General features: G+C 46.4%; 100 protein-coding genes, 5 tRNA genes and 1 pseudogene. 18 read left to right on the top strand and 88 right to left on the bottom strand.

Annotated features, from left to right (window positions below; genetic code table 11):
* Nucleotides 1-58 precede the first annotated feature (58 nt).
* The 12 genes from ACO0KY_RS09240 to ACO0KY_RS09185 form a co-directional block, all read right to left on the bottom strand.
* The gene (locus ACO0KY_RS09240; RefSeq protein ID WP_423045468.1) at nucleotides 59-1,045 is read right to left on the bottom strand and encodes a hypothetical protein; all 987 of its coding nucleotides are present in this window, start codon (nucleotides 1,043-1,045) and stop codon (nucleotides 59-61) included.
* Between the two features lie 16 nt (nucleotides 1,046-1,061).
* Complete coding sequence (gene cysC, locus ACO0KY_RS09235) at nucleotides 1,062-1,757, bottom strand: adenylyl-sulfate kinase (protein ID WP_423045466.1); 696 nt, start codon at nucleotides 1,755-1,757, stop codon at nucleotides 1,062-1,064.
* A gap of 108 nt (nucleotides 1,758-1,865) precedes the next feature.
* A complete protein-coding gene (locus ACO0KY_RS09230; RefSeq protein WP_423045464.1) occupies nucleotides 1,866-3,632 on the bottom strand; it encodes a methyl-accepting chemotaxis protein in 1,767 nt (588 codons plus the stop codon).
* Nucleotides 3,633-4,261: 629 nt separating this feature from the next.
* Entirely contained in the window at nucleotides 4,262-4,702 is a 441-nt protein-coding gene (locus ACO0KY_RS09225) for a GNAT family N-acetyltransferase (RefSeq protein WP_423045462.1), read from the bottom strand.
* A gap of 1 nt (nucleotide 4,703) precedes the next feature.
* A complete protein-coding gene (locus ACO0KY_RS09220) occupies nucleotides 4,704-5,144 on the bottom strand; it encodes an acyl-CoA thioesterase (RefSeq protein WP_423045460.1) in 441 nt (146 codons plus the stop codon).
* A 21-nt stretch (nucleotides 5,145-5,165) separates the two neighbouring features.
* Nucleotides 5,166-6,062 (bottom strand): alpha/beta fold hydrolase, encoded by an 897-nt coding sequence (locus ACO0KY_RS09215; RefSeq protein ID WP_423045458.1) that lies wholly within the window; start codon nucleotides 6,060-6,062, stop codon nucleotides 5,166-5,168.
* A gap of 55 nt (nucleotides 6,063-6,117) precedes the next feature.
* Complete coding sequence (locus tag ACO0KY_RS09210) at nucleotides 6,118-7,017, bottom strand: SDR family oxidoreductase (protein WP_423045456.1); 900 nt, start codon at nucleotides 7,015-7,017, stop codon at nucleotides 6,118-6,120.
* A gap of 98 nt (nucleotides 7,018-7,115) precedes the next feature.
* A complete protein-coding gene (locus tag ACO0KY_RS09205) occupies nucleotides 7,116-8,114 on the bottom strand; it encodes an NADP-dependent oxidoreductase (protein WP_423045454.1) in 999 nt (332 codons plus the stop codon).
* 71 nt (nucleotides 8,115-8,185) lie between these two features.
* Nucleotides 8,186-8,650, bottom strand: a complete 465-nt coding sequence (locus tag ACO0KY_RS09200) for a PaaI family thioesterase (RefSeq protein WP_423045452.1) — start codon at nucleotides 8,648-8,650, stop codon at nucleotides 8,186-8,188.
* Between the two features lie 2 nt (nucleotides 8,651-8,652).
* Nucleotides 8,653-9,444, bottom strand: coding sequence for an SDR family oxidoreductase (locus ACO0KY_RS09195; protein WP_423045450.1), 792 nt, complete (start codon nucleotides 9,442-9,444; stop codon nucleotides 8,653-8,655).
* Nucleotides 9,445-9,509: 65 nt separating this feature from the next.
* The gene (locus tag ACO0KY_RS09190) at nucleotides 9,510-11,327 is read right to left on the bottom strand and encodes an acyl-CoA dehydrogenase (protein WP_423045448.1); all 1,818 of its coding nucleotides are present in this window, start codon (nucleotides 11,325-11,327) and stop codon (nucleotides 9,510-9,512) included.
* Between the two features lie 115 nt (nucleotides 11,328-11,442).
* Nucleotides 11,443-12,621 (bottom strand): acetyl-CoA C-acyltransferase, encoded by a 1,179-nt coding sequence (locus tag ACO0KY_RS09185; RefSeq protein ID WP_423045446.1) that lies wholly within the window; start codon nucleotides 12,619-12,621, stop codon nucleotides 11,443-11,445.
* 319 nt (nucleotides 12,622-12,940) lie between these two features.
* On the opposite strand from ACO0KY_RS09185, the gene ACO0KY_RS09180 reads away from it, so the two are divergent.
* Nucleotides 12,941-14,605, top strand: a complete 1,665-nt coding sequence (locus ACO0KY_RS09180) for an MFS transporter (RefSeq protein WP_423045444.1) — start codon at nucleotides 12,941-12,943, stop codon at nucleotides 14,603-14,605.
* Nucleotides 14,606-14,687: 82 nt separating this feature from the next.
* On the opposite strand, the gene ACO0KY_RS09175 is transcribed toward ACO0KY_RS09180, so the two are convergent.
* The 8 genes from ACO0KY_RS09175 to queE form a co-directional block, all read right to left on the bottom strand.
* Entirely contained in the window at nucleotides 14,688-16,085 is a 1,398-nt protein-coding gene (locus ACO0KY_RS09175; RefSeq protein ID WP_423045442.1) for an efflux transporter outer membrane subunit, read from the bottom strand.
* 11 nt (nucleotides 16,086-16,096) lie between these two features.
* Nucleotides 16,097-19,189 carry a multidrug efflux RND transporter permease subunit gene (locus ACO0KY_RS09170; RefSeq protein WP_423045440.1) on the bottom strand — a complete coding sequence of 1,031 codons (3,093 nt, stop codon included), beginning with the start codon at nucleotides 19,187-19,189 and terminating at the stop codon, nucleotides 16,097-16,099.
* Complete coding sequence (locus ACO0KY_RS09165; RefSeq protein WP_423045438.1) at nucleotides 19,186-22,287, bottom strand: MdtB/MuxB family multidrug efflux RND transporter permease subunit; 3,102 nt, start codon at nucleotides 22,285-22,287, stop codon at nucleotides 19,186-19,188. Before ACO0KY_RS09165 ends, ACO0KY_RS09170 begins: the two co-directional genes overlap by 4 nt.
* Before the next feature lie 15 nt (nucleotides 22,288-22,302).
* Nucleotides 22,303-23,613, bottom strand: coding sequence for an MdtA/MuxA family multidrug efflux RND transporter periplasmic adaptor subunit (locus tag ACO0KY_RS09160; RefSeq protein ID WP_423045436.1), 1,311 nt, complete (start codon nucleotides 23,611-23,613; stop codon nucleotides 22,303-22,305).
* Between the two features lie 341 nt (nucleotides 23,614-23,954).
* Complete coding sequence (locus ACO0KY_RS09155; protein ID WP_423045434.1) at nucleotides 23,955-24,881, bottom strand: LD-carboxypeptidase; 927 nt, start codon at nucleotides 24,879-24,881, stop codon at nucleotides 23,955-23,957.
* Nucleotides 24,882-24,890: 9 nt separating this feature from the next.
* The gene (tadA, locus tag ACO0KY_RS09150; RefSeq protein WP_423045653.1) at nucleotides 24,891-25,445 is read right to left on the bottom strand and encodes a tRNA adenosine(34) deaminase TadA; all 555 of its coding nucleotides are present in this window, start codon (nucleotides 25,443-25,445) and stop codon (nucleotides 24,891-24,893) included.
* A gap of 7 nt (nucleotides 25,446-25,452) precedes the next feature.
* Complete coding sequence (gene queD, locus ACO0KY_RS09145; protein ID WP_423045432.1) at nucleotides 25,453-25,896, bottom strand: 6-carboxytetrahydropterin synthase QueD; 444 nt, start codon at nucleotides 25,894-25,896, stop codon at nucleotides 25,453-25,455.
* A 7-nt stretch (nucleotides 25,897-25,903) separates the two neighbouring features.
* Nucleotides 25,904-26,539, bottom strand: coding sequence for a 7-carboxy-7-deazaguanine synthase (queE, locus tag ACO0KY_RS09140; protein WP_422989198.1), 636 nt, complete (start codon nucleotides 26,537-26,539; stop codon nucleotides 25,904-25,906).
* Between the two features lie 492 nt (nucleotides 26,540-27,031).
* On the opposite strand from queE, the gene ACO0KY_RS09135 reads away from it, so the two are divergent.
* Nucleotides 27,032-28,750: a methyl-accepting chemotaxis protein gene (locus tag ACO0KY_RS09135; protein WP_423045429.1), complete on the top strand. Its 1,719-nt coding sequence runs from the start codon at nucleotides 27,032-27,034 to the stop codon at nucleotides 28,748-28,750.
* Nucleotides 28,751-29,185: 435 nt separating this feature from the next.
* On the opposite strand, the gene ACO0KY_RS09130 is transcribed toward ACO0KY_RS09135, so the two are convergent.
* From ACO0KY_RS09130 to guaB, 5 genes are all read right to left on the bottom strand, one after another.
* Complete coding sequence (locus tag ACO0KY_RS09130) at nucleotides 29,186-29,947, bottom strand: transporter (protein WP_423045427.1); 762 nt, start codon at nucleotides 29,945-29,947, stop codon at nucleotides 29,186-29,188.
* 61 nt (nucleotides 29,948-30,008) lie between these two features.
* Nucleotides 30,009-30,248 (bottom strand): hypothetical protein, encoded by a 240-nt coding sequence (locus tag ACO0KY_RS09125; protein ID WP_423045425.1) that lies wholly within the window; start codon nucleotides 30,246-30,248, stop codon nucleotides 30,009-30,011.
* Between the two features lie 281 nt (nucleotides 30,249-30,529).
* On the bottom strand, nucleotides 30,530-32,122 hold the full coding sequence (guaA, locus tag ACO0KY_RS09120) for a glutamine-hydrolyzing GMP synthase (RefSeq protein WP_423045423.1): 1,593 nt from the start codon (nucleotides 32,120-32,122) through the stop codon (nucleotides 30,530-30,532).
* A 3-nt stretch (nucleotides 32,123-32,125) separates the two neighbouring features.
* On the bottom strand, nucleotides 32,126-33,175 hold the full coding sequence (locus ACO0KY_RS09115) for a GGDEF domain-containing protein (protein ID WP_186910635.1): 1,050 nt from the start codon (nucleotides 33,173-33,175) through the stop codon (nucleotides 32,126-32,128).
* 28 nt (nucleotides 33,176-33,203) lie between these two features.
* Complete coding sequence (gene guaB / locus ACO0KY_RS09110) at nucleotides 33,204-34,664, bottom strand: IMP dehydrogenase (protein WP_423045420.1); 1,461 nt, start codon at nucleotides 34,662-34,664, stop codon at nucleotides 33,204-33,206.
* Nucleotides 34,665-34,778: 114 nt separating this feature from the next.
* On the opposite strand from guaB, the gene ACO0KY_RS09105 reads away from it, so the two are divergent.
* A complete protein-coding gene (locus ACO0KY_RS09105; protein WP_423045418.1) occupies nucleotides 34,779-35,273 on the top strand; it encodes a DUF4124 domain-containing protein in 495 nt (164 codons plus the stop codon).
* Between the two features lie 22 nt (nucleotides 35,274-35,295).
* On the opposite strand, the gene ACO0KY_RS09100 is transcribed toward ACO0KY_RS09105, so the two are convergent.
* Both ACO0KY_RS09100 and ACO0KY_RS09095 read right to left on the bottom strand, forming a co-directional pair.
* Nucleotides 35,296-35,589, bottom strand: a complete 294-nt coding sequence (locus ACO0KY_RS09100; protein ID WP_423045416.1) for an RnfH family protein — start codon at nucleotides 35,587-35,589, stop codon at nucleotides 35,296-35,298.
* Nucleotides 35,579-36,013, bottom strand: coding sequence for a type II toxin-antitoxin system RatA family toxin (locus ACO0KY_RS09095; RefSeq protein ID WP_186910632.1), 435 nt, complete (start codon nucleotides 36,011-36,013; stop codon nucleotides 35,579-35,581). Before ACO0KY_RS09095 ends, ACO0KY_RS09100 begins: the two co-directional genes overlap by 11 nt.
* A gap of 109 nt (nucleotides 36,014-36,122) precedes the next feature.
* Between ACO0KY_RS09095 and smpB the strand changes: the two genes are divergently transcribed.
* Entirely contained in the window at nucleotides 36,123-36,572 is a 450-nt protein-coding gene (smpB, locus tag ACO0KY_RS09090) for an SsrA-binding protein SmpB (RefSeq protein ID WP_186910631.1), read from the top strand.
* A gap of 29 nt (nucleotides 36,573-36,601) precedes the next feature.
* On the opposite strand, the gene ACO0KY_RS09085 is transcribed toward smpB, so the two are convergent.
* Entirely contained in the window at nucleotides 36,602-36,943 is a 342-nt protein-coding gene (locus ACO0KY_RS09085; protein WP_423045414.1) for a hypothetical protein, read from the bottom strand.
* Nucleotides 36,944-37,258: 315 nt separating this feature from the next.
* Here ACO0KY_RS09085 and ompR point away from each other — a divergent pair, with 315 nt between their 5' ends.
* Nucleotides 37,259-38,029, top strand: coding sequence for a two-component system response regulator OmpR (ompR, locus tag ACO0KY_RS09080; RefSeq protein WP_186910629.1), 771 nt, complete (start codon nucleotides 37,259-37,261; stop codon nucleotides 38,027-38,029).
* 20 nt (nucleotides 38,030-38,049) lie between these two features.
* A complete protein-coding gene (locus tag ACO0KY_RS09075) occupies nucleotides 38,050-39,411 on the top strand; it encodes an ATP-binding protein (RefSeq protein ID WP_423045650.1) in 1,362 nt (453 codons plus the stop codon).
* A 131-nt stretch (nucleotides 39,412-39,542) separates the two neighbouring features.
* Here ACO0KY_RS09075 and ACO0KY_RS09070 read toward each other — a convergent pair whose 3' ends face one another.
* Entirely contained in the window at nucleotides 39,543-44,981 is a 5,439-nt protein-coding gene (locus tag ACO0KY_RS09070) for a hypothetical protein (protein ID WP_423045411.1), read from the bottom strand.
* A gap of 214 nt (nucleotides 44,982-45,195) precedes the next feature.
* Between ACO0KY_RS09070 and upp the strand changes: the two genes are divergently transcribed.
* Nucleotides 45,196-45,828 carry a uracil phosphoribosyltransferase gene (gene upp, locus ACO0KY_RS09065; protein WP_422994396.1) on the top strand — a complete coding sequence of 211 codons (633 nt, stop codon included), beginning with the start codon at nucleotides 45,196-45,198 and terminating at the stop codon, nucleotides 45,826-45,828.
* A gap of 145 nt (nucleotides 45,829-45,973) precedes the next feature.
* On the opposite strand, the gene dcd is transcribed toward upp, so the two are convergent.
* The 3 genes from dcd to ACO0KY_RS09050 form a co-directional block, all read right to left on the bottom strand.
* Nucleotides 45,974-46,540 (bottom strand): dCTP deaminase, encoded by a 567-nt coding sequence (dcd, locus tag ACO0KY_RS09060; RefSeq protein ID WP_186910626.1) that lies wholly within the window; start codon nucleotides 46,538-46,540, stop codon nucleotides 45,974-45,976.
* A gap of 178 nt (nucleotides 46,541-46,718) precedes the next feature.
* Complete coding sequence (locus ACO0KY_RS09055; RefSeq protein WP_423045408.1) at nucleotides 46,719-47,186, bottom strand: (2Fe-2S)-binding protein; 468 nt, start codon at nucleotides 47,184-47,186, stop codon at nucleotides 46,719-46,721.
* Nucleotides 47,187-47,268: 82 nt separating this feature from the next.
* Nucleotides 47,269-48,120, bottom strand: coding sequence for a DUF1653 domain-containing protein (locus tag ACO0KY_RS09050; protein ID WP_423045406.1), 852 nt, complete (start codon nucleotides 48,118-48,120; stop codon nucleotides 47,269-47,271).
* Nucleotides 48,121-48,440: 320 nt separating this feature from the next.
* Here ACO0KY_RS09050 and ACO0KY_RS09045 point away from each other — a divergent pair, with 320 nt between their 5' ends.
* The 3 genes from ACO0KY_RS09045 to ACO0KY_RS09035 all read left to right on the top strand — a co-directional run bounded on the left by ACO0KY_RS09045 (nucleotide 48,441) and on the right by ACO0KY_RS09035 (nucleotide 52,643).
* Nucleotides 48,441-49,739 (top strand): MFS transporter, encoded by a 1,299-nt coding sequence (locus ACO0KY_RS09045; RefSeq protein ID WP_423045404.1) that lies wholly within the window; start codon nucleotides 48,441-48,443, stop codon nucleotides 49,737-49,739.
* A 167-nt stretch (nucleotides 49,740-49,906) separates the two neighbouring features.
* Nucleotides 49,907-52,171, top strand: coding sequence for an OPT family oligopeptide transporter (locus tag ACO0KY_RS09040; RefSeq protein ID WP_423045402.1), 2,265 nt, complete (start codon nucleotides 49,907-49,909; stop codon nucleotides 52,169-52,171).
* A 205-nt stretch (nucleotides 52,172-52,376) separates the two neighbouring features.
* Nucleotides 52,377-52,643: a hypothetical protein gene (locus tag ACO0KY_RS09035; RefSeq protein ID WP_423045400.1), complete on the top strand. Its 267-nt coding sequence runs from the start codon at nucleotides 52,377-52,379 to the stop codon at nucleotides 52,641-52,643.
* A gap of 61 nt (nucleotides 52,644-52,704) precedes the next feature.
* On the opposite strand, the gene flgL is transcribed toward ACO0KY_RS09035, so the two are convergent.
* From flgL to flgB, 11 genes are all read right to left on the bottom strand, one after another.
* Entirely contained in the window at nucleotides 52,705-53,961 is a 1,257-nt protein-coding gene (gene flgL / locus ACO0KY_RS09030; RefSeq protein ID WP_423045398.1) for a flagellar hook-associated protein FlgL, read from the bottom strand.
* A gap of 8 nt (nucleotides 53,962-53,969) precedes the next feature.
* Nucleotides 53,970-56,249 (bottom strand): flagellar hook-associated protein FlgK, encoded by a 2,280-nt coding sequence (flgK, locus tag ACO0KY_RS09025; protein ID WP_423045396.1) that lies wholly within the window; start codon nucleotides 56,247-56,249, stop codon nucleotides 53,970-53,972.
* 112 nt (nucleotides 56,250-56,361) lie between these two features.
* The gene (gene flgJ, locus ACO0KY_RS09020; protein ID WP_423045394.1) at nucleotides 56,362-57,261 is read right to left on the bottom strand and encodes a flagellar assembly peptidoglycan hydrolase FlgJ; all 900 of its coding nucleotides are present in this window, start codon (nucleotides 57,259-57,261) and stop codon (nucleotides 56,362-56,364) included.
* A 9-nt stretch (nucleotides 57,262-57,270) separates the two neighbouring features.
* Nucleotides 57,271-58,398 (bottom strand): flagellar basal body P-ring protein FlgI, encoded by a 1,128-nt coding sequence (locus ACO0KY_RS09015; protein ID WP_423045392.1) that lies wholly within the window; start codon nucleotides 58,396-58,398, stop codon nucleotides 57,271-57,273.
* 30 nt (nucleotides 58,399-58,428) lie between these two features.
* A complete protein-coding gene (locus tag ACO0KY_RS09010) occupies nucleotides 58,429-59,094 on the bottom strand; it encodes a flagellar basal body L-ring protein FlgH (RefSeq protein ID WP_423045390.1) in 666 nt (221 codons plus the stop codon).
* Between the two features lie 20 nt (nucleotides 59,095-59,114).
* On the bottom strand, nucleotides 59,115-59,897 hold the full coding sequence (gene flgG, locus ACO0KY_RS09005; RefSeq protein ID WP_186910615.1) for a flagellar basal-body rod protein FlgG: 783 nt from the start codon (nucleotides 59,895-59,897) through the stop codon (nucleotides 59,115-59,117).
* A gap of 62 nt (nucleotides 59,898-59,959) precedes the next feature.
* Nucleotides 59,960-60,700, bottom strand: coding sequence for a flagellar basal-body rod protein FlgF (gene flgF, locus ACO0KY_RS09000; RefSeq protein WP_186910614.1), 741 nt, complete (start codon nucleotides 60,698-60,700; stop codon nucleotides 59,960-59,962).
* Between the two features lie 54 nt (nucleotides 60,701-60,754).
* Nucleotides 60,755-62,194, bottom strand: a complete 1,440-nt coding sequence (gene flgE / locus ACO0KY_RS08995) for a flagellar hook protein FlgE (protein ID WP_423045387.1) — start codon at nucleotides 62,192-62,194, stop codon at nucleotides 60,755-60,757.
* 59 nt (nucleotides 62,195-62,253) lie between these two features.
* Entirely contained in the window at nucleotides 62,254-62,949 is a 696-nt protein-coding gene (locus ACO0KY_RS08990; protein ID WP_186910612.1) for a flagellar hook assembly protein FlgD, read from the bottom strand.
* Between the two features lie 21 nt (nucleotides 62,950-62,970).
* Entirely contained in the window at nucleotides 62,971-63,375 is a 405-nt protein-coding gene (flgC, locus tag ACO0KY_RS08985) for a flagellar basal body rod protein FlgC (RefSeq protein WP_423045385.1), read from the bottom strand.
* Nucleotides 63,376-63,420: 45 nt separating this feature from the next.
* Entirely contained in the window at nucleotides 63,421-63,801 is a 381-nt protein-coding gene (flgB, locus tag ACO0KY_RS08980) for a flagellar basal body rod protein FlgB (RefSeq protein ID WP_186910874.1), read from the bottom strand.
* A 199-nt stretch (nucleotides 63,802-64,000) separates the two neighbouring features.
* Here flgB and flgA point away from each other — a divergent pair, with 199 nt between their 5' ends.
* From flgA to ACO0KY_RS08965, 3 genes are all read left to right on the top strand, one after another.
* A complete protein-coding gene (gene flgA, locus ACO0KY_RS08975) occupies nucleotides 64,001-64,711 on the top strand; it encodes a flagellar basal body P-ring formation chaperone FlgA (protein ID WP_423045383.1) in 711 nt (236 codons plus the stop codon).
* 117 nt (nucleotides 64,712-64,828) lie between these two features.
* A complete protein-coding gene (gene flgM, locus ACO0KY_RS08970) occupies nucleotides 64,829-65,146 on the top strand; it encodes a flagellar biosynthesis anti-sigma factor FlgM (RefSeq protein ID WP_186910609.1) in 318 nt (105 codons plus the stop codon).
* A gap of 2 nt (nucleotides 65,147-65,148) precedes the next feature.
* Nucleotides 65,149-65,637, top strand: a complete 489-nt coding sequence (locus ACO0KY_RS08965) for a flagella synthesis protein FlgN (RefSeq protein ID WP_423045381.1) — start codon at nucleotides 65,149-65,151, stop codon at nucleotides 65,635-65,637.
* A gap of 50 nt (nucleotides 65,638-65,687) precedes the next feature.
* On the opposite strand, the gene motD is transcribed toward ACO0KY_RS08965, so the two are convergent.
* The 8 genes from motD to ACO0KY_RS08925 all read right to left on the bottom strand — a co-directional run bounded on the left by motD (nucleotide 65,688) and on the right by ACO0KY_RS08925 (nucleotide 74,401).
* Nucleotides 65,688-66,452 (bottom strand): flagellar motor protein MotD, encoded by a 765-nt coding sequence (gene motD, locus ACO0KY_RS08960; protein WP_186910607.1) that lies wholly within the window; start codon nucleotides 66,450-66,452, stop codon nucleotides 65,688-65,690.
* A 10-nt stretch (nucleotides 66,453-66,462) separates the two neighbouring features.
* Nucleotides 66,463-67,203, bottom strand: coding sequence for a flagellar motor protein (locus ACO0KY_RS08955; RefSeq protein WP_423045379.1), 741 nt, complete (start codon nucleotides 67,201-67,203; stop codon nucleotides 66,463-66,465).
* Nucleotides 67,185-67,916, bottom strand: coding sequence for an RNA polymerase sigma factor FliA (locus tag ACO0KY_RS08950; protein WP_186910605.1), 732 nt, complete (start codon nucleotides 67,914-67,916; stop codon nucleotides 67,185-67,187). Before ACO0KY_RS08950 ends, ACO0KY_RS08955 begins: the two co-directional genes overlap by 19 nt.
* A gap of 6 nt (nucleotides 67,917-67,922) precedes the next feature.
* Nucleotides 67,923-68,765: a MinD/ParA family ATP-binding protein gene (locus ACO0KY_RS08945; RefSeq protein ID WP_423045377.1), complete on the bottom strand. Its 843-nt coding sequence runs from the start codon at nucleotides 68,763-68,765 to the stop codon at nucleotides 67,923-67,925.
* The gene (gene flhF, locus ACO0KY_RS08940) at nucleotides 68,758-70,044 is read right to left on the bottom strand and encodes a flagellar biosynthesis protein FlhF (RefSeq protein WP_423045375.1); all 1,287 of its coding nucleotides are present in this window, start codon (nucleotides 70,042-70,044) and stop codon (nucleotides 68,758-68,760) included. The genes ACO0KY_RS08945 and flhF overlap by 8 nt, the downstream gene beginning before the upstream one ends.
* Complete coding sequence (flhA, locus tag ACO0KY_RS08935; protein WP_423045373.1) at nucleotides 70,041-72,128, bottom strand: flagellar biosynthesis protein FlhA; 2,088 nt, start codon at nucleotides 72,126-72,128, stop codon at nucleotides 70,041-70,043. Before flhA ends, flhF begins: the two co-directional genes overlap by 4 nt.
* Entirely contained in the window at nucleotides 72,125-73,276 is a 1,152-nt protein-coding gene (flhB, locus tag ACO0KY_RS08930; RefSeq protein ID WP_423045371.1) for a flagellar biosynthesis protein FlhB, read from the bottom strand. Before flhB ends, flhA begins: the two co-directional genes overlap by 4 nt.
* A gap of 249 nt (nucleotides 73,277-73,525) precedes the next feature.
* Entirely contained in the window at nucleotides 73,526-74,401 is an 876-nt protein-coding gene (locus tag ACO0KY_RS08925) for an alpha/beta fold hydrolase (RefSeq protein WP_423045369.1), read from the bottom strand.
* A gap of 234 nt (nucleotides 74,402-74,635) precedes the next feature.
* Between ACO0KY_RS08925 and ACO0KY_RS08920 the strand changes: the two genes are divergently transcribed.
* Nucleotides 74,636-75,238 carry a histidine phosphatase family protein gene (locus tag ACO0KY_RS08920; RefSeq protein ID WP_423045367.1) on the top strand — a complete coding sequence of 201 codons (603 nt, stop codon included), beginning with the start codon at nucleotides 74,636-74,638 and terminating at the stop codon, nucleotides 75,236-75,238.
* Nucleotides 75,239-75,370: 132 nt separating this feature from the next.
* On the opposite strand, the gene ACO0KY_RS08915 is transcribed toward ACO0KY_RS08920, so the two are convergent.
* From ACO0KY_RS08915 to aroC, 27 genes and pseudogenes are all read right to left on the bottom strand, one after another.
* Nucleotides 75,371-76,762 carry a GntP family permease gene (locus ACO0KY_RS08915; protein ID WP_423045365.1) on the bottom strand — a complete coding sequence of 464 codons (1,392 nt, stop codon included), beginning with the start codon at nucleotides 76,760-76,762 and terminating at the stop codon, nucleotides 75,371-75,373.
* 385 nt (nucleotides 76,763-77,147) lie between these two features.
* Nucleotides 77,148-77,639, bottom strand: a complete 492-nt coding sequence (locus tag ACO0KY_RS08910; protein WP_423045363.1) for a hypothetical protein — start codon at nucleotides 77,637-77,639, stop codon at nucleotides 77,148-77,150.
* Nucleotides 77,640-77,739: 100 nt separating this feature from the next.
* Nucleotides 77,740-78,294: a hypothetical protein gene (locus tag ACO0KY_RS08905; protein WP_423045361.1), complete on the bottom strand. Its 555-nt coding sequence runs from the start codon at nucleotides 78,292-78,294 to the stop codon at nucleotides 77,740-77,742.
* 255 nt (nucleotides 78,295-78,549) lie between these two features.
* Nucleotides 78,550-78,636: pseudogene (locus tag ACO0KY_RS08900) on the bottom strand (hypothetical protein); the annotation flags it as partial.
* Nucleotides 78,637-78,920: 284 nt separating this feature from the next.
* Nucleotides 78,921-79,013: transfer RNA gene (locus tag ACO0KY_RS08895), tRNA-Leu, on the bottom strand.
* A 71-nt stretch (nucleotides 79,014-79,084) separates the two neighbouring features.
* A tRNA-Cys gene (locus ACO0KY_RS08890) sits at nucleotides 79,085-79,158 on the bottom strand.
* Nucleotides 79,159-79,254: 96 nt separating this feature from the next.
* A tRNA-Gly gene (locus ACO0KY_RS08885) sits at nucleotides 79,255-79,330 on the bottom strand.
* A gap of 35 nt (nucleotides 79,331-79,365) precedes the next feature.
* Nucleotides 79,366-79,441 (bottom strand) — tRNA-Gly (locus ACO0KY_RS08880).
* Nucleotides 79,442-79,471: 30 nt separating this feature from the next.
* Nucleotides 79,472-79,547, bottom strand: a tRNA-Gly gene (locus ACO0KY_RS08875).
* 50 nt (nucleotides 79,548-79,597) lie between these two features.
* A complete protein-coding gene (pgsA, locus tag ACO0KY_RS08870; protein WP_423045359.1) occupies nucleotides 79,598-80,179 on the bottom strand; it encodes a CDP-diacylglycerol--glycerol-3-phosphate 3-phosphatidyltransferase in 582 nt (193 codons plus the stop codon).
* 39 nt (nucleotides 80,180-80,218) lie between these two features.
* Nucleotides 80,219-82,087 carry an excinuclease ABC subunit UvrC gene (gene uvrC, locus ACO0KY_RS08865; RefSeq protein ID WP_423045357.1) on the bottom strand — a complete coding sequence of 623 codons (1,869 nt, stop codon included), beginning with the start codon at nucleotides 82,085-82,087 and terminating at the stop codon, nucleotides 80,219-80,221.
* 5 nt (nucleotides 82,088-82,092) lie between these two features.
* The gene (acpS, locus tag ACO0KY_RS08860) at nucleotides 82,093-82,494 is read right to left on the bottom strand and encodes a holo-ACP synthase (RefSeq protein ID WP_423045648.1); all 402 of its coding nucleotides are present in this window, start codon (nucleotides 82,492-82,494) and stop codon (nucleotides 82,093-82,095) included.
* Between the two features lies 1 nt (nucleotide 82,495).
* A complete protein-coding gene (locus ACO0KY_RS08855) occupies nucleotides 82,496-83,266 on the bottom strand; it encodes a pyridoxine 5'-phosphate synthase (protein ID WP_423045355.1) in 771 nt (256 codons plus the stop codon).
* The gene (gene recO, locus ACO0KY_RS08850) at nucleotides 83,263-84,105 is read right to left on the bottom strand and encodes a DNA repair protein RecO (protein ID WP_423045353.1); all 843 of its coding nucleotides are present in this window, start codon (nucleotides 84,103-84,105) and stop codon (nucleotides 83,263-83,265) included. The genes ACO0KY_RS08855 and recO overlap by 4 nt, the downstream gene beginning before the upstream one ends.
* Nucleotides 84,106-84,112: 7 nt before the next feature.
* The gene (era, locus tag ACO0KY_RS08845) at nucleotides 84,113-85,015 is read right to left on the bottom strand and encodes a GTPase Era (protein ID WP_186910594.1); all 903 of its coding nucleotides are present in this window, start codon (nucleotides 85,013-85,015) and stop codon (nucleotides 84,113-84,115) included.
* 7 nt (nucleotides 85,016-85,022) lie between these two features.
* The gene (rnc, locus tag ACO0KY_RS08840; protein WP_186910593.1) at nucleotides 85,023-85,889 is read right to left on the bottom strand and encodes a ribonuclease III; all 867 of its coding nucleotides are present in this window, start codon (nucleotides 85,887-85,889) and stop codon (nucleotides 85,023-85,025) included.
* A gap of 12 nt (nucleotides 85,890-85,901) precedes the next feature.
* Nucleotides 85,902-86,297: a DUF4845 domain-containing protein gene (locus ACO0KY_RS08835; RefSeq protein ID WP_186910592.1), complete on the bottom strand. Its 396-nt coding sequence runs from the start codon at nucleotides 86,295-86,297 to the stop codon at nucleotides 85,902-85,904.
* Between the two features lie 34 nt (nucleotides 86,298-86,331).
* A complete protein-coding gene (lepB, locus tag ACO0KY_RS08830; protein ID WP_423045350.1) occupies nucleotides 86,332-87,243 on the bottom strand; it encodes a signal peptidase I in 912 nt (303 codons plus the stop codon).
* Nucleotides 87,240-89,033 (bottom strand): translation elongation factor 4, encoded by a 1,794-nt coding sequence (gene lepA / locus ACO0KY_RS08825; RefSeq protein ID WP_423045348.1) that lies wholly within the window; start codon nucleotides 89,031-89,033, stop codon nucleotides 87,240-87,242. The genes lepB and lepA overlap by 4 nt, the downstream gene beginning before the upstream one ends.
* A gap of 168 nt (nucleotides 89,034-89,201) precedes the next feature.
* Complete coding sequence (truA, locus tag ACO0KY_RS08820) at nucleotides 89,202-90,029, bottom strand: tRNA pseudouridine(38-40) synthase TruA (RefSeq protein ID WP_423045346.1); 828 nt, start codon at nucleotides 90,027-90,029, stop codon at nucleotides 89,202-89,204.
* Nucleotides 90,030-90,092: 63 nt separating this feature from the next.
* Nucleotides 90,093-92,921 carry a FimV/HubP family polar landmark protein gene (locus ACO0KY_RS08815; RefSeq protein ID WP_423045344.1) on the bottom strand — a complete coding sequence of 943 codons (2,829 nt, stop codon included), beginning with the start codon at nucleotides 92,919-92,921 and terminating at the stop codon, nucleotides 90,093-90,095.
* 310 nt (nucleotides 92,922-93,231) lie between these two features.
* A complete protein-coding gene (gene asd / locus ACO0KY_RS08810; protein WP_423045342.1) occupies nucleotides 93,232-94,359 on the bottom strand; it encodes an aspartate-semialdehyde dehydrogenase in 1,128 nt (375 codons plus the stop codon).
* 57 nt (nucleotides 94,360-94,416) lie between these two features.
* Nucleotides 94,417-95,490: a 3-isopropylmalate dehydrogenase gene (gene leuB / locus ACO0KY_RS08805; RefSeq protein ID WP_423045340.1), complete on the bottom strand. Its 1,074-nt coding sequence runs from the start codon at nucleotides 95,488-95,490 to the stop codon at nucleotides 94,417-94,419.
* Nucleotides 95,491-95,513: 23 nt separating this feature from the next.
* The gene (gene leuD / locus ACO0KY_RS08800) at nucleotides 95,514-96,158 is read right to left on the bottom strand and encodes a 3-isopropylmalate dehydratase small subunit (protein WP_423045338.1); all 645 of its coding nucleotides are present in this window, start codon (nucleotides 96,156-96,158) and stop codon (nucleotides 95,514-95,516) included.
* An 8-nt stretch (nucleotides 96,159-96,166) separates the two neighbouring features.
* Nucleotides 96,167-96,298 carry an entericidin A/B family lipoprotein gene (locus ACO0KY_RS08795; RefSeq protein WP_186910584.1) on the bottom strand — a complete coding sequence of 44 codons (132 nt, stop codon included), beginning with the start codon at nucleotides 96,296-96,298 and terminating at the stop codon, nucleotides 96,167-96,169.
* A gap of 21 nt (nucleotides 96,299-96,319) precedes the next feature.
* Nucleotides 96,320-97,723 carry a 3-isopropylmalate dehydratase large subunit gene (leuC, locus tag ACO0KY_RS08790; RefSeq protein ID WP_423045335.1) on the bottom strand — a complete coding sequence of 468 codons (1,404 nt, stop codon included), beginning with the start codon at nucleotides 97,721-97,723 and terminating at the stop codon, nucleotides 96,320-96,322.
* 421 nt (nucleotides 97,724-98,144) lie between these two features.
* A complete protein-coding gene (gene aroC / locus ACO0KY_RS08785; protein WP_423045333.1) occupies nucleotides 98,145-99,242 on the bottom strand; it encodes a chorismate synthase in 1,098 nt (365 codons plus the stop codon).
* 280 nt (nucleotides 99,243-99,522) lie between these two features.
* Here aroC and ACO0KY_RS08780 point away from each other — a divergent pair, with 280 nt between their 5' ends.
* From ACO0KY_RS08780 to ACO0KY_RS08770, 3 genes are all read left to right on the top strand, one after another.
* Complete coding sequence (locus ACO0KY_RS08780) at nucleotides 99,523-101,772, top strand: bifunctional diguanylate cyclase/phosphodiesterase (protein WP_423045331.1); 2,250 nt, start codon at nucleotides 99,523-99,525, stop codon at nucleotides 101,770-101,772.
* 223 nt (nucleotides 101,773-101,995) lie between these two features.
* Nucleotides 101,996-103,324: a sensor histidine kinase gene (locus ACO0KY_RS08775; RefSeq protein WP_423045329.1), complete on the top strand. Its 1,329-nt coding sequence runs from the start codon at nucleotides 101,996-101,998 to the stop codon at nucleotides 103,322-103,324.
* A 5-nt stretch (nucleotides 103,325-103,329) separates the two neighbouring features.
* Nucleotides 103,330-104,088 carry a LytR/AlgR family response regulator transcription factor gene (locus ACO0KY_RS08770; protein WP_423045327.1) on the top strand — a complete coding sequence of 253 codons (759 nt, stop codon included), beginning with the start codon at nucleotides 103,330-103,332 and terminating at the stop codon, nucleotides 104,086-104,088.
* Between the two features lie 77 nt (nucleotides 104,089-104,165).
* Here the strand turns inward: ACO0KY_RS08770 and ACO0KY_RS08765 are convergent, their stop codons facing one another.
* The 7 genes from ACO0KY_RS08765 to rpsF all read right to left on the bottom strand — a co-directional run bounded on the left by ACO0KY_RS08765 (nucleotide 104,166) and on the right by rpsF (nucleotide 109,047).
* On the bottom strand, nucleotides 104,166-105,173 hold the full coding sequence (locus ACO0KY_RS08765) for an inorganic phosphate transporter (protein ID WP_423045646.1): 1,008 nt from the start codon (nucleotides 105,171-105,173) through the stop codon (nucleotides 104,166-104,168).
* A gap of 108 nt (nucleotides 105,174-105,281) precedes the next feature.
* Nucleotides 105,282-105,908, bottom strand: a complete 627-nt coding sequence (locus tag ACO0KY_RS08760) for a DUF47 domain-containing protein (protein WP_186910577.1) — start codon at nucleotides 105,906-105,908, stop codon at nucleotides 105,282-105,284.
* Nucleotides 105,909-106,018: 110 nt separating this feature from the next.
* Nucleotides 106,019-107,407: a replicative DNA helicase gene (locus ACO0KY_RS08755; RefSeq protein WP_186910871.1), complete on the bottom strand. Its 1,389-nt coding sequence runs from the start codon at nucleotides 107,405-107,407 to the stop codon at nucleotides 106,019-106,021.
* 165 nt (nucleotides 107,408-107,572) lie between these two features.
* On the bottom strand, nucleotides 107,573-108,025 hold the full coding sequence (rplI, locus tag ACO0KY_RS08750; protein WP_186910576.1) for a 50S ribosomal protein L9: 453 nt from the start codon (nucleotides 108,023-108,025) through the stop codon (nucleotides 107,573-107,575).
* 26 nt (nucleotides 108,026-108,051) lie between these two features.
* Nucleotides 108,052-108,336, bottom strand: a complete 285-nt coding sequence (gene rpsR / locus ACO0KY_RS08745; RefSeq protein ID WP_186910575.1) for a 30S ribosomal protein S18 — start codon at nucleotides 108,334-108,336, stop codon at nucleotides 108,052-108,054.
* Nucleotides 108,337-108,345: 9 nt separating this feature from the next.
* Entirely contained in the window at nucleotides 108,346-108,645 is a 300-nt protein-coding gene (gene priB / locus ACO0KY_RS08740; RefSeq protein WP_423045324.1) for a primosomal replication protein N, read from the bottom strand.
* A gap of 33 nt (nucleotides 108,646-108,678) precedes the next feature.
* Nucleotides 108,679-109,047 carry a 30S ribosomal protein S6 gene (gene rpsF / locus ACO0KY_RS08735; RefSeq protein WP_186883681.1) on the bottom strand — a complete coding sequence of 123 codons (369 nt, stop codon included), beginning with the start codon at nucleotides 109,045-109,047 and terminating at the stop codon, nucleotides 108,679-108,681.
* A gap of 342 nt (nucleotides 109,048-109,389) precedes the next feature.
* Here rpsF and lexA point away from each other — a divergent pair, with 342 nt between their 5' ends.
* Entirely contained in the window at nucleotides 109,390-110,046 is a 657-nt protein-coding gene (gene lexA, locus ACO0KY_RS08730; protein WP_423045322.1) for a transcriptional repressor LexA, read from the top strand.
* 333 nt (nucleotides 110,047-110,379) lie between these two features.
* Here the strand turns inward: lexA and ACO0KY_RS08725 are convergent, their stop codons facing one another.
* From ACO0KY_RS08725 to clpX, 3 genes are all read right to left on the bottom strand, one after another.
* Complete coding sequence (locus ACO0KY_RS08725; RefSeq protein ID WP_423045320.1) at nucleotides 110,380-111,003, bottom strand: hypothetical protein; 624 nt, start codon at nucleotides 111,001-111,003, stop codon at nucleotides 110,380-110,382.
* A 348-nt stretch (nucleotides 111,004-111,351) separates the two neighbouring features.
* Nucleotides 111,352-113,760, bottom strand: coding sequence for an endopeptidase La (lon, locus tag ACO0KY_RS08720; RefSeq protein WP_422992587.1), 2,409 nt, complete (start codon nucleotides 113,758-113,760; stop codon nucleotides 111,352-111,354).
* Between the two features lie 239 nt (nucleotides 113,761-113,999).
* Nucleotides 114,000-115,265 carry an ATP-dependent Clp protease ATP-binding subunit ClpX gene (gene clpX / locus ACO0KY_RS08715; RefSeq protein WP_186910569.1) on the bottom strand — a complete coding sequence of 422 codons (1,266 nt, stop codon included), beginning with the start codon at nucleotides 115,263-115,265 and terminating at the stop codon, nucleotides 114,000-114,002.
* Nucleotides 115,266-115,343 lie beyond the last annotated feature (78 nt).

The following is a 115,343-nucleotide window of genomic DNA, read 5'->3' as shown; positions in this document are numbered from 1 at the left end:
CCGTTGTATGTTGTAGTTAAACGAAAGCACAGCCAGCTATCTGTCTTAGCAGCCTGTACTAAATGTCTTCGAAATACTCAAAGAAACGCCTGAAAAACTGTTCAACCTCAGCTACTTCTAAATGATTAATCCCCGCCGCTAATTGGCGCCCCCCGCCTTGCGGGAAAGTAGAACAAAACTCACTGGCAGGCTTCGCCTCGGGATGAGCGGAACGCACGCTCACAACGTAACCGCCAGTTGTTTTAGGAGTCAGCACCGCAAAAGAGAATTCTCTCTGTTCCTCGTGCAGTTTATTCGCCAGCAAACCTGAAATTCGTCTGGACCAGGAAGCATCTGGCAAAATATAAATAATGCTTTGTTTTCTGACTTCGACCGGATGCAAGTCATTTAAATAAGTCAGCTCTTCTGCATACGCAAATTGCAAAGCTAAAAAATGCGGAGAACTGCGAATAAAATCGAATGGATTTGCAAACCGATGCACTTCGCGATACAACTCGGCTGGGTGTACGTGCAAATCGGACAACTGCTCACCATAGGCATTGTAATTAAGCAATTTGCCTAATTCTTGCAATTGTCCGCGATCGACCCAGGTTAACCCCTGCTGCATACACATGCCATTTGCAGTGTGAATCAGGTTGTCACCAAATGCCGCAACAATGGCCCACATCACATAACGATCTTCCAGAAACCGACTGACCAAAATGCTGGTGCAAACATCTCTTGCTGCACTCCAATGCATTTCCAGACGTGGATGCTGAAAAGCTGACTTTGCTTCATGGTGATCAAAATACGTGACGAAGGCACCGGCGTCTAAATGTCGGCGCAAGGCATCCACATTGGTATCGAGTGAAATATCGAGTACGGTCAGATGATCACCCGCACGCACCTGAATTTTTTCTAGTAAAGCAATATCACGTTTGACACCGGTAACTTCAATGGCCTCTTGCGGGAATGCCATCCGCAGTTGATGCAAGGCGCAAATCCCATCTGCATCACCATTAAAGATGTCATAACAAACTGGCTTAGATTCGGAAATACTGTCCATGATAGGCCGCGCTCCGCTACTTGAGATAAGCTTGCCCCACAAGAAAATTAAACAATTGCTCAGCCGCGGCTTCGATAGTCGTGTTTTCGGTGTTGATTTCTAATGCTGGAGCTTGTGGCGCTTCATAGGGAGCGGAAATGCCCGTGAATTCAGGGATTCTTCCTTGTCGCGCTTTGACGTATAAACCTTTAGGGTCCCGTTCCTCACATTTAGAAACCGATGCACTAACGTACACTTCCAAAAATCGCTGCTCACCAATAATCGCTCGAGCCATCTCGCGATCCGCCTTATGCGGGGAAATTAAAGCGGTGATAGCTATCATGCCAGCTTCATTAAATAAATGTGCGACTTCTGCCGTACGCCGGATATTTTCCCGTCTGTCTGTGGCTGAAAAGCCTAAATCACTGTTTAGATGATGTCGCAAATTGTCACCATCCAACACGGCGCTGTGATAGCCGCGCCTTATCAATAAATCATCCAAGGCACATGCGATACTCGACTTACCAGAGGCACTTAGTCCCGTCAACCACAAGGTCACAGACACTTGCTGCAAAGAATGCTGTTTTACAGCTGAAGTCACGCTGGCGTAGTGCCAAGTGATATTTTCTGTATGAGCATTGGCGTTGGTCACAAAGCGACCAAACGTCTCACGTTTCACCTCTGCCGTCTTGGTATCGGCAAAAGTATTTACCAGGTTGAGAGATGTTTGCATGGCCAATACCCCAGTTAATTTCTTGAAATTGCGTTGCTATACCATTGCCTCTAAGATTTAGACGACTGATGTTTTTTTCATTCGTCTAAATCTTACTGAATACCTTCGCTAAAACTCATCCCAATCTTCCATTACCTGATTATGAGAATTAGATGCCTTTGTGTTGGCAAGACGTTTAATCTGTTTCAATGGTGCTGTGCTTTTTACTTTAGATTCTGCTTTTTTGACTAAAGGAACAACTTTACGTACATCACTTTTGGGGACCGCTTCATGCATGGCGTTTGCCAACACAGATCCTTGCTGATTACCAGCCAACTGGAAGGTACTGACCAATTCACTTAAATTGTCAGCTTGATCCTGTAAGGCGGTAGCCGCTGCAGCCGCCTCTTCGACTAAGGCCGCATTTTGCTGTGTAACGTCGTCCATCTGGACAATTGCTTCATTAATTTGTTCTATGCCTGCCGTTTGCTCCTGCGTCGCCAGCATAATTTCGCTCATGATACCCGTCACTTTTTGTATGCTTGTGACTATTTCTTCCATAGTGACGCCAGCTTGATCGACAAGTTTTGTGCCTGTTGCTACTTTATTGACAGAATCATCAATCAGCTTCTTAATTTCTCTGGCAGCTTCGGCAGAGCGTTGCGCCAGGCTTCGGACTTCGGAAGCAACTACCGCAAAACCACGCCCTTGCTCACCGGCTCTGGCCGCCTCTACCGCTGCATTTAACGCCAAAATATTGGTTTGAAATGCAATGCTATCGATGACGCCGATGATGTCGACAATTTTGTGCGAGGAATCGTTGATCGATCCCATCGTTTGTACAACCTCACTAACAACATGACCACCTTTGACAGCCACATCGGAAGCAGACATCGCCAACTGATTAGCTTGACGCGCGCTATCTGCATTCTGTTTCACGGTGGAGGTTAATTCTTCCATTGAAGAGGCGGTTTCTTCCAGCGATCCCGCTTGTTGCTCTGATCTGGATGACAAGTCCATGTTGCCTGAAGCAATCTGCTTAGAAGCAGTAGCTATAGTCTCCGTACCAGTGCGAACCATGCCAACGATATCGGACAAGCCATTGCGCATCGCGTTCATAGCATGCATCAGACTATGTTCATCCCCATGTTCTAGACGTATTTCCATACTTAAGTCGCCAGCGGCAATTTTTTCAGCAATTTGCACTGCATAGCGTGGCTCACCACCCAATTGTTTCAATAAACTGCGAACGATTAACCACGCACCTAAAGTGCCTACCAATAACGCCAATACACCCAAGATAAGCATTGTATTTCTGGTAGAAACATATTGATCCTCAGCTTCTTTGACCGCCACCTTATTTTGGCTTTCTTCGTCATCAATAAACGCGTTAATCTGATCCCACCATTTTTTTTGCACTGGCCGGTATTGGTAACGCAGATACTTATACGCTTCTTCAGACTGCCCATTCAGAGCGAGTTCCATACCTTTTGCGATGTATGGCTCGGACAAAGCAGCTTGCTCTTTTATCTCCTTAAGCAAACCCAATTGCAACGCACTAGGCTCCGGATCTTTCTTCAATATGACTTCCAGTTGATCAGCCGCATCATGATATTTTTTTTGTTGGGTCAGGATGCGTTCATGCTCAATTTTTTTTCCTTCTTCCTCTTTCAGCAAAATTAAATTGCGCAGAGCAAGCGCCCGCTCTGTCACAGTGAGGTACATGACACGCGCTAATCTCGTCTCTTCATCATTAAATTTAACGATTTGATCCATACGCGCATGCATTTGTTGCAAATTCATAACGCCTAAACCAAGTACTAACAGCAGAAAGCCGAGGACGAGCCCAAAACCTGCAATGAGGCGGGTCGACACTTTTGTATCTTCGATTTTCATGATTAATCCTAAGGCAGAAGAAGTAAGACAAAGAATACTAAGTAATTCAATTCAAACAAATGAGCATTCATTTTCCACATCTAAACGCTATGACCTAAGCGAGAGAGGCAACTATAAGCGCAAATTTGTTTCAAATAAGAATAGTGAATTTAATAATACTAAAATTTTATATAACAACAATATTTAATTGACAACATCGTTACAAAAATTCAAATAAATTTATCTGGCATTCAAAACGCTTCTTCTATTCACATTTGACAAGCGATTAATTTTTTTCGATGACGTTCAATACCAAAAAGAATCTTTCCCAATAACAATAGTTCACGAAGACACAGTGTTCAACATTCTTATATCAATATTACGAATATGAATATGGAATGACCAAAAAGAGGAAAAAATATCGTTACGAGGGAAGGTCAAGCCAGAACTGAGAATGAATTAACATTCAAAATGAAGGGGATTTTGAGTTCAAGGACGCCGTAATTTCTGGTGCGAACGTGAAGGCGTCAGATGTTCTTTTCGCCAGATATGAACATAGAAAGGAATGATGAACTGCTGGTCAATCTGACATTCCCCGAAGAAAAGCGAGGGACGCATCAGATCGACCTGAGAGATTTGAAGCAACTTGATTATTTGAACTGATGCGCCATGCATATATGGGCGATACCTGCTTCCATAAAAATCTCGCCATCGCGCACAAAACCTTCTCTGGCATAAAATTTCTCGGCAGTTTGTTGCGCATTCAGACGCACTGTGGTGTCGCCACGCAACTTTGCCTGCCTCATCAGCAAGCGAAGAATATCTGCGCCAACCCCTAAATTACGGGCACTTCCCAACACGGCCATTCTGCCAATATGTCCGTCTGGCAATAAACGTCCAGTACCTATGGCTTGTTGCTGTGCATCATAGGCTACGGCATGCAAACATTGAGCGTCCATCACATCCCATTCCAACTCGGCGGGTATTTTTTGCTCTACGACAAAAACCGCATATCGCACCGCCTGTGCGTCTTTTTGTAAAGTACTCCAATCTCCGAGGACAATATTTACGCCTGAATTCAAAGTTGTCATGTCAATTTCCTCCCGAGGGTTTGATGATTTCCAGAGTGTGTATTATCTCACGCCATTCATCTGGAACCGCAACGCCCTTACGCAAAGTGCTATCGGCGTAGACATACACAAGCTCACCGGAAATCAAATGCGCGTCACCCCGAAATATCTCCACGATAAATTGCATCGACGAACGCCCTAATTTATTGCACCTTACCCCCAGATCCAGCACATCGTCAAAACGCGCTGGTGAAAAATAATCCAGACTCGCTTTTCTGGCAAAAAGCTCCTTTCCATCGGCGGCTTGTGTTACCGCATTCGACAATCCGGTAGCACGCCAGTATTCGGTAAAGGCGACATCAAAGTAATTAAGGTAGTTACCATTAAACACAATTGCCTGCATGTCCACTTCTGACCAGCGCACGCGCAGGCTATGGAAAAAAGCAAAATCTTGGCGCGCCATGACTAGCCTTTCTTTGCTTTTTTAATCGTTCAGAAATTGCCGTATCAAGCGGTTGATGCGCTCCGGCTGTTCGTGCACCACCCAATGTGAACCATCAGCGATGCGTTGAATTTTTACGTTATCGACAAAGTTCTCTATGCCATCTAACAAAGTTTTAGGTAAGGCCTTATCGTTCTCACCCCATATAATTCGCGTCGGCACCTTGACCCTAAAATCATCCGGATTGAGCGACAGTTGTAAGGGGCCGCGATGTTCGGAGGTTGCTGGATGCAGCGGAGAAGCCCGATAATAATTGACCCCACCACTGAGTCCGCGTGACCAGCACGCGTGATATGCCGCTCGGGTTGCGGCGTCAAACCAGGTTGCTTCACCCTGACCCATGCCATTAAAAAAACCGTCCATCAACGAGAAATTATCTTTGGCTAAGGCATCCTCGGAACCGGGGGTTCGCAGCCAGTTCATGTACTCGCTCGCGGCTTGCTGCGCTGGATCGTGCGCCAGCGCCTGCATAAACAGGTAAGGATGTGGAGAGTTAATGATGATCAGCTTTTGCACAAGTTCTGGTAGTGCAATTGCAAGATTCCAGCACACTGCCCCACCCCAGTCATGCGCGACGATAATCGCTTGTTGATAACCCAGATGTGCAATCAACAAACGTAAGTCATTAACGATATGCCGTGCCTTGTATTCACTGATATCTGTCGGCATATCTGATAAATTAAAGCCGCGCAAATCAGGTGCAACGGCAAAATAATCCTCGCCAAATTCTGGCAATTGTGCAGACCATTCATACCAAAATTCAGGAAAACCGTGCACGAACAAGATTAAAGGACGACCCGCCTCACCCGCACTGGCGTAATGTAATTTTGTTCCATTATCCAGCTTCGCGAATTGACCAACATTGATTGTGGCTGCCATTGCAACTCCGTTTGAAAGACGTTACGCAAAAAAATATTCGACCCAACTTCAGGGCTTACATTTTTAATTTGGCGCGCAACATTTCACGAATATGCGGAGCAGCTTTGTAAGGATCACCTGGATTTCTTTGCAGGATAATATCTTCCATGCGTTCTTGCACATTGCTCAAAGCACCTGGATGAGAGAAGATATAAAATTGTTGATCGCGAATCGCTTTAAAGGTATTTTCGGCGACTTCTTGTGCTGTCACTTTACCTGAGCTAACCGCCTTATCAGAAATCGCCTGAGCAGCGCGCTGACTGCTTGTGGGCGCATCCCCTTTGACATCATCAGGACGGTTACGATGTGACTGCGATATGCCAGTTGGCACAAAATACGGACATAAAACCGAGGCGCCAATCGGTGCTTCCACCAGATCCAAATCCTGATATAAGGTTTCAGTCAAAGACACGACGGCATGTTTAGACACATTGTAGACACCCATCGCTGGCGCATTCAGCAAGCCAGCCATTGATGCAGTATTAACGATATGCCCTTCAAATTGAGGATCACTTTTGGCACATTCGAACATCAAATTAGTGAAAATTCTGGTGCCGTGAATAACACCCCATAAGTTAACGCCTAACACCCACTCCCAATCAGCCTGGGTATTCTCCCAAATCAAACCGCCGGATCCTACACCTGCATTATTAAAGACCAGATGTACAGCACCAAAGCGCTCCATTGCAGCATCTGCCAACCCTTGTACTTGTTCGGCATGGCGCACGTCACACAACTGCGCCAAGACCTGCGCTCCTTGCTGCTCTAGCTCTGCTTTGGTTTTATCCAAAGCATCTTGCTGCACATCAGCAAGCACCAATTTCATGCCAAGGCGCGCACCAATCAAAGCGAACTCACGTCCAAAGCCACTGGCCGCACCAGTGATCACTGCAACTCTGTCTTTAAATACTTGCATTGCGTCTCCTGTTTGATTTTATTGTCGTGCTGATGTACTTCCTTTTACCTTAAAACCTTTGCTTCTCACACCTGATAGGACAGATTAAATCGATATTACTAAATCAGTTTCACTAACTGCTTGCCGAAATTTTTACCTTTGAGCAATCCGATAAATGCCTCAGGAGCACTATCAATTCCTTCTGCAACTGATTCTCTGAATTTCAATTTTCCACTTGCCACTTGCGCACCTAATTCCTGCAATCCTTGCGGCCACAGATCCATATGTTCGGACACGATAAAACCACGCAGTGTCAAACGCATGGTCAAAAAGGTACGTGCATTTTTGATGCTGATCTGTTCGCCGTTATAGCCTGAGATCATGCCGCACAAAGCAATACGACCAAAGGGATTCATGCGTGCCAGACTGGCATCAAAAATCTCGCCGCCAACATTTTCAAAAACCGCGTCGATACCATCTGGTGTTGCTGCCGTCAGATCGGCGTGCAATTGGCCCGCTTTATAATCAACGCAGGCATCAAAACCTAATTCTTTGACTACATAGGCACATTTTTCCGCGCCACCGGCAATGCCAACCACGCGGCAACCCATTTGTTTGGCGAGTTGACCGACGACGCTACCCACCGCACCACTGGCAGCGGAGACAACAACGGTCTCACCTGATTTAGGCTGCATGATCTGCGTTAATCCGTACCAGGCCGTCAGACCCGGCATGCCAACCGCGCCAAGGTATGCTGACAACGGAATATGGGTCGTGTCTAACTTACGCAGTAACACACCGTCAGAAACACCGACTTCGGTCCAGCCTAACATGCCCAGAACTTTATCACCAACGGCAAAGCGTGGATTTTTACTAACGATGACTTCGCCGACTGTGCCACCTATCATGGTCTCATCAATTGCCTGCGGTGCTGCATAACTTTTCGCATCTTCCATGCGGCCACGCATGTAAGGATCGAGGGATAAAAAATGATTGCGAATCAAAACTTCGCCTTCGCTGATCTCAGGAATTGCCAGGGTCTCTAAACGAAAATTGTCAGCGGCAACCTGCCCTTGGGGGCGCGATGCAAGGACAATGCGTTGATAAGTAGAGGTCATTTTTTCTCTTTCATTTTGATAATGTTGATTGACGTTGACTTTAGCCACTCGTCGATTTTCGTTCGATGACATTAGTCACTGCCATATAATTTTTTCATATTCTCACCAGACTTGAGGCGACGTAAATATTTAAATGTACCCATCGCTTTAGCAATGAGCCGGTCACCATTCCAAACTTCGCCTTCACAAAAACACATCGTGGTCGATTGATAGAATGCTTTTCCACGCGCTTCAATACGACCGCCGGCAACACCACCCGGTTGCAGGAAGCTGGTTTTCATTTCGACGGTGACGACGCCTTTCAAATCTTCATGCAAAGAGCGACCTGCCATCGCCATGACAACATCAAGCAAAGTCATGATGACACCACCATGAGTAATTTGCCAACTATTCATGTGTTTTTCTGTGAGATCCAGCGACAATCTTGCGGTGCCATTTTCCATTTCCAGAAATTCGACGCCCATATCATGCAAGAAAGGATTCAGAATTGGAGATGGCTGTTGCAAATCAGCCTGTACAGTCTTGGTCGATTCCATCATTACACCGCAGACACACCGCCATCAATCGCCAGCGTCTGACCAGTAATGTGTTTGCCAGCGTCAGAGGCAAACAATACGGCTGCGCCTTTCAAATCTTCGTCGTCACCGATGCGTTGTAGCGGCGCTTCTTTGGCGAGCTTCTCTTCGCCCAGATGATCGAGTATGCCTTTGGTCATCTTGGACGGGAAAAATCCCGGTGCAATGGCATTCACGGTGATGCCATGTACACCCCATTCACCCGCCAGTGCGCGTGTGAAGTTGATGACTGCCGCCTTCGATGTGTTGTAAGCAATGGTCTGCATGGTACCTGGTGGGTTACCGCCCAAACCAGCGATTGATGCAATATTGATGATACGGCCAGAGCGGCGTGGAATCATCGAACGTTTACCAACTGCCTGAGACAATAAAAAGATGCTGCGGACATTGAGATTCATGACTTTATCCCAGGCTTCAACAGGATGATCTTCAGCAGGGGCGCCCCAAGTTGCGCCCGCATTGTTGATCAGGATATCTATGTGTCCGAGTTTTTCCAGTGCCGCATCGACTAGGCTGGTTACTGCTATTTCTTTCGACAAATCAGCGGCGATCGCGCTCGCTTCTATTCCACGACTTTGCAAGTGTGCAACCGCTTCATCCAACTCAGCTTGCTTGCGAGAAGAAATTACGATTTTTGCACCCTGCTCACCTAAAGCTTCTGCCATTTGCAAACCCAGACCACGCGAGCCGCCTGTGATCAACGCGGTCTTGCCACTAAGATTAAATAATTCCTGAACTGTACGGACTGCTTTCATTCTTGTTCTCCGATTGTTATTGGGATGAGATGTTGCCAAGTGAGTTTCGCCTAAGTTAATTAGATTTAAAACCAGTTGTCTTGCATTTCGTAAGTTGTGGTATCAATGTTGCCAAGCAAATCGAGTAATGGATGCACCTTAGGCAACTCCCAATGGAAGAAGTATTTACAAGCTTGCAGTTTGCCTGCATAAAAATCCGCATCGTGATGGTGTTCTTTGCCTATGCACAATAACGCTTGTTCCAGCCAGATCCAGGCGACCACCGCATGCCCAAACACTTCCAGGTAGGCTGATGCATTGGCTAAGGTTTTATTTGTGTCACCACAAGCATGTAATTGTTTGGTGACTTGCGCCAAACGCTGCAAAGCCCGCGCAAGCGCTTTACCGTACGCAACCAGTTCCGGCTGATTAGCGGCGCGCATCAGCGTCTTATGCATCAGTTCCCCCATGGCTTCGAGTGCTGCGCCGTCTTGCATGACGACTTTACGTCCCAGCAAATCCAGCCCTTGTATTCCATGTGTGCCTTCATGAATCGGATTAAGGCGATTATCCCGATAGAACTGCTCTACGTTGTATTCACGTGTGTAACCATAACCACCATGCACCTGAATCGCCAAATTATTCGCTTCCAAGCACCATTGTGAAGGCCAGGACTTAGCAATCGGGGTAAGAATTTCAAGAATCATCGCTGCATGCTGACGCGCTTCTGACGTCGTCGCTGTACGTTCTTCGTCGACCAATCTGGCGCAATATAAAGTCAATGCCAGGCCGCCTTCGACATAGGATTTTTGGGCTAACAACATGCGCTTAACGTCAGTATGTTGAATAATTGGAATTTGAGGTGCAGACGGATCTTTATTCAACGGCGAACGTCCCTGCGGACGATTGCGTGCGTAGTCCAGCGCATGCAAATAGCCGGTATATCCCAGCATCACGGCACCTAATCCAACACCAATACGCGCTTCGTTCATCATATGGAACATATTGCCGAGGCCACGATGCAAGGTTCCCACCAGATAACCTACCGCACCAGCTTTGCCTAAGGGTTTGAACTTACCTTCGCCAAAATTGAGCAAACAATTTGTCGTGCCACGGTATCCCATTTTATGGTTCAATCCAGCTAATACGACATCGTTACGTTCGCCGCTGGAACCATCGAGATTGAGCAAATATTTGGGGACGATGAATAATGAAATCCCTTTCACCCCTGCGATTAATTGACCATTTTCATCGGGAACTTTGGCCAAGACGAGATGAACGATATTTTCTGATAATTCATGATCACCGGCCGAGATCCACATCTTGTTGCCAGTGAGTCGATACGTACCATCTTCTTGCGGTTCAGCACGCGTAACAATATCCGACAGACTGGAGCCCGCTTGCGGTTCAGACAAACACATGGTGCCGAAAAAGCGACCTTCCAGCATCGGTTTGACAAACGAATTAATTTGCTCCGGCGTACCGCATTTAAGCAAGGTATTGGCATTACCTATCGTCAAAAAAGGATAGGAGGCAGTACCAACATTAGCACCTTTGAAGTACGCAAAGCCGGCTTTTTCAACAACGCACGGCAATTGCATACCGCCATATTCAAAATCCTGCCCTGCTGCCAACAAGCCCGCATCGCGAAACGCGTTCAATGCTTGCTTTACTTCGGGAATCATATGCACGACCTCGCCATCGAAATGCGGCTCGTTCTGGTCGTTTTTCTTGTTGTGCGTGGCAAACAATTCTGTCGCAATTTGTTCGCAAGTATCTAAGGCAGCATTGAAGGTTTCGCGATTATGATCTTCAAAACGTGTACGCTGATTTAATGCTTCAACATCCAACCATTCATACAGTAAAAATTCTAAGTCGCGACGGGAAAGGATTTTTGATTGCATGGCATTATTGAGAAAATAGCAAACCTGTAAAAAGATTCATGCAAGGCAAAATGACCGCCCGCCATTGCATGAACCTGCCAAAATGAACACGTCAGCTTAGTTTAGCGAAATTTAATCAAACGACCTCAAATAAGCCAGCGGCACCCTGCCCGCCACCGATACACATGGTAACGACCACATATTTAACGCCACGGCGCTTACCTTCAATCAAAGCATGACCTGTCAGACGCGCGCCAGACACGCCGTAAGGGTGCCCAACAGCAATGGCACCGCCATTGACGTTCAGCCTGTCCATAGGAATACCAAGTTTGTCTGCGCAGTACAAAACCTGTACTGCAAAGGCTTCATTTAATTCCCACAAGCCAATGTCTTCGACTTTTAAACCAGCTTTTTTCAATAACTTTGGAATCGCAAATACTGGACCGATACCCATTTCATCCGGTTCGCAACCAGCAATCGCAAAACCTCTGAAAATACCCAAAGGTTGCAAACCTTTCGCTTCTGCCAGCTTGCTATTCATCACCACGGCAACCGACGCACCGTCCGAAAACTGACTCGCATTTCCAGCGGAAATCACGCCACCAGGAACCGCCGAGCGAATCTTTGCAACCGCTTCCAAAGTAGTGTCTGCACGAATGCCTTCATCGGAAGAAATGGTCACTTCACGGGTTGTTAACATGCCGCTAGCTTTGTCTGCCACGCCCATTATTGTTGTCATCGGTACGATCTCGGCATCAAATAAGCCTTGCGCTTGTGCAGCAGCAGCGCGGAGCTGACTTCTGACACCATACTCATCCTGGCGCTCGCGCGAAATGTTATAGCGCTTAGCAACTGTTTCTGCAGTTTGTAGCATAGGCCAATAAACTTCTGGCTTGTGTTGCTTGAGCCAAGTCTCAACTAACATATGCGTATTGGCTTCATTTTGCACACAGGAGATTGATTCGACACCGCCTGCCGCGTAGACATCCCCTTCTCCAGCAATAATGCGCTGCGCTGCCAAAGCGATGGTTTGCAGACCAGATGAGCAAAAACGATTGACCGTCATACCCGCAGTGGTCACCGGACATCCGGCACGTAAAGCGATCTGACGCGCGATATTGCTGCCAGTCGCTCCTTCTGGTGTAGCACAACCAATAATCACGTCTTCAACCTCATCAGCCGCTATCCCGGCGCGACTAATCGCTGCGGCCAGCACATGCCCACCCAGAGTGGCGCCATGTGTCATGTTAAAAGCACCTTTCCAGGATTTTGCCAGGCCAGTACGCGCGGTAGAAACAATGACAGCATCAGACATGTGGGTCTCCAATCTTAGTATGTGTAAATTTAAAAAGCAGAAAAGCACCTTCGCCAACGAATCATCCAACTGATTCTGGACTTAAAAACATAATATAGCACGACCGTTCGAAAATATTTTATTTTTTTTATTTGAGCTAAAAAATGCCGCATAAACACAAATTTGCGTCGTTTCATTGCCACATTGTAAGCTTCTGTAAGTTTCAAGACAGTATCGCGTAAGTTTCAACTCGCACACTCAGCCTGTGCAAAAACTGTGATTAATAATTTCGATAAGCACGCTTTGCCAACATACTTTAAAACATAATCAGGAGACAAGCATGGCAACCGCACCTATTTCCGCGTCAGGTGGCATGACCGCGGAAGAACGAAAAGTGATTTTCGCTTCTTCCCTCGGCACCGTTTTTGAATGGTACGACTTTTATCTCTACGGCTCTTTAGCAGCCATTATTGCCAAACAATTCTTTGCTGGCACCGATCCTAATACAGCATTCATTTTTGCTTTGCTGGCTTTCGCTGCAGGTTTTATTGTGCGACCGTTTGGCGCATTGGTGTTTGGACGTTTAGGCGACATGATAGGTCGTAAATACACGTTCCTGGTGACGATCCTGATCATGGGTGGTTCAACCTTCTGCGTTGGCTTGTTACCGAACTTTGAAACGATAGGCATGGCTGCACCAGTGATTCTGGTGTCGCTACGTATTTTGCAAGGTCTAGCCTTAGGTGGCGAATACGGTGGTGCAGCCACTTACGTCGCAGAACATGCCCCACATGGCAAACGTGGCGCATACACTGCCTGGATCCAGACCACAGCCACGCTGGGTTTATTTTTGTCACTGCTGGTCATCCTGGGTACACGTCAGGCAATCGGCGAAGAAGCATTCTCTGCATGGGGATGGCGCGTGCCGTTCTTGGTCTCGGTATTCTTGCTGGCTGTGTCGGTATGGATTCGTTTATCCATGCATGAATCACCAGCTTTTGCAAAGATGAAAGCTGAAGGTAAAACCTCTAAAGCACCTTTGACCGAATCATTCGGCCAATGGAAAAATCTTAAAATCGTTATTCTGGCTTTGGTTGGTTTAACTGCAGGTCAAGCTGTGGTTTGGTACACAGGCCAATTTTATGCACTGTTCTTCTTACAGCAAACATTAAAAGTCGACGGTGCTACCGCCAACTTATTGATTGCAGCTTCTCTGGTCATCGGTACACCATTTTTTATTATCTTTGGTACCTTGTCTGACAAAATAGGTCGCAAACCTATCATTCTGGCAGGCTGTTTAATTGCTGCAGTCACCTACTTCCCGATTTTCAGCGCACTGACACACTATGCAAATCCAGCATTAGAGTCAGCATTGAAAAATGCACCGGTTGTGGTTACTGCTGATCCTGCAGATTGCCAATTTCAGTTCAATCCTACCGGCACCAAGAAGTTCAACTCTTCCTGTGACATCGTCAAAGCTAAACTGGCTGCAGCATCAGTCAACTATTCCAACGAAGTAGCACCAGCTGGAACCCCTGCAACAGTCAAAGTTGGCGACAAAGTTTTCACTTCGTATAGTTCCGCTAGTTTATCTAAAGAAGATGCCGCAGCGAAAGACAAAGCATTCTCCAAAGAGCTTGCAGATGCGATTAAAGCGGCTGGGTATCCACCAAAAGCAGATTCAGAGCAAATCAATAAGCCTATGGTGTTATTGCTCCTGACCATCCTTGTGATCTATGTCACGATGGTGTACGGTCCGATCGCAGCGATGCTGGTAGAAATGTTCCCGACCCGTATCCGCTACACATCTATGTCATTACCATACCATATCGGTAATGGTTGGTTTGGTGGTTTATTGCCAACCACTGCCTTTGCTCTGGTCGCATTTAAAGGCGATATTTACTATGGCCTGTGGTATCCAATCGTAATTGCCTTAACGACATTTGTGATTGGCGCTTTGTTTATCCGTGAAACAAAAGATAACGACATTTATGCTGGTGATTAATCCCGCAAAGTAATTTAGCCTTAATAAAAAGCCGCTTGCAGATAAAATGCAAGCGGCTTTTTAATACAGTCCAACTTCAGGATTACCAGCTGCCACCGATTGCAGCAATGAATGCGACGCTGTTAGCGTACTGACGATTTCTGACGTTCCACAAACTTGCTTCAGCGTTGATACGTGTGGTTTGCGCTGTCAAAACGTTGATGTAACTCACAGTCCCCGCGGCATATTGGTTTTTGGCAATCAGCTCAGAGCGTTGCGCTGCAAGCAACGCCTCGTTTTGCAAACGCTCTTCCTGCTCAAGCAAACTCTGGGCTACCAGACCGTCTTCGACGTTCTGAAACGCGGTCAACACCGTTTGCTTATAACTGGCAACGCTTTGATCATAGACCGCCACTGCTTGCGCCGTCTTAGACTTGGTGGCACCTGCATCAAAAATATTACCAACCAATTGCGGCCCCAAGGACCAGATACGATTGGGAGCGCTAATCAAATCAGAAAATGCATTGCCGTTATAGCCGCCGCTGGCAGACAAGCTAATGGTGGGGAAATAAGCTGCCTTAGCAATACCAATTTGCGCATTTGAAACTGCCATGTTACGTTCAGCGACTGCAATATCCGGGCGACGCTCCAAAAGCTGAGATGGCAGCACCGACGGCAATTGGGGTAAATGCGGTGTCGACTTCGATACATCCAATGCGAAGCTTGCTGGTGGCTTACCGAGGGCAGCGGCAATTGCATGTTCCAACTGTGCGCGCGTTAGTTGCTTGTCTATCGTTGCTGCTCGCGCGGTCTTTAACTGGCTTTCTGCCAACGCAACGTTGGCATCAGAAACGATTCCAGCCTTAAACTGATTACTGGTCAAAGTCAGCGTCTCATTTAATGCGTTTTCACTGTCGCGCAACTGCTTCAACTGAACATCGGCAACCACTAACTGCAAATAAGCCGTCACTAATTGCGCCTGACTACTTAATTTAATCGCTGCCAATTGCGCGACGCTTCCCTCTTCTTTGGCCTGACCAGCCTCAATTGCGCGTCGCACACTACCCCAGAGATCAATTTGCCAGCTTGCAGCAACGCCAACTGAATACTGTTTTGTCACTGGGGCATCGCCAGCATTGACGCCGCGCTTTGCCCCGGCATTACCAGTGATTTGCGGAAATAAACTTGACTCAGCCTGATTCAACAACTCTTTGGTCTGACGATATTGTGCTTCAGCTTGAGCAATACCCGGACTTTGTTCATTTAAAATCTTGACCAGGTTATTGAGTTGCTCATCCTGATATACCTCCCACCACGCATCACGTGGACTAGCATCCATCGGTTGCGCGGTTTTCCAACGGCCATCTTCTTTGAAACTTGCTGGTGTATCGATTTTAGGCTTGACGTAATCAGGACCAATTGCACATGCTGACAAACCAAGCGCTAACAGACTGACCATCAATTTCGGCTTACACATTGTTCTAAACATTTTTTTCGACATAGCAATAAATCCTAATATTTTTCAACAGCGACTTGTCCGCCGCGACGGAAAGACAGGCACCATAAACGGAAGCGATCTAAATACAGATAAACCACCGGCGTCGTGTACAAAGTCAGCAATTGGCTCAGGATCAAACCGCCAACGATTGAGATGCCTAAAGGTGTACGCATTTCTGAACCGTCACCATGCCCCAATGCAAGCGGCAGAGCGCCAAACAATGCCGCAAGTGTTGTCATCATAATTGGCCTGAAGCGTAATAAACAAGCTTGCAGGATTGCTTCCTCAGGAGGTAATTTCTGTTCTCGCTCGGCTGTCAAAGCAACGTCAATCATCATGATCGCATTCTTTTTGACAATACCAATCAACAACAAAATACCAATCAAAGCAATGATATTGAATTCAGAATCAGCCGCCATCAGTGCTAACAACGCACCAACACCAGCCGATGGCAAGGTCGACAAGATCGTTAACGGATGCACGACACTTTCGTACAACATACCCAGAACAATGTAGACTGCGACCAGGGCTGTCAAGATCAAGAATGGCTGACTGCTGAGTGAATCCTGAAAGCCCTTAGCACTCCCCTGAAAACTACCTTGCACTGAGGTTGGCAAGCCTATTTCTGCCAGTGCACCGTCAATTGCCTTGGTCGCATCTGACAAGGAAGTTCCGGGAGGCAGATTAAATGAAATGGTTGTCGCTGCAAACTGACTTTGATGATTAACAGCTAGTGAAGTCGTGGTTGGTTCCCAACGTGCAAACGCGGAAATCGGAATCGGTTGACCACCCGGTGTCTGCATATAAATGCTTTTGAGACCTTCTGAATTTTGCCAATATTCAGGTGCCACTTCCAGCACCACGTGATATTGATTCAGCGCATTGTAAATCGTCGACACTTGACGCTGACCGAAAGCATCATTGAGTACAGAATCAACCTGATTTTGCGTTAGTCCCAGACGTGCCATGGCATCACGATCAAACACCAAACTCGTTTGCAAACCTTTCGTTTGCTGATCGGTATTCACATCGGCCAACATCGGCAACTTGCGCATCGCCGCTTCTACTTTTGGCGCCCACAACCGAAGTTCATCCAGGCTGTCACCTTGCAAAGTATATTGATACTGCGCATTGCTGGCACGACCACCAATACGAATATCTTGTACCGACTGCAAAAATAAACTCGCACCAGGCTCTTTCGATAAAGTCTTACGCAAACGTGCAATCACCTGATCGGCCGTTTCCGTTCTCTGGGTCAGCGGTTTTAGCGCAACAAACATATTTGCCGTATTTCTTTGTCCACCACCGGTAAATCCGATGACCTTATCGACAGCGGGATCAGCACCAACGACATCAATAAAACGTTTCAACTTTACCTGCATAGCCTGAAACGAAATACTTTGATCCGCTTGTATCATACCGTTCAGGCGCCCGGTATCTTGCTGTGGAAAAAAGCCTTTAGGAACGATAATGTAAAGATAAACGTTCAACGCAATCGTTGCAAACAAGAGCACCATCATAACGGGACCGTGCTTTAGTGCCCAATTCAAGGAACGGTGGTACACCGATAACATCCACGCAAATACGCGCTCACTAAACTGAAATAGTTTTCCGTGTTTCGCTTCACTATGCGGTTTGAGCCACAATGCACTCAACATTGGTGTCGTCGTCAAAGAAACAATGAGAGACACCAGAATCGCCACCGACAAAGTCACCGCAAACTCGCGGAACAAGCGACCGATAATGCCACCCATCAGCAAAATAGGAATAAAGACGGCAATGAGCGAAATACTCATCGACAATACCGTAAAGCCTACCTCTTTAGCACCTTTAATGGCTGCATTAAATGGACTCATACCATTTTCGATATGACGGCTAATATTCTCGAGAACAACGATCGTGTCGTCGACCACAAATCCGGTCGCAATGGTCAACGCCATTAAGCTCAGATTATTCAACGAGAATCCAGCCATATACATGACTGCAAACGTACCAACCAAAGACACGGGGACAGTAATTGCCGGAATCGCTGTAGCTCTTCCATTTCGTAAAAACAGAAATACCACCAGAATTACCAAGCCAATAGAAATCACCAGTGACCGCTCCACCTCAAACAAGGAGGCACGAATCGTCGGTGTTCTATCCATCACCACATCCATGTTGATCGCGGCAGGAATAGACGCTTTCAAACTAGGAAGTAAAGCACTAACACGATCAACGGTCTCGATAATATTCGCGCCAGGCTGACGGAATAAGATCAGCATAACCGCTGGTTGCTTACCATACAGACCGGCATTTCTGACGTCCAACACAGAGTCATTAACTGCAGCAATATCGGAAATGCGAACTGGATTACCCTTGCTATAACTCACGATTAATGGCAAATAATCCTTAGCTAATTTTGCCTGGTCATTCGCCTGCACCTGCCAATGATGGGTTTCATCTTCAATAAAACCTTTTGGGCGATTGGCGTTGGTTGTGGTAATCGCTGCGCGTACCGTCTCCATGCCTATACCGTAGTGATTCAATTGCAAAGGATTGACTGCCACCCGGACTGCTGGTTGCGAACCACCTCCGACAATCACATTACCAATACCGCTCACCTGCGCTAACTTTTGACCGAGGATCGTATCGGCTGCGTCATACATCTGACCTCGAGTCAAAGAATCGGACGTCAGTGCAATAATCATAATCGGCGCATCAGCCGGATTGACTTTACGATAAGTTGGGTTGGCTGGCATGCCAGTTGGCAGCAAAGAACGTGCAGCATTAATCGCCGCTTGCACGTCACGTGCCGCGCCGTTGATGTCACGGTCCAAATCAAATTGCAGGGTAATGTTCGCCGAGCCAAGGGAACTAGAAGAAGTAATTTCGGTTACACCCGCGATCCGCCCTAAAGCACGCTCTAATGGCGTCGCCACAGTGGCTGCCATGGTCTCCGGGCTGGCACCGGGGAGCCGAGCATTTACTGAAATCGTTGGAAAATCAACTTGCGGCAAAGGAGAAACCGGCAGCAATCTGAATGCCAGCATCCCCGCCAAAAAAATCGCCAAGGTCAATAGCGTGGTGGCAATCGGACGTCGGATAAACGGTCCTGAGGACATCATACTTCGACCTCATCACCAACAACAGGTACGGAGACCTTACCAAACCGACGCGCCAGACGATCAAATGCCAGGTAAATAACCGGTGTCGTAAATAAGGTCAGCACCTGACTCACCATCAAACCACCAACCATCGTGATGCCCAGTGGCGCACGCAATTCAGACCCCATACCGCCACCCAACATCAGTGGCAAGGCACCAAGCAATGCTGCCATCGTCGTCATCAGAATTGGTCTGAAACGCAATAAGCAAGCCTGATAGATTGCCTCCCGTGGCGCCATACCATGATCACGCTCAGCTTCCAGAGCAAAGTCGATCATCATAATCGCGTTTTTCTTCACAATACCAATCAACAAAATAATACCAATGATGGCAATCACACTCAGTTCAGTACCACTGACCAACAAGGCTAGCAATGCCCCAATACCGGCGGAAGGTAAGGTCGACAAAATCGTAATCGGATGAATGTAGCTTTCATACAGAACACCCAGCACGATATACATGGTGATAATCGCCGCCAGAATCAACCATAGCGTGTTGCTAAGCGAAGCCTGGAACGCCATCGCAGCACCCTGGAAGCGCGTTTCTATACTCGCCGGCATTCCCAACTGCGCCTCAGCCTGATGAATAGCTTCAACAGCTTCGCCCAGAGATGCGTCTTTCGCCAGATTGAACGAAATGGTTGCGGTTGGGAATTGTCCCAAATGATTGATTGTTAATGATGCTGAACGCTGCTCGATGGTCGCGACTGCATCCAAAGGTACCGGGCCACCAGCCAAGGTCGGAACGTAAATCCCTTTCAATGACAAAGGTCCTTTTTGCGCAGCAGGATCAGCCTCCAACACGACCCGATATTGATTGGTCTGGGTGAAGATCGTTGAAATCAAGCGCTGACCAAAAGCGTCATACAAAGCATTATCAATCGCTGCCGTCGTCACACCTAATCGTGAAGCCGTATCACGATTGATCTTCACATAGGCTTGCAAACCCTTGTCTTGCAAATCGCTGGCGACATCTGCCAAAGCTGGCAATTTCTGCAAAGTTTCAATGAGTTTCGGTGTCCAGGTGGATAAATCTTCTGGATTCGTTGCTTGTAAGGTGAATTGGTACTGCGTCCTGCTAACCCGTGCATCAATACTCAAGTCTTGTACTGGTTGCAAATACAAAGACATGCCTGGTATGTCACTGACTACTTTTTGCAACCTATCATTGACCGTCCGGATATTGTCGCGGCTTTCTTTAGGTTTCAGATTGATCAGCAAACGACCACTATTCAAAGAGGCATTCGCACCATCAACACCAATAAAAGACGACAAACTTTCCACCGCTGGATCTTGCAGAATTTTCTTTGCCAGAGCCTCTTGCTGCGCTGCCATAGCAGAGAATGAAATGGATTGCGATGCTTCACTGATACCTTGAATCGCACCAGTATCTTGGAGCGGGAAGAAACCTTTAGGTACCCATATGTACAATACTGCTGTCAATACCAAGGTGCCCAACGCTACCAACAAGGTCAACGCTTGACGATTCAATACCCACTGCAACATTTTGCCGTAGTACGCAATGATGTTATCGAAAAACTGTCCGCTTGCATGGTAAAAACGTCCCTGTTTTTCTTCCGGTACATGCTTGAGCAAACGCGCGCACATCATCGGCGTGAGCGTCAACGAAATGAACGCTGAAATCAAAATCGACACTGCCAAAGTAATCGCAAATTCACGGAACAAACGCCCTACCACATCCCCCATAAACAAGAGAGGAATAAGTACGGCAATCAGCGAAAACGTCAGAGAAATAATCGTAAAACCAATTTGCTTGGAGCCTTTCAAAGCAGCCGCCATCGGCGCTTCGCCCTCTTCGATGTAACGGGCGATGTTTTCAATCATCACAATTGCATCATCGACCACAAAACCAGTCGCAATCGTCAATGCCATCAAGGTCAGATTATTGATTGAAAAACCAGTCAGGTACATTACTCCAAACGTCCCTACCAGTGACAGCGGTACGGCAACGGCAGGAATAATCGTTGCAGGAATATTGCGCAAGAAAATATAAATCACCATGACGACCAGAGCGACCGATAGCATCAATTCAAATTCCACGTCTTCAACCGATGCACGTATCGTGAGTGTGCGATCAGTCAGTACTTCGACATCGACAGCACCAGGCATACCAGCTTTCAACTGAGGTAATAAGGCCTTGATCTTATCCGTTACTTTAATAACGTTAGCACCTGGTTGACGTTGGATATTCAAAATGATCGCGGGTGTCGCACCCGCCCATGCTGCGAGGTGAACGTTTTCTGCTGACTCCACCACCTTTGCCACATCGCGCAATCTCACTGGGGAACCATTCTGATAAGCCACGACGACATCTTTATACTCTTCCGCCGACTTCAACTGATCGTTACCATCCACAGTCGAGGCTTGCAACGGACCATCGAAACTACCTTTGGCCTGATTGACGTTAGCATTCGAAATTGCGGTACGAATGTCTTCCAGAGTTAATCCACGATATGCCAGGGCCTGCGTATTTGTCTGCACCCGCACCGCTGGCCGCTGACCACCACTAATACTCACTAAACCAACACCAGGCACCTGTGAAATTTTTTGTGCCAGACGGGTATCAACCAAATCCTCAACTTTGGTCAAAGGCAGTGTCGGCGAACTGATAGAAATCGCCATGATAGGCGTATCTGCCGGATTAACCTTATTGTAAATCGGTGGATTCGGTAAATCGTTCGGCAACAAATTACTTGCGGCATTGATGGCTGCCTGGACTTCTTGTTCCGCCACATCCAGTGTCTGATCCAGACTAAATTGCAAAGTAATGACTGAGGCGCCACCGGAGCTGGACGATGACATTTGCGACAAACCAGGCATCTGACCGAATTGTCGCTCCAGAGGTGCGGTCACAGAGGAAGTAATCACATCAGGGCTGGCTCCTGGATAAAGAGTAACAACCTGGATCGTCGGATAGTCAACTTCGGGAAGTGCTGAGACGGGCAACAAACGCCAGGCCAGCAAGCCTGTCAACATAATCGCGATCATCAATAAAGTGGTCGCGACTGGCCGCAAAATAAACGGGCGAGAAGGATTCATGCAATTTCCTTGCGTTTAATTTGTGGCTGGGGCTGATGCTGACTGGGATACTGCATGTGATGCTGCAGATACTGAAGCCGATGCAGAGGAACTGCCAGTGGCGTTCGCTCCACCTTTACGATTCTTCCCATGCCCCCGGGATGCATCGTCGCCACCCGCATCAGGCTTGGCATTACGATCAACCAGCTTCACTTTGGCGCCTTCTCGCAGTTTATCCAGACCGTCGATTACGACTTTTTGACCTGCTTGCAAACCGCTTTCGATAATCGTGTTGTCACCTGACACAGGGCCAGACACAACTTTACTTATACTCACTGTGGAATCTTCGTTGACGATATAAACATAGCTACCAACTTTACCAAGTTGTATTGCCGGCGTTGGCACTGTAAGAACGTTTGTTCTGGCGCCTAACTGTAAATGCACATTGACAAATTGATTTGGAAACAGGTTTTGTTTTTCATTTGAAAATTTCGCCTTCAGATTCACCGTGCCAGTTGCAGTATTAAGCTGATTATCGATCGCTAATAACATTCCTTCAGCAATTTTGTGTTTATTATCTCTGTCCCATACTTCCACTTTCAATTGCCCATTTGCCTCTTGTGAAGCAGCCAGAACATTGCTCAGACTTGTTTCCGGGACTGAGAACAAAACATTGATAGGATCAATTTGTGTAATCACAACCACGCCATTCGCGTCACTAGAATGAACAATATTGCCGGGATCCACCTGGCGCAAACCAACGCGGCCAGTTACGGGCGCGGTAATGCGGCTATAACTTAATTGCAATTTAGCATTTTCGACAATACCCTGGTCGTTTTTGACCGTCCCCTGATATTGCTGCTCCAAGGCTTCTTGCGTATCGACCTGTTGCTTAGCGATCGAATTTTGCGCCAATAACTGACGATAACGTTGCAAATCCAATTGGGCATTTTTCAATAAAGCCTGATCACGCAGCAACTGTCCCTCTGCCTGCATCAACGCTGCCTGATATGGACGCGCATCTAACTCAGCAAGCAGCTGCCCTTGCTTAACTAACTGCCCTTCAACAAAATGAACTTTTTCCAACTGCCCATCCACGCGACTCCGAACTGTGACTGTGTAAGTTGAATTTACTGTGCCCAAAGCCGCCATTTGCAAAGGCGCATCTTGTTTGACTACCGCTGCTATACCAACCGCGACTGGCATCCCGCCTTTTCCCTGCCAACCACCAGCTGCGGCTGGCTGCTTATGTGTAATCCACCAAATACCTGATACAACTCCAGCAATCACGACCGCAGTAACGGCATAGCGCATGCCCCGAGAAAATTTATTATTAGAGTCTGACATGATTATTTTTTCAGAAAAAGTAGATTTCATTTTTTTGCAACAAAATGAGCAAATAGCAGATAAATAGCAGATATTAAGAGCGTTTTTTTGCAATCTCGAATAGCACGCAAGCAAAACGGCGCGGCACAATAAAGGGCTTATATCATAGGGGAGGCATTAATCGAAAAGCAACCGTCCCTTTGTATAGAGTTGTTTCAAGAAAATCATGTGACAGCATCAAACGCCAGCAAAAAAATTGTTGATCATAAACATTGAGGGCATATGCAAAATATCAATGATTTTGCATATGCCCTCAAACAAACATGAGTTACCAGCCTGAGATAGTCAAGCAAGTAAAAAGTTCAAAATAAATATTGCATTGTTAGTGTCGCTTTTTCTTGCACAACTTGCAGGGTTACATCACTGCCAACTACCAGGCTGGCATGATCGCGAATATGTCCAAATGGAAGACCGGTCAATACCGGGATAGAAAGAATACTGCGTACATACTTTAGCATTTCAGCAAAGTCGTAGCCATTGTCATGAGGTGCCAACCGATAACCAGAAAAATCACCAAGAACGATTGCCTTCTGTTTTGCCAGAACACCAGCAAAATGCAATTGCAACAGCATGCGCTCTACTCTGTAAGGATGCTCGCCGATATCTTCCAGAAATAAAATCCCGTCTTCCAGTTGCGTCCAATATGGAGTACCCAGGGTATGCACCAACATCGCCAGATTACCGCCCCATAAACGCCCTTGGATTTGCAGGTCGGGCGTACCCTCACTCACAAATTCAACGCTATGTTGAGTACCAGATAAACAGGCAAAAAACTGGCTTACCGTATAGTCGGACACATTATCAGAATGACTAAAATCACCCAGCATAGGCCCTGCGACACTTTTCACGCCGCGCGCCAACATCGCCTGATGCATTAATGTGAAATCGCTATAACCAACAAATTTCTTCCCACTCTTCGCCAATAAATCCAGATTCAAATACGGGAGTATGCGTGAAAAGCCATAACTACCACGCAAAGCGATCACCACATCCACATCAGGATTTGAGGCGGCCGCATGCATCTGCTCAACACGCAGTTGATCACTGGCTGCAAAACGTTGAAATTTTTCTTCGGGGTGATAATAACTGTGAACCTGATGGCCACATTGACGCAAAAAAGTGATGCCCCGGATGACCGCATCTTCATCAAGAGGCGCACCACTTGGCGCAACAATGGCAATTTTTAAATGAGAAATAGGAGTCGCTGCTGTTGCAATCGTGGTTTGCATGGAGAAAACTCAAATAGATGGAATTTCGGATTTAGCCTGACGTTTTTTTTCTGCGACTTCACGACGTCGGCTGGCAAAAAAATCTTTTAGTAATTGCGCACATTCTTCAGCCAAAACGCCGCCGCTGACCTGCGTGTGATGATTCAATTGTGATTGCTCAAAAATATTCAGCACAGATCCCGCAACACCCGTTTTGGCATCAGTCGCGCCAAATACGACGCGCGCCAATCGCGCATGCATCATCGCTCCGGCGCACATGACGCATGGCTCCAACGTGACATACAGTTCGCAACCAGGTAAGCGATAATTGCCCAAAACTTCGGCAGCGCGGCGCAAAGCCATAATTTCAGCGTGCGCTGTCGGATCATGATCAACGATGGGTCTATTGTAACCAGTAGCGATAACAATACCATCTTTCACGACCACCGCGCCAACAGGAACCTCGCCTTCATTCCACGCCAACTGTGCCTGTTCACAAGCGGCGCGCATAAAAAAAATATCTGAAGCTGCCTGATCAGCATGACCAACATGACCAGGAACAGCATTCAGATTATTGTCTTGCATCACAAAATTATCCGTCGATCTCAGCCCAGCAATTGGGCGTTTCATAGAGCGTTACCTTCGCCAGTTTCAAGCTACGACCAAAATGATCCTGATACACATCTTTCAAAATATCAAAAGCAATTTTTGCCAAATTTTCGACAGTGGGTACGCGATCGATTACCACCGTTTTATGGCCAGGCAATTTCTCTAAGAAATTTTTGATAATGTAATCCTTCTCATAGACGATGAAGGAATGGTCCCACAAATTGACCAGATGTTTATTGGCGAGCGCCTTGATATCACCAAAGTCCATAATCATGCCATTATCGGACTCACCGTCCTGCTGCACCACTTCACCGATCAAGGTAATTTGCAAGGTATAGCGGTGACCGTGCAAATTACGACACTGGCTGCTGTGATCGGGAATACGATGACCTGCATCGAATTCCATTTTTCGGGTAATCGTTAACATGAAAAGCTTACGGAATTTGTAAAAGTTTATGTGTCTGCAAACTCAGCTTCCATTGTGGATGCTGTTTGCAGAAGTCAATTGCACGACGCAGATTATCATCCCTCAAAGGACCATCCATTGCCTGTACAAAGTAATGTTCAAAATCAAGATTAGCATATGCTGCCATATCCTGACCAAATTGCGGGATAACGACTTTAATCTCATTACCCTTGTGCACAACAAGCTGCGAGCCCATCTTAGGACTGACGCAAACCCAATCAACCCCTTCAGGTACTGGCAAAGTGCCATTCGTTTCAATGGCAATTTCAAAGCCAACTGCGTGCATGGCATCAATCAGCGCTGCATCCAATTGCAACAGCGGCTCACCACCAGTGAATACCACATATTTACTGGCAGGATACGATTGTGGCCACAAAGCATTGATAGTCGCCGCAAGCTCTTGCGCCTGCTTAAATTTGCCACCACCCTCACCATCGGTCCCTACAAAATCGGTATCACAAAACTGACACACCGCCGACGAACGATCTTCTTCACGTCCAGTCCATAAATTACAACCAGAAAAACGGCAAAACACGGCCGGACGCCCGGCATGATTGCCCTCGCCCTGCAAAGTGTAAAAAATTTCTTTGACGCTATAGGTCACGTCTTATTCCCAGGAATCTAATGGCCCACAAGACCGTCCAGGCTCACCAATACGATAAATCAATGCTGTTTTGCTATGCAAACCGGAATAATTTGGATGATGAATGCCAGATGAAATAATTTATGCCAGAAAACCACATAAATTACGCTGAACCGTGAATGATACCACAGCCGCAGAACAAACTTGCCTACTTCTTCTTTTTGTGCTGTTTAAGCATTCCATCGCCAACGTTTTAATCAAGCGTTTTTTGCCACTTTAAATTTTAGAAAATCAAATTTTATATTTCAACAATCGACACTACCCCATCCAAGCCGCATAGACCTTTTGCAATGGCAATTGCAAACCATGATTGCACAATCACTGAATTAACATTTCTCCACTTTCATTTTACATTTCCTGTGACATATTGATATACGGCAACATCACATAAGCAGTGTCGCGAAACGCAGATCATAAGTTGCTAACGACCAACTTAATTCAATGGTGGCAAAAATGAAATTCTCAGCCTTGACAGTCAAAGCAAAAATGATCGCCGGATACGCTTCAGTCCTTGCTCTTTTAGCGATCATTTCAGCCCTCGGACTTTATGGAATGTCAGTCACCAACGATAAATTAAAACATGTCACTGAAGTCAATGCCGTCAAAATGGCATTACTTGAAGACATGTCCAATTCTGTTCATGTTGTGTCACGCGTCATCAGATCAATGGCACTGATTTCTGATCAGGCCACCTACGATCACGAATTTCCCAAAATCGGTGCTGCCAGAGAAGAATATAACAAAGCGTTTGCCGATTTAAAGAAAATGCCACTGGATCAAAAAGGTCTGGATTTCGTTGCTGACATAGAACGGGATATGACTGACGCCAGACCAAAAAATAATCACTTTCTTGAACTCGCAAAACAAGACAAACAAGCTGGCGTCGACTTCTTATTAAAAGTCGCAAATCCAGCAACCAGCATATGGCAAGATCACATTCACCAATTTATCAATTTACAACGTGAGAAAAATAAAAATGATGAATTAGCTGCGGCAGAGGCCTATGCCAATTTGCGCTCACTCATCCTGCTATTGTCGTTTGCAGCCATCGGATGCGCGGCAATCATAGGCACCTTAATCACCCGCTCTTTGTTACGCCAACTTGGCGCAGAACCAAGCTACGTCAACAAAGTGGCTGCGCAGATTGCTACTGGCGATCTGACAGTAGAAATTAATGTCAGTAAAGCGCAAACGAACAGTCTCATTTATGCCATCAAAACCATGCGCGACAACTTCGCTGACATTGTGGGTAAAGTCGCTCGCGGCGCAGAAACAATAGCCAATGCGTCAGCCGAAATTTCCACCGGAAATATGGAATTATCGTCACGCTCTGAGTTACAAGCCAGCTCACTGGAAGAAACCGCCTCATCAATGGAAGAATTAACCAGCACCGTAAAACAAAATGCCGAGAATTCACTCCAGGCAAATCAACTTGCCAGCAATGCGTCTGAAGTCGCCGGCAAAGGTGGAAAAATGGTGGGCGACGTCATCGCAACCATGGGTTCGATTAATGATTCATCGAAAAAAATCGTCGACATTATTAGCGTCATCGACGGCATTGCATTCCAGACTAATATTCTCGCGTTGAATGCCGCCGTTGAAGCCGCACGTGCAGGAGAACAAGGTCGCGGCTTTGCAGTCGTCGCCAGTGAAGTCCGCAACCTGGCACAACGCAGCGCCACTGCCGCCAAAGAAATTAAAACCCTGATCTCAGACACCGTAGAAAAAGTAGCCAATGGCGCGAAGATGGTAGATGAAGCTGGCGCCACGATACAAGAAGTTGTCATCAGCGTCCAACGTGTATCAGCTGTGATTAGTGAAATTACGAATGCCAGCCAGGAACAGACCAGCGGCATCGATCAGATCCATATGGCAATTGCCCAAATTGACGAAACCACACAGCAAAATGCCGCTTTGGTCGAAGAAGCTGCAGCAGCGTCACAATCACTCAATGAACAAGCCGCTGAACTCGAAAAACTGGTGCATTCATTTAAAATCAACCATGATCCGGATAGAAATCCCAAAAGCCAACAACCTCTAAAACTAAAAAAAACGGTAGCAATTAAACCAGCCAGCACTCCAAATCAAAGAAAGCTCAAAATGGTGCCCGCCCTGCCACCAAAGAAAAGAGAAAAAATGGCAAACACTGACAAGGACTGGGTTGAGTTTTAAACCAACGTGAATCAACATAACACGTCAAACACAAAAAGCCCGCAACGATGCGGGCTTCTGGGGTGTCTCTGCCAATCAATACCTGGTGTTGCCAGACATCAAATCATTCCCACCCAATAATTACATTGGAAAAATATACAATGAAATCAAATGGTTGCATTGACATAAAAGATGTGTGTAACTTTTGTGTGAGTTTATGAATCATTTTATTGCGTCTTAAGGATTTGCTTAAGTGTATCTGGTCAATATCCGGTGAGCGTCAACAGCCGTACGGGATCAACCGTGATGTTCGGGAATATCGGTGTCTAAAATCGGCCGCGAGTGACAAACATCAGATTACCGACCAATGCTTATCAACATTAAATCCTGCTAAGAAGTTTGGTATTTGAATGGTTTAGTCAATTTTCTAGTGACCAAGAATCTGATATTGAGCGACTACCAAAATTTTGTGACTGGGACCACGATTCCAGTGAAAATCGCCCAATCCGGCGATGACGGATTTAAGCCTTTAACGATACCAATGTCCACGGTCATGCGTTTAGTCGGGCTGTGACTCACCGCAGCCAGAAATTGTGCCGTATTCGGCACAAGGCGTCGTTTGGTGCCTGAGACCTCCAAGTCCAACTGCCATTTGTCGTCAACGGTATAGGAAAGCGATCCGGCCCAACCGGTTTGAACAGCCCCCTCTAAAGCATCCGTGCCACCTAGGTGCGTCACATTTAGGTTGAGATCAATGTCAATTTTGCCAAAATCATGACTAACAATTCCGTTGATGCCGTAATCCACCTTTCCGGTACCTATTGCCGTGTTCGCCGTGGGCGACTTTACATTGAATTCAAGTCCCAACGCGTTGGACTCGCTGATTAAAAATGCCCGCTTAAGTGTGGCGGTTGTATCACCAAATCCACGATCCACGGCACCGTTGTTGGCATTGCGAACCAAGGCTTCGCCGCCTAAAAGCACACCCCAATTTTCATTAAAAGCCAGTTTAAGTAGGTAAGGTAAGCTGCCGCGACTCACGTCACTAGTCTTAGCACTGAGTCCACCAAATTCGAGCTCCAACTGCCCTGGAGACGACAACTGCGCCGGATTGGATACGGTGGGCCGGTATGGCACAACACCGTCGTCCGCCTCGGCGTGCGCTAGCGAGCAAAGTAGCGAAGTACACACAATTGGCACAATGTGGCGTCTAACCATGGTTGACTTTCATTCAATGTAAAAAATAAGATAAAGCTTGCCACAAATCGCGCTTCGAAAATCACGCGTTAAATATTTTTTTATCTTTGCTAGCCTGAATTGGCATAGCAGGCATACTTTGGTGTGAGCTTCCCCTGCTATTAGGATCACGCGAAAATATGGTGCCAAAACTTGGTTCGCCTAATTGTTCAAAGGTCGACGGCAATTGGATCTTCAGTGCTTTCAAAAATGGGGGGGCCGCCAGATAAGCTAATGCTGCAAAGCCAAAGAATAACCAAAGACTAAAAGGCAGGGATGCCATAAGCGTCCTATCAAAAAAATATAATACTCAACTGCCGACGGGTTTCAATGCCATTACCAACATCCGGTTGGTGTCGAAAGCGGACATCGATGGCATCAACACAAGCATTGCAATGCAATCGGTTGTCGTTACCATGGCGTATGCCGAAACGGTCACACGGTATCTGCTATATATTCGATTCAGTAACGACACTATGCCATGAAAAATGCCATTGATGACCTTAAAATAATCATCAATGGCATTTAGCAAAACCAATTAAATCAAGCGGTTAAAAAACAGTCTCATTCCCACTCAATCGTCGCAGGCGGCTTACCAGAGATGTCGTACACCACGCGGTTAATGCCGCGTACTTCATTGATGATACGGTTAGAGACTTTGCCTAACAATTCATGCGGCAGATGCGCCCAGTGTGCAGTCATGAAATCTTGCGTTTGTACAGCGCGCAACGCCACAACGTAGTCGTAAGTGCGGCCATCACCCATTACGCCAACAGATTTGACTGGTAAGAATACGGCAAATGCCTGGCTTGTGGCGTCATACCAGCTGACTGGCTTTTCTGCATTTTGATCAACGAAGTTATTACGCAGTTCTTCGATGAAAATCGCATCTGCTTTGCGCAGCAAATCGGCAAATTCTTTTTTGACTTCACCGAGGATGCGCACACCGAGGCCAGGACCAGGGAAAGGATGGCGATACACCATGCCGTGTGGCAGACCAAGTGCTACGCCGAGCTTACGTACTTCATCTTTAAACAGTTCACGCAAAGGCTCTAACAATTTCAGATTCAAGGTGTCTGGCAGACCACCGACGTTGTGATGGCTCTTGATGGTGTGTGACCCTTTTTTGCCTTTACCAGCACTCTCGATGACGTCAGGGTAAATCGTGCCTTGTGCCAGCCATTTTGCATTGCTGAGTTTGGCTGATTCAGCCTGAAATACTTCGACAAATTCACGGCCGATGATTTTACGTTTTGCTTCAGGATCGGTCACTCCTTCAAGATGCCCCATAAATTGCGCTGTCGCATCAACGTGTATTACTTTAACGCCCAGGTTTTTACCGAACATCTCCATGACCATTTTGCCTTCATCGAGACGCAACAGACCATGATCTACAAAGACGCAAGTCAGTTGATCGCCAATTGCGCGATGGATCAATGCAGCAGCAACACTACTATCAACACCACCCGACAAGCCAAGAATCACTTCGTCTGTCCCAACTTGCTCGCGGATTGAAGCAACGGCTTCGGCGATATAGTCTGGCATGTTCCAGTCAGATTTACAGCCACAAATTTCGTGCACAAAACGGCTTATAATGGCCTCGCCCTGCACTGTGTGCGTCACTTCCGGGTGGAACTGCACCGCGTAAAAACGGCGCTCTTCGTCCGCCATCGCAGCGATCGGACAATTGTCTGTTGATGCCATTAATTTAAATCCTGGCGGCATTTCATTCACTTTGTCGCCATGGCTCATCCAGACCTTCAACATGCCATGACCTTCTGGTGTCACGAAATCGTTGATGCCGTTCAATAAGGCTGTGTGGCTGCGTGCGCGCACTTCAGCATAGCCAAATTCGCGGACCAGGCCATTTTCTACTTTACCACCAAGCTGCTCCGCCATGGTTTGCATGCCATAGCAAATCCCAAGAACAGGAACCCCAGCGTCAAAGACCGCCATTGGTGCACGTGGAGTATCGCCTTCTGTCACACTATTCGGGCCACCGGACAGGATAATGCCTGATGCGCCATACTCGCGGATGAATTCATCACTGACGTCATACGGGTGCACTTCGGAAAACACACCAGCATCACGGACGCGGCGGGCGATCAATTGCGTGACTTGTGAACCAAAGTCGAGGATAAGGATTTTAGAATGCATAATTCAAATTATCAGGTCAGGTTGCCCGGGCATAGCCTGCACAACAGTATTGTTTCCCGCACTCCTTGCAGATAGCAGGGCTTTTTCAGCTAAGCTGATTAATAGTTCAGGATCTGCATCAGGATATGTGTCGGTTGACACTACACCTGCGCAAATCGTCATTGTTGTTTCTACGTTTTCTACCAATTCTGGATGCGTCATAATTGCCAACCTGATCCGCTCCGTCACAGCCATGACAACAAGGTGTGATGCTCCAGGCAAAACGATCAACAATTGATCACTGCCAAACCGTCCCAAGGCATCAAACGGACGAATACAAGATCTGATCCGGCTGACAGTACGAATTAACAACTGATCACTCAATGCTGCACCGTGAACTGCACGCAAATCATCAATTTGATCAGGATAGACGAATAAGAGCGAAAGCGGCTTTTGTGCCTTACTGCACCGTTCCATCTCAATCTTCAACGAACGGGCTATCGCAACTTTATTCCACGTTCCCAACAGAGGGTCAATCAATGACTCTCGTTTTAAATTTCTATTTTGTTTAACCAGCTCGATTTGATTTTGATAAATTACACCAAGTGCTAGCTCGCGCTCGATAATGGTTGCAAAATCAGCCAACAACAAATGCTGATTTTCCGTCAGCTCTCGTGTTTGATAATCTAACAGCCTGATGCAACCGACCAATTTCGCGTCTTGCCCATAGATTGGGTATGAAACATAAAAACGGATAAACGGGTCGCCCATCACGTGCCTATGCTCCGCCAACAACGAATGCGCACTAAGATCAGAAATGACTAAAAACTCATCAGACAAAGGAAGACTGTCTGAAAAGCTCGCCTCCATTTCAGTAATGGAGCGACCACTACCGCCGGATCTACCACTCACATGCCCAAAGGTAACGAAACAATTTGCCACCGAGAATAACTGCAACCCCAATCGCTCAAAACGACCAATTTTTACATCAAATTTTTCAGTCAACATCCGTTCAAAACCGGTATTAACCACCAATGATGTCGTAGCGTTGAATCCTTCCAGACTTGTCGTCATGCAGTACCCCCGGCAAAGCTAGCTAATGTTAGTCAGCACGGTAATTTGGCGCTTCCTTCGTAATCTGAACGTCATGCACATGTGATTCGCGCATACCAGCAGAAGTAATTTCAACAAATTCTGCCTTCGTATGCAAATCGTCGATAGAAGCGCAACCACAATAGCCCATCGACGAACGAACACCACCAACCAATTGATATAGAATCGCCAAAACGCTACCTTTGTAAGGAACGCGCCCTTCGATCCCTTCTGGCACCAGCTTGTCGGCATTATTGGCAGAATCCTGGAAATAACGATCAGCAGAACCATCCGCCATCGCGCCGAGACTACCCATACCACGGTAAGATTTATAGCTACGACCCTGGAACAAAATGACTTCACCAGGTGCTTCTTCGGTACCAGCAAACATACTACCCATCATCACAGTAGATGCACCAGCCGCCAATGCCTTCGATACGTCACCAGAGAAACGTACCCCACCATCCGCGATACAAGGAACACCAGTACCCTTAAGTGCATTTGCCACGTTAGCGATTGCAGAAATCTGCGGAACACCAACACCGGCCACGATACGTGTAGTACAAATAGAACCAGGACCAATACCAACCTTAACCGCATCGGCACCATGCTCAACCAATGCCAATGCCGCGGCAGCAGTAGCAATATTGCCACCGATCACCTGAATGTGCGGATAATTATCTTTAACCCAGCGAACGCGATCCAGAACACCTTTAGAGTGGCCATGGGCGGTATCAACAACGATCACATCAACGCCAGCTTTCGACAGCAAATCGACACGCTCTTCATTATCTACACCAACACCAACGGCTGCTCCAACCCGCAATTTACCCAATTGGTCTTTCGATGCAAAAGGATGTTCAGTCGATTTTTGAATATCTTTAACTGTAATCAAACCACGCAATTCAAACGCCGCATTGACGACCAGTACACGCTCAAGACGGTGCTTATTCATCAAACGCTTCGCCTCGGACAAATCAGCCGATTCGTCAACGTAGACTAATTTATCACGCGGTGTCATTTTGGCACGAGCCTCAGCATCCAACTCTTCTTCGAAGCGCAAATCGCGGTTGGTAATAATACCGACCACAACGTTGCCTTCAACGACAGGAAAGCCACTGATTCCATATTGTTGAGATAAAGCGATCACTTCGCGGATTTTCATGCTTGGTGGAATAGTGATCGGATCACGTAACACACCAGACTCAAAGCGCTTGACCTTCGCCACTTCGCGAGCCTGCTCTTTAGCTGTCATATTTTTATGAATAATACCGATTCCACCTTCCTGAGCCATGGCAATTGCAAGCCGTGCTTCAGTGACAGTATCCATGGCCGCAGAAATTAAAGGGATATTTAAATGAATATCACGTGTTAACTTTGTAGCAAGCGAAGTGTCTTTCGGGAGGATGTCCGAATATGCCGGAACGAGGAGCACGTCATCGAATGTGAGTGCTTTTTGAAGTAAACGCATAGCATTTCCTATAGGCGCAAAAGCAAATTATACAGAAAACTTGCGAACTCGTCTCGCTACGTGTAAAACTCTTGCATCTTTTCATCCATTATTCATAACCATCGAGAGAACAACATGCTTAAGCAACGCACAATTCTCGCTTTACTCAGCACTTTCTTTGCCTGCGCTTCGGCTTGCGCCCAATACGTATGGGTCGACGAACATGGGAATAAGCAGTTTTCAGATACCCCGCCACCATCTTCCGTTCCCAAAAATCGTATTTTGAAAGGCAAAAATCTGATCGATAGCAATACGGACACTGGCGATGCCTCAAGTTCCAGCAAGGCTGCTGATACACCTCGCCAGAAAACTGATTCTATTGCCAGCCGAAACGAGGACTACAACAAACGCAAAGCTGAACAAGCAGAAAAAGATAAAAAAGCGGCAGAAGCACAGCAAGCTGCTAACGACAAAAGCAAAAACTGTGAACGGGTTAAGTCGTATCAGAAAACACTAGAATCTGGCGCACGCGTTACTGCCACAGATAAAAATGGTGAACGCAACTATCTAACGGATGAGCAGCGTGAAAAAGAGCTTGCTGACACCAAAAAAGCCGGTTTAGGTTGTTAAATAATCGGATTATCTATTCTGACTATCGCCCATTTTTTACGGCGCGGCGGCGACGCGCCTCCATCGGATCTGCAAGCAAAGGACGATAAATTTCTATCCTATCGTTGGGATGCAAGTGCGAGTCCAATGACTTCAACTTACCAAAAACCCCAACTTTTTGGGTTGCCAGATTAATCTCAGGTAATTGTTTCAAGATACCACTATATTCAATGGCATGAAGTAGTGTAGAACCCAAAGGCACGCGAACCTCTAACAAAATGACTCCTGCGCCATCTGAATAGCACACCTGAACTGATATCATTTCGTTATTCTGCATAGATTGCTTCCGCCCTCGCGCAAAACGCATCGACAAAGCTGTTTGCTATTTTACTAAAAACGGGGCCAATCAAATGTTCCAATAATTTACTTGAAAATTCGTAATTCAGATCAAACTCTATCTTACAAGCATCAGCACGCAATTCGATAAATTGCCAACGACCGCTTAATTGTTTAAATGGCCCCTCCACCAGATTCATTTGCATAGAATGTGGTGCTTGATTTATATTTTTAGTCGTAAAACTTTGCTTTATGCCGTGATAATTAATTGAAAGCGTTGCCGTCAGGTCACTTTCCGTACGTTCGAGAAGCTTAACCTCACCACACCAAGGCAAAAAGTCCGGGTAATTTTCGACGCGCTCCACCAATGCAAACATTTGCGCTGCGCTATAACCAATAAAAACTGTTTTATGTACGACTGCCATCCAGGGTAACCATTTGGTAGAATCACAAGTTCGCATTTTAACCGAGTCATCCCCGCATCGAAATCCTCCTGGAGGAAATTGATAAGGAAAAGTAACCTATTTTCATCTAATGAGCATCGCTGATAACAAAAAAGCCTTCCACGACTACTTTATCGAGGAACAATTCGAAGCTGGAGTCGTGCTACAAGGCTGGGAGGTCAAAGCTATACGCGCAGGCCGACTGCAACTTAAAGAAGCTTACGTCATCGTCCGCGATGGTGAAATTTTCTTGTTTGGCGCCCACATCGGCGCCCTTCCGACTGCATCAACACACATCCATCCAGATTCCGTGCGAACTCGGAAGTTATTACTCCATGCAGCAGAAATCAGTAAGCTGATTGGTAAAGTAGAGCGTTCTGGCTACACCATGGTGCCACTGAATATGCACTTCGTTAAAGGCCGCATCAAATGTCAGATCGGCCTTGCCAAGGGTAAAAAACAACATGACAAGCGCGATACAGAAAAAGAGAGAGACTGGCAGCGCGAACAACAGAAGATCATGAAACAACACCGCCGTTAAGACTCAATGGATATCGATCCATACCAAATTTATTTTTTAGGTGGATGTAATTCTTGCTCAACGTCGCGCACCTGCTGACGCAGCGCGCGACGCTCCTCTGGCGTCAATTTGCTTTTTTTCTCTTTAGGCTTGACGTTTTGCGGGGAATTTGCTGTTGATTTACCTCCAGCTCTAAGGAAGAAGCTCCCGCCAAACTCTCTTGAAGAAAAAAAACGAGTCCTAGCGCTCCTGACGTCAGAGTGCACCCATCCCCTTAACTCTTTATTATTAAGCAATACAGACGCACGAAAGCCACTCTCTTGAGCATAGGCTGAGTTGAAAAATAAGATAGTTGTTAGCAGAATAAGAATTCTGGCTGAAGGCAAATTCATTACGTCATCACTAGATTCTAAGAAAAAACACCCGAAGAATGCTGACCGCACACCACTAAAAAAGAAATACCACTCGTTAATATATTACCTATGTATATGCAAGAGTTAGATACACAAGTGCAGCAGAGCAATAAATAATGAGTAAAATCGTTAAGCAAGGTAAGATGAGGAACTCAAATAAAACGTTTCGCCTAATGAAAGAGTCTAAATCACGCATCTTAAATTGATCTTTCACAAATCGAAAAATATGTAACAGTGTGTAAGTCTAGCAATTAACAGGTTTCCAAGCACGGACGATGCCAGTAAGATATTCATATGAACACTCATCATTCCACTACTGACACCCCTTCAACTGCCGCTAGCAGTTCCCCAAAAGCAAAAATCCTAGTTGTAGACGATGATTTGCGTTTGCGCGAACTCCTACGTCGCTATCTGACCGAACAAGGATTTCAGGTAGTCGGCGCGGAGAATGCTCAAGCCATGAACAAGTTCTGGATGAGAGAGCGCTACGACATGCTTGTGTTGGATTTAATGCTCCCCGGCGAGGACGGTTTAGCAATCTGTCGACGCTTGCGCGGCGCTGGCGACCGTACACCTATCATTATGCTGACTGCTAAAGGCGAAGAAGTTGATCGCATTATTGGATTGGAAATGGGCGCTGACGACTATTTACCTAAACCATTTAATCCAAGAGAATTAGTTGCAAGAATCAACGCAGTGTTACGGAGGAAAGTGCCGGATGAACTACCCGGCGCACCCTCCGAAGGCCCGCAGACGTTCACATTCGGCGAGTTTACCCTCGATTTAAGTACACGTACTCTCAAGAAAAAGAATGAGATGGTGTCTTTAACGACAGGGGAGTTTTCTGTACTCAAGGTGTTTGCCCGTCACGCACGCCAGCCATTATCCAGAGAAAAACTCATGGAACTAGCACGTGGTCGAGAATATGAAGTATTCGACCGGAGTCTGGACGTTCAAATTTCTCGCTTGCGAAAACTGATAGAACCCGATCCATCAAATCCTTTATACATTCAAACGGTGTGGGGGCTCGGCTACGTCTTTATTCCTGACGGACAAAAAACTTAAACGTCGGGTTTCAGATGCAAATGCGTTCCTATTTAAATAGTCTTGAATGGCTACGCAGCGGTCTGTTTTGGCGCACTTTTTTCATGCTGGCTGCACTTGTGATGGCCAGCATGACTGTCTGGTTTATGAGCTTCCGGACTTTAGAGCGCTACCCTCGCGCACAACAACTTACCACACAGATAACATCCATCGTCACCATTACTCGCGCCGCACTCACACATTCGGCACCTGAACGACGAAAAGAATTATTACTCGATCTGGCAAACAACGAAGGCATACGAATTTACACCTTAAATGAAGGTGATAAAACCGACCCACCAGAAACTAGCGCTTTTTTTTCTGAGCTAAGCTATTTGATGAAAATTCAGATGGGCAAAGAAACGCGTTTTGCCAAATCAGTCAACGGAATAGAAGGTTTTTGGGTCAGCTTTGATATTGAAGGCGACCAATATTGGCTGCGACTTGAAGAAGATCGCTTAGATCCACCGTTTACCCTACCAATCATTAGCTGGGCTTCAGCAACACTGATTTTTACCCTGCTCGGCGCCGCAATTATATCCAAATTAATCAACGATCCATTATCTCGCTTAACGAACGCAGCGCGACTTTTGGCGCAAGGCAAGCAACCGCAACCACTGCCTGAGATAGGCCCGAAAGAAATACGCGAAACAAATGCCAGTTTTAATAATATGGTAGAAGATCTGGCCAGGATTGAAACCGATCGCACCATCATTCTTGCGGGTATTTCCCATGATCTGAGAACACCCTTGGCTCGTATGCAACTAGAGGTCGAAATGGCAGTACTCGATGATCAGGCACGCACGGGAATGCAGTCTGATCTGGCACAAATGGATGCCATCATCAGCCAATTTTTGGATTACGCAAAACCGATTGATAGTCTGCGCTTCGACATGATTGACATTAGCGCATTACTGGAACAAGTAATCCACGAGTATTCCCGCGTTAATTACTTGCACATCCATTCATCGATTGCACCTGGCCAGATAATTTCTGGCAACACCACTGAATTGCGGCGCATGTTTAGCAATCTGATAGAAAATTCGTGCCGCTATGGCAAAAATCCTGACAATCTAAATACCGTCATCGAAATACAGTGCAGCCTTAAAAATAAAGGCAAAAAGCAAGGCGTTCTGGTGAGCTTCCGCGACTATGGCGAAGGTGCAAAGAGTGATGATCTCACCAAACTTCTCAAGCCATTCACGCGCGCCGACGCGTCACGTAGTCAAGCAAACGGATCTGGTCTCGGACTCGCTATTGTCGACCGCATCGTACGCCGACATCGCGGTCGAATGCGCATTTACAATCACGACTATAAAGGCTTCGTTGCCGTCATGATTTTTCCTGAAATCAAATTCAAGTAGAGTCTAAAAACAGCCTCAAAAAACTTCAGCAAGCGCCAACAAATTTCAAAACATATTCGAAAAAAAATCCCGTTATCAGACTCGATAACGGGATTTTATTCTTACCCTACTTTGATCGCATTAGTTGTAGTTTATTTTGAGCCAGCCAGAGCAATTTGAACTTCTGATTTACTTTTTTCGTTTACATTACCTTTGACTGATTTTTCATCGGTTGACTTTTGCACTTCAGCTTTTTTTACTTGCACTGGCGCGGCCAGTTCATAACTCAATTGCATATTTGCGTTGACCTTTGAGGGGGCAACAACAACGTGCGCACGTTGAACCTGAGCTGGTACATTCACTGCAAACGCGGAAGAGACTGGTAGGTAGCCACCAAAACCTGCAAACCCTACTGCGCCAACAACACCAGCACACATCATTAAGCCGGCAAGTACTGATGGACGCATACGGAAGCGGAAACGCTCCTGAACTTGTACCATTTCAGACTCAGCCAGAACATCGATATCTTCCACAGCAACAGGAGCGTTAGCCAATATTTGCTGAACTTGCATGCGCCATTCTTGTGTCAGTTGCTGCTTTTGACGCAATTTGGCGATCAATTCATTCGCCACATTTTCTGCCTGTTGACGCTCAGCCTCAAGCTTCAAGCGCACTTGTTCTGCCTCGGCTTGCAACGCACATTCTTGTTCGAGAGCGAGCTGTTTTAAATTTTCAGTTTCAACCGATTGCTGTTCTTGAAGCAGGCGAATTTGCTCTTGCAACTGCTTTTGCAACTGATCTTGCAGAGCTTGTTGCTGCAAATCTTCTTCCGACATTGTCATTGCCTGATGTTGCAATTTCTCCTGAGCTTGCTCAAGTGCATGTTTAGCAGCCGCTTGCTCCGCGCGACGTTGCAACAACGTATCAGCAAAAGCGGCCTCTTGTTCTTCCTGTAGAGCCAAATCAGCCAGCAATGTTTGTTCAGCCTGAATACGCAAGGCGACATCTTGAGCTAACTTTTGTTCAATTGCGAATCGCTGTGCTTCCAATTCCGCAAGCGCCTGCTCTTGGGCAATGCGTTCGTTCATGGCGGTAATTGCTTGTTGTGCCTGCTCTATCTGCGCCATTGTGGCGATATTTAACGACTGTTCGAGTGCTAATTTTTCTTGCTCGAACGCAGCAGCTTCGACAGCCAGACGGGCGCGCTCCTTGCTCTGTGAAGCAAGTTCAGCCTCTACGTGCAAACGATCTTCGGATGCTTTAAGCAGCAATACTTCTGCATCCATTTTTTCTTCAATCGCCTGCAAGGCCTGCTGTTTTAAACGCAAAGTTTCTTGCTCGCGCTGTTTTTGTTGCTCCAATGCCGTGATTTCACGCTGTGCAAGCTCAGCATTCTGCAGCTCTAATTGTTGCAATGAAAGTAATTCATTTGCTTTCGTTTGGGCCAATTCTGAAGCTTCAATTTGTGCTGCGGCATGCATCAATGCCAATTCTGTCGCTTCTTTTTCAGCATTCAGTTTCATCTGCATGGCAACATTCGCGTCCTGCTCAGCCTGTGCGCGAATGTCGGCTAATTGCAAATATTCCTGCTCCGCCTGCTGGCGCTGCTCCGCTTCTGTCAGCGCTTTTTGCTCAGCCACAATTTTCTGCTGAACAGCACTTAACTCTTCTAAAGCCGCTGCCGCACGACGATTTTCCAAAACCGCTAAGGCTTCAGTTTCACGCAATTTTTCTTCCATTGCATTAGCTGCCAAGCGCTGTGCTTCAGCGTGTTCCTGCGATTTCACAAAAATCGTCTGTTCGGTTGCTAATTGTTGTTGCGCGGCGGCATTCGCCAATTGTTCTTGCTCGGTACGCTCTGCAACAACTTTAGCCAATGCCTGCTCTGCCTCTAATCTTTGCTGAACAGCGGATTGTGCCTGCAATTCAGAATGAAGTTTCGCATCGAGTTCGATACTTAATTGCTGCTCAAGCGCCAAGCGCTGCTGTTCAGCACGGCTAGACTCAAGCAATAAAGATGTTTTTTGTTCGAGCGCTGCTGCGGCTTCACGTTTGATCAATGCCTCTTCAGCGGATTTTGCAAGCCATTGTTTTTCTGCCGAATTCAACGCGACCACTGCTAATCTCGCTTCCTCATCGCTTTGATGACGAGCATAAATTAAGGCGACATGTTCTTGCTCAACAGCCAGGCGGGCTTGTGCAGCCTCGATTGCGTTCGCTTCGGCTTGTTGCTTTTCAGCCAGCATAGCAATCAAGGCTTGTTCTGCTTGATTACGCTCTTCTTGCGCAGCACGCAATTGCTGCTCTTGTTGCAATCGTTGGCTTGCCAATTCTGCCATCAATTTTTGTGCATCCACATGCGCCGCCAGCTCTTGATGCAACGCACGCTGTGCAGCAAGCGTCGCATCAGCAGCGAGGCGCGCAACATGTTCTGCATGTGCGTTTGCCTCAGCAAATTCTTTTGCCTGCGTTTCGCTACACAAACGACTCTCTACTTCTTGCTGAACTCTTTTTTCAGCAGAAAGTTTCTGTTCTGTCGTTTCCAATAACGCAGCATCATCTGCAACACGTTGCAAAACAACTTGCTCTAACTCAGCGATACGCCGATTTTTTTCAACTACTAATTGATGTGCTTTGTGCTGGCTAGCGGCGTAGGCCTGCGCTTGCGCTTGCAGTGCTCTTTCTGCCTCCAGTTTTGCCGCTGCCATTTCACTCGCCTCTTGTTCTGCACGAGCGCGAGCAGATGCTGCAATTGCTTGCTCTTGCTCAGCCTGAGCAGTGGCCTGAGCAGCGGCGTGGGCGATTTTTTCTGCTGCTAATTTCTCAGCGGCGGCTTGGGTAGCTATTTTTTGAGCTACTGCTTTTTCTTGTTCTAACTTGGCTTGCTGCTCCAGCGCTAATGCTGCTTGCTGTTGAGATTGTGCCTTTTCTTGTTCCAAGCGAGTCAATTGGGCTGCTGCTTTAACCCTGGCCGCAGCTGCTTCGGCAGCGAGTTGTTCAGCTTTCGCCTGTGCCGCGTTTTCTTCGCTTAATTTTTTCTCTTCAGCCAACTTGAGCTCAGTCGCAACACGCAAATTACGTTCAGTTTCAAGCAAGGTCAGATGTTGATTACGTTGTTCTTCTTCTACTTTGGCTTTTGCTTGCAACTCCGCTGTCAATTGCTTCTCAGCTTCGAGTTTCTCGCGAATAGAAGTTAATGCCGTTTGCTCGGACTCCGCACGCAATTTCAATGTTTTACCAAGCTCTTCTGCTTCCAAAACTTTCTCTTGAGCCGCTTGCGCTGCCTGCTTTTGCAGCTCGGCATGCTCTTGCATTTTTTGCAGACGTGTCTGTTCTGCCTGAATTAAGGCCAGACGAGTTGTTCTGGTTTCCGCTTCTTGCTGCTGACGTGCTTGCAATACATTCACATGCTCGCGATCAGCGTGCGCACGTGCAATGACCTGTTCAGCAGTGGCGCGTTCCGCTTCCAGTTTTTCTTGTGCTGCACGAATAGCTTGCTTTTCGGCTTCATTTCTTACCTGCTCTGCACGGGTCATTTCCAGCGCCTGGCGGCTTTTGAGCTCCGCCATGGAAGCTGCTTTGAGTTGCATTTCTTTTTGAATTTCTGCCTGTTCTAAGGCTTCTTTTTCAGCCTTTGCAGCCATTTCAAGCGCGATTCTTTGCTCGCGTTCCGCCTGTTCTTTGGCTTGCGCGATGGCTTTCATTTGCTCCTCAACACGCTTTTTGTTCTCAGCTTCTAGCTGTGCAGCCTGCTCCAGTGCCAGCTTTTCCTCGGCCGTTTTGAGCATTTGCTGAACTGCGTCAGCACGACGACGTTCAACGTCGAGTTTTTCGTCCAGGATCTCCATCGCTTTCGCCTCATCTTGAGCGCGTTGCTGTTGCACGCGCAGCAGTTCAGTCACATCCCTGCTCCGTTTGACCGTTGCTTCGGCCATTTTTTGTTGCAGGTCGGCTTGCTCCATTGCTTGCTCTAAAGCAATTTTTTCTGCTGCACACTCAGTTTCCTGGGCAATACGCGCTGCACGTTCGGCGGCCTCTTGCATACGCATGAGTTCAGCATGAGTTTGATCGGCTTTGGCACGTGCCTCCGCTTCTTCAGTTCTTTGACGCTCTGCCTGAAGCTTTTCTTCTAAGGCAGCAGCCGCTTTTTGTTCTGCTTCGGCACGCTTTTGCTCAACCTGGGTGAGTTCTTGTGCACGTTTTGCCTTCAATTCAGAAGCGATATTGGCGCGTTTTAAGAGTTCAGCCTGGAACGCACTAGCACTCAATGCTTGTTGTTCTGCATCGGCTTGCTGGCGCGCCGCTTCAATCGCGACTTTTTCGATCTCAATTCTTTCTTTTGCGAGCTTAGCAGCGCGTTGCTCTTCCGCCGCACGCTGACGTGCAATATCGGTTGCCTCCTGATCGGCGATACGACGCTGACGTGCTTCTTCCGCCGCCTCGGCTTCGGCTTGCATGCGTGCGCGCGCTTGCGCGTCCGCTTGCTGTTCGTTTTCTATGCGGCTCATTGCTGTGGATTGCAATTCACGTTCGGCACGAATACGTGATTCAGTAACCTGGCGAATTTTATCTTCAGCTTCACGTCTTGCCTGGGCAGTAGCTGCCGCTGCTAATTCGGCTTGTTCACGGCGGGTCGCAGCTACATGCAATTCTTGTTCCGCCTGCATGCGCAGTTGAATTGCTTCGGCGGCACGACGTTCAGATTCCATGCGCGCCTGGGCGATCGCATCTTGTTCTTGTTCTATCGCTACGCGGGCCAGAGCATCCTCACGGGCACGGGCTTCTATCGGTGCACGGTTGAGTGCAAATTCCAGCGCCATTGCATCGGCCTGTTCGCGTTCTTTACTGACTTGTAAGCTTTCGCTACGAACTTTAACCAGTGCTTCGGCGGTTTCGCGCGCTTCACGCTCACGACGTTCACGTTCACGCGCTAATTCAGCAATACGTGCGTCAGCACGAGCGCGCTCCACTGCTTGCTGACGAGCGTCTTCGGACGCAGCGACCCGTTCTGCCGCCCATGAGCGTGCAGTTTCTGTCTGCTTACTTAATTTAACAGCGGCCGCTTGTGCCTTGGCGGTGATTTCTTGCTCTGCTTTAAATTGCAGCTCGGCACGCGCTTTTGCTTCTTGTTCTAATTTTTGACGCTGCTCAGATTGTGCTCGGGCACGGCTTTCCATTTCGGCGCGTTCTTGTAAGTCGCGTGTTTCTTGCTCATTGGCGGCGATACGAGCCACGCTGGCAGTTTGGGATTGTTTCTCAGCAAGCAATCTAGCTTGACTGCTTTGCACAGCTTCTTGTTCTATTTGAAGCTTTTTCTGAGCTAATTCTGCAGTTTCTGCTTCAACCTGCGCGCGCGACTCAGCCAGCATACGCGCTTGGGTTTCTGCTTTAAGGCGGGTTTCTGCAGCAACGGTTGCACGTGCTTCAGCTTCTACACGCGCAATGGCTTCGCGAATGCCTTTAACGTCTATCCGGGAATTCGACTCAAGCGCATCAGGAGAAGACGAGAAATCTTCTTTCTGATCGGCGAGGCGATCGAGAGAGAATCCTCCCAAAGAAAATTTGTTTAACAATGTCTGATTGCTGTCCATACTTCACTCCTGATTTGGTAGCCGTTCCCCAAAATAGCCGGCCTAGCCATTTCGGAACTTCTTACCCTTAATTATCAATGAAGAAAAAACAAACAATCCTGCAAGCAAAGGAAGAAAAACCCCTCTATTCGCGCTTATTCAAAAGCAAACAGCCCCACAACTTAGCTAGGAGACGTAAAATAGCGGTCACTTCAAATTTAGCTGGAGAAATATCTTGAATGAATTAGTCACAGAAATAAAACACCCGTTGGTACAACACAAACTGTCCTTAATGCGCAGCAAAGATACGCCAACCGACAATTTCCGCCGCTTATTACGTGAAATCAGCCAGATGCTGGCCTATGAAGTGACGCGTGATCTGCCTATCGAATTTACAAAGATCGAAACACCGATTCAAACTATTGACGCGCCGACCATCAGCGGCAAAAAATTGTGTGTGATTTCAGTATTACGTGCAGGCAATGGCATTTTGGATGGCATGTTGGATTTATTGCCAAACGCCCGTGTCGGCCATATCGGTTTGTACCGTGACCCAGCAACCCTGGAACCAGTTGAATACTATTACAAAGTACCAGAAGATATCGCTGAACGCCTGGTGATTGTGGTTGACCCTATGCTGGCAACGGGCAACTCTGCTGCTGCCGCAATTGCACGCCTCAAATTGGGTGGCGCAACAAGTATCAAATTTGTTTGCTTGCTCGCCGCACCTGAAGGCATCAAAGTCATGCAAAATGCACACCCTGACGTACCTATTATTACCGCGTCGATAGACCAATGCTTAAATGAACACGGTTATATTGTTCCTGGGTTGGGAGATGCTGGTGACCGTTTGTTCGGTACTAAATAAATCTTAGTTTTCCCTGCAAAAAAGCTCCAGCCTGACGCTGGAGCTTTTTTTAAATCGGGCCCAAAATATAAAGAGCCCCTGATTGATCACTTAACAAATTACCAAGCGATCGACGTGGGGCTCTTTGTATTTACTGTCAAATAAATCAGGTTTTTGGTAACGTAACGCCGTGCTGCCCCTGGTATTTACCGCCACGATCCTTATATGAAGTTTCGCACACCTCATCACTTTCAAAGAACAAAACTTGCGCGCAGCCTTCGCCAGCATAAATTTTCGCTGGTAATGGTGTCGTATTGGAAAATTCCAACGTCACATAGCCTTCCCACTCAGGTTCAAATGGCGTGACGTTGACGATGATACCGCAACGAGCATAAGTGGACTTGCCAAGGCAAATGGTTAACACGCTGCGTGGAATGCGGAAATATTCCATTGTGCGCGCCAGCGCGAATGAATTTGGTGGAATGATGCAAACGTCGCCTTTAAAGTCGACAAAGGATTTCTCATCGAAATTTTTTGGATCAACGATAGTGCTATTGATGTTCGTGAAGATTTTGAACTCATCTGCGCAGCGAATATCGTACCCATACGAAGACGTACCGTAGCTCACAATACGCTGACCATCTTGCTCGCGCACTTGTCCAGGCTCGAACGGTTCTATCATACCCGTTGACTCCGCCATGCGACGTATCCATTTATCCGATTTAATACTCATGCATATCTCCTGCCTAATTAATCTTGAATGCGATTTTACGCGAAATCAGCACGACAAATAAGCACGATCAACAAACAAGACAAGGAATTAGCCGCAGAATTGCTTAATTCTGCGGCTAATGCATAGGATTAACTGTAAAAATATGCGGCGAAACTTATTAATGCGCGATCTGAGGCACTTAAGCAGATTGACGGACTTCTGCGGCAGCGGCCTTAATCGCCGATTTGATCCGGGAATAAGTACCACAACGGCAGAGATTTCCACTCATTGCATTGTCAATATCTTCATCGCTAGGATGTTTATTTATAGCCAGCAATGCGGCGGCACTCATTAGCTGTCCTGACTGACAATAACCACATTGCGGAACATCATGGGCGATCCACGCTCGCTGCAAAGCATGACTGGCATCCGCTGAAAGTGACTCGATCGTGGCAACATTTTTATCTGCAACGCTAGCTAACGGGATCTGACAAGAACGAACGGGATTACCGTCAACATGCACAGTACACGCGCCACACAAAGCAGCGCCACAACCAAATTTGGTGCCAGTTAAACCTAATTCATCGCGTATCACCCACAATAATGGCGTGTCAGCTTCAGATTGGCAGGTTACGGATTTTCCGTTTACTTTTAAATTGGTGGACATGCATGTCTCCTGTCGGATTTATTATTTTTAAGTGAATATTGTAAAATCAGTTCCGTATTTAAATATTTATAGCTAGCGCTGACTATTCTATCTCTATCGGTGCAAACCTCGGCACGCGCACACCATCAACTTCAACCATTTCAAAAAAAACGTCTTTGGGACGAGTCCAGACAGTACCGTTGTGTGAGCGATAAACAATGACAGGACTAAGGTCAGACTCTTGGGTGGCCTCGCACACCAATTCGTAAACGCCACCTTTGTAATGTCGAAATTTTTGCACTGTTCCCACCTTTTTTTGCGTTTTGTGTAAATCTTGGCACTGAAACTGCTTTTTTAGAAAAGACGGCACCTTTGCAGCACTCATTTTATTTATTTCAATCAATAGTTGCGGGTCCACAGTCTCCGCAGCATACCGCTCGGAAATTTGTTGAGCAACATAGATCAGTAGCTTAGAAGCAACTTCAGCGTCTGCTTCTGCGCGGTGCGCCGCTCCTTGAAAACGGATTCCCAGCGAAGACGCAAGTTTGCTTAACGAATAACTTGGCATCCCTGGAAAAATCCGTCGCGCCAATTTTACCGAACAAACCAATCCGTCATGCGCAGGCCACAACCCCTGTCTGTCGCTCTCCGCCTTGAGGAATTTCTCATCAAAACTGGCATTATGCGCCGCCAGTGTATCGGTTCCAATAAAGTCTAACAGCTCAGGCATGACCTCAGAAACCGGTGGCGCTCTATCGACCATCGATTGAGTAATACCAGTCAATTCAGTAATGTAATACGGGATACGTACGTTGGAATTAATGAGCGAAACAAAGCGATCGACAACTTCCCCACCAGCTATTCTTAAAGCGGCCACTTCAGTGACGCGCCCGCCCTGCTCCGGACTCATCCCTGATGTTTCAAAGTCAATCATGACAATAGGTCTTGCAAACATATTTTTATTATTGAGGAACTAAGGTTAAAAAAAGGCATCCATCTATACTAGCCCTTGACCTCGCTTGCTATTCATGGAGAACTTTGGCGATTCGAGGGCTAAAAGAGGGCTAAACAAATTAACTCTTTATTTGCGCAAGACTTTGCAACTTTTCCGGCAAACCCTCAATGCCGTCGAACATACAGTTTTGCACAAATTCTCCCGCATTGTAATCGCTGTCAGCGATTCAATCAGAACTACACACATAGGATTGCCTTCTTCGCAAGATTATCTGCGAAAATAGATTGTCGATTAACGATCGAAAAGGCGGCAGCATCAATATGACAAATTTTATACAGAAGCTACAGAAGCATTTAACAGTACCAACAAATGATTTATTGCGCGACCTGACTTATCGCCGCTTATGGACATCGATACTGATCAGTTCCTTTGGCGCTCAAATTACTATGCTCGCTCTTCCCCTGACCGCGGCGGTGCTACTCAAAGCCAGCGCCAGCCAGATGGGGATTTTGACGTTTATGGAGACGCTCCCTTTTGTGTTGCTATCACTCCCGTCGGGAGTGTGGCTGGATCGCGTTAAAAAATTGCCGGTCTACATTGCGGGAGAGACTGCGATCGCGCTTGCTGTTGCCAGTGTTCCAGTCGCATTCTGGCTAGGCTCGGTGAATATGGTCTGGCTGTACATCGTCGGGTTTATCATCGGCATGGTCAACACCACCGCCGGATCTGCTGCGCAAATTGTATTGACGCAAATTGTGCCACGTGAACGACTGGTCGAAGCACATGCTAAAAATGCGCTGGCAACCTCTGGCGCAGAAATCGCAGGACCAGCTGCTGCTGGCGCACTCATCAAACTACTCGGAGCGCCATTCGCACTGATTGCTGATGCCATGCTTTTATTAAGTTCTGCACTGATATTACGCGGCGTTAATGTGATCGAACAACGTCCCGTCAAAAAAGATTCACATTTCTGGCGTGATTTAAAAGAAGGTGTCTCCTTTGTCGTCAATAAACCCTTACTGGTTGCACTAGCTTTTGCCGTTGGCACATGGCAACTGTGTTACAACGCCGCTCTGGTGGTGCAAATTTTGTTTGCGACTCGCGTATTAGGCTTATCTGAACAAGCGGTCGGCTTTAGCTACATGGGCATGGGTGTCGGAACCATTATCGCCAGTGTGTTTGGCTATCGTATCAGTCGTAAATTAGGACCAGGCCCCTGTTTAGTAACTGGCATTGCCATTTGCGGATTAGGCTGGAGCATACTCGCTCTGGCTCCTGAAAATCAATGGGGCGTGGCAGCTTTTGCTTTGATGTTGATGTGCTTTTCTATTGGCGGCGTGCTGATTTTCATCAACTTCCTCGCCTTACGGCAGGCGGTCACGCCCGAGCCTATGTTGGGACGTATGACAAGCACTATGCGATGGTTGATTTTAATCCCAGCCGGCCCTGGTGCATTGATTGGCGGCTGGATGGGTGAGTACGCGGGCCTTCGCTATTCCTTAGGATTTGCGGGAATAGTCGCCTTATTACTGGCTTTTTTTGCTTGGCGAAATCCGATTATTCGCTCAATCAAAACACTGCCGGAACTTCATGAGCATGACGAAAAGCCACACGCCTGAAATCCTGATTGCAAAATCGCGGCTAAAAGCGGGATAATGCACGACCCGCAATATATTTAGACTTTGTCACTTAACTCCCCCGATATGCAGACGAGAGTGGCGAAACGTAGCCTGGCGCATTCAAAATAACTGATTGCGCCCTTTTTTGAACAATTCAAGGTACACACATGGCAAAAGAAATGTCCCCGTCAACATTTAAGCCGTATATTCCAGCCTCGGCAAATTTGCCGGAAATGACGCCACGCGCATTGATTATGGGCGTCATTCTGGGAATGATTTTTGGTGCGTCATCACTCTATCTGGTGCTCAAAGTTGGCTTAACGGTTAGTGCGTCTATTCCAGTCTCTGTGATCGCAATCACTTTGTTCCGCCTGTTTAATAAATTAGGCGCAAAAGACTCAACAATTCTGGAAAATAGTATTACCCAAACCGCAGGTTCTGCAGGCGAATCACTGGCATTTGGTTTGGGAGTTACGATGCCAGCGATCATGATTCTGGGTTTTGATCTGGAAATCTCACGCGTGATGTTGGTGGGCTGCCTTGGTGGTCTACTCGGAATTCTGTTAATGATCCCTATGCGTCGCACCATGATTGTTGAAAATCACGGTGCCCTGAAATATCCAGAAGGCACCGCCTGCGCCGAAGTTCTCAAAGCTGCCGCCACTGACAGCTCAAGAGAGGCTGCTGGTGAAGCCAGCGATCCACACGCGCAAGATGATGCCAACAAACGCGCACGCATTATCTTTAGCGGATTCGGTTTGGGTCTGATCTACAAAATTGCGAACGTCGCACTCAAAGGCTGGAAAGACACGCCGGAAACCGTTTTTGGCGCACCTCTTGCAAGTGGCTCGATAGGCGCTGAAGTGTCACCAGAATTATTAGGTGTAGGCTACATCATCGGCCCACGTATTGCTTCTGTGATGGCGGCCGGCGGCGTGATGTCATACTTGTTGCTGATTCCTATGATTAAATTCTTTGGCGATGCACTTAGCGTGCCACTCTCTCCGGGAACGATGTTGATCAAAGACATGAGCCCACACGATATTCGCAGCGCCTACGTGCTGTATATAGGTGCGGGTGCGGTTGCAACGGGTGGTTTAGTCAGTCTGGTACGCGCCATGCCAACGATCTGGCGCAGTATGTCTGCCGGCCTCTCTGGCTTGAAAAAGGGTGCGGATAGCATTACCAGCGGCACTGTATTACGTACCGACCAAGATATCCCAATGAAATGGGTAGTAATCGGTGCATTGGCCATTATTGCCGTTATCACTTTTGCGGCACCGTTGCATATGAACCTGCTGGGCGCGCTGTTAATTCTGGTGTTCGGCTTTTTATTTTCTACCGTTTCTTCACGTCTGACTGGTGAAATTGGCTCCTCGTCGAATCCAATTTCTGGTATGACAGTCGCAACACTGCTCTTCACTTGCCTGGTTTTCTTATTGATGGGCTGGACAGGCGGTAAATACTACGTCACAGCCTTATCTGTTGGCGCGATTGTTTGTATCGCCTGTAGTAATGCAGGTACAACTTCACAAGATTTAAAAACCGGTTTCCTGGTGGGGGCTACTCCAAAACTGCAACAGTATGCGATTCTGGCTGGTGCCTTATCTTCCGCCTTAATTCTCGGCCCTATTTTACTGAAATTGAATGACGCAGGCACAGTCTACGTTCCAGCAGCACAAGTTGCTCCTGCACTGACAACTGACGCTTCCAAATTAACAGAAACTGCGCAACTGCAAGGCCCACAAGCAGAACAAGACAAAGCAACGTATCGCGTTTGGCATAAAAATGACGCCGTAGGCGCACCTGCAGGTAAATACCTGGTCAATGATGCTGGCAAAGTCGTCTACCTCGTCGATCCGGGTATCAATGGCGCTTACAAGCAACGTCCAGATGGCACTAGCGTGACAAAATACGACGCACCAAAAGCAGTGTTGATGTCGTACATCATTAAAGGCATTTTGGACCGCCAATTGCCTTGGACACTTGTTTTGTTCGGCGTCATGATCGCAGTAGTATTAGAAATGGCTGGCATTCCGTCTCTGGCTTTTGCAGTTGGTGTTTATCTGCCACTCTCCTCCTCTGCACCGCTTTTCGTTGGTGGCATGATACGTTGGTTGGTTGATCGCAGAAATAACAAATTAGATCAATACAAAAACCTGAACGAAGAAGAAATGCAAGCCGCTGGCGATCGCAGCTCTGGCGTTTTACTCTCTTCCGGCTATATTGCTGGTGGTGCATTGGCAGGTATCGTCATCGCATTTACCGCTGGTATTCTGACAAACTTCGATAAAGCAATTGGTGACTGGTCGACAGCACACAATCCTTTTTTTGAAGGTGCTTATTCTGACGGATTATCCTTAATTCCGTACGCGTTTATTGCGATTCTGCTCTACTGGATTGCCAGGGAAAAGAACATTAAACAATCCTGATTTGGCTAACCAATCAATGCACTGATACCTTAACGCACTTTAAAAAGACTTACCCCACATAAAGTGGCGTAAGTCTTTTTTTTAAACTAATAAATCTGATTAACCTGATTAACCTGATTAACCTGATTAACTGATAGAACACATTCTTCATCAGACTCAAAATTGCCAGTACAATGTCAGACTACTTATATTGAGATACCAAGCCATGTCGACCTCCCCTATTCTTGATAGCAAAAACCAATCTGTTGCCGTTGGCGACATTGTCCGCATCATTACTCTAAATCCGAAATTTATTAAAAGCTTCCCGGAGGACGAAAGAATTCTGATCGAATCAATGATCGGTCAATTTTTCAAGGTTGTGGATTTGGATGAAGATGGCTACCCGTGCGTTATTCGGGAGTGGCATGATGAGCGAGGCCAATTACAAACCCACGTGATTGGCTTAGACTCTGAAGAGATGGAAAAAATTTAAGAACGTGGCGCCGACCTGAATACGCTATGCTGAGTGCAAATGTCGGCGCCAGTTAAAGAGATTAATTACCAATGTAATTAAATAATGATAGTCCAGATATTTTCACAAATGACTGTTGCGCTGCTTGCAAGGTTGTTTGTTGCTGGTTCAAAGAAGTAATTGCCTTCGCATAGTCCAAATCTTGAATCGCCGACAACGATTGTGCATAGGCTATCTTAGTCGACGCCCCAACGTTATTGAGACTATCTACCTCTTGAAGGCTGGAACCAACTTGAGCCGTGACACTAAGTACATTTCCTAAAGATGCATCAATATTATTATTTGCCTGAGTCAACGCAGCTGTTAACGTTTTTCTCGCCGCAGAATTGCCGGTAGGAGTATTCAAGGCATTAATAGCATCCGTCAACGTCTCAAAAATATTCTGATTGCCTGGCTGTATCGTAAACTTATCTCCAGGCGCTGGTGTCGTGGATGGCGGACCTCCGGTGACAACCGCATTGATACCATCAAATTTAACACCCTGTCCGCTGACATACGGTGCTGGCTGGGGAATAGGCAAACCAGTCGCAGCATTAGTCAACGCAACGGAACCACCAGTTGTTGTATTGATCACACTGAAATTTGCACCAGTGTTATCAAAAGTAATCGTGTAGTTATTGCCGGTCAGACTAGCCGCCGTCGCGGGATCAATTGTCGCGGTTGCAGTTGCCGTACCTGTGTTAGATGGGTCAGGTAAAACGCTAAACTGATTTGCAGAAGTACGAATATTCCCGAAAATTTGTTCACCAGGCGCACTCAATGGCAACTGCCGAGCAGTATCGACCTGCAAAGATCGCTGTCCCTGATCGCCGTTATAACTAGCGCCACCGACAGTTTGAGTATAAGGTGCAGTCGTTGTAGAAAAGCCCGAGAACAAATAATTTCCGGTACCATCCGTTGCGTTCGCAAGACTCAATAGGGATGCCAGATTGGATTTTAAAGTATTTGCAATCGCAACCCGATCACTATCAGCTAAACCGCCGTTGCCAGCGCTAATGATCAACGTTTTTGAGCTAGTGAGAAGGTTGGCCACGTTATTCAAAACGCCAGAAGTAACCCCTAGGTTATCCTGCAAATCTTGACGATTAATATTGTATTGGTCATTGATAGCAGCCGCTTGGGTGATCACCAAAGCACGAGCTGACCCAATCGGGTCGTCTGCAGGCGTCAGAATTTTTCGACCAGAAGAGATTTGTTGCATCGTCTGATTCAAAGTGGACTGCAAATCACTAATTTGCGATCCACTATTCTGGAACACCATATTTGTACTAATACGCATGATTACCCCTATTGCCCAATTGCCAGCAATGTTGCGAACAATTGACCAGCAATTTGCATTAACTTACCAGCAGCTTGATATGACTGCTGATATTTTAATAAATTGGATGCCTCTTCATCGAGATTGACACCTGAAATAGATTGCTGCGTATCGGTGGCACTTTTTAAGATGCTCGTTTCGGATGCACTTGTTGCCTTCACTTCATTGGTCTTATTCCCGACCAGGCTGACGAACTGTGCAAAAGCGCCCTGTATAGTCGTAGTTCCGCCTGCCAGTCCATTTTGTGTTTGTATTTTTTGCATCAATAAGGCATTGCGATTGTCACCAGTACCCGTCGTATTTGGTCCTACATTAAACACATCTCCATTAGCAGGAGTACCAGACAAATTAAAAGTAACACCGTTGTAGCTATAGCTCGCACCTGCTATATATGGCACCGCTGTTCCGCCAGGATAGGTCGTCGAAGTAGCGCCGTTCGTCACTGTGACGTTCGCAGGAACTGGAAGCGTTGGAAAGCCAGATAACGTATTTGTGGCTGAATTGAACGTCAGTTTTGCAGTTGCCACTGGGATAGTAGAACCCAATTTAAAAGTATCGCCATTAGCAGGCGCCGTACCATTATCTTTAATTGAAAAACTCATTCCGTTAAAGCTAATCGTTGCTCCGCTTGTGTAGGGAATCGTCGTGGATAAAGGCGCAGTACTAGGGTAATTCGTCGTTACCCCACCTACTGTCACTGCAACATTTGCACCAGCAGGAAATCCAGAAATCGTGTTCGCTGGGGATGCAAAGGTAAGACTAACGACGCCAGCAAGACTGGAGCTATTATAGGACGCATCAACCGTCACCGGACCGATACTCCCATTAATTGAAGTGCTGCCAGAAGCTACAGGAGAATTGATAACGCCTGCCGTGATCGCACCGTTACCAGTGTTTGTTGAGGGAGCAGAAGTAGAAAAAGGTGTTGCCACAGCCAATTTATTGGGGTCAGAAATCGCGACAGAAATAGAAGCAGCAGCCGCTGCTGTTGGACGTATTAAAAACTGATCGCCACTCGCGGGAGCAGCACCAACCGGTGTGGATGATAACTGAAAACTAACACCATCGAAATTAATAGGCAAGTTAGCCACAGGCGTAGTCGTTGCTCCATCACTCAGACGCGTAACGCTATATTTCCCACCAGAAAATTGCAAACTATAGTCGCTCGTTGTTAATGCAGAGACGTTAGTTATCGTGGCGTTAATTTGCGCATTACCTGTATTAAAGCCACTCGCCGTTGATACGACTGAATTGATCGAAAATAAATTCGTCCCAGTTGCCCCATTCAAATCCTGGCCTAAAGCTTGTTGCTGGTTAATTGCACTCGCAATACTGACGGCTACCCTACCAATTGAATTTTGCGTTGCTGTCAACATATTGGCACGGAAATCCATCAATCCACCTAAAGTACCTCCTGGCAAGCCATTCTCAGCAATTTGTATAACTTTGCCTTTGACTTGATAAGCGACCTCATTGCGAGTTGGATCAGTGGGCGATTGCACTACTTGCAAGGCATTGGTTTGGTTACCCAAAACTAGTGGCTGACCATTACCAATGAATACGTTATATTGCGACCCCTCTCCAACGACACTGACCGAAGTGAGTTTGCTTAATTGGGTCACTAAATAATCACGTTGATCCAATAAATCATTGGGCAACGAGCTATTTGAAGTGGACTGAGCTTTCCCAATGGAGTCATTTAATTGCGCCAATTGAGTAGCGTAAGCATTGATGGTCGTCACCGTTGAAGCAATTTGACCATTGACGTCCGTACTTATTTGTGAAACCTGATTTTGCAAGCCATTGATCGTCCCAACCAGTGATTGCGCTGAAGATAAAGCAGCTTGTCTGGCCGCAGCACCAGCTGTGCCATTCGGGCTCGCGGCAAGATTTTGAATCGATGTAAAGAACTTCTGCAAGGTTGGAGTAAAACCTGCCGTAGGATCAGCGACGATATTATTCAGACCGGAAATCTGAGAAAGATAAGAATCAGCCTGCGCTTTAGATGTTGTCGCCGAATTAACTTGTTGAGCAATATATTGATCGTATTGACGCTGAACCTGATTGGCATTGACGCCCAAGCCAAGATAAACACCACCAATGAGTTGGGATGGTGCAGAGCTTTGAATTAACACCTCACGGCTATACCCCGGCGTAGACGCATTCGCAATATTTTGCCCTGTCGTAGCAATACCAAGTTGCGCGGCAGACAAAGCGGATTGCCCGAGGTTGAGAATATTTGCAGCCATAATTAAACCTATAAATTTACCAACCTATCAAAACGCCGAAACTGAGGTCACTGATAGGTTTTCGGTACAAAGCCAGAAAACTTTAATTTGTGCAGGCAGCCCGGAACATCGTTTAGGCTGAAAGGTTTTTCTTGATAATTTGACTTAATTTATTTGCATACTGAGGGTCGGTAGCATAACCGGCTTTTTGCATACCATAAGCAAAGCTAGTCGCATCTTTTGAATTGGCAATAACATTTTCATAACGTGGATTTTTTACCAACATATTGGCATAATCCTTGAAGGCATCCCCGTAAGAGTCGTAAGCCTTAAACTTTTCGACTCGACGCTGCGGAACGCCATTGACATACTCAGTAGTAACTGCGCTTACCGTTTTACCTTTCCAACTACTGTTAGCCTTCATACCGAAAACGTTATGACTTTCACTTCCATCGACCGTCTTAATTTGCTTTTTCCCCCAACCCGTTTCTAAAGCGGCTTGTCCCAGCATAAACTTGGCTGGAATTCCTGTTACTTTACTCGCCTCTTCTGCGTGCGCTTCTAATTTCTTCTGAAACTCATGAACACGATCGGAGCCAGAAAAATCATTTTTTGCAGCAGGTACAGGCTGTTGTTCAAACTTCAAATTATCGAGATAAGAATTGATCCCACGTGCGTTTCCAATGTTTCCCTGAGGTTCATCATTTGTCTTCAATGCCTGGCTTACGGCATTGTTTGTGAGCTGCTTAACTAGCATATCGGCAAGACCAATCCCACGACTCGACATATTTTGTGTCAATTGCTGATCAAGCATTGAAGTAAAAGTTCGTGTTTGTTCATTATCAAACGGACCATTTTGGCCGCCCGCCTGACGCATTGATTTCAACATCATATTCATGAACAACGCTTCGAACTGTTTTGCTGCAGCTTTGATGGCCTCAGGAGAATTATCCTTTACCGACATCTTTAAATTACCCAGACTTCGGCTGTCTATCGCCAGGCTTTTGTCAGATGAATCATTGATAGGAATCATGGCTCATCCTTAGATAATTTCCAACTCTGCGCGTAATGCTCCAGAAGCTTTCATCGCCTGAAGTATCGCCAACAAGTCTTGTGGCGTTGCGCCAATAGAATTGAGTGCCTTCACAACATCCGCTAGCGATGCACCAGCCTTCAATAACTGCAACTGACCAGCGTCTTTAGCAATCGTAATGGTAGAATTCGCAACTGGCGTAGTTTGACCACCTGCAAGGGCATTTGGCTGGCTTACAGAATTATCCGTATTAACCGTGACCGATAAGTTTCCGTGCGCAACGGCACATGCCTCCAACGTAACCGCTTGATTCATAACAATCGAACCTGTTCGCCCGTTCAAGATGACCTTGGCAACATTTTGTGCTGGCGTGACATCAATACTTTCCAACATTCCTAAAAACGTAACTCGTTGATCAGGATTAGCCGGAGCTTTAACCTGGATAGCACGTCCATCAATAGCTGCCGCAGTATCAGCACCGAAACGACGATTAATAGCGTCAACAACTCGACTTGCAGTCGAAAAATCAGATGCATTTAATTCAAGCTGAATAGTCGGCCCTTGTGCAATTGCATTTGGCACGGCACGCTCAACCGTTGCCCCGCCAGAAATACGACCAACATCAAGATGATTGACTTGCGCCTTGCTGCCATTTGCGGAAGCACCAACGCCGCTGACTAACACGTTACCTTGTGCCATCGCATAAATTTGACCATCAGCACCTTTGAGTGGTGTCATCAAAAGAGTACCGCCTCGCAAGCTTTTAGCATTTCCCATCGAGGAAACAGTAATATCCAGAGTTTGACCTGGCTGAGCAAAAGGTGGAAGCGATGTAGTCACCATTACTGCTGCCACATTCTTTAATTGCAAGCTCGTACCAGTGGGGATCACGACCCCCAATTGCTGTAACATGCTGATGATACTTTGCACTGTGAACGGTGTTTGCGTAGTTTGATCACCACTACCATCAAGACCAACCACAAGACCATAGCCTAATAATTGATTTTGCCGGACGCCCTGCACACCAGCGAGGTCCTTTATCCGTTCTGCACGGCACTCGGGAGCAAAACTCAGACCGAGAAGCAATTGGCAAAACAATACCAAGCTAATTACATGTGAGCGAAAAAACAATTTCATTTTAAAACCTATTCGTCTCTGTAATACAAATTACATTGGAAGGAAACTCAGGAAAAAGCGTGTCAACATTGAGTTTGCTTCAGCTTTGTCGACATGTGAAGTAGAACGATATTCAAGTCGCGCATCGGCCACCTGTGTCGATGGCACGGAATTGCCAGCCGCAATTGTCTGCGGGTTGACTATGCCGGAAAATCGTACAAATTCTGCGCCCTTATCAAATGCAAGTTGCTTTTCTCCGCTTACCAACAAATTACCATTAGCCAATACGTCAATGACTGTTACAGTGATCGTTCCCGAAAAATTATTCGATGAATTTTCAGCCCCTGCCTCGCCAAATTTATTACCCGTCGTGACTTTTAAGCCCCCCTGCGCTGCGGTTGTTCCAGGCAGACCAAAAATGGTCGGGGTCGCATAGGATATGGCCCCTGTTTTACTTCCTGAACTCGCAGATGTTTTTCCTGCCGATGTTTTTTCACTCAAGGCAATCGTCAACACATCACCGACCATGCGCGCCTTGACATCCTCATACAAAGGTCGATAAGTAGAAGTTTGAAAAATAGCTCCGTTAACCTCGCGCTGGGGCTTTGCAGTTTGCGGAGGCAAAGTCGTCGGTTGATGCACTATCGTTGGTGGCGTCACTGCGCAAGCCGACAACAATAAAGGCATTAGTCCAAATAAATAGATCGCTTTTTTCATCATTTCACCTATCCAGAAATCTACATTTGAGACAATTTCTGCAACATCTGATCCGATGTTGTAATTGCTTTACTATTCATTTCATACGCGCGTTGCGTTTGAATCATATTGACCAGCTCTTCTGCTACATTCACATTTGAAGTTTCTACATAATTTTGTTGAAGAGTTCCTGCGCCATTTGATCCCGGAGCGTTCGTCGCAGGAGCGCCTGACGCCGCAGTCTCGGCATATAGATTCCCACCCAAAGACTGAAGACCAGTTGAGTTGATAAACGTTGATAATTGCAAAGATCCGACCTGTACAGGCGCAACAGATCCTGGCTGGGTGACGGACACAGTACCATCAACCGCTACAGTAAGCGTTTGAGCATTTGCAGGGATAGTAATAGCTGGCTGAACAACATAGCCGCTTGCAGTAACCAATTGCCCTTGATTATCCGTTTGAAACGATCCATCGCGCGTGTATGCCGTAGTTCCATCTGGCATCAAGACCGAGAAAAAACCATCACCTTGAATCGCAATATCCTTAGCATTCCCGGTTTGCTGCAAATTACCCTGAGTAAAGAGACGCTCAGTAGCAACTGGACGCACACCCGTACCTAATTGCAAACCTGACGGCAATTGAGTTTGCTGCGAGCTTTGAGCTCCTGGTTGACGTATGGTTTGATATAACAAATCTTCAAATACCGCCCTCGAACCTTTAAAAGCGGTCGTACTCACGTTGGCCAGGTTGTTTGAAATAACGTCCATCTGCGTCTGCTGCGCGTCAAGGCCTGTTTTTGCAATCCATAATGAACGTATCATTTGTACTCTCCTGCGCGCCATCCGCGCTAATTTGGTCTAAAGCCATTATCAACGAAGATGCATTAACCCATAGTCAGGATCTGCGTCGCTTTTGTGGCGTTATTCTCGGCATCGGTAATCAATTTCATTTGCATTTCAAACTGACGCCCTAAATTTATCATCGTCACCATAGAATCGACTACACTCACATTACTGCTCTCAAGCATATCAGACGCCACCGATACAGCCGGATCGGCATCAGTTGTGCTTCCGTCTTTGGTCTTGAATAAACCATCATCACCGCGTACCAAATTTGATGCTGGAGGATTTGCCAATTTAAGGCGACCAATAACTTGGATTGAATTCGGTGACGAACCACTAGGAATACTCGATATAGTTCCGTCTTTTCCAATGCTAATCGGTGTACCCGGAGGTAAAGTGATCGGCCCGCCCTCACCCAATACATTCAAACCATTTTGGGTTTGCAATACGCCATTTTCATCCAGCTTCAAACTACCATTTCTGGTTAGCCCTTCTGAGCCATCTGGCTTTTCAACGACCAACCAACCAGCTCCTTGAAGAGCGACATCCAATGCACGACCGGTTGGCTGCAAAGGCCCGGGAGTAAAATTTGCACCCACGGTAGAATCAACCACGAATGTTCTGGTTGGTAATTCTCCACCAATGACAGGAATGGCACGAAATGAATCAAATTGCGCACGAAAACCAGTCGTGGTGGCGTTGGCCAGATTATTGGACGCTGTTGCTTGCTGCTCTAAAATATGACTCGCACCGGTCATCGCGGTGTAAACCAAGCGATCCATATCAATTCCTCTTTAATCTGGCGAAAAAAACCGCACATCAAATCCAATAACCTATTAGCGAAGATTGACCAGAGTTTGTAACACTTGATCTTCCGTTTTAATGGTTTGCGCGTTCGCTTGATAGTTCCTTTGCGCGGTGATCATTCTTACTAAGTCGCCGGTCAAATCAGTGTTCGAGTCCTCTGTAGCGGAAGATGTCAAGGTACCCAAGGCTCCTACCGCAGGCGATCCAACCAAGGCCTGACCAGAAGCTGCAGTCTCCCCCCATTGATTACCACCTAGTGATTGCAAGCCATTTGGGTCGGTAAAATTTGCCAAGACAACCTGCCCCAACACTTTTGTTTGTCCATTTGTATAGCTACCAACAATCGTGCCATCTTTGCCAGTATTAAAACTAGACAACTTACCTGAGGCAAAACCATCTTGCTTCATGGTGCTGACGCTGTAGGGTGAGCCGTACTGTGTCGAATTCGTTAAATCAAATTTAATCGCGAGAGGCGGCGCTGAATTAGTATTAATCGGCGATACAGCGATGGTCGGAACCGGCACCCCCATTTTAAACGCGTTAGGACTCGTCGCAGAGAAAGACGCTGACGACCAGGTACCAGCGACGCTGGTGTTATATACGCCCACCAAAGACCCCAAATTATTAAATCCAGCAGTAGCCAATGGGACCGGAACCACCGACGTCGAGGGCGCAATTGGTATTGTAATTTGACCACCATTACCGTTATCAAACAAACTACCATCCACTGTCGCGTACACTGTCCAGGCAGAAGCAGGTCTGGTCAAAGTCGGAGGTGTAAGTGCAGCTTGGGCTGGAATCGTTGCTGGATCAACTTTTACATAATAGGTCTGTACCACATGCGAATTACCCAAGCTATCGTAGACCGTCGTCGACGTTGAACTATTGTAAGTCGTCGCATTAGTCGGATCAAAGGCGGTTGGTGTAATCACTGGCGGTGTTGTTACTGGCAACACTGTCCCCGGAACGTTGAGAGTGGAATTAAAATTCATCACCGCGTTGATCGTGGAAGTCTGGTTTGGGGCTAAATCTGCGGTATTGATGTTGATAGGAACTGGGGATCCGGTCGAGAGAACGCCATTCGTATTTGCCGCATAGCCAGTCAATTGCGAACCTTGAGAATTGACGATATAACCGTTTTTATCCAATTGAAATTGACCGTTGCGTGAATACGTTACCGCACCATTCGTCGTCATCCGAAAAAAGCCATTTCCATTAATAGCAATATCCAAAGGATTACTCGTTGTCGATACGTTACCTTGCGTGAATTGCTGCTCCACTCCAGCTACGCGCACACCAATACCGATGGCATTCGCTGATGCACCATTTAACGAGTTAGCATACACATCAGAAAACTGCGCCTGTGAGCTTTTAAATCCGACGGTTCCGGCATTTGCAATATTATTACCAATAACGTCCAATTGCTGCGACGCCGCACTTAAGCCACTCAAACCTTGTTGAAAACCCATGATTACTCTCCTGCGGAACAATAAATGATCAAAACATCACCGCGTAAATTTAAAAACAATTAGAAAATCTGAACCACACTATTCATTGCCACAGAACCTAAATTAGCTAAGTTCAAGCTTACCCCCTGAGCTCCAGCTGAAACACTCGACACCATGCCAAATTCCAAATTAGTCGGCGTGACCGCCGAAGCCCCTGATGACGCCTTAACTGAGTAACTGTACTTACCTTCTGGTGCGACGCCACCCGCATCAGTAGAACCATCCCAGCTCAATGTTTGTACGCCTTGCGACATCTGACCCAAATTAATTGTTTTTACTACAGCACCGGCAGCATTGGTGATTGTTACAGTTCCGCCCGAAATATTTTGCGGCAAATTGAGGCCGTAAGCGCCTGCTGTTGTGCTCGCGCCAGCAGCATTCGTTGTCTTTGTCAATTCAATCGAATTTCCTGGCACCAATACACCATGACCAATCATATTTGCGGCTTGCAAACTCTGCCCCGCCTGAAAATTCGCATTCATCGCATTAATTGAAGCGTTAACTTGATTAATACCAGTAACTGTTGACAATTGCGCCAATTGACTAGTGACCTGCGCGTTATCCATTGGATTCAAAGGGTCTTGATTTTTCAACTGCGTGGTTAACAAAGTCATAAACTGATTTTGTGCCGTCTGAATCGAATTGGCCTGTGCTTTTGCACCATTCATGGTTGCCAGCAAGCTAGGATCAACCGTATTTGTCTGTATAGTCGACATCTCAAATCTCCTTTATGGGTCTCACTGACCCAAAGTAAGTGTCTTCAAAAGCATGGCCTTTGCTGAATTCATTGTTTCAATGTTGTCCTGGTAAGAGCGGGAGGCTGAAATCATGTTAACCATTTCTTCGACGACATTCACGTTAGGTGATGCAACGTAACCTTTTTCATCTGCAAGCGGATGAGACGGGTCATACATCAATTTAGGAGGCTTTGCATCTTCAACAACGTCCGTCACTTTAACGCCAGTAGACGCCGTTCCGTTCATAGGCACAGCCGCAAAAATGACCTGCTTTGACTTGTATGGTGTACCGTTGGTACTCGTTACGCTATCCGCATTGGCGAGGTTACTCGATACAGCGTTCAAACGCTGAGCTTGCGCACTCATCGCTGAACCAGCAACATTAAAAACATTAAATAGCGACATAACAATTACCCCTTATCATCCCCGATTACTCTTATGTAATTCCACTCAACCCTGAATAGCAGCAAGCATATTGCGTATTTGCATGTTAATCATCGTCAAGCCAGCCTCATATCGAACCGCGTTATCTGCAAATGCATTTCTCTCGACATCCATATCAACCGTATTGCCATCCACGTTCCCCTGCACCATATTGCGAAACTGAGGAGTAATACCATCCAAGGTCCTTGTCGAATCCAAATGCTGGTCTGATGTTTTGGCTAAGGCAGTTGCTGATTGATGCGCATTGACTTGCAATTTACTTTTGAGCACTTCATTGAAATCAATATCGCGAGCCTTGTAGTTCGGGGTGTCAGCATTCGCAATATTGGATGCAAGTAATTGCTGGCGTAACCCGCGAACTGATAAGGCTGTTTGTTGAAACTGCATCAAGTCATCTAGCTTGCTCACAACCCATCCCCCTCATCAGAAACTCAAATAATACTTTTCTCTTCTTTGCATGATAGGTGAGATGCCACCAATTCAAATCGACAATCAAAGGCAAGAAATACCCCTTATTTGTTAGATCGAGCGTCGTAACATTGACTAAACTGAGTGCGTTGGAATGCTGGTACTACTGAAAGTAACTATGAACCGTTTAGCAAAATTCATCATGGCCCTGATTGGCTTGCCATTATCGATTTCGCATCCAATGGCAGCAGAAATGACTGAGTCCAGACAAGATCACGATAGAATCAGGCAAATCGCTAGTGAATATTTGCAGCAACTATCGACTGCACAACCAGGAGTGGCTGACATCTCAGTCGGTCCTGTTGATAGTCGTCTGAATTTATCTGAATGCCAGGCTTTGGTTCCTTTTCTGCCGACTGGCAGCAAAGCTTGGGGAAAGACGACCGTTGGAGTCCGCTGCACTGCACCAAGCGCATGGACGATTTACCTCAGAGCAAATGTTCAAATTACCGCAGAATACTACGTGGCAGCACATTCCTTAACAAAAGGACAAGTTCTGGCGATTGACGATCTCAGCAAAATCAAGGGCGAAATTTCAAACTTACCCGTTGGGTTTATCAACAATCCCGACCAAGCGATAGGTAGAGCAATACAAATATCAGTATCTTCTGGCACCCTTTTGCGCCTCGACTCACTTAAAAATCCTGCCGTGATTCAACAAGGACAGTCCGTACGGGTCATTAGCAGAGGTAACGGTTTTGAGGTAACCACTGATGCACAAGCAATAACCAATGCATCAGAAGGACAAATAGCTAAAGCAAAAACCGCAAATGGTGTTACGCTGAGTGGGGTCGCGAAAGCAGGTGGAATCATTGAAATTAGTAATTGAACTCAGAAAATAAGTGGCTACGCCGCAATTTTTTCATCAACATAACTAAAGTTTAAAAATACCGAGCCGATAACCCGAATGTAGAAGTAGATAATTCCCACTATCGAGGGTATCGCTGTGAAAATTGATGACATACTAAATAAAACCGCTACGACGCCGGCATCCACCGGTCCGCAGCAGGCGCGCGCCGATGTTGCGCAAGAATCGACGGTAGCTACACCAGCCGCACCAAGTACGAATGTGCAGTTGTCGCCGCTATCATCACAATTACAAGCACTGCAAAGCACACAAGCTAGCAGCTCTGTATTTGCGACAAAAAAAGTCGAAGAAATTAAATTGGCCATTTCAGAAGGCCGTTTTCAGGTCAACTCTGAAAAGGTTGCCGATGGTCTTCTGGAGTCCGTGAAAGATTTAATCAACTCAAGAAAACGTTAAAAATGACACAAGCAAGCGCACAAGATATCGCTATCCAACAAAGCCTGACAGAAGAAACCGAAGCGATGAATGCACTTGCCGCACTACTCAAGAAAGAGCAGTTAGCGCTATCTAACGGCGATTTAAACACTCTCAATCAGACCACGGCAAACAAAAGTGATTTGTTACGTCACATTGTAGAACTTGAAAAAACACGAGGAATCCATCTCAGCGCTCTCGGTTTTGCCAATAAACCTGAAGGAATGCAGGATTATTTGAACAAATATCCTGACAACATCACGACGGCGCAACTTTGGAAAGATTTATTGAGCGTTTCAGAACAAGCCAAAGAAGACAATCGGACCAACGGCCTGTTAATTAATCGCCGGCTATCGCAAAACCAGGCTGCTTTAGGTGTACTCGGCCACGGCAATAGCGCAGGCGCGCTTTATGGGCCAACTGGGCAGGCATCGCTAGGCTCAGCAAACATCAAGGGCACAGCTCCCCGCTAAAACAAAAACAAGGCAACGATAAGAATAAAGCTCAAAGTGATTTGGGCTTTTTATTTGACGGGAACATCCACCACAGGTTCAGGCAATACAGCTAACACCGTCACAGTCACACGCCTATTCCTAGATCGACCCTCGGGAGTATCATTTGAATCTACCGGTTGCTTTGCACCTTGCCCGACAGCTGTTACCCGATTTTCATCGACGCCATTTTCAGTTAGCAAACGAGCTACAGTACTCGCACGGACTGCAGACAACTCCCAATTTGACGGAAAAATAGAATTTTTTATAGGTATATTGTCCGTATGCCCTTCGACCTGTATCGCATGGGTATCAATTTTCAATACTGAAGCAATTGCGGTCAACGCCTGAATAGAGTCCGCGCTTAATTTTGCCTCCCCAGTGGGAAACAGCAGACTTGCATTAATTTCAATCGTGACGCCGCGACTAGTCTGTGTGACGCGAACTTTACCCTCCCTGACCAGCGGCTCCAGTACCGCCATAATATCGCGCGCAACTTCGGTCATTTGACTGCGCTCTCTACGCAAAGCCTCACTCGCTCTTTGCTTCACTAGCGGCAGCGGCGCTAGCTTGAGTAAATCTTCGGGGGTAGCCGTCGTCAAAGTTGGGGAGACTGGCTTAGCATTACTAAATGCACCAGTGAGTGAATTTGACAAAACACGGTATTTACCTTCATTGAGAGACGAAATAGCATACATCACCACAAAAAAAGCAAAAAGCAAGGTAATAAAATCAGCATAAGAAACCAACCACCGTTCATGGTTGTCAGGTTCCTCATGAAATTTTCTTCTCGCCATAGATGAATGCCTAGTTTTTGTGGTTAGCGACACGCTCTTCTACAACCCTGGGGCTATCACCCAAAGCAATACTGTAGAAAATATCAGACAACATCTCTCTGCGAACAATTTCTTTGCTAATAATTTCTTTGAGCTTATTACTGACAGGCAAAAAAAGTAAATTAGCCAAGCCGACGCCGTAGATCGTTGCCACAAAAGCAACCGCTATACCACCACCCAACTTTGCCGGATCAGTTAAATTTTCCATTACGTGAATTAATCCAAGTACAGCACCCAAGATGCCTATCGTGGGAGAATAACCGCCTGCAGATTCCCAGATCTTTGCCGCCTGACGCTGCTCCATTTCAAACAAAGAAATATCAACATCCAAAATATCCTTGAGACGCACCGGATCAACGCCGTCAATAACCAAACGTAAGCCTTTACTGATAAATGGATCTTTGGCTGTATCCATATACCGTTCAAGACTTAAGAAACCTTCTCTTCTGGCAACAACACTCCATATCAATGCGTCCTGAACGTTCTTCCGACTATTGTCTGGCGGTTCAGAAATGACCCAACGCAACATAGAAACACCGCGTTGAAACGTAGTCATCCGACTTTGCAACAATACTGCACCGATGGTACCAAGGACGACGATAACAAATGCAGCAGGCTGCAAGAGAGATGCCAGATTACCGCCCTCCATCAATTGGCCAGCACCGATTCCAATCACGACCAGAAGAAATCCCGCTACGCTAGCCCAGTCCACGCCTTCTCCCTTAAATAAACTCTGAGCCTGGCAACTGCCTGGCTATGTAATTGAGACACCCTGGATTCAGAGACTCCCATGACCGCGCCAATTTCTTTGAGATTTAATTCCTGCTCGTAATACAGCCCCATGAGCAGTTTTTCCCGTTCAGGCAAATTATCAATCGCACCGATCACCGCATCCCGAAAATCCTCGTTGAGCAAGTCTTGTAATGGGTCTCCCGAACTATCAGAGCAATAGTGATCTAAAAAGTGTTCTTTGGTATCAGCATCATGAAAGTCTTCATAGTAAACAAGTTGATGTCCACCGCTATCACCTAGCATGTCCTGATATTCGCCTAGCGTCAATTTCAGAGATTTTGCCACCTCTGTTTCAGTTGGGGGTCTGCCAAGTTTTTGCTGCAAGACATTCATTGCAGTTTCTATCTTACGCATACTTTGACGTACGCCTCTAGGCAGCCAATCGGTATTACGCAATTCATCAAGCATTGCGCCACGAATGCGCTGCACCGCATACGTTTCAAATTGCGCGCCATGCGTATCTTCGTAGCGATTAACAGCGTCTAACAAGCCTATCATGCCAGCTTGCACTAAATCATCCACCTCGACGCTTGGAGGCAAGCGTGCTTTCAACTGGTAAGCCAAACGCTTAACCAGAGGCGCATGCTCCCTCAGGAGAAAATTTTTATCTGATTTTCCGCTAGCGGTGTACATAGTAAATTAAATTCCGAGACCGACACCAAGCTCAGGTACACCCTCAAAAGACATAACAGAACAAGCAGAATTAACAAGCTGTGCCGCCAAGCGAGAAAAAGCAACCGATGCGCGTGCTTTTGGAAAAGCATCAATCACCGACTGCCCCAAACTGGCAGCCTTCCTGACATGATCATCTTCCGGGACATATCCAATATAGTTCAAAGGTACGGCAAGATAGCGATTAGCAGCTTGCGCCATATTCGTATAGATCAAAGTTGCCTCCTTTTCGGACACCCCAGAAACCAAAATACTAAAAGAACGCCTACCTAATCGACCACTCATCCGCTTAATTAAGCCGTAGGCGTTTTTAATCGCCGTCGGATCTGAAGACACCTGAATTACCACCTCGCTACTATCTAAAGCAGCGAGAGGAAAAGCATCATCCGCGTCAATACTGCTATCAACAACAACCAAATCTGAACGATGGGTCACAATATCAAAAACTCTCGCCAATCGCCTAGAAATTTCTGGCGTCAACCCTGAGAGCATATGCGCTTCACGCGATAACATCGTTACCGACAGTCCTGACGCTACTATTTTAATAGCATCTTGCATTGTACGCTGTTGTCGCGCGACATCCAATAAGGTCTTGCTTTTTTGCGCATTTAACCATGCCCCGACGCTATTTCCAGAGGATCTTGCATCCAACATCATTGTTTGCTGCCCCTGGCGCGCCAAAGAGACGCCCAAATTCACCAACATGGCACTTTTATCGTCCTCTTTCAGCGCTGACAAAAACGTAAACACACGCGGCTTTGGTACTGCCAACATACGACGCAAACCTTCTGCCTGATCAATATTAACCAAAGGACACCTCCTCAGAAGCAGACGAGATTTGCCCCTTAGACGTAGCAACAGCGGCAGACATCAACAATGGCAATTCCTCATCCAGGTAGCGAAATGCCGCAGTTTCTCGCTTCAGTTTGAAAGCGCGGTCAATCAAGTGCTGTTTATTCGCTACATGTAAATCTTCAGGAACGCGTTGACCGCTGGCAACATAATACAAAGTCAGCTTCTGACGTATAGCAATATCCAAAGCACCACCTATGGTCGCCGCCTCATCGAGTTTAGTCAAAATACATCCAGCCAGTCCAGTGCCTTGGTACGCGCGTACCACCTCACTTAAGGTCTCGCCAGTAGAGGTCGCATTCAGACATAACAAGCGTTTTACTTCAGCATCCGCACCAGACAACATAGCAACCTGATCTGTCACCATTTTGTCGCGCTGACTCACACCAACAGTATCAATTAATACAGTATGTTTATTTTTGAGCTCGGACAACGCAATACGCAAATCGCTTTCATCTTTTACCGCATGTACCATCACGCCCAAAATTTTCCCATAAATGCGCAGCTGTTCATAGCCGCCAATACGATAGCCATCAGTCGTGATTAATGCCAATTTTGATGGACCATGACGCATTACACAACGCGCTGCCAGCTTCGCTGTTGTCGTTGTTTTGCCAACGCCAGTGGGGCCTACCAGAGCGTACACCCCACCCTTTTCCAAAATCTCACTCTCATTATCAATGGCAGATAAATTGCGCGCCAAAATAGATTTAATCCATTCTATGCCGCTTTGAGCCGACTCATTATCAGGCATCTTGCCCACCATAAAACGCGATAAACTTGCACTCAAACCAGTAGCTAACATTTCTCTGAGTACTTCTGCTTTTTGTGGTTGACGCTGCTGCGTATTTGCCCACGACAATTCGGCCAATTGCGATTCAAGCATGGTGCGCATAGAACGAATTTCGCTCATCATGTCTGACATTTCATTAGCACTGGCAAACGCTGGTGCAATCCGTGGCTGCTCAATCACTGCTTGAAAGGCAGGTGTCGAGGATGACTTGCTCTCCGCACGAAAAGGCGGAGTAATACGCGGCACATCGGGCACTTCGGCAATGCCGCTACGGACACTCACAGCCGGAGGAATAGCATTGACCACATCGCCTTCCATCGCCAAAATTTCGACCTTACCGTCAACATTACGATTCGATAAAATTACTGCATCGGCACCTAATGCCTCTCTCAGCATGCGCAGCGCTTCACGCGACGTATTGGCAGTAAATTTTCTTACGTTCATGACTGACCTCCGACAAGACTAGTAACTTTAATTGTTTTTGTTTCTGGTAATTCAGCGTGTGACAAGACTTTTAATTGCGGCAAGGTACGGCGCAAGAATCGCGACAAAAGTGTGCGCAGTGGCGCTGGCACCAGCAACACTGGCGTCACGCCAATTTGCTCCTGATGTTTGGTCGCAATTTCAGCCTGGCTCGACAAGGTATCAGCAAGACCAGGCTCTATACCCGAACCATCAGCACCACCCGTATTGAGTGCCTGCATTAACAAACGCTCAAGGCGACTATCGAGTGCCATTACAGTTAACTCATTCGTCCCGGGGAAAATTTGCTGAACAATTGCACGCCCTAAAACCACGCGAACATGTGCCGTCAATTCGTTCGCATCTTGCGTATGCATTGCATACTCGGACAAAGCCTCAATGATTGAGCGCATATCCCGAATATGAACACCTTCCAGTAGTAAATTTTGCAGCACTTTTTGCAAAGTAGAGAGAGACAGCATTTTTGGTATTAAATCTTCGACCATTTTTGGCATCTCTTTTGACAAATGATCTAACAGTAATTGAACTTCCTGACGTCCCAGCAATTCAGCTGCATGGGTAGTGATCAAGTGATTCAAATGCGTTGCAATCACAGTACTTGCATCGACGACTGTATAACCCAGAGTCTGCGCATGCTCTTTCATTCCTGAATCAATCCATACCGCAGGCAAACCAAAAGCAGGATCAGTTGTCGGCACACCAGGTAAAGTGCCCGCCACCATGCCAGGATTGATTGCCAAAAATTGACCATTCATTGCCTCACCAGAACCAACCTCAACCCCCTTGAGTGCAATTTTATAAGCGGACGGTTTCAATTCGAGATTGTCGCGGATATGCACTGGAGGAGATAAGAATCCAACTTCCTGAGCAAATTTTTTGCGAATACCTTTAATACGACGCAACAATTCACCACCTTGCGCTTTATCGACCAAAGGAATGAGGCGATAACCAACTTCAAGTCCCAAAGTATCAACAGGCAAAACGTCCTGCCATGTCGCCTCTTCCATTTCCGGCGCCTGTATAACCGGCGCTTCCTGCTTGGTCGGCTCTTGTGCGGCGACGTCCATACGCTTGCGTACTACGTACCCAGAGCCGCCCATGACTGCTGCCAGAAGAATAAAAGCAATATGAGGCATGCCTGGGATGATGCCCATACCACCGATAATCCCTGCAGAAATAAACATTACTTGTGGCTTTGCAAATAACTGCCCGATCAACTGCCCACTAATATCTTGATCACTGGCGACGCGAGAAACCACAACACCGGCCGCGGTTGAAATAATCAAAGAAGGAATTTGCGCCACCAATCCATCACCAATTGCTAACAAGGTATAGTTTTTGAGTGCATCAGCAAAATCCAAATCATGCTGAACCATACCAACGACTAAACCACCAACAATATTAATTACTGTCACCATAATGCCGGCTACCGCATCACCACGAACGTATTTACTCGCACCGTCCATCGCGCCATAGAACTCAGCCTCTTGCGCTACTTCGGTACGACGACGACGCGCCTCTTGCTCCGCAATTAAGCCAGCGTTCAAATCAGCATCAATCGCCATTTGTTTACCAGGCATCGCATCCAAAGCAAAACGTGCACCGACTTCAGCAATACGACCTGCACCTTTAGTCACCACAGTGAAGTTAATGATGGTCAAAATCACGAACACAACGATACCCACCGCGTAATTTCCACCGATCAAAAAATGCCCGAACGCCTCAATGACTTTACCCGCAGCATCAGGGCCAGTATGCCCTTCTGTAAGAACGACACGTGTAGACGCCACGTTGAGCGACAAACGCAACATGGTACTTACCAGCAAAACAGTAGGAAACACCATGAAATCAAGCGGCTTCACCGTATAAAGACTGGTCAGCAAGACGATGATCGCAATTGCGATATTAAAGCTGAAAAAGATATCCAACGCGAATGCTGGCAAGGGCAAAATCATCATTGCCAGCATCAAGATAATCAGAAGAGGTGCGGCCAGCGCCCGACCATTGAGCCCGCTTAACCACATTGGCAATTTCAGGCTATTCATTCAACAACTCCTAACTGATTATTTGGATCCAATTCTTCTGGTACTTTTAATTCTCGGGGCTCTTCTGGTCTGGAACCGCCATCACGACGATACGTCCTTAATTGATAAACGTAGGCCAGGACCTCTGCTACCGCGCCATACAAAGCTTCCGGAATCTCATCCCCCAGATCGGTATGCTTAAATAAGGCACGTGCTAATGGCGGGGCTTCTAGCATTGGAATATTGTGCTCTTTAGCGAGCTCACGAATTTTTGCTGCGACTTCGTCCGCACCTTTAGCCACAACCTTAGGTGCGCCATTTCCACCTTCGGTATATTTCAGCGCCACCGCAAAATGGGTCGGGTTAGTCACAACGACATCAGCCTTAGGAATCTCTGCCATCATGCGACGACGTGCCATTTCACGCTGTTGCTGACGAATCTTGGCTTTAATTTGAGGATTACCGTTGGCTTCTTTTGATTCCTGAATAACTTCCTGACGCGTCATCTTCAATTTATTTGCGTACTGCCACATTTGATAAGGTGCATCGATTGCCGCAATCAATACCAAAGCACCAACAATAGAAATGAAACAAACCAGCAACATATGACCAACGTGCGGAATACTCGAAGCGACATCCTCCATAGGCAAGGCAAAGATCGCTTCTTTTTGTTGTGTAATGACAATCCAGGCGACCCAGCCAACCAAAATCGTTTTCACTATGGCCTTAAGCAATTCGACCAAGGCACGCACAGAAAACATATTCCCTAAGCCGGAAATTGGATTCATGCGACCAAAGTTTGGTTGAATTGCTTTTGCGCTAAACAACCAACCACCAATCAAAACCGGCGATCCCAATGCAACCACGATCAACACCCCAGCCACCGGCGCAAACGCGATCAAAACGGATAGCAAACTCGCCGCAGCTTTAGATATCAGTAGATTAAAATCAAAGGCGACAGCACGCTCAAGAGTGAGTCCGGAGATCAAACTTTGCTGCAATTGCCCGACTAAACCACCGCCCATCGCCCAAAATGCGCCACCAGCCGCAAATAAAATGGCACAGGTGGAGAGCTCGCGTGAACGCGGCACATCCCCCTCTTCGCGCGCCTGCTCAAGGCGCTTCGACGAGGCCGGTTCAGTTTTCTCGAGATCGCTTTCTTCGGCCATCGCCGACTCCTGTCATTTCCACGAAGCAATAATCGCTTCGATTGCGTAAATTTACAGGTGAGATTATTGAATATTCAGAAAGACTTAGATGCGATGAACAAGGGAGTAAACACCCGTTTGTTCAGCACTAAGCGATGAAAAGAAGGAAATTGCGCCACATTCAGTAATCCTGTCGCGGACTTGGGTAAGCGATGTGATTGATTTCATGCAAAAATTAGAGCATGACGGCCTGCCATCAACCAGATATGACTACTCACCTTTAATTGCCTTAGCCAATAAAGGCCAAACCACCTGATGAGAATGTCTAAACCAATCAATATGGCCGAGACTTTTTAAGCCAACTTGTGCAGGTTGAATTTTAAAGACCTGTTTGCTGGCATGTGGGAACGTACGCATGAGATCGTCCACTGTAGCGTCATTCGCAATGTCATCATCTCCCGCATAAAATGCAATGATGGGCATACGAATTTGATTGTGAAAATCAATCTCAGGCTTACCTTTCGTTGCATTCGTCGCATAACCTCCTGCTGCGCACCAAATTCCCCATTGATAAGCAGCAACCGCTGGCAAATTTTCTCCCAGACCGATGATCGCCGTCGGACCATAACCAAGTAGCTTAATGCCCACCGGAACAAAAAAACGCAAGCCCCACATGGCCTTAAGCCGGAACGCTAAACGCAAACCAGCAAACCATCCTGTCGAAATAGACACACCGACAACGCGCGCTATGCGCGCATGATTTGACATCAAGCCCATCATTTGCCCGCCAGCACTATGTCCCAGCAATACCGCCTGTTCGTGACCGGTACGATTTAATAAGCATTCCAAAGCCGCGACTTGATCCAGTCGCCCCCAATCGGTCAGACTAGCTTTAGAGTCAGCCAAATCGCCACTCAATGACAACCCGACACCGCGGTAGTCAAACACGAGAATATCGTGCCCCTGCTCAGACAACCAGTTTGCAAATCGCATGTAGAAATGTTGCTTAACTCCAGTAGCCGAACAAATCAAAACCGGCAAACCTGAAGCACTCTTGCCCGTCTTAAAAAAATGTCCTTGAAGGCGCTCCCCATCCTTACAAATAATTTCAATAGCTTCAGATTTCTGGGAGTTGTCAGACTTCATAAACTGTCTCGATTGGTAAAAAGCAACGAAAAATATAAACTGTGAATGGAAAAAATACCGCCCATATTAACCCGCCGCATATGCTCAACAATAGAGAGTTGAATCTATTTTTCCGCTCAACGACGCATACTTACGCAATCTGCTTGAATTATTTTTGAGGGCAAAAGCAGAGATGTATAATTCGAAGCGAAAACGACGACACCAAGTGAAGATCAACTAGTTCAAGGATCAACAATGAAAACAACGACGCTCGTGACAACAATTTTGTTCGCACTTTTTTTCAACAACCTCAGCTTCGCCGATGAAACTATTGTCATGATTCGACATGGCGAAAAACCAGAAGCTGGACTTGGTCAACTAAATTGCCAAGGACTGAATCGCTCACTCGCATTGCCGGAAGTTCTTCGAAAAAAATTTGACATGCCCTCAGCGATTTTCGCGCCAAACCCTGGTACGCAAAAGAACGATCGAGGCACGCTATACAACTATATCCGTCCACTTGCGACGATAGAGCCAACTGCAATTTCGCTTGACATGCCAGTCAATACACAATTTGGTTTAGATGACATCGACGCCTTACAGACCGCATTACTCTCCCCCGCTTACGCCAATGCCACGGTTTTTGTAGCGTGGGAGCATCGCTTAGCAGAAGAAGCGGCGCGTAAAATTTTAGCGACAAACAATGGCGCCCCCTCCACTGTGCCAGCATGGGAAAGCAGCGACTTTGATAGTATTTATATCGTCAAAGTCACCACTGACCCACAAGGAAAACGCATTGCAAGCTTCAGTATTGACAAGCAAGGATTAAATCATTTGCCCTCGTCTTGCCCTCAATAAGAGTACATAAGCATCACATAAGTATCACAACTGACGCGCCAAGCTGCCTGGAAGTGTTCCCGACAGCTTAACTATTGTTAAACTTGATATTATCGACAATGTAGTTATACCTGAAATACCGTGTAAATTAACTTAATAAATACCAGTCAGGTAATACACCGCAATAACAACAAACACTGCTGCTGTTTTAATGAGCGTAACGGCAAAAATATCTTTATAAGACGTCTTATGCGTTAGACCAGTGACCGCCAACAAGGTAATCACTGCGCCGTTATGCGGTAAGGTATCCATGCCCCCACTAGCCATTGACGCAACCCGATGCAGCACCTCCATAGGGATATGCGCGGCATTTGCCGCCTTGATAAACGTCTCAGACATCGCCGCCAACGCAATACTCATGCCGCCAGATGCAGAACCTGTAATGCCAGCCAAAACCGTGACTGTAATAGACTCATTGATCAGTGGATTAGGGATCGCTTTAAGCGCATCTGAGATCACCGCAAAACCCGGCATAGCAGCGATGATGCCACCAAACCCATATTCCGAAGCAGTATTCAGGGAGGCCAATAAAGCGCCGGAGACTGCTGCTTTACTGCCATCGGCAAATTGATTTTTCACCGTCTTAAAAGCAAACAACAAAATACACAGAATCCCCAACAGCAGAGCTCCTTCAACTGCCCAAATCGCGCCAATTTTATGGATATCTGTCACCAAAGGTTTAGCAGAACCTGACAAAGTCGTACTATGAATTTCACCGTAATAGCGTGGGATTAATTCTGTCAAAATTTTGTTCATCACACCGACAACCAGCAACGGAAACAGGGCAACAAAGGCGTTAGGCAATTTTTCGGCTTTGTATTCAGTCGGCTCATTAATGTGGCCAGAACCGTACCCCTCACCAGCCACCGCAGCCTGAAGACGACGCCAGTTTAAATACATCAGACCAATCACCAGAATAAACACAGCACCAATGACGCCCAACCACGGAGCAGCCCAGGTATTCGTATTAAAAAATGTCGTTGGGATAATGTTTTGAATTTGTGGGCTACCAGGCAAAGAATCCATAGTGAAGGTGAACGCACCCAAAGCGATCGTGCCCGGAATCAAGCGCTTTGGTATGTCACTTTGCCGGAACGTTTCTGCCGCAAATGGGTACACCGCAAACACCACTACAAACAAAGAAACACCACCGTAAGTCAAAATTGCACACACCAAGACGATCGACAAAATCGCGCGCTCACGTCCTACAATCTTAATCACCGACGCAACAATCGATTTCGAAAAACCAGACAGCTCAATCAACTTACCAAATACCGCCCCCAACAAAAAGACTGGGAAATAAAGCTTAACAAACCCAACCAACTTCTCCATGAAAATACCATTAAAGAGCGGCGGAATTAAACTGACATCAGTGAAAGCAACAGCAATCAGAGCACAAATCGGCGCAAACAGAATGACACTAAAACCTCTGTAAGCAACAATCATCAACAAAGCCAACGACACCAAAATAATCATAAAACTCATGCCTTACTCCTTATTTCTGCAACACAAATTTCAAAAGATAAATTGCATGAGCAACATACCAACCTCGAACTTCTTTCCATCTAACCTCCAGATGTTAATAAATATGCAGCCAGGAAATAATTAAGTACTGAGTTCACCAATAAAAAAGTTGCTGTTTCGAATAACCGTCATAGGATTTTTGAAAAGCAGACAGTCAGCTTACTGGATAGAAAGCCACGAAGTTGTTTGTATTTAGCATGCAGTCCTGGGCTGCGGTACGCAGCATCTCACCATCTGTAAGTAGCTGATAGGTCGTAGCCAGGACTGCCACGCCAAACCAGGCAGCACCAATCTTGCGTATGCAACTGTTGATTGATATCAGCATCTATAAGGCTAACGTTGGAACTCAGCTGCCGCCGGAGGCGGTCGGCTGCAGTGACTTGTTAGGGCGCTCACGCAAACGCCAAACAGCATAGAACACGAGTGCGCCAACCAAGCCGTGGAGCGCGAAAAACAAGATACCCTCGCCATAGGTCAGCCACGCGTAGGTAGTCGGCGCGCCGTTCACGTACGTTTCAACGTACTTGCCGTGCCAGTTCTGTCCGGCAGAAAACCCTTCAAGATGACTCGGCCAAGAAAATGCAGTCGGCAATGCTCCAAGCACAAGGCCCGCCATTGCGAGTGAAACCCAACTTTCTCGGTGAAGCTTGTGGAGTACAAGGAACGCGGGAATACCGAGAATCAGCACGACCGCGGCCGCAACCACCGCCACGACGAGCAGCATGAAGCCGATTCCGTAAAGCGGTTGTGGCGAAGCGAGGTAGTCCGGTGCGATGCGCGCCAGAAACACCAGTGGCTGAACTACTACTGCGGCAAGAGCGGCGATCCAGATGTTCATAGCGCCCTAACGCAAAGCTAAGGGGCAGACACAAGCGGCGCACATAATGCGAAGCATGCGCCGATTAGGGCTGTCCAGCGAAGCGGCCTTGAGCGACTTGTTAGAGATTTGTGAACCTGTTTTTAATGGCTTCAATAACATGGCCAGCTTCCGCTTCATCAAGTTGCGCCCCGAATTTATGGGTGCTTTGTCCATAGTCAAAGGCAATAGTGCCTCCTGTGATACCCCAAAACTCCATTCCATTTCTAGAGCCAAAGATTGACGTGTTTTGTGGTTGCAGCCTTAATTTTGATATTGAAGATACTGCATATTCACTACTTCTACTAAACCCAGCAACAACCTTGATATGACTTAGCTCTGACGATGTTATGTCTACTATTTCTTTCCCCATAACATTCCAAAGCCACGCATATATGACGAAGGCTCCACCGACAGTCCAGCCACCAAGCCACGTAATAAGAAAAAATTCCGGCGCGCCATCTTTTGGATTTAATAATTCTTTTAAAACTGATACCTCACCAATTGCCCAACCCATTAGCCAAAAGCCCATGAAGGCTATTAAAAAGAAATTCTTTTTAGACGGGATAGTAATTCGCAAACCATGATTAGTTTGCTCAACCTTACTTCTCCCTTTTCCTACTTCAATTTTCGTCATGTACTTAATTAAACCTCTAACTTTAATTAGGCGGACAGATGCCGTCCACCTAATTCAACCAATCAAATCCATGCAGAGGCTTGTCATGCGGTCATTTTAATAATGTACTGTATAAAAACAGTACTAAATATTCATGAAAAATGTCACTTCACATGTACAGGCTTCAGACGCGATTTTGAAACCCAAAATGCTCGATCAACTCAAACGTTGCATATGAGATAAGTATTATATCTTACGCACCGAAGAGATCTATGTCTAGTGGGCGCGGTGGGCTACCTCTGGATAAGTACCAAATGAGAGCAACTTCTCTTTACCAGCAAAACGATATTTAAAACGCCACCATTTCTCTCCGTTTGGCTGAACGAGAAGGAAAAGTCCGTTTACATCAAATTTTTTTGCGGCTTGTCGAGCGGCTTAAGGTTCTTAATTCCGGTATCAGTGAGAGGCATAGAAAGGGGTAACTGTAATTTTGCATAAAGGGTAACAACATCAACTACCCTAAAAGTTACCCCAAAAACATTGGGACGTAAAGATGATCAACGGGACTTTACGGCAACAAAAAACCCGCACTATCCTATGGAAGGTGCGGGTTTTTGTTCTTACTGATACATCTTGGTATGTCGATATGGTGCCCGAGGCCGGAATCGAACCGGCACGCCCGCTATTAACGAAGCGGCGGATTTTAAGTCCGATGTGTCTACCTATTTCACCACTCGGGCCCATCACTACAACATGCAATCATAGATTGCTTGCTCTTTCAAAAAAAGCGCACACAGCGCTTTCTTAAATCTGGAGGCGGGGGTCGGGATCGAACCGGCGTCTACGGCTTTGCAGGCCGCTGCATAACCACTTTGCTACCCCGCCAGGGGTGCTATTAACTTAAATATTCTTACTCTAAGCTAAATCGCGGCACATCAACTACTGTAACAAAAAAGGGAAGCCGTGCTTCCCTTCAGAATCTGGAGCGGGAGAAGAGTCTCGAACTCTCGACCTCAACCTTGGCAAGGTTGCGCTCTACCAACTGAGCTACTCCCGCATTATACTGCCGATACTTCAGGTACTACGCCATTTTGGAGCGGGAGAAGAGTCTCGAACTCTCGACCTCAACCTTGGCAAGGTTGCGCTCTACCAACTGAGCTACTCCCGCATTTGCACTACATATTTCGCTGAGAAAACTTGGAGCGGGAAAAGAGTCTCGAACTCTCGACCTCAACCTTGGCAAGGTTGCGCTCTACCAACTGAGCTATTCCCGCATCAACGAAAGACCAGAATTATATAGCATTTCGAAAAACTGTCAAGTAAGCTACTTTAGATTCTCGGTCGATTCTTTAATTAAAGGCCATGCTTTGCGCAGATAGTAAAGCATAGACCACACAGTCAAGACTGCTGCGATCAACAACAACCACGAACCAGGCAATATCATATCGATCCCCAAAATCGTGTCGTAATACAATAACATCGGTATCGCCACCATTTGCGCCGCAGTTTTTATTTTACCTAGCGAACTAACCGCAACAGATTTTGAAGCACCAATAATAGCCATCCACTCACGCAAAGCGGAGATCGTAATCTCACGGCCAATAATGACGAAGGCGATCACGGCATTTACACGGCCAAGTTGCACCAATACCAGCAAAGCACCTGCCACCATTAACTTATCCGCGACTGGGTCAAGAAATGCGCCAAATGAAGACGTCTGATTCCAACGACGAGCCAGAAAACCATCAAACCAATCGGTAATCGCAGCAACGATAAAAATCAACGTCGAAGCAAGTCCTTTTTGAAATGGATCAAACCACGTATCAGGCAAATAAAAAACACCGACCACGAGAGGAATCAGTGCTACGCGCAACCATGTGAGAAGAATAGGAAAATTAAATGGCATGACTTAATTATTTAGAATATTTCTCTTCATTATATTGATCTAACGGAGTCGCTTGTAAATTTCTTCTGCTAATTGACGAGAAATTCCTTCAACACTAGCTAGCTCTTCGACGCTGGCATCACTGACACCCTTCAAACCACCAAAACGTACCAATAATCTTTGACGGCGTTTCGGCCCCACACCTTCAATTTCTTCCAATTGCGATGTTTGTCGCGCCTTGTCGCGCTTGGCACGCATGCCGGTGATCGCGAATCGGTGCGCTTCATCACGAATATGCGCAATCAACATCAATGCCGCAGATTCTTTACCCAATTCTTTCTCTTCGCGCCCATCGACAAACACCAGCGTTTCCAAGCCGACCTTGCGTCCCTCCCCTTTTGATACGCCGACAATCAGACTGGTATCGAGTCCCAGTTCAACAAAAACTTGCCTGGCGATCTCAACCTGTCCCTTTCCACCATCAATCAACACCACGTCTGGCATTGTCAGTGCAGTGGGGTCTTCTCCGTTCACTTTTTCATATCGACGGGTTAAGACCTGGCGCATCGCAGCATAATCATCTCCAGGCGTGATGTCTTTGATGTTGTAACGCCGGTATTCACTGTTTTGCATTGCGTGATGATGATAAACAACACAAGATGCCTGCGTCGCCTCACCTTGCGTATGGCTGATATCGAAACACTCGATACGCAATAAATCAATGTTTTCAGTCTCAAGTTCAAGTGCAGTCGCCATAGCGCGAGTACGCGCCTGCTGCGAGCCCTGCTCAGATAAAAGCCGCGCCAGAGCAAGTTCAGCGCCCTTCACTGCCATTTCCAACCAGACGCGACGCTGCTCTTGCGGTTGAAATGATAAATGAATTTTATGACCGCATTGCTCTGCCAGTACCAGCATCAGATCTGGTGCATCTAAAGCCACATTCATCACCAAGGTTGAAGGAATGAACTGATCCACATAATGCTGCGCCAAAAATGCCGCCACCACCTCAGCCTCAATTGAGTCATCGCTTACCGCCCTGACATCATCCACATGACTAGGAAAGTAAGCACGGTCCCCAAGGTGTCGACCACCACGTATCATTGCCAGATTGACACAGGCTCGTCCGCCTTCGACGATTACGGCAATCACATCCAGATCAGCATTGCCAGTGGTTTCCATGCTTTGCTGGTGCAACACTTTAGATAAGGCCGACATCTGATTGCGTACCATGGCCGCCTGCTCGAATCTAAGTTCGGAGGAGAATCCGAGCATCTTTTTTTCAAGGTTCTGCATGACTTCCAATTGACGACCGCGCAAAAAGTCAGCAGCATTTCTGACGTCTTGCTGATAATCCTCAGGCGCAATCAAATCAACACATGGCCCACTACAGCGCTGGATTTGATGCAATAGGCATGGCCTAGTGCGATTCGCGAACACACTATCTTCGCAGCTACGCAGCAGGAAAATTTTCTGCAAAATCTGCATTGATTCCTTGACCGCCCAACCAGATGGAAAAGGTCCGAAATACTGATGCTTTTTATCGACCGCTCCTCGATAATAAGTCATGCGTGGCGTTTTTTCAGAGGTGATTTTCAGGTAAGGATAAGACTTATCGTCGCGAAATAAAATGTTGTAGCGTGGGCGTAGCGCCTTGATTAAATTATTTTCCAGAATCAACGCTTCTGCTTCACTGCGTGTTACTGTGGTCTCCAATCGGACGATTTTCTCCACCATCATCGCAATTCTGGGACTGGATAATGTTTTCTGAAAATAACTGGTAACGCGCTTTTTTAAATCCCTTGCCTTACCAACATAAAGCACCTGATCTTGCGCATCAAAATAACGATACACACCGGGCAAATGCGGCAATCGAGCCACCGCATCAACCACCTGCTGACGAATTTCCGATGATGATTTATCAGTATCCATGGAACTCATGTTGTCGCGGCTTGCTCAACAACGACAAATGCCAGCACTTGCTGAACTTCATCACTCACCGAGACATGAGCAGTAAGATTTCGGACAGACATCCATTTTTCCAAATCATCACTGACGACCACTACTGGCTTACCTTGATCACCATTGAGCGTTTGCATGTTTCGCAGCGTCATTGGCAAACGAACGCCAGTTCCTATGGCCTTAGAAAATGCTTCTTTAGCAGCAAACCGCGTTGCCAGATAACGTATGCCGCGCGCAAGAGCCTGATCACGGCGCTGAAAAAAAATCAGCAACTCTTCATCACCCAATACTTTTTTAGCAAAGCGATCACCACCACGCTGCAAAGCACGCTCAATACGAGCGACCTCAACAATATCAGTACCAACGCCATAGATCACGTCAACCTCCATCAGCTCTGCGATTCAATCGCGATTTCACCAGCGATGCTTTGATATTGCGAATTGCACTTTCCCAGCCACACTGCAAGGAATGAGCAACGACCAGTTCATTCAAATGAAATTGGGAGATATCAGAAATTGTTGCCAATGCCTGAACCTGCGCCGAGTCAAATTTACCTTCAATACCCACAACCATGCCTCGACCAACACAATTAGTTAACGCGGTTTGAATTTGCGCCAATGCATGCGCGCGCTGACTGTCTTCTGCCACCTCCACATAAGACGAACAATCAAGTCGAACACGAGAAATTCGCAACTCAGCGACAGCAGCAATCGCTGCAGGTGTTGGCGAAATAAATGCAGAAACGTAGATACCACGCGCTTGTAGTTGCTTAACAAAACTTTGAACTTGAGAAAAATTCTGTTCCAGATCAAGAGCAACATACTGCGCAGCATTAGATGCATCGACATCAACCAGGCAGACATGCGTCACCGGAATTGTCTCTAAATGTTTGAGCATGAAGTCAGAAGCTGCCACTTCCAATTCAAATGTGTTAATAACCTGGCGTGCCAACTGCTCGACATTCATTGCAAGTGACGACCAGTTCGACTCATCAACATATAAAGAAATACAATCGGCGCCAGCTTCTTCAGCCAACAATGATAAGCGGGAAAGATCGAAAAACTGCGCGCCGATTTTTTCACGAACCTGCACCAATGAATTCAGGCTCACGCTCAAATCGAGCAATTGGCGTTGTTGATGGATGTTCATAAATTTTGCAAATCAATCAAAATTTGGCGGGTATTTAAAAAAGAACCATGCAGGTGATGGGCAAGCAAGCTACGCATCAGCATCTTGCTCTGAAACTGCGTTTGCGGGTCACTATAATCCCCGTCCGCCATGTCGATTAAAGTCTGCCCAGAGACAACAGGAACCACGTCAGATTGCAATGCAGGCCTGGCACCAAGCTCAGGGTCGATCACGTATCTGACATCAGCCTGCACACGCGCCCGGGCACTCGTGCAAAAACTGAGATCGTTTAACAAACCTGATTCGCGCAGCAAAGATAATTCAAATTGACGCAATACTGTCGACGCCGGCTCATCATGCGCCAACTGATTCAAGGTCGAGACATACTCATCAAACAACATGGGATGTGGTTCGTCGCGAACCAGAAATTTGACCAGCAATTCATTCAAATAAAAACCGCAAAGCAACGCCGACTTTTCCAGCGGCAACATACCGCCAACCCACTCACCAGAAGTCAGCACTCGTATCTCGGATTTGCCAGTCCATGCAAGCTGCAAAGGCTGAAAGGTTTGAAGAACACTACGCAATTGCGAATGCGGACGCTTTGCACCTTTTGCTACTAACGCGATACGGCCATAGTCGCGCGTCAGCACATCGACGATCACGCTAGTTTCTTTATACGGCCAGGAATGCAAAACAAATCCTGGCTGATTCAACACTCGGCGTTCTCGGACTGGAGATTTAGAAGAAACGGGGATTGACCTTTTTACGGGGATGCGCGCGACGGAATCAACGGTAGGGTCCTCCGCATCCAATACGGCATCCTGCATCTGAATGACGGCGCTCTCCCCTGCAGTCATGTTATTCTTATTCGTAACCGTAAGCCCGTAAACCGGCCTCATTGTCTGCCCATCCGGATTTTACTTTCACCCAAATTTCCAGATATACAGGTCCGCCAAAGAGCTTTTCCATATCGGTACGAGATTGGGTAGAAATGTCTTTCAATCGAGCACCTTTATTCCCAATCACCATCGACTTATGGCCATCACGATCAACCAGAATCGCGACAAAAATCCGACGTAAGTTTCCTTCTTGCTCGAATTTTTCAATCAAAACGGTACTGGTGTAGGGCAGCTCATCACCAACAAACCGGAATAATTTCTCGCGGACAATTTCAGTGGCAAGAAATTTTTCGCTGCGGTCAGTAATATCATCTTCCGCAAACATAGGCGGATTCAAAGGCAAATACTTTCTTGTTTCGCCTTCAAGATTTTCCAACTGAAAACGCAAGGTTGCGGATACCGGAACAATCGCAGCAAACGGAAACAGCGCGGCGATCTTCTGCGCAAACGGCATCATCACTGCTTTATCTTTGACGCGATCCGACTTATTGATCACCAAAATACAGGGTACATTTTTAGGCAATAAATCGATCACCTGCTGATCAGCAGGACCAAAAGTACCAGCTTCAACCAAAAACAAAATCACGTCGGCTGCGGTCAAGGTGGTTGTTACGGTACGATTCAAAGTGCGGTTCAAGGCATTGGAGTGACGGGTCTGAAAACCAGGCGTATCAACATACACAAACTGCGTATTGTCTTTCGTCTGAATGCCAGTAATACGATGGCGCGTTGTCTGCGCTTTACGTGAAGTGATACTTACTTTTGCGCCAATCAAGGCATTCATCAGTGTAGATTTACCAACGTTTGGACGGCCAACAATGGCGATGTACCCACAACGAAAATCTGGATTGTCTAAAATTTCATTCATGGGGTGCTCAAGCAGTCTTTGGATGGTGGTTCGGGTTTGGCAGATCTTCCGCAGTTTTAATTACGTCAGTGTCTACAGCAGTCTTTTGTTTATCAGTCGCATTTTTTGAGTCAACGGCAACTTCATTTTGCGAAGTGGCAATGCCGGCCAATTTCAATTGCGCGGCACGAGGCTTAGCTTTACGAGAAGCCGGGGTACGGGACAACACTTCAATTGCCGATTCCAATGCTAATTTTGCTGCGGCCTGCTCACCAGCACGGCGACTTCCGCCTGTACCAAATACCTGAATATCCAGTTTAGGCACCAAACACTCAATTTCAAATTCTTGATTATGCGCAGCACCATGTGTAGCGACCACGTTATATTGCGGCAAAGCGATTTTTCTGCTCTGCAAAAATTCCTGGAGTAAGGTTTTGGCATCCTTACCCAGTGTGGTTGGATCAACCGACTCTAAAATAGGTGAATATAATGCACGTATAACTGCTTTGGCAGCATCAAAGCCTGCGTCAAGGAAGATACCGCCAAACAAAGCCTCTAAGGTATCTGCGAGAATTGATGGTCGGCGAAAACCACCGGATTTTAATTCCCCCTCGCCCAGGCGAAGAAACTGAGATAGCTCTATTCTTTGGGCAATTTCATACAAAGTCTGTTGCTTAACGAGATTGGCACGTACGCGCGACAGGTCACCCTCATCAATGTTGGCAAAACTATCAAACAATAAAGAAGCAACCACACAATTCAAAACCGAGTCGCCCAGAAACTCAAGGCGCTCATTATGTACGACACTATGACTACGGTGAGTCAATGCTTGCTGCAATAAAGCTGGGTTTCCAAACTGGTGACCCAGCCTCTTTTGCAATAATTGAAGATTCATACGTCAATCTATTTATTCTGGCTTCTTGGTGGCAATACCACTTTTCGCCGTTGTACCTTCATATTCCAGCAATAGCGATGCTGGCCCAAACAAAGGGATCTTTTTTTGGTAAGAAAAACTTACATCAATATCATCACCGTTTCTCTCAATGACTAAATCTTTGCCCGAGATTGACGTGATATACCCCACTTCGGCCTGCTTATTGAACGCATTTTCGATATCACGAGCAGAACTACCAGCCCCTTTTGCACTGACAATCGCCTTTTTTATCGACAAATATTCAATCGTAGTTGGTACAACTTTCATTGCTACCATTGCTACCAGCACCAACATCCCCAAAGAAAAAATCAATCCGATCAGGGAAATTCCGCGCTGCGACTTAAGCTGAGTATGACGATTTTTCTTCATTGCTGATCCGCTCCATTTTGTTTAAATAAGTCATTTACTGAAAGCTGCCAATACGTTTAATGTTCCCTAAATTCATCCAGATAAAGAAGGCTTTTCCGACAATATTCTGGTCTGGGACAAATCCCCAGTATCTGCTATCAAGGCTATTATCGCGATTATCACCCATCATGAAATATTCGCCATCGGGAACAACACAAGAAAACCCGTCTATATTGTATGTACAATTTTCGCGTTTAGGGAAATTATGCGGATCTCTTACAAAAGCGGGGGATTGCTCATCGTTTAATATGCGATGAGAAACACCAGTCAGGTTCTCGGAATATTGTTTAAAATAACTTAAATGCTCTTCATCCAGAAATTCCGGCATCGCCTGATAAGTCATTTCATTGCCATTAATCAACAATTTCTTGTTTTTATAGACAACTTTATCCCCAGGCACACCAACGACGCGCTTGATATAGTCGACAGAAGGGTCTTCAGGGTATTTAAATACCATCACATCGCCACGTTGGGGATTATTTATTTCGATGACCTTTTTGTTCAAAATTGGCAAACGAATACCGTAAGTAAATTTATTTACTAAGATCAAATCACCGACAAATAAAGTTGGCAACATTGAACTAGATGGAATTTTAAATGGCTCATATAAAAATGATCGCAAAAAGAATACCATCGCTATAACTGGAAAAAAGCTGCCTGAATACTCAACCCAGAGTGGTTGACGTAAAATATTTTCTTCAATTTCGTGACGTTTGCTTTCCTCGACTTTAATGCCTTCCGCACTGAGTTTTGCATTGCGCGCATCGTACGCCGCCAATGCTGCATCTGCTGCTACACGACGGCGCTTAGCTAATACAAACGTATCCAGAAACCAGACTATGCCTGTGCTTATCGTCAGCACAAATAATATCAGAGCAAAATTTCCTAAAATTGATTGAAAACTCATTTTTCATCCACTTGTAAAATTGCCAAAAATGCCTCTTGTGGAATCTCAACAGAACCCACTTGCTTCATACGCTTTTTACCAGCCTTTTGTTTTTCCAGCAATTTACGCTTACGGCTAATATCGCCACCATAACATTTTGCCAATACGTTTTTACGCAATGCCTTCACGTTTTCACGCGAAATAATGTTGGAGCCAATAGCAGCTTGAATCGCAACATCAAACATTTGACGAGGGATCAATTCACGCATTTTGGCGGCTACTGCACGACCTCGGAAATGGCTATTGGCACGATGAACAATAATCGCCAATGCATCGACTTTTTCACTGTTAATCAGCATATCGACCTTTACCACATCAGCAGCACGATTTTCTTTGAACTCGTAATCCATCGATGCATAACCGCGTGAAGTGGATTTCAGACGATCAAAGAAGTCCAGCACGATTTCCGCCATTGGCATTTCGTAGGTCAATTTAACTTGTCGGCCGTGGTAGCTCATATCCAATTGCACGCCACGTTTTTGCGTGCATAACGTAATGACAGAGCCAACGTATTCTTGCGGCATGTAGAGATTGACTGTAACGATAGGCTCACGAATCTCCTCAATCTTTGATGGATCAGGCATCTTCGAAGGATTATCCACCATCAAAATGGTACCATCCGCCATGACTACCTCATACACGACCGTCGGCGCCGTAGTGATGAGATCCATATCAAATTCTCTTTCCAAACGCTCCTGAACGATCTCCATGTGTAACAAACCAAGGAAACCGCAACGGAAACCAAAGCCCAGGGCTTGCGACACTTCAGGTTCGTACATCAGAGCAGCATCATTGAGCTTCAATTTCTCTAAAGAGTCACGTAAGGCATCATACTGATTCGCCTCTACCGGGAACAAACCAGCAAACACTTGCGGCTGCACCTCTTTAAAGCCCGGCAAAGGCTCTTTGGCGGCTTTATTGGCCACGGTAATGGTATCGCCAACCTTAGCAGATTTCAGCTCTTTAATACCAGCAATCACAAAACCCACCTGACCAGCAGACAGTTCAGTGCGACTCAAAGACTTAGGCGTAAATACACCGACACTTTCAACCAGATGCTGTGCCTCGGTTGCCATAAACAAAATTTTATCTTTTGGGCGCAAGGTACCATTAACGATACGCACCAGCATCACCACGCCGACGTAGTTATCGAACCACGAGTCAATAATTAATGCTTGCAAAGGCGCGTCAGGATCGCCTTTTGGTGGCGGTACTTTAACGATAAGAGACTCTAGTACATCCAACACACCGAGACCGGTCTTAGCCGAACAATGTACCGCATCAGTGGCATCAATACCAATGACCTCTTCAATTTCTGAACAGGCGTTTTCAGGATCCGCTGAGGGCAAATCAATCTTATTCAGTACGGGCACTACTTCTACACCAAGCTCAATCGCCGTGTAGCAGTTTGCGACGGTCTGCGCCTCAACGCCCTGAGATGCATCAACGACCAGCAATGCACCCTCGCAAGCGGATAAGGAGCGGCTAACCTCGTAGCTAAAATCGACGTGACCTGGCGTGTCAATTAAATTCAGGTTATACACCTGACCATCACGCGCCTTGTAATGCAAAGCAGCAGTCTGGGCTTTAATGGTGATCCCGCGTTCACGCTCAATATCCATAGAATCAAGGACTTGCGCTTCCATTTCACGATCAGACAAGCCACCGCACAATTGAATAATACGATCAGCCAGCGTGGATTTGCCGTGATCGATATGGGCAATAATAGAAAAATTCCGGATGTTATTCATTGAAATTACAAAAAAATACTAAGGTGAGGCGAAGACCAGCTAAAAAAAAGCGCTCCAGTCTGGGCAATAGTCCCCAGGCGAGCGCCTTCAGTGCGGGTTTTGCAAAACGTCATTTTACCGGATTTCAGAGAGGAAATCTGAGAAATCACGCTCAGTAACAATAAAGCACTACAAAAGAGACAAGAATCCAGGCAATTCTATGATATCTGATTGAGGCAAACCCCATTTTTCCTCATAGTCGATTTTCGCCAAATACAAGCCATCCGGCATAAAAGTCGGCGCCGCAATACTTCTATCCTTGCTTTCCAATACTTCCGCCAACCATTCTGGTGCGCGACGCGCCATTCCCACAAACAATAAGGAGCCAACAATATTTCGAACCATGTGGTGCAAAAACGCACTCGCTTTGAGAGTAAATACAATGAGCTCTCCCTGCTGACGAATTTCAATCGAATACATGTGCTTAACCGGTGTCTTCGCCTGACAGCCTGATGCACGAAAAGCAGAAAAATCATGCTCCCCAAGGAGTTTTTCAGCAGCAATGCGCATTTGACTCACATCCAAAGGTCTAAACGCCCAGCCAGCACGCCCCGCCCAGATAGGCGATCGAATCTTGCTATTATACAAAACATAATGATAAGTTCTCGCTCTCGCACTGAATCTTGCATGGAAGTTATCCTGCGAATCCTCGTCGAGCTCCAACTCTTTAGCCCATTGAACTGCCACACTCGCAGGCAAGAAAGCATTCACACCATTCACCCACGAATACGAAGCACGCTCAAGTGGAGTATCAAAGTGGACCACCTGCTCAATCCCGTGCACCCCCGCATCAGTTCGGCCAGCACAAACAGTCGAAATTTCAGCTCCACAAAACTGAAAAAGGGCCCTCTCAAGCGCATCTTGCACAGTATTTCCCGAAGGTTGTGTTTGCCAACCCTGCCAACCACTCCCATCATATTGCACACCCAAAACGAGACGCTTCACAAGTAAATCCATTCATTCAAAAAACAAAAACGGGCGCCGATTACATGGCGCCCGCAGTATTGCAATCAATTACTTTCAGGCCATTTGCGCCAGCATGGTACCAGCTCTTTCTTTTTGCTCAGCAGTACCACCCTTCAACACCTCATCCAACAATTCACGCGCGCCTTCTTTATCACCAATTTCGTGATAAGCAACTGCGAGATCAAGCTTAGTCGCCATCTCAGCATTAACTGCCGGAGATTCGCTAACTACCGGGTCGGCAGCAACTTCAGCGACATGCGAGGCGTCCGAAGGCAAATCAAGGCTAATACCTGACAGGTCAAACTCAAATGCGGAAGAAGCCTCTGGCATCGCCTCATGTGCATCGTGATGATCATCTTCAAGCGGCAATTTCAGCTCTTCAGCAACAACAGGGATTTCCGATTCGAAGTGCGAATCAAAAGCAGGCACTTCGGATTTAGGTTCAGCAAAATCAAGCGCATGCAAATCCTCACCATCAGATGCCAAGTGTGCAGATTGGTGAACTGGCTGTTCTATCGCAGAATCAACAGGTTTACTTTCACCGAAATCAAAGTCAATAGAACCGAAATCTACCTCTGGAATTTGCTCAGAAACGCCCAGCGTAGAATCATGCGATGGTGATTCGGGTATTTGTGGAACTTCGACTTCACCAATTCCCAAATCAAAATCTAACCCAACATCATGACTTTCAGCAACGTGCTCACCCAACGCAACTGAAGCAGAATGTCCAGACTCTTTCGCTTCGCCGTGCGAGGCAGTATCGATAATACTTATTGCATCCAACATATCCCGAGACAATGAGTTACCCAACAATGCATCAGGATCAAGATCCTCAAGTGGCTGGGTTGGCGAACCGAGACCAGCTCCATACACCATTTCTGTCTTTGCTTTACCGCCAGCGTACAAAGGATTGCCGGGCTCAAGAACAATCCCCATAGAGGCAGCCTGAGCCCACTCATCGCCCTGACCACTTGTCATCCCGTACAACTCACCTGCGAGGCGCTCAAACAGCTTAGCGTCTTTGCGTGCAAAGTAAATCTCTAATAATTTCAAACGCACCGCATGACGATCAGGTTGTGTACGCAACGCTTCTTTCAGAATCTCTTCAGCCTGAGAATCACGACCATAGGCAATATAGACATCCGCCTCTGCGACAGGGTCAACTTCATTCGCATCAAGCTGACTGGCAGACGGTGCAAAATTGGAATTGAAAACGCTATTATTGGTATCCACACTTTGCCCACCAGTAGAGCCGAACATGGAGTTCGCCTTCATACTTGAGCCAGTCAGGATACTATCTTCAAACTGCTGAAGTTTTTTCTTACGACGATTCATCCAGACACCTGCACCGGCAAGCAACGCCAACAACACGCCACCGCCTGGCAACAACCAGTCAGACATGCTATCAAAGAAGCTTGGTTCCGGTGGCGGTGGCGGCGCAACCACATGACGCTTAGGCTTCACCGGAGTAACAGATGCGGCACTTGCAGAGGCATCAGCAGCACTCGCCACACTCTTTTCTTTCGGCTCAGATGCGGGTACTGCCGCAACTACAGCTGAGCTTGCAGGTGCACTCGCCGCCACATTTACCGCAGAGGATGCTGGAGCACCGACAGCTTTAGCTGCTGGTGCTGGCATTGATGCCGCAGCCGCACTAGCAACAACTTGCTTATCTTTACCCTTTGCATTCAATTCAGCTTCTTTTGCCGCCAAATCTTTATTCTTTACATCGAGAAGACGTTGCAAATCGCCGACATTTTTTTCCAACTCTTTCAAGCGATTGGCCGCTTCCTCAGTTGCCTTTTTCTTGGCGACCTTTTCTTCTTCAGAAACACCCTTACCGTTACCACCTTTTTCCGTTGGACTTGGGGCAGCTTTGGAAAGCTTTAATTTATCCGCTGATTCATTCGTTGCCGTTGGAAGTTCCTTAACCTTGGCAGTAATTGCACCACCTGCGCTCTGCTTTTCAGGCACCTGCTTAGCGGCAGGAGCATGCTCGACATAGTCAGCCAGATGATTACGGTAAGCATTGAAATCTGCCGCATGCGCAACCACGACAGAGTGTGCACCAGGATTACCACCAGCGGTTGATCGCACCGTTTCAGCATCAGGAACGCTGAGTATCTGACCAGCCTTAAGGCGATTCATGTTTTTACCGGCAAAGGCTTGTGGATTAGCCCTGTACAAACCAACTAACATTTGATCAAGTGAAACGCCATCTTGTTTATAAGAGGCTGCAATTTTACCGAGAGTATCACCAGGCTTGACCGCATATTCGTCAGACGGCGCTTTGTTTGACTGCGCAGGTTGAGACAGATTTTTTTTAGCAAAAACTTGTGAACTTGCACTAGCAGCAACAGACGATGACGGACGCGCCTCCGTTTGATTCGATGTGGAAAATTGTCCCTTATTTACAACAACATTTGGATTAGTTACCTGCGGCGACTGAGAATTTCTTAATTCAGCAGGATCTAATAGGAACGTATATTCACGCAACAATTTGCCATTAGACGAGGTAATTTCTAACAGCATGTCAACGAAAGGTTCATTGATCGGCTGGGCAGAAGAAACCTTAATAACGTAACCTGCACCCCTGGGCTCTATCGCAAAACGCAAAGAAAGTAATGCATTATTGAAATCGATATTCGCCTGACGAAATGCATCCGCAGAAGCCAACTTCGGCACCAGCGTGTCAATTTCATCCCTATTGGGAGACGTAAGCTCGATTTCCGCCCGTAAAGGCTGCCCCAAAGCTGACAGAACAGTTAGTCGTCCCATGCCAGTGGCATGGGCATTTGACATTAAAAGCAAAGTTGAGGTTACAGCAACACTCAAGGCTTTGTGTCCCAGAGAAATCACAGATGTTCTTTTTTGTTTATGCATTTTGTCTGACATATTGGGAATTTTGCGAACAAAGTTCGCTGGGATAGTCTATTCATATTGCCGAATGAAGCATTATATTATTTCACGATAGCATTACAAACTAAGCGCTGCAAGCTTAACCCGATTTAACAACAGGGTAAATACATTCAGACATTTAGAGGCCTTCAAGCAACCAGAAATGTTGTTGCCATTTAACAATTCTGAGACATTATTACTCATTCAACAAAAATAAGGACGAAAAAAAGGGAGGTAAACCTCCCTTTATTCAATTTAACTAGCCAGTGAAGGACGACTTTTCAGAAATTAGCAATTAGTCGATCAAAATACGCAACATGCGACGTAAAGGCTCCGCAGCCCCCCACAAAAGCTGATCACCTACCGTGAATGCCCCAACATATTCTGGGCCCATGGCCAACTTACGAATACGACCAACCGGAATATTCATGGTTCCGGTAACAGCAACCGGCGTCAGATCACGGATACTCGCTTCACGAGTATTAGGAACAACCTTCACCCATTCATTGTCCGCAGTAATCATTGCCTCAATGTCATCGACCGGGACATTTTTTTTCAATTTAAATGTCAATGCCTGGCTATGGCAGCGCATTGCGCCAATACGAATACAGAAACCATCCACTGGAATTGCTTCAGTACCGTAACTAACGCCTTGCCCAAGAATCTTGTTAGTCTCAGCCATACCCTTCCACTCTTCCTTGGACATGCCATCACCAAGGTCCTTATCGATCCATGGTATCAACGAACCTCCGAGTGGCACGCCAAAATTAGCCGTTTCAGATTCAGAGAATGAACGTTGTTTCGCAATCACCTTACGATCGATTTCCAGAATGGCACTCTTAGGGTCATCCAGCAAATGCCTTACCTCTGCATTTAACGTGCCATATTGCGTCAACAACTCGCGCATGTGTTGTGCCCCACCGCCAGAAGCTGCTTGGTAGGTCTGAGTACTCATCCATTCAACCAGGCCAGCTTTATATAAAGCACCGACACCCATCAACATACAGCTCACCGTACAATTGCCGCCGATCCAGTTTTTTTGCCCTTTTACCAAAGCGTCTTTGATTACTGGCAAGTTAACCGGATCCAACACGATCACTGCATCATCATTCATACGCAAACTGGAGGCTGCATCAATCCAATGGCCGTTCCAGCCCGCAGCCCGTAATTTAGGAAATACGTCATTGGTGTAATCACCGCCCTGGCAGGTAATAATAATGTCGCACTTCTTCAAAGCTTCAATATCATTTGCGTCTTGCAGCGTCTTTTCATTTTTTGCCATCGCAGGTGCCACACCACCCGTATTCGATGTGGAAAAGAATACTGGTTCAATATGAGCAAAATCGTTTTCTTCTTGCATGCGCTGCATCAGAACCGATCCGACCATTCCACGCCAACCTACCAAACCTACCAGCTTCATCATATTTCCCTTAAAGTTTCCCTCTAATTACGCAGGACCACCCTGCCCATCAACAATCACTCAACTTGCCAATGCACGCACCACAGCCGCACCCATTTCAGACGTTCCAACTTTTGTCGTACCTGCAACATAGATATCCGGCGTGCGCAAACCTTGCGTCAATACTTTCTTCACCGCCGCCTCGACACGATACGCCTGCTCCAGCTTACCAAGAGAGAAACGCAACATCATCGCCGCAGACAAAATAGTTGCAAGAGGATTAGCAATACCCTTGCCTGCAATATCCGGTGCCGAGCCATGCGAAGGCTCATACAAACCTTTATTGTTCGAATCCAAAGATGCAGAAGGCAACATACCGATAGAGCCAGTCAGACTGGCTGCCGCATCAGACAAAATATCACCAAACAAATTACCAGTCACGACAACGTCAAATTTCTTCGGAGCACGCACTAATTGCATCGCCGCGTTATCGATATACATGTGATCCAAAGCGACATCTGGGTATTCTTTGTGAACATCAATCATGATGTCTTTCCAGAATTGCGAAGTTTCCAGGACATTGGCTTTATCAACGCTGGTCAAACGCTTATCGCGCTTTTGTGCAGCCTGAAATGCTACATGCGCAATCCTACGCACCTCACCCTCTGCATAGCGCATGGTATCAAAACCTTCTCGCTGCCCCTTAAAAGGACCATCGGGGCACTCACGAACACCACGTGGCTGACCGAAATAAACATCCCCAGTCAATTCGCGAATAATCAACAAATCGAGGCCAGAAACGATTTCCGGTTTCAAAGTCGACGCCTCAGCTAGTTCTGGATACAAAATTGCAGGACGGAAATTTGCGAACAAATTCAGATGTTTGCGCAAACCCAAAATCGCCTGCTCAGGGCGCAAAGCGCGCTCAAGGCTATCGTATTTCCAATCGCCAACTGAACCAAATAGGATCGCGTCTGCCTCTTTCGCCAACTTAAGTGTTGCATCGGGCAAAGGATGCCCCGAGGCCTCGTAACCAGCGCCACCGACTGGCGCAGTCTCCATTTCAAAAGTTTCACCCAGAGCATTGAGAACCTGAACCGCCTGCTCAACGATCTCCGGACCAATGCCATCACCAGGCAGAATTGCTATTTTCATTTTATTATTTCCTCAACCCTGCTCTAAATCGTATTTGCCAACCAAGGCTGTGCCGCGATATGACGTTCTTCAAATGCGCGGATTTTGTCAGATTGACGCAGTGTCAAGCCAATTTCATCCAGACCATTGAGTAGGCAATATTTACGGAATTCATCGATTTGAAATGGGTAACTCACTCCGGCATTTGTCATCACTAATTGCTTTTCCAGATCAATGGTCAGTCGATAACCAGGGAAGGCTTTGACTTCGTTAAAAATATGCTCAACTTGCACTTCGCTTAACACGATAGGCAGCAAGCCGTTTTTAAAGCAATTATTAAAGAAAATATCGGCAAAGCTTGGGGCAATCACGACTCTGAAACCATACTGATCAAGCGCCCATGGCGCATGCTCACGCGACGAACCACAGCCAAAATTCTTACGGGTCAGCAGAATTGACGCACCTTGAAAGCGCGCCTGATTCAGAACAAAATCCGGATTTAATGGCCGCTTGCTGTTATCCATACCTGGCTCACCATGATCCAGATAACGCCATTCATCAAACAGATTCGGGCCAAAGCCAGTTCGCTGTATCGACTTCAGAAACTGCTTAGGAATGATCGCATCTGTATCGACGTTTGCCCTATCCATAGGCGCAACCAAGCCACTATGTAAATTGAATTTTTCCATGGCTAGATTTATTTTTTACCGACACTCTCAACGGCTTCACCCGCTTTTTGCACATCTTTACCCAAACCTTGCACGGTATTGCAAGCGCTCAGAATAGTGACACAAGCAACACAAGACATGATTGCGAAGATTTTTTTCATTACTTTTTCCTTTAGCAAAAATTATGCGAGTGTTCGCACATCAACAAAATGACCATAAATACCCGCGGCGGCAGCCATTGCAGGAGAAACCAAGTGAGTACGACCACCCTGCCCTTGTCGCCCTTCAAAATTACGATTGGAAGTAGATGCACAACGCTCACCAGGTTCCAATCGATCAGCATTCATTGCCAGACACATAGAGCAACCCGGTTCGCGCCACTCAAAACCGGCATCGCGGAATATTTTATCCAGACCTTCTCGCTCAGCCTGCTCTTTCACCAGACCAGAGCCTGGTACAACTAAAGCGAGCTTCACATTAGAGGCGCGGAATTTACCACGCACAACAGTAGCAGCGGCACGCAAATCTTCGATGCGAGAATTTGTACACGAGCCAATAAAAACCTTATCGATACGAATATCTGAAATTGCGGTGTTCGGCGTCAATGCCATATACACCAGCGCTTTTTCTATCGCATCGCGTTTAACTGCATCTTTTTCGAGATCCGGATCTGGCACTCGGCTATCAACCGCCACCACCATTTCAGGCGATGTTCCCCACGTTACTTGCGGCTTAATCTCAGCAGCATTCAAAGTAACAACCATATCAAATCGCGCTCCCGCATCTGAATGCAGCGTGCGCCAGTACTCAACAGCCCTATCCCAATGCGGACCCACCGGTGAAAATGGACGACCTTTGACGTAATCGAGAGTAGTCTGATCAACGGCAATCATCCCTGCTCGGGCACCCGCTTCGATCGCCATATTACAGACCGTCATGCGACCTTCCATCGACAGACTACGAATAGTGGAACCGGCAAACTCAATCGCATAACCTGTACCGCCAGCCGTGCCAATTTTACCAATCACCGCAAGCACCACATCCTTTGCAGTGACACCAGCAGGCAAAGCACCGTCCACCTGTACGAGCATAGATTTGGATTTCTTTGCAATCAGGGTCTGGGTCGCCAGCACATGCTCAACCTCTGACGTACCAATGCCATGCGCAAGACAGGCAAACGCGCCATGCGTGGAAGTATGAGAGTCACCACAAACCACCGTCATACCCGGCAAAGTGGCACCTTGCTCAGGCCCAATAACATGCACGATACCTTGACGCTTATCGTTCATACCGAAATAAGTCAGGCTAAATTCTTTGGCATTACCGTCCAGGGTCTCTACCTGCAGACGCGAGGTAGGATCATCTATACCATTTGCACGGTTAGTGGTAGGCACATTGTGGTCAGCCACCATCAGGTTAGCGGAGTCGCGCCATGGCTTACGACCTGCAATTTTCAAACCTTCAAACGCTTGCGGACTAGTAACTTCATGTAGCAAATGACGATCGATATATAGTATCGCAGTGCCGTCATTCTCAGAGTGAACTACATGTGATTCCCACAATTTATCATAAAGCGTTTTAAGCATAATCTAAAGCCTGAAAAGAGATACTAACGAGTGTAAAACAGATGGGCGGAACTGCGTGAACACCTGAGAATTCACAGAAAAAAATCGTTTTTGATTATGCCACAATTGTGCGACGCAAAACCAAGCTGAATCGCAAAAAACGAATTTGATTATTCAATACAAAAATCAGCTTTACTGAATATCACCAAATTTTCACGGGCTTTCTTCAAGCCATAATTGAAATAACCAACAATTATTTTGGCTATATAGATCACACGGATTAAATAAAGGTGGCTTAATTAAACATTCTCGAATCCGTTACCGCCACTAGTATTTTTTTAGAAACACGCTTCCGATCATCATCCATAAACCGATAACTAAGATACTCCCTCACGGACGCGACCAGCGTCAATAAGGGAGAACCGCATTCAAGAAGACCCGATTATTTGACGAAGGAAAATTGCGACTTAGGAACATCAGCACATTGCGCACGATGGCGTAAAGCATGATCCATCAACACCAGCGCCAGCATCGCCTCAGCAATTGGCGTTGCCCGTATGCCAACACAGGGATCATGTCGACCAAAGGTCTCGACAACCGCAGGATTACCTTCTTTGTCGATAGAATTTTTGGGTGTTCGTATTGATGAAGTAGGCTTAATCGCCATAGAAACAATGATATCCTGTCCAGTAGAAATACCACCAAGAATACCCCCAGCCTTGTTAGTCACGAAGCCATTCGGCGTCAACTCATCACCATGTTCAGAACCACGCTGCGCGACAGAAGCAAAACCTGCGCCAATTTCCACGCCTTTGACGGCATTAATGCCCATCATCGCATACGCAATTTCCGCATCTAACTTATCGTAAATCGGCTCACCCAACCCCACTGGCACATTGGTCGCAACGACATCAATTCGAGCACCGATGGAATCGCCATCTTTACGCAACTCATCCATATACGTTTCTAGCCGCTCAATCAAACTAGCATCCGAAGTAGGCGCAAAAAATGGATTCCCAGCAGCAAATTGCCAATCCTCAAAAGGAATGACAATTTCGCCCAGTTGCGACATCCCGCCTTTAAACTCGGTACCAAATTTCTCCTTCAACCATTTTTTTGCAATTGCTGCAGCACCCACTACTGGCGCTGTCAGACGTGCCGAAGAACGACCGCCACCACGAGGGTCGCGAATGCCATATTTATTCCAGTAGGTAAAATCCGCATGACCAGGACGAAAGGTCTCGGTAATATTGCCATAGTCCTTGCTACGCTGATCCTGATTGCGAATGAGCAAAGCGATCGGAGTGCCGGTGGTTTTACCTTGATAAACGCCCGATAAAATCTCCACGGTGTCAGGCTCCTGCCTTTGCGTTACATGCCGCGAAGTACCTGGACGGCGACGATCAAGTTCAGGCTGAATATCCGCCTCTGACAAGTCCATGCCCGGAGGACATCCATCAATTACACAACCAATCGCCGGCCCGTGCGACTCACCAAAAGTTGTAACAGTAAAAAGCGTACCAAAAGTGTTGCCTGACATAATATTTTGCATTCAAGATTAAAAACGGAATTTAAATCATTTTAACAGCCTTATTGCCAACACTCTATGCACAAACCAACAAAGCAATGAGACAATGGGGATAGATGTGACATAAAAATAAATGTGCTGTAGAGTATTCTCAAGCGCAAATAGTGTTTTATTATTGCCAAAGAAGAATACATGAGGCTTGGCTGCCGTCACTTTTAGTGTCATAGTTCAACCGGAAACAATTAAATAGGTCTTGCACAGAATATATGCCAAGCATGGAGCAGCATTTCAGATGACTTCAACGATTCACTCTTCCGAAGACGATCTGGTTTTTCTAGACGAACCAGAACATGATGAGTTTTCGGCAGCGTCCAAGGCTGATTCTAGTTGGCGCGTCATGATCATCGATGATGATCCGGATGTCCACTCGGCGACCACTTTTGCCCTCGGCAGTCTTGAAATCCAACATAGACCACTGAGTTTTCTTCATGCTTACTCCGCCGCGGAGGCACGTAGCATTCTGGAAACCGAAAACGACATTGCAATTATTTTGCTTGACGTTGTAATGGAGCAAGAAGATGCCGGGTTGCAACTGGTTAATTACATCAGAAAGACATTAGAGCTGGCTGATGTTCGCATTATCCTCAGAACTGGCCAGCCAGGTTATGCCCCGGAAATTGATGCGATCCGCGATTACGATATCAACGATTACAAAACCAAATCCGAACTAACCCGCACCAAGCTTTATACAGCCGTCACGTCCGCCATTCGCTCTTACGAGCAGATTTGCTCTATTAGTGCCAGCAGACGCGGACTAGAAACGATTATCAACGCCAGTACTGAACTCATGGCATTGCACGGATTGCAAAACTTTGCATCTGGCGTCTTAACTCAAATCAACGGTTTACTGGGTTTAACAGCAGAGGGTTTTGTCTGCGCAAAACAAAATACACTCGGCAGAGATATCGAGGTTGACGAATTACGTATTATCGCGACCACTCCGCAATTTTCCGACCTGCTAAATCAACCAATTGCAGCGGTACCCGATACAAAAACTCTCGACATCGTCACCCGATCACTCAACGAACGCAAAAGCTTGTATGAGGCGGACATTTCTGCGCTCTACTTCAACAACGTCGCAAAAAAAGACTTTACCTTATATCTGGATACGGGATTACATCTCAATGATATGGATAAACGTCTGCTAGATGTGTTTTGCAGCAATGTCTCAGTTGGTCTGGATAACGTCGTACTGAACTCTCGCTTACACAATTATGCGTTCTACGATCTGCTGACTGGATTGTCAAATCGTCTGAAGCTCCTACAAACTCTCAATGAGACATTGGTATCGGAACTCAAAACGCGAAGCGCCCTCTCCTTAATCGATATTGACCATTTTGCCGAAACCAATGATGCCTTAGGTCATCAGTTCGGGGATTTGTTACTTTCCGCAGTAGCAAAGAGATTACTTAAAGCATTTGGCAATACGTGTCAAATCGCGCGCGTTGGTAGCGATACCTTTGCACTACTGGGCGATCAGCATCAAGTTTGCCCCGAAAATATATTGGCGCTTTTCAACACGCCTTTTGAAGTCGACCTTCAGGACGTCCAACTCACCGCTACCATAGGTTTGATAAAACTTGACGATTATGATGGTGACGCATCTGAAGCACTGAAAGATACCAATATTGCACTAAAACGGGCAAAGACCCATCAACGTGGCGGCTACGAATATTTCACCCGCAACATGGGCGTAGAAATTCGTGAACGCGTGCTACTCATGCATGCTTTGCGTGCCGCATTTGAACACGAACGCTTATTCCTGGTTTATCAACCACAAATCGACATGACCACCGGCAAGGTACTAGGGGCAGAGGCTTTGTTGCGCTGGAAAACTGATGACGGAAAATTTGTCCCTCCAGACCAATTTATTCCGATTGCAGAATACTCGGGCCTGATCGTTGATATTGGTGAATGGGTATTACGCAGTGCCTGCCATGAGCTGGTTCATTTACGAAGCCTCGGCTATGTCGATTTCCAAATGGCCATCAACGTATCACAGGCGCAATTCTCCCACCCATTGTTCATGCAAACACTGCACAAGGCACTTGAAGAAACGAAGGCTCCTCCTAAATTTGTAGAGCTCGAAATTACTGAGTCGATGGCAATGAAAGACCCCGATCTCTTGATCAAGACCTTGCATCAGATCAAGCAATTGGGCGTTAGCATTTCTATTGATGATTTCGGTACTGGTTTTTCATCTTTAAGTCACTTGCAAAAACTCGATGTCGACAAATTAAAAATCGATCGCGCATTCGTCAATGACATCCAGCTTGATACAAACGAAGGCAGCATTGCCAAGATGATTGTTCAGCTTGGACAAAATCTTGGCCTGTCGATCATTGCAGAAGGTGTGGAAAATCAGATGCAAGCAGACACCCTGATCAGCTTCGGCTGCCATCTCGCGCAGGGCTACTTCTATGCAAAACCGCTCACCAGAACTGATCTTCATGCATGGTTGAAGCAAAAAGAAAACATCTGAACTTCTTTTGAAGCTTGAGCGGATAGGCGGTACGCATCAGTCGTGCCGCCTATTTTTCATTCTACTCCCGAGATTTTGCCGACTATCGCATACCGATAGCGAATTCAAGCCTGATTATTTACAGTAACAACATCTGGCAAATGAATTCAATAATATTTTTGAAACAACGGTGCTCACAACTAGCAATAAGTTATGCGCACCAAGAGAAACGAGGCGAAAAGATATGACCCCATCTACCATGCAATCGATCAAAGAAGCTATCAAAGAAATACGCCTTTGGCTGAGTATTAGTTTTGATAAAACAGCAGCATGGGTAACTAAGCTCTCTTGGTGGAAGTTCTTTCTTTTTGCCATCATCACCATGACCGCGGGTGCCATTCTCCAGGATATGCTTTTCACATCCAAAGAAAGCATTGTTATCACTAACAACAAGCACGATCAGAAGCAAAAACGCAATCCACAATCGCTGGACGATGACACGAACATAGAAATTGATGATACCGGTATACATATTCGAAAAAACAATGGCGATGGCAAAGCAAAACAAATCGAAATTGACAGCAACGGTGCAAAAGTACGTGTGGACCCACCTCCCCCCCCGACGCCAGCAACACCACCAGAATCAGCATCAGCATCAGCATCAGCATCAGCATCAAATGAAACAACAACAGAGCCAAATAAAATACACACCTCAGGAGATGATATCCACATCAAGCTACCTCCTGAAGTCGCGAAAGAAATTGGTGACGAAATTAACAATGCCGTTGCCGACGCAGCTGATGAAGAAGTACGTAGCTACAAAAAAACCTCTTCCAAATGGTTTGTAAACTTCGTCCTCCTTGCAATTTTTGGCCTGTTTGGCATGAAAGTACTGATGGGTGGAAAAGTCCGCGCCGAAGAAAAGGCCAAAGCTGCTGGCCTTGCAGCAGAAAGAGAATCACTGCTGCGTCAGGTAAGCGAAGCACAGATGCAAATGATGCAGGCCCAGGTAGAACCACATTTCTTGTTTAACACTCTGGCGTCAGTTGAGCATCTGATTGAAACGGATCCACCGCGTGCGGCAGCAATGCAACGCAGCCTGATCAGCTATCTCCGCGCCGTTTTACCCCAGATGCGTGAAAATGCTACGACCACGAATCTCGGCCGCGAGGCTGATATGATCAAGTCTTATCTCGATTTACTCAAAATGCGTATGGAAGAGAGGCTCAATGTCGATTTCAACATGCCAGAAGGATTGCGTAGCGCCTCGTTCCCACCGATGATGTTGCAATCTCTGGTGGAAAATGCGATTAAGCATGGCTTAGAATGCAAAGAAGATGGCGGCACCATACAATTCCGCGCCGAAGTTGCTCATAACAAATTACGCGTCAGCGTCAGCGACAATGGTTTAGGCTTTGGCGCTATGCCTAGCAACGGTACCGGTCTTGGTTTACAAAATATTCGCGAACGGCTGAAGCTTATTTACAAAGAAAAAGGCCAAATGATTATTACCCCTAATCAACCAAGCGGAGTTTGCGTTACTATAGAAATCCCTTACGAATTAGCCAATTAAAAACTATGCCAACCGCAATTCTCGCTGATGATGAAAGACTAATGCGTGACCAACTTAAGTCACGCCTGGAACAGGTGTGGCCAGAACTGGAAATACTAGAAGAAGCAAAAAATGGTGAAGAAGCTATCCAGCTCGTTGAAAAGCACCAACCGGACCTGGTCTTTCTGGATATACGTATGCCCGTAAAAACCGGCTTAGAGGCAGCGAAAGAAATTGGCAATAAAGCACATATCGTTTTCATCACTGCCTATGACCAATATGCGATAGAAGCATTTGATCACGGTGCAGTTGATTATGTACTCAAACCTGCCGATGTTGATCGACTCAGCAAAACTGTTGATCGCCTCAAATCGCGCCTAAATAGTCATACGCAGCCAAACGACATGAGCGCTATGTTGAGCCAGTTAGCGAAACAAATGGGAATCGCCAGCAAACCAAATTATCTGCAATGGATACAAGCATCGATTGGACAAGAGTTACGCTTAATCCCTGTCGAAGAAATTCTCTTTTTCCAATCAGATGAAAAGTACACCAGGGTGCAAACGGCGAGCTATGAGGCACTGATCCGCAAACCAGTGCGGGACCTATCAGAAGAACTTGATCCCGCTTTATTTTGGCAAATTCATCGCTCTACCTTAGTTAACGCCAAAGCTATTTCAGGCGTGGTACGCGACTTACGCGGACGGCATTTGGTGCAGATCAAAGGCTCAACCGAAAAGCTCGAGGTATCGAGAAGCTTTGTCCACCTATTTAAACAAATGTAAGCACTCAACATCGATATAAAAAACCGCGCAGACAAAACGTCGTACGCGGTTTTTATTTTTGCCAGCTCAGGTAAAAATCAAAGTACGTGATGCCCTATCCACCAAGCGACTGCAGCAACGAAAGCGGATGCAGGAATCGTCAATATCCACGCCCACACAATATTACCCGCGACGCCCCAGCGCACGGCAGACATTTTTTGCGCCGACCCCACACCAACAATAGCGCCAGTAATGGTATGCGTAGTCGAAACCGGAATACCCATTGCAGTAGCGATAAATAAAGTAATAGCGCCACCGGTTTCAGCACAAAACCCCCCTACTGGCTTCAACTTAGTAATTTTTTGTCCCATTGTCTGCACAATGCGCCAACCACCAAACAAGGTACCCAAGCCAATCGCGCCATAACAAAGCGCAATCACCCAGACGGGAATTCCGTCATTTGGTGCCAAATGGCCGCTAGCAATGAGTAACATCCAGATAATGCCAATGGTTTTTTGCGCATCATTGCCACCGTGGCCGAGGCTATACATGGATGCTGACAACAATTGCAAACGTCTAAACCACTTATCAACCTTCATCGGCGTGGAACGCACAAACAACCATGAAACAATCAACATCATGAGCGAGCCAAGCACAAAGCCAAGCAATGGCGAAACCACGATGAAGACAATGGTTTTTACCAGACCTGAAGCAACCAGACTTCCGGTACCGGATTTGGCCACCGCTGCACCTACCAAACCACCAATTAAAGCATGCGAAGAAGACGAAGGAATGCCAAAGTACCAGGTCACGAGGTTCCAGAACACGGCGCCGGTCAAAGCCCCAAATATCACGTATTGATCAACAATCGCAGGATCAATCGTCCCCTTACCTACGGTTGCGGCTACAGTTAAAGGAAAAAACAAGACGGCAATCACGTTGAAGAATGAAGCCATCGCGACGGCCGTTTGTGGTTTTAAAACACCGGTAGATACGACGGTAGCGATCGCATTAGCCGCGTCATGAAAACCATTAATGAAGTCAAACAAGATTGCCAGCGCAATCAAAAAAACAAGAACTTGTATGCTGATCTGGAAGGTTTGCATGGAGAAAATCAACTCTATTTTACTTACCCTCATGGGAGGATAAAATTTTTTTCAACAACATCGCACCGGGATCGATAATAGTACGACCCCAGCACATCGATACCACTATCAGGCATTCTCAACAATAATGCCTTCAATAATATTGGCCACATCTTCGCAACGATCCGTCACTGTTTCCAGAATTTCGTAGATTGCTTTTAATTTAATCAAATTGCGCACATCTGGCTCATCACGGAACAGTTTTGACATCGCTGCACGCATAACGTGATCAGCATCAGATTCAATGCGATCAATTTCCTCGCAGATAGTCAGAATTTCGCGCGAATTACTCATGTTTGGCAGCAATGCCACTGCCGCTTTCACTTTTTCAGCACAAGCCAGGCATAGTTCTGCCAAACGTTTCGCCTCAGGAGTGATTTCACGTATGTCATACAAAGATATCGTCTGCGCAGCATCCTCAAGCAGATCCAAAATATCGTCCATCCGGGTGATCAACTTATGAATATCATCTCTGTCGATTGGCGTGATAAATGTCTTATGCAGCAATTCTATTGTATTGAACGTGACCGTATCTGCTTGCTTTTCAATCGTTTCTATTGCATGAACACGACTTTCGAGATCATCAAAATTGGTCATCAAAGCAAGCATTTCCTTCGCCCCTTTAACACACAATTCACCGTGCTGATTGAAGAGTTCAAAGAATTTACCTTCGGTAGGCATCAAGCGTCCAAACATTTTTTTCTCACTGAAAATAGAAACTAATAGGGTTACAACTTGCACACGTTAAAAATACATATGCACTTAAAATTTTCCGCTGCAAATAACTCAGCGACTTCAGATCAGCATTACTCACTGTCTCCGTAGACAGACAATGAACCAACATAATTATCAAACTTGGTGTATTCGCCAAGGAAGGTCAGGCGCACACTACCAATCGGACCATTACGCTGTTTACCAATAATAATTTCTGCGGTACCTTTATCCGGCGAATCGGGGTTATAAACCTGATCGCGGTAAATAAACATAATCACGTCAGCATCCTGCTCAATAGCGCCAGATTCACGCAAATCCGACATCACCGGGCGTTTATTTGGGCGTTGCTCCAATGAACGATTCAACTGGGAGAGCGCGATTACCGGGCAGTGCAATTCTTTTGCCAGACCTTTTAAGTTTCGGGAAATTTCCGAAATTTCAGTCGCGCGGTTTTCACCAGCAACGTTGGCGGACATCAACTGCAAATAATCGACAATAATCAAACCCAACTTACCGCACTGACGCGCTAAACGACGTGAACGGGCACGCAACTCAATCGAACTCAACGCTGGCGTTTCATCGATATATAGCTGCGCATCGTTCATTTTTTGGATCGCATGAGTCAGACGTGGCCAATCTTCATCGCTTAATTTACCAACACGCAAACGACTCTGATCCAAACGACCTACGGAACCCAGCATACGCATCGCCAATTGGGCACCACCCATCTCCATGGAGAACACAGCAACAGGCAAACCGCTATCAATTGCCACGTTTTCACCAATATTGAGCGAGAACGCCGTTTTACCCATCGAGGGACGACCAGCAACAATAATCAAATCACCAGGCTGCAAACCCGAGGTCATTTTATCCAGATCTACGAAACCGGTCGGCACACCAGTAATATCATTTTGATTATCACGGTTATACAACTCATCAATACGCTCAACGACTTGCGTCAGTAAAGGCTGAATTGCCTGAAAACCTTGTGCGCCGCGGGACCCTTCTTCGGCAATAGCAAAGATTTTGGACTCTGCCTCGTCAAGCATTTGCTTCACTTCTTTACCCTGAGGGTTAAACGCATTGCCAGCGATTTCGTCTGAGACAGTAATCAATTTACGTAACACACCACGATCCCTCACAATCTCCGCATAACGGCGAATGTTGGCGGCAGATGGCGTGTTTTGTGCAAGGGCATTCAGGTAACTTAAGCCACCAACATCATCCGCTTTACCGGCGCTATTAAGGGCCTCAAAAACAGTAATGACGTCAGCAGGCTTGGAGCCATTGATAAGCTTAACCATGCATTGAAAGATAATGCGATGATCATAGCGATAGAAATCATCCTCACCAATAAAGTCAGCAATACGATCCCAGGCGGCATTATCTAGCAAGAGGCCACCAAGAACAGATTGCTCTGCTTCAATGGAATGTGGAGGGACGCGAATAGCGTCAATTTGTGGATCAGAAGCGGCTTTCATGGCGCGCATTATACCTGCTAAATCGAGTTACTATTAGATACAAATGACGAGAATAACGAGATGTTTTTTTCAAACAACATCATAAAAATCATATAAATTATTTTTAACACTCATAAAAAAAGCCGGGAAAACCCGGCTTTTTTAAAGTAAGCATTGAACTCGCTATTAAGCGTGCTCGCCGATCACTGAAACAGTAACGTTGACTACCACGTCTGTGTGCAGAGCAACAGAAACGGAGTGATCGCCTGCAGTCTTCAACGGACCTTGTGGCAAACGTACTTGTGCTTTTTCTACAGTAACGCCATGCTTTGCCAACGCTTCAGCGATGTCAAAGTTAGTAACGGAACCAAACAAACGACCATCAACACCAGATTTTTGCGTGATTTGGACGGTAGAACCTTCCAATTTTTCGCCTTGAGCTTGTGCTGCTGCCAATTTAGCTGCCGCTGCTTTTTCCAATTCAGCGCGTTTCGCTTCGAACTCAGCGATTGCTGTTGCAGTTGCACGGCGAGCCATACGTTGTGGGATCAAGAAGTTACGAGCGTAACCGTCTTTCACTTTAACTACATCACCAAGGTTGCCGAGATTAACGACTTTATCCATCAGAATAACTTGCATATTTTTCTCCTAGTACTTGTCGTCAATTACGCGTTATGCAGATCTGTGTAAGCCAACAACGCTAAATAACGTGCGCGCTTGATCGCTGTATCAACTTGACGTTGGTACTTAGCTTTAGTACCTGTCAAACGTGCTGGCATAATTTTGCCGTTTTCTTGCACGAAATCTTTCAATGTGTCGATGTCTTTGTAATCAACTTGTTCTACACCTGCTGCTGTGAAGCGGCAGAATTTTTTGCGTTTGAACAAAGGATTTTGTTGCTGACGCTTTTGCTTCAATTTGCTTTTATCAAATTTTTTACCGAATGCCATTTTAGGCTCCTAATCTAGTAAATTCGTCCCGATTTCATTAATGTGAAACACGAGACTTTTGCTGTTGCGATTTTTACGTGCTAAAAATCCAGCGAACACCATTTCAACATCGAGAGGCAAATCATCAAATTCTTTTGAAATATTTCCAGCTGCCTGGGCATTTATTTCAAATTCTACTTTTCGATCAATATTTGCTTCTGTTTGCTGCGAACCATGTATCAGCACTGCTGCTGCAATAGGTACCCCTGCTGGCGTATATCGCAAGGCTGATTTCTCAACAATGCGCGCCACGAGTTTTAATTGGTTCACTTTCTTTTTATACGACCTTCTTCAAATCAAAAATTAAGCAGCTGGTGCTTCAACGCGCTGTGCTTTAGCTGCGTCTTCTTTTTGAACAGCTTTCATCATTGGAGATGGTGCTGTTTCAGCTTTTTTCATTTTGACTGTCAGGTGACGCAGAACGGCATCATTGAATTTGAATGCTGTTTCCAGCTCAAGCAATGTTTCTGCATCGCACTCGATGTTCATGCAAACATAGTGTGCTTTAGCCAATTTTTGAATCATGTAAGCCAATTGACGACGGCCCCAATCTTCAACGCGGTGAACTTGACCACCACGTGCAACAACGCTAGCTTTGTAACGTTCGATCATCGCAGGAACTTGCTCGCTTTGATCGGGATGTACGATAAATACGATTTCATAATGACGCATATATTCTCCTTGTGGACAATAAAATAGCCTGCCTCGGCGTCAAGACGAGTGCAGGAAGAGGAAAGCCGACGATAATAACTCACTTTTTTGATTTATTCAATTATTTCAAGCACATAGATTGTAAAAGCACATAAAACATGGCTTTTTTAGAATATATGCAACATTTCACGGTCACTGTACGCACTGAAAATAAAACTAAACACAATAAGAAGCGCCGCAACACCGTTGAAGAATTTTTGCTTAAATCCCAATTAAATCAAAAATTCCCTTGCACATATTGCTCCACTGTATAAAAATACAGACTGTCTATACATACAGCGCTATTACGGCGCGGCACATCCCATGCTAAAGCTCACCGCCCGCCAGGAGCAGATCCTGAACCTCATCAAGGACGCCATCCAGAACACCGGCTTCCCTCCGACCCGCGCCGAAATTGCGACTGAGCTAGGATTTCGCTCCACCAATGCAGCTGAAGAACATTTGCAAGCACTCGCCAGAAAAGGCGTGATAGAAATCGCCGCCGGCACCTCGCGCGGGATACGCCTGTTAGAGTCGGAATTATCGAACCACATCACAGGTCCATCCTTCAATCTACCGCACCCTGCAAGCATACAGTTTAGCTTGCCACTCGTAGGGCGTGTAGCCGCGGGCTCACCAATTTTGGCGAGCGAACACATAGAAGCAAGCTACCAGGTAGACCCAGCTTTATTCTCAGCTAAACCAGATTTTTTACTCAAGGTACGCGGCATGTCTATGCGCGATGCTGGCATTCTGGATGGCGATCTGCTAGCAGTCAAAAAAGCCGATAGCGCCCGTAATGGCCAAATTATCGTCGCGAGACTGGGTGATGATGTCACCGTTAAACGCTACAGAAAAACCGGCAACCAAATCGAGTTAATCCCGGAAAATCCCGATTATTCCACCATTAAAATCAGTGATCAGGAAGCAGATTTTTCATTGGAAGGCCTAGCTGTGGGTTTGATGCGGAACTGGGTTTAAGCCACAAAAAAATACGCCGAGTCAAATCGGAAGTATCCGTACGGAAATTTTTCGACACATTAAAATTAGACGTACGGTATTCCACGGCATTTACTAAGTTCAATACCGATCACCACCAGATTGACACACCGCCCCATCCAATTCACCCAAACAGCATTGCGGCACGTACTACACCTACTCAACAAACTGACTAACTTCGGAAGCTAAATTGACAATAATTTTTTATGTTGACCGACTTAGTTGCACCCGTTGCTGACGTTGACGAACCTGAATAGATTAAGGTGTTGATTCTCAGTGAATATTGACGAGCCGACGCCAACAGGTTTGAAAACTCTAGTTAATCGTAGGGCTCCCAGAGAGGTGATTGAAGAATTCACCACCGTCTGGAGTACAAAATGAACGAAAAATCCAGTCTCCCACCCTGTTATCCACCACATGAATAAACGGAAGCGGGGCTTTTGACGCGGATGTGAGAATACGCACTTCCACTTTACCCTCACTCAAGAGTCTAAATATGATGTCTTGAATTTCATTAATAACATTAGAATCTTGAAGAAGATACTTTTCTATGTGCGTATCTTCCTTGATCGGCATGTCAGCTTCAACCTTCTTAAGAAGCGAGTCATAGTATGAACCAGCGTTTGGATATTTTTCGACTTGCGATTTAATATGCTGAATTAATATTTGCGGAGAAATAATAATAACGTACTGAGACCAAATGTGATAAAAAAACGGCCCATCCACATGTCGGCCGAGCAAAATCTTGTGTATTACCCTGTTTGCACCAGGTTGCGAAGAGCAACCAATGTTCGGAGGCGTCTCATTTTTTTCGGACGAAGCTTCCTGGTAAATTTCGTTAGCTTTACCATAAGCTGCGCTTGACAAGAGCATAACAAAAAGAAGAGCGTGTTTTACATTCATGATTTCTTTGGCTGATATAACTTCACCTGCTGGCACCGCTTGTTGTTGGTCGTCATTTATAGCTTATATAATAACTTAATTACTCGGCAGCGCACCCATAGTTGACGCTCAATGTTCGCATACGGTCCGACATCTAACTCATCAATACTGAAAATCTGATAAATGTGTGCAACTCGAAAACACAACATCGCCGGATTTAAGCTAATGCACATCACCTTACAGCAAGCTGCTGATTAGTTGGGATAGCCCTATAAGTTCGAAACACCCAATGTATCTCAGGTGCAGTTTTTCCAATAGTCACAGCTACAGAAACAAATCCTGAAAATAAAAACGCCCGAAATATATTCAGGCGCTTTTAGACTTCACAAAGATATTCGTGGTTATTTAATGCTTCACAACCGTTAAATCTTTAGTTGCATCAACCGCCGGAGCAGCCGCCACTTCTGCTTCAGTTTCCGGCAGTGGTTCAGGTTGGCGCTCGAGAGCGATTTCGAGCACTTTATCGATCCAACGCACTGGCACGATCTCCAGCTTGTTTTTGACGTTATCAGGTATTTCTGCCAGATCTTTTGCATTCTCTTCTGGGATCAATACCGTTTTGATGCCGCCGCGATGTGCTGCCAGCAACTTTTCTTTGAGACCACCAATTGGCAATACTTCGCCACGCAAGGTAATCTCACCCGTCATTGCCACATCTGCGCGAACTGGAATGCCCGTAAACACGGACACCAATGCAGTGGTCATCGCAATACCAGCCGATGGTCCATCTTTTGGCGTTGCCCCTTCAGGGACGTGAATGTGGATATCACTTTTCTCGAAAACATCTGCCTTGATACCTAGTCGTTTAGCACGACTACGAACCACAGTACGAGCTGCCTCGATCGATTCCTTCATTACGTCACCCAAAGTACCGGTACGTATCACGCCACCTTTACCTGGCATTGCTACAGCTTCAATCGTCAACAGATCGCCACCCACTTCAGTCCAGGCCAGACCAACCACTTGCCCGATTTGATTTTCTTTGACTGCCACACCAAAATCGTAACGACGAACACCGAGGTATTTGTCCAGATTTTTTGAAGTGATTGTGGCTTTTTTCTCATTTTTCTTGAGCAAAAGCATTTTCACGACTTTGCGGCAAATTTTGGAAATCTCACGCTCAAGCGAGCGTACACCTGCTTCACGGGTGTAGTAGCGAATGATGTCGCGAATCGCACTTTCTGCAATGCTAATTTCAGCTTCTTGCAGACCATTATTTTTAATTTGTTTTTGCAACAAATAACGTTGTGCGATGCTGGTTTTTTCGTCTTCTGTATAACCGGACAAACGTATCACTTCCATACGATCCAGCAATGCCGCAGGGATATTGTAGGAATTCGACGTCGCCACGAACATCACGTCAGACAAATCGAAATCCACTTCAATGTAGTGATCCGAGAACGTGTGATTTTGCTCAGGATCCAAAACTTCCAGCAAAGCAGAAGAAGGATCACCGCGGAAATCGGCACCCATTTTATCAACTTCATCAAGCAAGAATAAGGGGTTGCGCACACCTACCTTGGCCAGACTTTGCAAAATTTTGCCTGGCATAGAGCCGATATAAGTACGACGATGACCGCGAATCTCAGCTTCATCACGTACGCCGCCGAGTGCCATACGAACGAACTTGCGATTCGTTGCGCGCGCAATCGACTGACCCAGCGAAGTTTTACCCACACCAGGAGGACCAACCAGACACAAGATTGGCGCTTTCAGCTTATCAACACGTTGTTGAACTGCAAGATATTCCAGAATGCGTTCTTTGACCTTATCCAGTCCATAATGCTCGTCTTCAAGCACTTTTTCGGCGTTCGCGAGGTCGTTATTGACCTTGGATTTTTTCTTCCAAGGCAAACCGACAATGGTATCGATATAGTTGCGTACGACCGTTGCTTCGGCAGACATCGGCGACATCATTTTCAGCTTTTTAAGCTCGTTTAAAGCCTTATCACGTGCTTCTTTAGGCATTTTGGCGGCAATGATCTTTTTCTCAAGCTCATCGATGTCAGCGCCCTCTTCGCCTTCGCCCAATTCTTTCTGAATCGCTTTAACTTGCTCGTTCAGATAGTATTCGCGCTGCGATTTTTCCATCTGGCGTTTAACACGCCCACGGATACGCTTTTCGACCTGCAGAATATCCAGTTCACCTTCAAGTTGACCAAGTAAGTGCTCAAGGCGTTTGGCAACACTGAAGATTTCCAGAATGACTTGCTTTTGCTCCAACTTGAGCGGCAAGTGGGCTGCGATCGTGTCAGCAAGACGTCCGGCATCATCAATACCTGACAACGATGCCAGGATTTCTGGTGGGATTTTTTTGTTTAACTTAACGTATTGATCAAACTGCTGAACAATGGCACGACGCATTGCTTCAACTTCGGAATCATCTTCCTCAACCGCAGCAACAGGAGTCAAATCAGCAGTGAAATGTGAGTCGGAGTCATGAATTTTATGGATACGTGCACGCTGCGCACCTTCCACTAAAACTTTTACCGTACCATCTGGCAATTTCAACATTTGCAAAATATTGGCAACACAGCCTATTTCGTAAATGTCATCAGCCGATGGTTCATCTTTTGCCGCTGCTTTTTGCGCAGCAAGCATAATACTTTTACCTTGATCCATCGCTGCTTCCAAAGCTTTAATTGACTTTGGACGTCCGACAAACAGCGGAATAACCATATGGGGGAATACAACCACATCACGCAACGGCAGCAGAGGCAGTTGGATTTGCTCGGGATTCAGAGTAGTCGTCATGGCGCACCTTTCGTAAATACTAGTTGTTAATGTTGGCGCACAAGGCTAAAACACAAGCCCATCTTTTGGAAAAACAATAAAAAAAGCCACGCAGAGGGGATCTCCGGGTAGCTTTGCGATTGAAGCTATTATTTATTTGAGTTTATTCTACTGCGATTCAAATTAAATCGCACAATAACCATAAAAAAAAGGGGAATATTCCCCTTTTTTTAACAAACTTAGGTGATCTGAACCAACAATTACGCGCCGGATACCTTTGGCTTATCTTGATAGATCAGCAATGGTTTGGCGCCATTTGAAATAGTACCTTCGTCGATGACGACCTTTTCAACGTTTTGATGGCTAGGCAAATCGTACATGACGTCCAACAAGGCATGCTCAAGAATAGAACGCAAACCGCGCGCGCCAGTCTTACGTGCAATCGCCTTCTTAGCAATCGCCTGCAACGCCGCCGGGCGAATTTCCAATTCAGTACCTTCCATCTCAAGCAATTTGGCATATTGCTTAATCAGGGCATTTTTTGGCTCGACCAAAATCTGGATCAATGCTGCCTCGTCCAATTCGTTCAAAGTGGCAATCACTGGCAAACGGCCAACCAATTCGGGGATCAGACCAAACTTAATCAAATCTTGCGGTTCTGCATCTTGCATGACTTGACTTGCACTTTTCTCCGTCTGGCTCTTCACACTTGCAGAGAAGCCTATACTACTACGCTCAGAGCGATCAGAAATGATCTTCGCCAAGCCATCAAACGCGCCACCACAGATAAACATGATGTTGGTGGTATCAATCTGAATAAAATCTTGATTTGGGTGCTTACGGCCACCTTGTGGCGGCACAGACGCCATCGTACCTTCAACCAATTTCAGCAGGGCTTGCTGCACGCCCTCACCTGAAACGTCACGAGTAATTGATGGATTGTCAGATTTACGTGAAATTTTATCAATTTCATCAATATAAACAATACCCTTTTGGGCACGCTCAACTTCATAATTGCAGTTTTGCAGCAATTTCTGAATGATGTTTTCTACGTCCTCACCCACATAACCAGCTTCAGTCAGCGTGGTTGCATCGGCGATCACAAACGGTACGTTCAGCATCCTGGCCAGAGTTTGCGCCAGCAAGGTTTTACCTGAACCAGTAGGACCTACCAGCAAGATATTACTTTTAGCCAATTCCACGTCGTCTTTTTTACCCAAATGCTTAAGGCGCTTGTAGTGGTTATACACGGCGACGGCAAGAATACGCTTCGCATTGACCTGACCGATAACATATTGATCCAGCAAATCGGTAATTTCTTGCGGCGTTGGCAATTCAGTTTTGGCACTGGCAATATTATCAATTTCAGACACTTCATCGCGAATGATGTCGTTACATAAGTCTATGCACTCATCGCAAATAAAGACTGAAGGCCCTGCAATCAGCTTTTTAACCTCATGTTGACTCTTGCCACAAAAGGAGCAATAGAGCAGCTTTTCACCACTGGAGGATTTTTTATCGGGCATATAAACACGCTAGGGCAAAGTTAGGTATTCCGCAACCTCGGTTTGGATACTACTGCGGAAGCGTGGATGATTACCTTA

It is taken from the genome of Undibacterium sp. Dicai25W, from assembly GCF_049340505.1.
Classification (GTDB): domain Bacteria; phylum Pseudomonadota; class Gammaproteobacteria; order Burkholderiales; family Burkholderiaceae_D; genus Undibacterium; species Undibacterium jejuense.
Note: the sequence above shows the minus strand (reverse complement) of the source record. Positions and strands in the feature narration are given on the sequence as shown.

Excerpts from the sequence above, each read along its gene's own strand:
- ACO0KY_RS09240 (WP_423045468.1), bottom strand. The coding sequence starts at position 1,045 with ATGGACAGTATTTCCGAATCTAAGCCAGTTTGTTATGACATCTTTAAT.
- cysC (WP_423045466.1), bottom strand. The coding sequence starts at position 1,757 with ATGCAAACATCTCTCAACCTGGTAAATACTTTTGCCGATACCAAGACG.
- ACO0KY_RS09230 (WP_423045464.1), bottom strand. The coding sequence starts at position 3,632 with ATGAAAATCGAAGATACAAAAGTGTCGACCCGCCTCATTGCAGGTTTT.
- ACO0KY_RS09225 (WP_423045462.1), bottom strand. The coding sequence starts at position 4,702 with ATGACAACTTTGAATTCAGGCGTAAATATTGTCCTCGGAGATTGGAGT.
- ACO0KY_RS09220 (WP_423045460.1), bottom strand. The coding sequence starts at position 5,144 with ATGGCGCGCCAAGATTTTGCTTTTTTCCATAGCCTGCGCGTGCGCTGG.
- ACO0KY_RS09215 (WP_423045458.1), bottom strand. The coding sequence starts at position 6,062 with ATGGCAGCCACAATCAATGTTGGTCAATTCGCGAAGCTGGATAATGGA.
- ACO0KY_RS09210 (WP_423045456.1), bottom strand. The coding sequence starts at position 7,017 with ATGCAAGTATTTAAAGACAGAGTTGCAGTGATCACTGGTGCGGCCAGT.
- ACO0KY_RS09205 (WP_423045454.1), bottom strand. The coding sequence starts at position 8,114 with ATGACCTCTACTTATCAACGCATTGTCCTTGCATCGCGCCCCCAAGGG.
- ACO0KY_RS09200 (WP_423045452.1), bottom strand. The coding sequence starts at position 8,650 with ATGGAATCGACCAAGACTGTACAGGCTGATTTGCAACAGCCATCTCCA.
- ACO0KY_RS09195 (WP_423045450.1), bottom strand. The coding sequence starts at position 9,444 with ATGAAAGCAGTCCGTACAGTTCAGGAATTATTTAATCTTAGTGGCAAG.
- ACO0KY_RS09190 (WP_423045448.1), bottom strand. The coding sequence starts at position 11,327 with ATGCAATCAAAAATCCTTTCCCGTCGCGACTTAGAATTTTTACTGTAT.
- ACO0KY_RS09185 (WP_423045446.1), bottom strand. The coding sequence starts at position 12,621 with ATGTCTGATGCTGTCATTGTTTCTACCGCGCGTACTGGCCTGGCAAAA.
- ACO0KY_RS09180 (WP_423045444.1), top strand. The coding sequence starts at position 12,941 with ATGGCAACCGCACCTATTTCCGCGTCAGGTGGCATGACCGCGGAAGAA.
- ACO0KY_RS09175 (WP_423045442.1), bottom strand. The coding sequence starts at position 16,085 with ATGTCGAAAAAAATGTTTAGAACAATGTGTAAGCCGAAATTGATGGTC.
- ACO0KY_RS09170 (WP_423045440.1), bottom strand. The coding sequence starts at position 19,189 with ATGATGTCCTCAGGACCGTTTATCCGACGTCCGATTGCCACCACGCTA.
- ACO0KY_RS09165 (WP_423045438.1), bottom strand. The coding sequence starts at position 22,287 with ATGAATCCTTCTCGCCCGTTTATTTTGCGGCCAGTCGCGACCACTTTA.
- ACO0KY_RS09160 (WP_423045436.1), bottom strand. The coding sequence starts at position 23,613 with ATGTCAGACTCTAATAATAAATTTTCTCGGGGCATGCGCTATGCCGTT.
- ACO0KY_RS09155 (WP_423045434.1), bottom strand. The coding sequence starts at position 24,881 with ATGCAAACCACGATTGCAACAGCAGCGACTCCTATTTCTCATTTAAAA.
- tadA (WP_423045653.1), bottom strand. The coding sequence starts at position 25,445 with ATGCAAGACAATAATCTGAATGCTGTTCCTGGTCATGTTGGTCATGCT.
- queD (WP_423045432.1), bottom strand. The coding sequence starts at position 25,896 with ATGTTAACGATTACCCGAAAAATGGAATTCGATGCAGGTCATCGTATT.
- ACO0KY_RS09135 (WP_423045429.1), top strand. The coding sequence starts at position 27,032 with ATGAAATTCTCAGCCTTGACAGTCAAAGCAAAAATGATCGCCGGATAC.
- ACO0KY_RS09130 (WP_423045427.1), bottom strand. The coding sequence starts at position 29,947 with ATGGTTAGACGCCACATTGTGCCAATTGTGTGTACTTCGCTACTTTGC.
- ACO0KY_RS09125 (WP_423045425.1), bottom strand. The coding sequence starts at position 30,248 with ATGGCATCCCTGCCTTTTAGTCTTTGGTTATTCTTTGGCTTTGCAGCA.
- guaA (WP_423045423.1), bottom strand. The coding sequence starts at position 32,122 with ATGCATTCTAAAATCCTTATCCTCGACTTTGGTTCACAAGTCACGCAA.
- ACO0KY_RS09115 (WP_186910635.1), bottom strand. The coding sequence starts at position 33,175 with ATGACGACAAGTCTGGAAGGATTCAACGCTACGACATCATTGGTGGTT.
- guaB (WP_423045420.1), bottom strand. The coding sequence starts at position 34,664 with ATGCGTTTACTTCAAAAAGCACTCACATTCGATGACGTGCTCCTCGTT.
- ACO0KY_RS09105 (WP_423045418.1), top strand. The coding sequence starts at position 34,779 with ATGCTTAAGCAACGCACAATTCTCGCTTTACTCAGCACTTTCTTTGCC.
- ACO0KY_RS09100 (WP_423045416.1), bottom strand. The coding sequence starts at position 35,589 with ATGCAGAATAACGAAATGATATCAGTTCAGGTGTGCTATTCAGATGGC.
- ACO0KY_RS09095 (WP_186910632.1), bottom strand. The coding sequence starts at position 36,013 with ATGGCAGTCGTACATAAAACAGTTTTTATTGGTTATAGCGCAGCGCAA.
- smpB (WP_186910631.1), top strand. The coding sequence starts at position 36,123 with ATGAGCATCGCTGATAACAAAAAAGCCTTCCACGACTACTTTATCGAG.
- ACO0KY_RS09085 (WP_423045414.1), bottom strand. The coding sequence starts at position 36,943 with ATGAATTTGCCTTCAGCCAGAATTCTTATTCTGCTAACAACTATCTTA.
- ompR (WP_186910629.1), top strand. The coding sequence starts at position 37,259 with ATGAACACTCATCATTCCACTACTGACACCCCTTCAACTGCCGCTAGC.
- ACO0KY_RS09075 (WP_423045650.1), top strand. The coding sequence starts at position 38,050 with ATGCGTTCCTATTTAAATAGTCTTGAATGGCTACGCAGCGGTCTGTTT.
- ACO0KY_RS09070 (WP_423045411.1), bottom strand. The coding sequence starts at position 44,981 with ATGGACAGCAATCAGACATTGTTAAACAAATTTTCTTTGGGAGGATTC.
- dcd (WP_186910626.1), bottom strand. The coding sequence starts at position 46,540 with ATGAGTATTAAATCGGATAAATGGATACGTCGCATGGCGGAGTCAACG.
- ACO0KY_RS09055 (WP_423045408.1), bottom strand. The coding sequence starts at position 47,186 with ATGTCCACCAATTTAAAAGTAAACGGAAAATCCGTAACCTGCCAATCT.
- ACO0KY_RS09050 (WP_423045406.1), bottom strand. The coding sequence starts at position 48,120 with ATGTTTGCAAGACCTATTGTCATGATTGACTTTGAAACATCAGGGATG.
- ACO0KY_RS09045 (WP_423045404.1), top strand. The coding sequence starts at position 48,441 with ATGACAAATTTTATACAGAAGCTACAGAAGCATTTAACAGTACCAACA.
- ACO0KY_RS09040 (WP_423045402.1), top strand. The coding sequence starts at position 49,907 with ATGGCAAAAGAAATGTCCCCGTCAACATTTAAGCCGTATATTCCAGCC.
- ACO0KY_RS09035 (WP_423045400.1), top strand. The coding sequence starts at position 52,377 with ATGTCGACCTCCCCTATTCTTGATAGCAAAAACCAATCTGTTGCCGTT.
- flgL (WP_423045398.1), bottom strand. The coding sequence starts at position 53,961 with ATGCGTATTAGTACAAATATGGTGTTCCAGAATAGTGGATCGCAAATT.
- flgK (WP_423045396.1), bottom strand. The coding sequence starts at position 56,249 with ATGGCTGCAAATATTCTCAACCTCGGGCAATCCGCTTTGTCTGCCGCG.
- flgJ (WP_423045394.1), bottom strand. The coding sequence starts at position 57,261 with ATGATTCCTATCAATGATTCATCTGACAAAAGCCTGGCGATAGACAGC.
- ACO0KY_RS09015 (WP_423045392.1), bottom strand. The coding sequence starts at position 58,398 with ATGAAATTGTTTTTTCGCTCACATGTAATTAGCTTGGTATTGTTTTGC.
- ACO0KY_RS09010 (WP_423045390.1), bottom strand. The coding sequence starts at position 59,094 with ATGAAAAAAGCGATCTATTTATTTGGACTAATGCCTTTATTGTTGTCG.
- flgG (WP_186910615.1), bottom strand. The coding sequence starts at position 59,897 with ATGATACGTTCATTATGGATTGCAAAAACAGGCCTTGACGCGCAGCAG.
- flgF (WP_186910614.1), bottom strand. The coding sequence starts at position 60,700 with ATGGATCGCTTGGTTTACACCGCGATGACCGGTGCGAGTCATATTTTA.
- flgE (WP_423045387.1), bottom strand. The coding sequence starts at position 62,194 with ATGGGTTTTCAACAAGGTTTGAGTGGCTTAAGTGCGGCGTCGCAGCAA.
- ACO0KY_RS08990 (WP_186910612.1), bottom strand. The coding sequence starts at position 62,949 with ATGTCGACTATACAGACAAATACGGTTGATCCTAGCTTGCTGGCAACC.
- flgC (WP_423045385.1), bottom strand. The coding sequence starts at position 63,375 with ATGTCGCTATTTAATGTTTTTAATGTTGCTGGTTCAGCGATGAGTGCG.
- flgB (WP_186910874.1), bottom strand. The coding sequence starts at position 63,801 with ATGCAGTTTCAACAAACAGCCTTATCAGTTCGCGGGTTACGCCAGCAA.
- flgA (WP_423045383.1), top strand. The coding sequence starts at position 64,001 with ATGAACCGTTTAGCAAAATTCATCATGGCCCTGATTGGCTTGCCATTA.
- ACO0KY_RS08965 (WP_423045381.1), top strand. The coding sequence starts at position 65,149 with ATGACACAAGCAAGCGCACAAGATATCGCTATCCAACAAAGCCTGACA.
- motD (WP_186910607.1), bottom strand. The coding sequence starts at position 66,452 with ATGGCGAGAAGAAAATTTCATGAGGAACCTGACAACCATGAACGGTGG.
- ACO0KY_RS08950 (WP_186910605.1), bottom strand. The coding sequence starts at position 67,916 with ATGTACACCGCTAGCGGAAAATCAGATAAAAATTTTCTCCTGAGGGAG.
- flhF (WP_423045375.1), bottom strand. The coding sequence starts at position 70,044 with ATGAACGTAAGAAAATTTACTGCCAATACGTCGCGTGAAGCGCTGCGC.
- flhA (WP_423045373.1), bottom strand. The coding sequence starts at position 72,128 with ATGAATAGCCTGAAATTGCCAATGTGGTTAAGCGGGCTCAATGGTCGG.
- flhB (WP_423045371.1), bottom strand. The coding sequence starts at position 73,276 with ATGGCCGAAGAAAGCGATCTCGAGAAAACTGAACCGGCCTCGTCGAAG.
- ACO0KY_RS08925 (WP_423045369.1), bottom strand. The coding sequence starts at position 74,401 with ATGAAGTCTGACAACTCCCAGAAATCTGAAGCTATTGAAATTATTTGT.
- ACO0KY_RS08920 (WP_423045367.1), top strand. The coding sequence starts at position 74,636 with ATGAAAACAACGACGCTCGTGACAACAATTTTGTTCGCACTTTTTTTC.
- ACO0KY_RS08915 (WP_423045365.1), bottom strand. The coding sequence starts at position 76,762 with ATGAGTTTTATGATTATTTTGGTGTCGTTGGCTTTGTTGATGATTGTT.
- ACO0KY_RS08910 (WP_423045363.1), bottom strand. The coding sequence starts at position 77,639 with ATGAACATCTGGATCGCCGCTCTTGCCGCAGTAGTAGTTCAGCCACTG.
- ACO0KY_RS08905 (WP_423045361.1), bottom strand. The coding sequence starts at position 78,294 with ATGACGAAAATTGAAGTAGGAAAAGGGAGAAGTAAGGTTGAGCAAACT.
- pgsA (WP_423045359.1), bottom strand. The coding sequence starts at position 80,179 with ATGCCATTTAATTTTCCTATTCTTCTCACATGGTTGCGCGTAGCACTG.
- uvrC (WP_423045357.1), bottom strand. The coding sequence starts at position 82,087 with ATGGATACTGATAAATCATCATCGGAAATTCGTCAGCAGGTGGTTGAT.
- ACO0KY_RS08855 (WP_423045355.1), bottom strand. The coding sequence starts at position 83,266 with ATGAACATCCATCAACAACGCCAATTGCTCGATTTGAGCGTGAGCCTG.
- recO (WP_423045353.1), bottom strand. The coding sequence starts at position 84,105 with ATGACTGCAGGGGAGAGCGCCGTCATTCAGATGCAGGATGCCGTATTG.
- era (WP_186910594.1), bottom strand. The coding sequence starts at position 85,015 with ATGAATGAAATTTTAGACAATCCAGATTTTCGTTGTGGGTACATCGCC.
- rnc (WP_186910593.1), bottom strand. The coding sequence starts at position 85,889 with ATGAATCTTCAATTATTGCAAAAGAGGCTGGGTCACCAGTTTGGAAAC.
- ACO0KY_RS08835 (WP_186910592.1), bottom strand. The coding sequence starts at position 86,297 with ATGAAGAAAAATCGTCATACTCAGCTTAAGTCGCAGCGCGGAATTTCC.
- lepB (WP_423045350.1), bottom strand. The coding sequence starts at position 87,243 with ATGAGTTTTCAATCAATTTTAGGAAATTTTGCTCTGATATTATTTGTG.
- lepA (WP_423045348.1), bottom strand. The coding sequence starts at position 89,033 with ATGAATAACATCCGGAATTTTTCTATTATTGCCCATATCGATCACGGC.
- truA (WP_423045346.1), bottom strand. The coding sequence starts at position 90,029 with ATGGATTTACTTGTGAAGCGTCTCGTTTTGGGTGTGCAATATGATGGG.
- ACO0KY_RS08815 (WP_423045344.1), bottom strand. The coding sequence starts at position 92,921 with ATGCATAAACAAAAAAGAACATCTGTGATTTCTCTGGGACACAAAGCC.
- asd (WP_423045342.1), bottom strand. The coding sequence starts at position 94,359 with ATGATGAAGCTGGTAGGTTTGGTAGGTTGGCGTGGAATGGTCGGATCG.
- leuB (WP_423045340.1), bottom strand. The coding sequence starts at position 95,490 with ATGAAAATAGCAATTCTGCCTGGTGATGGCATTGGTCCGGAGATCGTT.
- leuD (WP_423045338.1), bottom strand. The coding sequence starts at position 96,158 with ATGGAAAAATTCAATTTACATAGTGGCTTGGTTGCGCCTATGGATAGG.
- ACO0KY_RS08795 (WP_186910584.1), bottom strand. The coding sequence starts at position 96,298 with ATGAAAAAAATCTTCGCAATCATGTCTTGTGTTGCTTGTGTCACTATT.
- leuC (WP_423045335.1), bottom strand. The coding sequence starts at position 97,723 with ATGCTTAAAACGCTTTATGATAAATTGTGGGAATCACATGTAGTTCAC.
- aroC (WP_423045333.1), bottom strand. The coding sequence starts at position 99,242 with ATGTCAGGCAACACTTTTGGTACGCTTTTTACTGTTACAACTTTTGGT.
- ACO0KY_RS08780 (WP_423045331.1), top strand. The coding sequence starts at position 99,523 with ATGACTTCAACGATTCACTCTTCCGAAGACGATCTGGTTTTTCTAGAC.
- ACO0KY_RS08775 (WP_423045329.1), top strand. The coding sequence starts at position 101,996 with ATGACCCCATCTACCATGCAATCGATCAAAGAAGCTATCAAAGAAATA.
- ACO0KY_RS08770 (WP_423045327.1), top strand. The coding sequence starts at position 103,330 with ATGCCAACCGCAATTCTCGCTGATGATGAAAGACTAATGCGTGACCAA.
- ACO0KY_RS08765 (WP_423045646.1), bottom strand. The coding sequence starts at position 105,173 with ATGCAAACCTTCCAGATCAGCATACAAGTTCTTGTTTTTTTGATTGCG.
- ACO0KY_RS08760 (WP_186910577.1), bottom strand. The coding sequence starts at position 105,908 with ATGTTTGGACGCTTGATGCCTACCGAAGGTAAATTCTTTGAACTCTTC.
- ACO0KY_RS08755 (WP_186910871.1), bottom strand. The coding sequence starts at position 107,407 with ATGAAAGCCGCTTCTGATCCACAAATTGACGCTATTCGCGTCCCTCCA.
- rplI (WP_186910576.1), bottom strand. The coding sequence starts at position 108,025 with ATGCAAGTTATTCTGATGGATAAAGTCGTTAATCTCGGCAACCTTGGT.
- rpsR (WP_186910575.1), bottom strand. The coding sequence starts at position 108,336 with ATGGCATTCGGTAAAAAATTTGATAAAAGCAAATTGAAGCAAAAGCGT.
- rpsF (WP_186883681.1), bottom strand. The coding sequence starts at position 109,047 with ATGCGTCATTATGAAATCGTATTTATCGTACATCCCGATCAAAGCGAG.
- lexA (WP_423045322.1), top strand. The coding sequence starts at position 109,390 with ATGCTAAAGCTCACCGCCCGCCAGGAGCAGATCCTGAACCTCATCAAG.
- lon (WP_422992587.1), bottom strand. The coding sequence starts at position 113,760 with ATGACGACTACTCTGAATCCCGAGCAAATCCAACTGCCTCTGCTGCCG.
- clpX (WP_186910569.1), bottom strand. The coding sequence starts at position 115,265 with ATGCCCGATAAAAAATCCTCCAGTGGTGAAAAGCTGCTCTATTGCTCC.